This window comes from Ewingella sp. S1.OA.A_B6, from assembly GCF_049889095.1.
In the GTDB taxonomy this organism is placed as follows: domain Bacteria; phylum Pseudomonadota; class Gammaproteobacteria; order Enterobacterales; family Enterobacteriaceae; genus Ewingella.
In genome coordinates this window covers 683,158-798,500 of the sequence record NZ_JBLJFK010000001.1, presented here as the reverse complement: position 1 = coordinate 798,500, position 115,343 = coordinate 683,158, and the positions used below count along the sequence as shown (strand labels likewise).

Sequence of the window (115,343 nt, the reverse complement as noted above, 5' to 3'; positions counted from 1 at the left end):
TACCAGTAAAGCGCCGCTTAACGATCCCCGTATCCGTCAGGCGATTGCACTGTCGATTAACAATCAACGTCTGATGCAATCGATCTACTACGGTACCGCTGAAACCGCAGCCTCTATTCTACCTCGTGCCTCCTGGGCTTATGACAGCAATGCCAAAGTAACCGAGTTTGACCCAGATAAAGCCCGCAAAATCCTCAAAGATCTGGGGCAAGACAAACTGACGCTGCACTTATGGGTGCCCACTGCTTCACAATCTTACAACCCGAGTCCACTGAAGACTGCTGAGTTGCTACAGGCAGATTTGGGTCAGGTCGGCATAAAAGTGGTGATCGTACCGGTCGAGGGGCGTTTTCAGGAAGCACGCCTGATGGAAATGAACCATGATCTGACGCTGGTCGGCTGGGCGACAGACAGTAACGACCCGGACAGCTTCTTCCGTCCGATGCTGAGCTGCGCGGCAATCCGCTCGCAGACCAACTATGCTCACTGGTGTAACCCCGAATTTGACCAACTACTGCGCCAGGGACTGCTGTCGCAACAACTTTCCCAACGTATCGAGTATTATCAGCAGGCGCAGAAAATTCTCGAACAGCAGTTGCCGGTTTTGCCACTCGCTTCTTCCTTGCGCCTGCAAGCCTACCGTTATGATATCAAAGGGCTAGTGCTAAGCCCGTTTGGTAACTCATCTTTCGCCGGAGTATTCCGCGACAGTGAAATGAGGAAAGCGCCATGATCATCTTTATTTTACGGCGTGTATTGCTGTTGCTGATCACCTTGCTTCTTCTCAGCATAGTGGCGTTCAGTCTGAGCTATTTTACGCCGAACGCGCCCTTACACGGAGCATCGCTGTGGGACGCATATCACTTCTATTTTTCAGGTGTTCTCCAGTTTGATTTTGGCGTTTCAAGCATCAACGGAGGAAATATCAGTACTCAGCTTAAAGCAGTATTCCCAGCCACGATGGAGCTTTGCGTACTGGCGTTTACCTTTGCGCTACTGGTGGGGATCCCTCTTGGGATCACGGCGGGGATGATGCGAGGTAAATGGCCTGACGTTGCCATCAGCACACTCGCGCTGATTGGCTTTTCGATTCCAATTTTTTGGCTGGCGCTATTACTGATGCTGTTCTTCTCACTGCAACTCGGCTGGCTGCCGGTTTCAGGACGACTTGATTTACTTTATCAGCTTAAAACCGTCACCGGCCTGACGCTGGTAGATGCCTGGTTATCAGATTCACCCTACCGCCATGAAATGATAGCAAGCGCCATTCGACATATGATTTTACCGATTGCCGCTCTGGCCGTCGCGCCGACGACGGAGGTTATCCGTCTGATGCGCATTGGCACTGATGACGTGTTGGAAAAAAATTATGTAAAAGCCGCGGCGACCCGCGGATTATCCCGTCTTACAATTATTCGTCGTCATGTGCTGCGTAACGCCCTGCCTCCAATTATTCCGAAACTAGGCCTACAGTTCTCAACCATGCTCACGCTGGCAATGATCACTGAAATGGTTTTCAACTGGCCGGGGATCGGCCGTTGGATGATTAATGCAATTCGCCAGCAGGATTATGCAGCAATTTCGGCCGGAGTGATGGTGGTGGGTACCTTGGTGATCATCGTGAACGTATTGTCGGATATCCTCGGCGCAATGATGAATCCGCTGAAGCATAAGGAATGGTATGCCCTACGATAATGTATACCGTGAAAAACAGATGCCCAGCCCGTTCCGCCAAATGTGGAGCATTTTCTATCGCGACACCCTGTCGATGATTGGCTTTTATGGTGTCCTTGGCCTGCTACTTCTATGCATCTTCGGACACCTGTTGGCACCTTATGCGCTGGATCAGCAATTCCTCGGCTCCCAATTGTTGCCGCCTTCCTGGTCGAGCAATGGCAACGTGGCATTTTTCCTCGGTACCGACGATCTGGGCCGTGACTTGCTCAGCCGTATTCTTACCGGCGTCGCCCCAACTATCGGTGGCGCGGTTGTTGTAACACTGGTAGCCGCATTTATCGGTGTGATCATTGGTGTTCTGGCTGGGATCACCCGTGGCCTGAGATCCGCCATACTCAACCACATTCTTGATACCCTGCTTTCTATTCCTTCATTGCTGCTGGCAATCATTGTCGTCGCTTTCCTCGGCCCTAAGCTGGAGCATGCCATGTTGGCCGTGTGGCTGGCACTGTTGCCCCGTATAGCCCGCACCATATACAGTGCCGTGCATGATGAGCTGGAAAAAGAATATGTTATCGCAGTCCGTCTCGACGGAGCCTCGACCTGGCAGATCCTACGCTATGCGGTGTTGCCCAATATCGTTGCCGTGCTGGTCACCGAGTTTACCCGCGCATTGTCTATGGCGGTGCTGGATATTGCCGCACTCGGTTTCCTTGATTTAGGAGCACAGCTACCTTCATCAGAATGGGGAGCAATGTTGGGTGACTCGCTGGAACTGGTTTACGTTGCTCCATGGTCAGTGATGCTGCCCGGTGCCGCGATCCTGGTCAGCGTCTTACTGATTAACCTGCTGGGTGACGGAATGCGTCGAGCAATAAATGCGGGGGTGGAATAATGCCGTTACTCGATATCCGCAATTTGACCATTGAATTTATGACGGCAGACGGTCCGGTAAAAGCAGTTGATCGCGTCAGCATGACGCTCAATGCAGGTGAAATACGCGGCCTAGTCGGGGAGTCTGGGTCAGGTAAGAGTCTGATTGCAAAAGCCATTTGCGGCGTAACCAAAGAAAACTGGCGCATCACTGCTGACCGCATGCGGTTCGATGATATCGATTTGTTGCGTCTCACACCGCGCGAACGTCGTCAGCTCATTGGACAAAACATTTCGATGATCTTCCAGGAACCGCAATCCTGTCTCGATCCTTCTGAAAGTATCGGTAAACAGCTAATTCAAGCCATTCCCGGTTGGACTTACAAAGGCCACTGGTACCAACGCTTCCACTGGCGCAAACGCCGGGCTATAGAGTTGCTGCATCGCGTCGGAATTAAAGATCATAAAGACATCATGGCCAGTTTCCCATACGAACTGACCGAAGGCGAATGCCAGAAAGTGATGATCGCCATTGCGCTGGCTAACCAACCGCGCTTGTTAATTGCTGATGAACCGACCAACGCGATGGAACCCACAACCCAAGCGCAGATTTTCCGCCTGCTGTCGCGTCTTAATCAGAATAACAACACCACTATTTTACTGATCAGCCATGACCTGCAAATGATGAGCAAGTGGGCCAACCGCGTTAACGTGTTGTATTGCGGACAAACCGTAGAGAGTGCCACGTGCGAAGACCTGCTGGCAGCGCCGCATCACCCTTACACTCAGGCGCTGATCCGTGCGACACCTGACTTTGGGCGCTCTTTGCCGCATAAAAGCCGCCTGAATACCCTGCCGGGGGCCATACCCTCCCTGGAACATCTACCGATCGGTTGCCGGCTCGGCCCACGCTGTCCCTACGCACAGAAAAAATGTATCGAAACGCCGCGTCTACGTTTGGTGAAAACCCACGCTTTCGCCTGCCACTTCCCGCTCAACATGGAGGAGCAATAATGGCTGAAACCCTGCTCGAAGTGCGCAACCTGAGTAAAACCTTCCGCTATCGTACCGGCCTTTTTCGCAAAATGGATCTCGATGCGGTTAAACCGGTCAGCTTCACGCTGCGAGAACGCCAAACGCTGGCAATCATCGGTGAAAATGGCTCAGGGAAATCGACGCTGGCCAAGATGCTTTCAGGAATGATTGAACCGACAAAGGGTGAGATCCTGATTGATGACCATCCGCTGACTTACGGCGATTATCGCTTTCGCAGTCAGCAAATCCGCATGATTTTTCAGGACCCCAGTACGTCACTGAATCCGCGCCAACGCATCGGGCAACTGCTGGAAGCGCCGCTGCGCCTTAATGGTGAGCTCGATGGCCCACAGCGCGAACAGCGTATTAACCAGACCCTGCGGCTGGTAGGCATGCTGCCTGACCATGCCTATTACTATCCGCACATGCTGGCTTCCGGCCAGAAACAGCGGGTCGCGCTCGCACGCGCACTGATACTGCAGCCCAAGGTGATCATTGCCGATGAAGCCCTCGCGTCATTGGATATGTCCATGCGCTCGCAGATCATCAATATGATGCTTGAGTTGCAGGAAAAACAAGGCATCTCCTATATCTACGTGACTCAGCATCTCGGCATGATGAAACACATCAGCGATCAGGTCATCGTGATGCATGACGGGGAAGTGGTAGAACGCGGTAACACAGCAGAAGTACTGGCGGCCCCGTTGCATGACTTAACCAAGCGGCTAATATCCAGCCACTTTGGTGAAGCACTGACCGCCGACGCGTGGCGTCGTGATGGTAAAAAACCTTAGGGCGCCTTTCCTGTCGGTTTCTACCGATATTTTCAGCCCTACTATTCTATTTAGCTATTATTTATCGCTTAACATTATTTTATCTGGCAGCGCGTATCGGTAAGGATAGGGTCTGAAATACTGCCTGATGCAAAGGACCCGATCATGGAAAAACAGCACCGCGCCGTTCATCACGGCTGGTATCACGAAACACAATGCAGCCAGCACGGTAAACGGCCAACAGAACCTCGGGCAGAGCAACTCCAGGATTGCTTTTTGCTGGGCCTTGATACTCAACTGGACCCAGCGTTACGCCAGTTGTTTAGTGAACACAGCGGCCTTCTGCAAGCATCTCGGGCCAGTTACGAAAGCTTATTTTCTGAAAAGGTGACATTGTCACGCACAACACTGTCGCTGTATGACCGCCTGAGCAGCGCTTTGACGGTAGCTCAGGTTACCGGTGTACAGACGCTTTGTAGCCATTATGCCGCCCGCCTAGCTCCACTCTCCAGCTCCGATGCCTCACGTGAAAGTAATATCCGACAGACCCAAATAACCCAGTTCGCCCGTTTGCTGGCCACTCAGCCAACGCTTATCACGCCTCCGATGCTGCAGCAGCTTGGCGGCGTTGGTCTAAGTACGCGAGATATCGTTACCTTCATTCAACTGATTGGTTTTGTCAGCTATCAGGCACGTGTGCTGGCCGTACTGGGAGCGATGCGTGGACGTGTAGCCGCCGTGTTACCAGGCTTTCCTTCGCCGGAACCTTGCACTCAACAGGGATTTTCCCTGACACTGCGCCAGTGGCATGCCCGTTTACCGGAGGTTGATCTGGCCTTGGCCAGCAAACACCAGCTTGATGTACTGGATCTCATTGCACCGGATGCGCGTTCCTCTTCATTTTACCGCCTGCTGGTGCAGGATGCTCCCTGTCTCAGTGAGTTCTCAGCCGTTTTTAACCACTTGATGCATGCAGGGGAACAAAGGAAAACCATCTGGCGAGAACTGGCAGCGGTCACTACATCACGGCTTAACGGTTGTCTGTATTGTGCCGGGATCCACGGACGCTTGTATCTGGAGGCCGGTGGTGAAAAGGGGCAAATTGATGCGTTATTTAATGTGCGAGAGGGGGGTGAAAACAAAACAGATGCAGCATTTTTGTTCGCTGAGAGGACGACTCCCGGCCAAGTTTTATTGCAGGTCACGGAGACACTGACGCGTACGCCGGAAAGGTTCGATGCCGATGAGCTTCATGCATTATCTGATGCGGGCTACAGCGGGGCACAGTCACTAGATATTCTGTTAACCAGTGCTTTTTTTGCCTGGTCAAACCGCGTAACACAGTCTTTAGGTGATACTACTGCATCATAAATTACCCTTGCACTTACCCTGACTATCAGCCTGTTTTGCCCGGGCTGATAGCTAAATTCAACGACGCTGGCTGCATGACTATCTTCAAAAGTCGTATTAATCTTATTTTTCAGCTGAAATTTAGTGTTAACAAGCAAAGTTGATGACGCGACTATCGTCGGCTTATTTGTAAGCGTCTCCCTGCCCCGATCCTTATTCATAAAGTTCTGCTTTAAAAGAATTCTACAACGCATATGCACTGTCCATTCACTTAAAATCAATAAAATTCACTATTAAAAAAATAAATAACCAGATAATACACAAAAAACTCACCGTTTATTATTTATACGATAGATTCATTTGCCGTATGGCTAAAACATAATTTTTAATTCTGCATAACATTTCGAACACAGTTTCATCAGGCGGGATAAGATATATGTAACGGAATATGTAAAAATCCTTGCCTCGTTTACGAAGATAGGGAACATTACCCGCCGTCATCCCATCTTATAACAATGCAAAGGGTGCTTAATTCGCGCCACTTTTGCGTCTCCTGTCGTTCAGGACAGGGAGTGATAACAGAGGTATTTGTGTCAACAGCAAACAAAAACACATCAAAGGATGAAAGCGTCAGCCTTAATGCTTTCAAACAGCCCCGAGCGTTCTACCTGATCTTCTCCATCGAGTTATGGGAACGATTTGGTTATTACGGTCTGCAAGGGATCATGGCGGTTTACCTGGTCAAAATGCTTGGCCTGAGTGAAGCGGACTCCATCACCCTGTTCTCGTCGTTCAGTGCGCTGGTTTATGGGTTCGTTGCCATCGGTGGCTGGTTGGGCGATAAAGTCCTCGGATCAAAACGTGTGATCGTGCTGGGTGCGATAGTTCTGGCGTTGGGCTACTCATTCGTTGCCTATTCCGGCCACGACATTTTCTGGGTCTACCTCGGTATGGCGACCATTGCCGTCGGTAGCGGTCTGTTCAAAGCAAACCCATCCTCATTGCTTTCAACCTGCTACGAAAAAGATGACCCGCGTCTTGATGGCGCATTCACCATGTATTACATGTCGGTGAATATCGGTTCCTTCTTCTCTATGTTGGCTACGCCCTGGTTGGCTGCCACGTATGGTTGGAGCGTCGCGTTTTCTCTCAGCGTGGTTGGTATGTTGATCACTCTGCTTAACTTCATGTTCTGCCGCAAATGGGTTAAACGCCAGGGTTCTAAGCCAGACTTTGAGCCATTGCAGGTCAAGAAACTGCTGATGGTGCTGGTCGGCGTGATTGCGTTGGTATGTATTTCCAGCTGGTTGCTGCACAACCAGAGTATCGCCCGTCTGGTTCTGGCCGTTGTCTCTGTCGGTATTATTATTATTTTCGCCAAAGAAACTTTTGGAATGAAGGGCATTGCACGCCGTAAAATGATTGTTGCCTTCCTGCTGATGCTGGAAGCAGTAGTGTTCTTTGTGCTTTATAGCCAAATGCCGACGTCACTAAACTTCTTCGCTATCCATAACGTTAACCACGATCTGCTGGGCCTCAACTTCCAGCCAGAACAGTTCCAGGCGCTTAACCCGTTTTGGATCATGGTTGCCAGCCCTATTCTGGCGGCGATTTACACCAAAGTTGGCGACCGCATGCCAATGCCACACAAGTTCGCTATCGGTATGGTGTTATGCTCCTGTGCATTTCTGGTACTGCCGTGGGGCGCAAGTTTAGCCAATGAAAATGGCATCGTTTCCGTAAACTGGCTGGTGTTGAGCTACGCCATGCAAAGTATCGGTGAGCTTATGATCTCTGGTCTGGGCCTGGCGATGGTGGCACAGTTGGTTCCACAGCGCCTGATGGGCTTTATCATGGGCGCATGGTTCCTGACTACCGCGGCTGCGGCGATCATTGCCGGCTATGTTGCTAACCTGACCGCCGTGCCTGCTGATATTCAGGACAGCCATGCTTCTCTGGCGATTTACAGCCACGTGTTCCTGCAGATTGGTATCGTCACTGGCATCATTGCTCTGCTGATGCTGCTTACCGCATCTAAACTGCATCGAATGACGTTAGAGCGTGAAGACGATGACAAGGCACATGAACTGGCTGCAGCGAAGTAAATACTGAACACGCTCCACGATGATTGACGAACGCCTCCGTAAGGGGGCGTTTGTCGTTATAAAGAGCTTATCCAGTTTACATGAGTGGCATCACTCTTTCCCTCCAACTTGCCTGCCAGACGGAGTCTGTCACGCATTTCTTTGGGGGTTGCACCATGTACTTCATTGAAATAGCGACGTAAAGCGCTGAGTTCCAGCCCACACTGACGCGCTATCGCTGACAGGCTTTGGTCAGACATTGAGGATGAGCGCAACAACCGTTTGGCGAGTAATAAGCGGCGGCTACGGACAAACTGGGCAATACCTCCCAGCGGTTCAAACAACCGGTAGAGTCCCGAGCGTGAAATCGCAAAAGTCTTGCACAGAGCATCCACGCTGACCGGAGACGCTATATACTTTTCGATATGCAGGCAAATACGCTCCAGACGAGCGCTTTGATCAAACGGATGCTCAACTTTTCGCCCTGCTACCAAATATAGCGTTTGCAAAAATACTGCGGCGGCCCCTTCGCCAGTGCTCAGCACTTCCTGTTCGGTCATCTGGTCAAACACCTGCACCATGGTGGCGAAATGGTTGCGTAAAATGATATTTACCGGCGAGGAAGCCGGAATATGCTTGCCATGCAGCGAGGCGATATCAACATTAAATTGCAAGCTGTGCTTGGGCATAATGATGTACTGATAGGTGCAGAGCCGGGGCTTTAGTTCCCCTGGATAGACATGTATCTGGATAGGTTGGGACATATCCTGTATCAGGATATCTCCCTGCGCGATCTGCAATCGTTGCCCAAAACACTGCACATCCATACCGCCTATAATGACGATAAAAATAACAATATGGTCGGGCATGGAAAATAAATTGCCATACTGACGGTTAATGTCATGTTCGCTCACGGTAAGCACGCCACCCACCACCCGACCAAAATTATAACCTGTCACACCCCAGTCAAAACCCTCACGGTTGTTATCTGGTAGCTCCAGCTTAAAACCTGCGCTGGACATACCATCTTCCCACTCATAGAAACGGGTTTCGAAATCCGGGTAAATATTGGCTGAATCAACTATTTTCCGTGAAGACGAATCGGTCATTCTCACACCATGAGTTAGGAATATTCCCAAACAATAGTCCACCTTGTCTGATGGAATCAACAGAATAAAAAAGTCAGCCTTAACCACACAGCAATAGGTGCGCGAGCAAACAAGGAACGTTAATCAGCGCACTGAATCGCAGACGTTGTGGTACTTTAATGCAATAATCGTGTTGAACTGGATTACCGTTATTCATGCGACATTCCACTTTTGCTACGCTTCCTTAGCGCTAACCTTCGCAAATGACAGGATATCAAAGATGGATAATAAGAAAGTCCTGGATGAGGGACGGCAGTTAAAGCGTCTGAATGCAGAAACCCGCCGTCAGTCGCATATGTATAAGTGGTTTGCATTTATCGCCGCACTCGATTGCATTTTGGTTATTTTCTATGATCAGGATATGCGTAATATCCTCTTTTCAGCTGGGGTTTGTATTGTCTGTACTTATCTATGGATCAAAGGACGTAATCAATCGCGTAAATACCGTCGCGAGTGGAATGAAAAATACAGTAATAAAGATAAAATACTTTGACCGCGTTAGAATGTTTTTCTGATCAACGAAGCAACCAAAAATCGTGTCAAATCAACTGTTCGGTAATCCTCCGCATAAAATCTCGATTACCTGACTTAATACATGATAAGCAATTGAATTTAAAAATTTAAAAATCACAGTAATTTTCACGTCATAATGTGAGTAATAATTGCATTATTGTTCGATTTTAACGATCTCTCTATATTATGCGGTGGGTTATCCCATTGCCCTGATAGACTCATTTTCTGCTCAGGATTATTAGCTTATGCTTACTGATATTGCGATATGCCAGGCGATTCTCGACGCGCTTACAGAGGCGACCATCTTGAAAGATGATAAGCGAAAATTGGTTTTTCTTAATCCAAAAGCTTCTGAGTTGTTTGGCCGTCGCCGGGAGGATCTTATTGGTAAAGATGTCTCGTTCTTTACCGAAGAGACTCAGTCTGCACGACAGCGTGAACGCGATATAGAAGTGTTAACAACCGGAGAAAAAAACGTCAATGAAGAAATGCTCATCGACGCTAACGGAAAATGCCGCAATGTTCTGGTCAGGAAAACGCGCCTGACGTTACAGCATCGCCACTTTATTCTGACGTCTATAATGGATATTTCGTTACTGCGAAGTTCAGAAGCACAGATTCGTTACCTCGCACGCCACGATGTACTGACCGGTTTGCCTAACCGCACTGCGCTCAATGAAGAGCTCAACCAAATCGCTGCACAACGGATGTATCACCCGGAACCCTACGCCTTATTCCTGATCAATCTCAATGAATTCAACTATATCAATGACACCTATGGTTATCAGGCCGGAGATGCGATTTTATGCGAGTTTGGCCAGCGTTTACGCAATGAAACCGGCAGTGCCGGCACCGTATCGCGCATAGGTGGTGATGAGTTCGCCATTGTCTTAAGCAATAGTCCGACACCGGAGCAGGCCCATACTCTGGCACTGGAGATTATGGTAATGATGCGCCACCCTTTCAGCCTGACAAGGGCCAATCCGATGGTGACATTCTCCCTCGGAATTGTGATGTTTGGAGCCGAAAATGTTACTGGTGGCGAGATATTACGCCGAGGTAATACTGCATTGATTGATGCAAAACAGCGTGGTAAGAACACGTTCTCCTTCTATTCAGAACTGCTCGATGCCAGCTGCGTCAGCAAGCGCATCATGGTAAAAGCGCTGGCTGAATCACTGTCGAGAGAAGGTGATCTGACCTGTGTTTATCAGCCGATACTGCGTAGCGTTGACGAGAAAGTGGTCTGCGTGGAAGCGCTGGCGCGCTGGAGTCACAGCGTGCTCGGCGCCGTTTCGCCGGTGCAGTTTATCGCGCTGGCCGAAGAGACAGGAATGATTATTCAGTTAGGTGAAATTATTTTTCGCCAGGCATGTCAACAAATTAGCAGCTTCAAAAATCTCAACCTGGCGATCAACGTCTCGGCAGTACAGTTGGGGGAAGCCAATTTTGCCGATCGGATCCTCACTTTGCTGGATGAAGAAAGGTTTCCCGCCACACGGCTTGAACTGGAATTGACAGAAACCTCAGTCATGAACGCCAACGCGACTAGCCTGAATCATCTGGTTCGTCTGCGAGAAGCCGGCGTTAAAATTTCACTGGATGATTTCGGCACCGGCTATTCCAGCCTTAGTCTGCTGAAAGATATTTCGGTCGACAGTGTAAAAATCGACCGCTCATTTGTACAATACGTCACAGAAGTCAATGATACCGCCGCCATTGTTTCCGCCGTGTCGCAGTTGGGAAATAAAATGAAGCTGAACGTCATCGCCGAAGGTGTTGAAAACCAATTGCAAAAATCTTTCCTTATATCAGCAGGTTGCTCACATTTACAAGGGTATCTCTTTTCGCGCCCAGTGCCAGTGGAAACCCTGCTCATCCTGCTAAACAGTGAACTGGATATGCTGCGCTGAGACGAATATAAGTCTGATAAATAACTTAAATCGTACTATGAATTCTTTCAATTGGCATCATCCCCCGCTTTGCTGACATGATCCTTGGCATTCATAACGCCGTCGAAGGAAGTTAATCATGTCATCGTTTTCAGGTATCTGGGTCCCACTGGTTACGCCTTTTCATCAGGGTGAAATTGATTTCCCTGCCTTGCAGGCGCTCTGTACCCATTTGCTGAAACGGGGCGTTGATGGCGTGGTGGTGTGCGGTACAACAGGTGAAGCACCGATGCTCAGTAAATATGAGCAACTTCAGGTGCTCGACACCGTTTTGGAAACTGTGCCAGGACACCAGGTCGTGATGGGACTCTCTGGTACACATCTGCCAACAGTGCGCGCCATGCAGGAGGAGATTATGCAGCGACCAGTCGCAGGGATCCTGCTGCCGGCCCCTTACTATATCCGCCCTTCGCAAGCAGCACTGGTCACGTGGTTTACCGAACTGGCCGACCACTCTTCGGTACCGATCATTTTGTACAATGTGCCTTACCGCACCGGCGTCCATCTTGAGCTCGATACCCTGCGTCAGCTGGCCACCCACCCAAAAATTGTAGCGATTAAAGATTGCGGTGGCAGTCTTGATCTCACTCTGTCATTGATTGCCGATGGCCAATTGGATGTACTTTGTGGCGAAGATGCGCAGATATTCTCAACCCTATGCCATGGTGGAACAGGTGCTATTGCAGCATCAGCACATCTGTTCCCTGAGCAATTTGTTAATTTGATTCAACAGATTAAGATGAACGATCTGTCTGGTGCCCGTCAGACCTTTTTCTCCTTGCTGCCGCTGATGCGCCTGATGTTCAGCGCCCCTAATCCTGCAGCAATTAAATACGCACTTTCATTGGATGGGCTGCTGCATAATGAAGTACGTGCACCACTACTTCCCGCTCCAGAAAGTGTTGAGCGCGCGGTGCGTGATCATCTGAATCAGTATTCTCGCTGAATGCCTGACAGGAATAGCATGCTGTCGGGCACTAAACGCTGCCTGTCACTCTATGAGCATTCACACCAACAACACGATTTAGTCACTGACATTTTTCATCGGCGGCTCTAGGATAGTGGTAGATATCTATCCCTGTGCAACCGCGCCGTCTAGACGTCGCGGCTACTAAGGCCTGCGTGACAATTGTTGAAACTTACGGAGTTTGTATGAAACTTTATTATAAAGCCGGCGCTTGTTCCCTTTCACCACATATTATTCTGCGTGAAGCTGGTCTGGATTTCAGCATCGTCAAAGTTGATCTGGCGACCAAGAAAACCGAAAACAATGACGATTTTCTTGCCGTGAACCCTAAAGGTCAAATCCCGACGCTGGAACTGAACGATGGTAGCATCCTGACCGAAGGCGTAGCGATTGTGCAATATCTGGCCGACCAGAAACCGGACCGCCAGTTATTGCCAGAAGTGGGAACGCTGGCGCGTTATCATGCGCTGGAGTGGCTGAACTATATTGCTACCGAACTGCATAAAGGATTCAGTCCGCTGTTCAATCCGAAAACACCAGAAGAGTATAAATCGCTGACCCGTGAAGCGCTGGCGAAGAAATTTGCCTATATTAACGACTCACTGAAAGATCATCAGTACCTGCTGGGATCGCGTTTCAGCGTAGCTGATGCGTATCTGTTCACTGTGATGGGCTGGGCAAAAGCGCTAAAATTTGATCTCTCCGCATTGAGTGATCTGAACCACTATCTTGACCGCGTGGCAGCACGCCCTGCGGTTGATGCTGCACTGGTGGCTGAAGGTCTGAAATAAATTTCTGCCTGCCATACGGTAAAAAGCCCCGGCTGATGTAGCGCGGGGCTTTTTTTATCGCTTAGGTCATCAAAAGTGTTATTAAAGCTTAATGGCCGTAAAGTGATGCTGCGGCGTCACCATGTTGTCCTGTGCGGCAACCACTTGCAGCTCATACTCACCCATAGCGTGCGTCGCCAACATCACTTCATAAACCGCCGCGGTGACATGTTCGAGGGCCTTATCCAGCGTTTCGCTTTTGAGTAAATTAACCAGCAGCAGACCACTGGTTAAATCACCTACGCCAACCGGCTGACGCACACCAAAATCAATCAACGGACGGTCGACATGCCAGGCTTCATCGGCGGTGACCAGTAACATCTCAAAGCGGTCACTGTGATAACCGGCACGACTGAGGTGTTTCACCAGTACGATTTTTGGACCTTTAGCAATCAGTTCACGCGCTGTCACCACAGCATCTTCCACGCTGAGAACAGCATGACCGCTGAGCAGTTCGAGCTCAAGCAGATTGGGCGCTATAATATCGCAGTTGATCAAAGCCTCGTTACAGTGGAACTCCGCCACGCCCGGCGCAACAATGCAGCCCTTCTCCGGATGCCCCATGACCGGGTCGCAGAAATACCAGGCGTCTGGGTTAGCCTCTTTCACCTGACGGACAATTTGCAGAATGCTCTGCCCCTGCTCCGGCGAACCAATATACCCACTTAATATCGCATCACAGTCTTTAAGACGGTCAATATCTGCGATGCCCTGTGCTATATCAGTCAGATGACTGGCCGGCATAACGCAGCCGGTCCAATGGCCATACTGTGTATGATTAGAAAATTGCACCGTATTAAGAGGCCAAACGTTTGCGCCCATGCGACGCATTGGAAATTCTGCCGCGCTGTTACCGGCGTGACCAAAAACGGTGTGTGACTGAATAGAAAGGATGTTTTTCATGAAAAGTCCCGATACAGACGTCATCGGCGGATGGCGCGTTGGCAGATTTTTTGAATTAAATGACTCAGGGATAAAGGGGCTGAATAGCCCCTTTATCCTGCCGATCTTATTTCCAGATCAGCAGACTGTAATTTTTCTTACCACGGCGTAGTAAAGCATAACGCCCGAACAGACGATCGCGTTCACTGAAGCGATATTCTGGATCGGTCTGCTTTTCACCGTTGAGGCTGATGGCATTGGAAGAGATCATGGTGCGAGCCTGGCCACGTGATGGAGCCATCTCTCCGGCAACCAGCGCCTGTTGCAAATCAGCCTCGGCTTCCAGCGTCACCACCGGCATTCCGTCTTGCTCAAGCTGCGCCAAGTCGGCTTCGGTCATTTCACTTAACGCGCCGGAGAACAGGCTTTCGGTGATACGACGTGCTGCTGCAAGGCCTTCTGCGCCGTGAACCATGCCAGTAACGTCTTCAGCCAGAACGTACTGCGCACGTGGCGCTTTGCCGCTGGTTTTGTCTTCTTCTTCCAGCGCATTGATGTCTTCGATGCTCATGAAGGTAAAGAATTTCAGGAAATGGTAAACATCGGCATCCGCAGTGTTGATCCAGAACTGATAGAATTTGTACGGGCTGGTTTTCTTCGGATCAAGCCAGACCGCCCCCCCTTCAGTTTTGCCGAATTTAGTGCCGTCTGATTTAGTAATAAGCGGAACAGTCAGGCCGAACACCTGTTTCTGATGCAGACGACGGGTCAGGTCGATACCGGAGGTAATGTTACCCCACTGATCCGAACCGCCAATTTGTAGCTCAACTTGATGCAAGTCATACAGTGAAGAGAAATCGTAACCCTGCAGTAAATTGTATGAGAACTCGGTGAAGGAAATCCCACTATCGTCACGGTTCAGGCGCTGTTTCACCGCTTCTTTGTTGATCATCTGGTTTACAGAGAAGTGCTTACCGATATCACGCAGGAAGGTCAGCACATTCATGCCACCAAACCAGTCGTAGTTATTCGCTGTGATAGCGCTATTTTCACCGCAGTTGAAATCCAGGAACGGGGAAACCTGGTGGCGGATCTTTTCCACCCATTCGTTCACGGTTTCATTTGTATTGAGCTTCCGCTCGGCGGCTTTAAAGCTCGGGTCACCAATTAAACCGGTCGCACCGCCAACCAGCGCAACGGGTTTATGTCCATGTAACTGGAAGCGTTTCAGGCAAAGCAAAGGCACCAAATGACCCAAATGCAAGCTGTCTGCGGTTGGATCGAAACCACAATAGAGTGCAATTGGCCCTTGCGCCAGTCGCTCTGCTAACGCTTTTTCATCCGTCACCTGGGCAATGAGGCCCCGCTCTTGCAGTTGTTTAATCAGGTTGCTGCTCGCCATCAAAGACTCCATTTATTATTTACTGAACCTGTGCAGATTCATGTCTGGCATCATGCCACGCATGTGCCTTCTCTCTCGCCATTACTGGGAACGGCATAGAATAAAGCGCCCGCCGTCCGAGCGCTAGGAAATCGCGTTATTTTTCGTGGTTCAGGGTGCCAGGCGGTCTATTTTCCAGCCGGTTTCATTATCAGTCGCCTCACGTTGATAAATGAAGCGATCGTGCAAACGGTGTTCACCGCCCTGCCAGAACTCCATCGATTCCACTCTGACCCGAAATCCCCCCCAGAAACTCGGCAGCGGCACTTCGCCCTGGCTGAATTTTTGTTTCAGTTCGAGGAACTTGCTTTCCAGTACACCGCGCGCGGAGATCCGGCTGGATTGGTGTGACACCCACGCGCCGATCTGACTATCTTTTGGGCGACTGGCAAAATACTTCATCACTTCAAAGGTGGAGAGACGCTCGGCCTGTCCGAGCACAATCACCTGACGATCCAGCATATGCCATGGAAACAGCAAGCTGATACGGCTGTTATTGGCCAGATGTTGCGCCTTGCGACTGCCGAGATTGGTATAAAAAATCAGTCCTTTTTCGTCATAATGTTTAAGCAAAACGATGCGCTGAAACGGTTGTCCGTGCTCATCAACCGTGGCAACTACCATGGCCGTTGGGTCAGCTAGCTTGGCTTCGCAGGCCTGTTTTAGCCAGTGTTCAAACAGTGGCTGAGGTGCAGAGGGTAAATCAGCACGACGCAGGCCCCCCCGCGTGTATTCACGACGAGAGTCTGCTACATCAAATTCATTGTTATCAGCCATATGAGTTCATTACGCGAGAGATTGAGGTGGAGGTATTCTGCGCCTGACGCATCAGGATCTCAATCATCCTGACGCGACGGTGTGGCTTTAATAAAAGGAAATAAGAAGGGTAAAGGTTATTTTTGAACGCAATCATTGAGGATTATGGTATCACCGCGCTGTACAAACGCTGCGGGTCCCTTCGACCAGAAAGTATATTGTCCATCACTGTATTTGGTGCCCGACGCCGCTTCCACCTGTTTCAGCTTCAGCTGTTTACCGTCAAGCAGGAAATCGACCTGTTTTGCCGGTTTATCCAGCGTGACCGTCAGCGGTGTTGTCCCGCACTGATAATGCAGTTGCTCGGTCGGTACCGGTGGTTGAGAGTGGAACTGGCTACACCCCGCCAATGTTAAACCTGCCAAAGCGAAGATCGCTTTTTTCATCCTGTAGCTCCTTATGATTCTGGCTCAATCCGTTTTATTACCACGTGCGGCGATAAAACACATTGGGATTAAGCCGAGATATCATCGTACGCCGTTGACAGGGACAGGATAAATCGCACCGAGCACCGTCTCACGGCTGGCGCCGGTGACAGAGGGTAGATTACCGGATTTCCCCGACAGCGTGCGGAATGCCAGCCAAGCAAATGCCAGCGCTTCCATATCATCCCCACTGATCCCAAAGGTGTCTGTGGTGCACACTTCGGTGCCTGGTAACATTGCTGAGAGCCGAGCCATGACCAGAGGGTTGCGCGCCCCACCGCCGCACACCATCAGGCGGTCGCTGCCACCCGCCAGTTGTACCTGCTCGGCGATGCTGGAAGCGGTTAATTCAGCCAGCGTGGACTGCACATCTTCCGGCGGAAGTTCGTGCATACGGCTCAACTGTTTTTCAAGCCAGGCAATATTGAAATACTCCCGTCCAGTACTTTTTGGCGCCGGTTCAGCAAAATAAGGATCAGAGAGCATTTGCTGTAAAAGAGTCAGATTGACTCTGCCCTGACTAGCCCACTCCGCATTTTTATCGAAGGGCAACGCGCGGTGACGCCAGATCCAGGCATCCATTAGCATATTACCTGGGCCGGTATCATAGCCTCTAATTGGCTGACCGGGCAGTAAGAGCGATAAGTTAGCAATACCGCCAATATTGAGGATCATCCTGCGCTCCGCGGAGTCGGCCAGCAGTGCCTGGTGAAATGCAGGTACTAAAGGAGCGCCCTGTCCGCCGTAGGCCATATCGCGACGGCGAAAATCACCAACCGTGGTGATCCCCGTGATGGCGGCTATGCGATTGTTATCGCCAAGCTGCATTGAGAATGTGGCCTCGCCTTTCGGCTGATGCCATACCGTCTGCCCATGGCAACCTATAGCCATCACCTCATCGGCGCTGATACCGGCTTTTTCCAGCAGTGCCAACACGGCCTCACCGAAGAGTATCCCAAGGCGGGTATCGAGTTCACCGACCTGCGCCAACGTGACCTGTTGCCCCTGGCACATCCCGAGAATGGCATTCTTTATTTCAACAGGCATCGGATGCGAATGGCTGGCCTGTTGGGCGACCATTCTTTCGTCAATAGCCGCCAGCACGACATCCACACCATCAAGGCTGGTCCCTGACATCACGCCGATATAGCGTCCTGACTTCATAGATAACATCCCTAACACCTCCGGTAAAAAATGGTCAATAGTGCTTCACGCTCAAATAAAACAGAATTACCCTAGCAGCGCCATGAGTAACGCCTTTTTAATTGCGCTATGTGATTGGTGCATTTGTTTTTTGTTAACTTAATAACACATTTCAAACCAACAGCTCGGGAAATTGGCTATCATTAAGGCTACAAAGTCTGTTGAGCAAGGATTTAGCGCAAACACTGTCTAAAACATAAACCACCGTTTATTATTAGTTGAACAGACCTAATGTAATCTTGTGTCCTTAAGAATCTGCTTTAACAAGTTATCTTAGTGTCAGCTTGAGTTTCTAAGCTACTCGACACCCTCGACAGGATGTTGAACCGTGGATAGACCTACGCTGTCGCGGCGTGACAGGTCATCAGGCTGCGACAGCGTGAATTTAAACAGGAGCAATTTATGATTAAGCGTTTTCTGGCAGTCGCACTTGCGGGTGTAACTCTTGCAGGCTGTGTAAATGACAACACAGCATCGGGCGATGTCTACTCCGCTTCTCAAGCCAAACAGATCCAACAGGTCTCTTATGGCACCATTATTTCAACACGTGCTGTACAGATTCAGGGTGGCGATGAAAGCAACATTATCGGTGCGTTGGGTGGCGCAGTGCTGGGTGGGTTCCTTGGTAACACCGTAGGCGGTGGTACAGGCCGCAGCCTGGCAACTGCTGGTGGTGCAGTACTGGGTGGCGTAGCAGGTCAGGGCGTGCAAAGCACCCTCAACCGCTCGAACGCCGTCGAGTTGCAAATCCGTCGTGACGACGGTACGACCATTCAAGTGGTGCAGAAAACCGGTCCAACCAAGTTTAGCGTTGGCCAACGTGTCAGCATGGCGGCCAGTGGCAGCACCGTGACGGTGTCCCCAAGCGCCTGATTTCACATATTGAACGGGTGAAATGCAAAAAAGCCGGCAGCGAAAGCTGCCGGCTTTTTCGTATCATCAATACGTTATCGTAACAATGTAAAATCTGAGTATGGTGTGCACAACAGACCGAAATGACGCGCAAACAAACGGTGCGAATCAACTATTTGTTATGATTTACTTTGCAGTGCACCGATATTTTTTTCCAGACGCGCCAGCATTCCAACTAGCAGCTCAATCTCTGAATGAGACATTCCGGTCAGGATCTCTTTGCGTGTTGAGTCGATGACTGACTCCATGGCACTGATGATCGGTGCCGCTTCTTCGGTGAGTTTGATGCGTTTCGCACGGCGGTCGCTTGCGCATGTTTGCCGCGTGATGAGTTTTTTCTCTTCAAGTTGATCCAGCGTTCTGACCAGAGAAGGTTGCTCAATCCCTATCGCCTTGGCCAACTGAATTTGCGATTGTTCTGGCGGTAACATATTGATATTATGCAAGGTTACCCAATGCGTTTGCGTCAATTCGAGCGGTTTTAAGCGTTCGTCGATCAGCGCGCGCCAGACACGAACTAATCGTGCTAGATCAGATCCCAGTTTAGATTCCAATTACCTCTCCTTATAATTAGCATGCTAAGATAACTCCCCAGAGTTTAGCTTAGTTTTCGGAATTTTAATGGTGTAAATGCATTTATATACTGGATTTTATCACTGTCAGTTAGAGACCGGCATGCGCCTTCCTGCATTGACATCGTTTATAACACAATCACCCGCAGAGATTAATGTCGTGGATGCGCAAATATTTCATTCAGGCTCCCCAATGACAGATTTAGTTCTGGGCGCCTCACTTTATTTCCCCCCCATTTTCAAGGCCGTTTTGCTTGGGCTGATTTTCTGGATTTTGATACATCACCTTTTACGTGACTGGATCTATTCCGGCGAGGTGTGGCATCCGACATTGATGGATTTATCTATTTTCTTCATTTCTATTTGTGGTGCCCTGCTACTTCTGGTCAATGAGTAAGAACATGAAATTTAAAACTCTGAAATATTTCTCGACTGTCATTGTTTTTGCCTTCGCATTATGCGCTGGCTGGTGGATGTGGAATTATTATATGCAGTCACCCTGGACCCGAGACGGTAAAGTTCGCGCAGAATTGGTCGATATCACACCCGAAGTTTCGGGCAGGGTAACTGGCGTAAATATTCAAGATAATCAATTTATTAAGAGTGGTACGCTCCTGTTTGCTCTTGATCCTGTTCCCTATCAGATAGCGATGGATACTGCGCAGGCCGCACTCGCTAAAGCCGCAGCAGATTTGGATAAAGCCAATCATGAAGCGCAGCGCAGACGCGGGCTGGCAGCCAATATTATCTCTGCCGAATCGCTGGACGAGTCCAATATTTCGGTGAAAGCCATGAAAGCGCAATATCAGTCCGCACAGGCCTCACTGGAACAGGCTAAGTGGAATCTAAGCAAGACCAAAATATTCGCGCCAACCGACGGCTATATAACCAACCTACAAACCCGTAAAGGTAACTATGCCACGGCCGGTAAGCCTATCGTCGGGCTAGTCGATACACATTCGTTTTATGTCTTAGGCTATTTTGAAGAAACTAAACTTCGTCATATTAAAGAAGGCAGCCAAGCAGATATTGCACTGTATGACGGGAATATTCCGCTCCATGGGCAGGTTGAAAGTATCGGTCGTGCAATATATGACCAAAGCGTGGATGCTTCTGACGATTTATTAATGAACATTAAACCTAATGTTCCCTGGGTAAGACTTGCCCAACGCGTACCGGTCCGAATTAAATTGCTCAATGTACCTGCTGATGTGGTTCTGATTGCGGGTACTACCGCCACTATTTCAGTGCATTACTGAAGGCGGACTCCATGAATCTATCCTGGCTGGAATGGAAAAACACGCCGTGGGGAAAAGCCACTGCCGGGCAGTGGCGCTATGCGCTGCGCAACTCGATTGCAATGTGTCTGTCGCTGTACATCGCCTTCGTATTGCAACTTGAGGAGCCTTACTGGGCGCTGACCTCTGCAGCCGTCGTCAGTTTCCCCACGGTTGGCGGGGTGATAAGCAAGAGCATCGGCCGCGTTATAGGCAGTTTGATTGGCGCATTGGCTTCGGTGTTGATTGCCGGTCATTGCCTGAATGACCCCTGGCTGTTCACTTTTTCAATCGCCGCTTGGCTGGGACTTTGCACATATGTCTCCAACCACTATCGAAATAATGTCTCCTACGCCTTCGCGTTAGCGGGTTACACCGCCGCCATCATTGCTTTCTCGGCGGTCAATGTGACCGATACCAGCAAGATTTTCGACATTGCTCAAGCCCGCGTCTGTGAAGTGATCACCGGTATTCTGTGTGGCGGCTTTATGATGATGGTGATGCCCAGCACGTCTGACGGCGACACCTTGCTAAGATCTTTGCGTAAAATGCACACTCAACTGCTGGATCACGCCAGATTGCTTTGGCGGCCAGACGTGACCGAGCAAATCCGCACCTCGCACGAAGGAGTCATAGGCCAGATCCTTACCATGAACATGCTGCGTATTCAGGCAGTTTGGAGCCATTATCACCTGCGTCAGCAAAACAACCTGCTTAATTATTTACTTCACCAGCAGTTACGCATGACCAGCTATATTTCCAGTTTACGTCGCATGTTGCTCAACTGGCCGCATCACCCAGAGAGGCTTTACGAGGTGCTGAGTTTATTGCTGGAGGAACTAAACCGTCCTGAAAGCAATAAATATGAAATCGCCAAAATTCTCTACCAGCTCAAACCGCATGACACCTCAGACTTCCGTTATCAGGCATTCTGGCAAAGGCTGCGAGATTTTTGCTGGCTCTATCTGCGTAACGAACGCTGGTTAATGAGAGTTGAGAGCACCACTGCGGCACGGGTTGAGTTTCTACAACCTCCGCGCGTCAGCCGCCTTACTGAACACACAGACACCTATGAAGCGGCGTATAACGGCATACGTACATTTTTATGCATTGTGGTCGCCTGCTGGTTCTGGATGAGTACCCAGTGGAGCTCAGGGACATCGGCAGTCGCGCTAACGGCGGTGAGTTGTGTGCTTTACTCTTCTACCGCCTCCCCTATTAGCAGCATTACATTACTGATTAAATCACTGCTGCTGCTCTTCGCTGGCTGTTTCATCCTCAAGTTCGGCTTGGTGATTCAGCTTACTGACTTCTGGGTATTTTGCACTTTCCTGCTGCCCATTCTGGTCACCATGCAGATGATGAAATTGCAGTCCCCACGCTTTGCGGGTTTGTGGGGGCAACTGATTGTTTTCAGCGGTTCATTTTTGGCAGTGACGAACCCGCCAAGCTATGACTACGGCGCCTTTATTAATGACGGGATGGGCAGAATCGTTGGGGTGATGCTGGCGGGTATCGCCTTTCAGGTGTTAAGGCCAAGCTCAGACAAACGTAAGAGCCAACGTATTATCCGCGCCCTCCGTCGTGACTTTATTGATCAACTCAGCCGCAAACCACATCTCAGTCATTCGGAATTTGAATCGCAGATCTATCACCGCATTAATCAGCTAAATCAAAGTAAGGATCAAGTCTCACGGAACTGGTTGCTCCGCTGGGGTGTAGTGCTGCTCAATTGCAGCCATATTGTCTGGCAACTACGAGAGTGGGAAACCCATTCAGAACCGTTATCATCAGTACGCGATGTCTGTATTCAATGCCTGAAAGATATTATGACCGAACGTGGTGTCAGACATAAGGTGCTGGATGCAAGTCTGATTGAGTTGATGCACATCAGTCATTCTCTGGCACATCACCACGATGAGTCTGGCCGTGAACTGGCCGGCGTGATCTGGCGGTTATACTGCTCGTTGTCGCAGTTACAGCAGGCAATTTCAATACAAGAGATGTCAACAGGCAGCCCGACGGAGCCTGCCTGAGAAAAAATGAATACGGGCTAAGTCGCTTTAGCCCTACGTTATTGATGATGCAGCAAGGCGGTAAACGAATGAGCCCCAGTGGGCTTACATCAAGGAACGTCGTAACCCAGAGCGGCCTTCCGAATACGGAACCATTGCTGACGGGTCAGCTTCAGCGACAGGGATTTCCACGCTGATTTAACGCGTTCAATCTTGCCTGAACCGATGATCGGCAGCGGCTGCGACGGCAAATGCATCACCCAGGCGTAAACCACCTGCTCGATACTTTCCGCATTAATCTCTTCTGCTATTTTTTGTAGTTCATCACGCAGTGGCTGGAATTTTGCGTCGCTAAATAGACTACCTCCCCCGAGGCATGACCAGGCCATAGGTTTGATGCGCAACTGCTGACAAAGATCCAATGAACCGTCGAGAATGGCTGGCTGGTGAATCGGGGAGATCTCCAACTGATTGGTCACCAGCGAAAATGGCAGGCGCGACTGCAAAAGCGTGAACTGCGCTGGTGCGAAATTGGAGACGCCGAAATATTTCACTTTGCCACTTTTGTGTAGCGAAGTGAACGCGTCAGCCACGTCATCAGCATCCATCAGCGGGTCTGGACGGTGAATCAACAACAGGTCCAGGTGGTCTGTGCGCAGATTACTCAGCGATTTTTCAGCGCGTTCAATAATGTATTTGCTGTCGGTAATATAGTGGCCAATTTTATTGTCCGGATTGGCCGTGGTGGCAATCCCACATTTACTCACGAGTTGCATCTTTTCACGCAACGCCGGTTTTAGCCGCATCGCTTCGCCAAATGCCGTCTCACAGGCATAACCGCCGTAGATATCTGCGTGATCGGCAGTGGTGATACCAAGCTCAACGTGTTGTTCAATAAAACCCAACAGTTGCTGCGGTGTCATATTCCATTCCATCAAACGCCAGTAGCCGCAAATCATGCGAGAAAACTCGGGGCCCTGCGTGGATAGTGGGGTACGGGGATGCATGTAATTGCCTCAATTTATTCATTATAGGATGTTGTAAGTCGTTGACAGCATACAGAAGCCAACTCATTCCTGTATTGATCTTTGCCAGGAGTAGAATGCACATAGGGTCAAAAAAGAGAGGGTTGTTCAGGCAGAGGGTCATCGGGCTTTTTACCGGCGCGTTGTAGACGCAGCAGTCGCTGATGACACAGCCGGAGAACCTGGCGTTTTTCAGGATCGGTCATTGTCATCCAGCCAAATCGCTCTTCGCGGCTACGCAGGCAGCCACGGCAAAAACCGCGACTATCCGCCTGGCAGATACCGCGACAAGGGCTGGGAATGTCAAAAAACTCGAGCTGTTGGGCCACGACGTCTCCGCATCAATCATTGAATCCTTATTGAAGACGCTTTGGGAGCATCTCGCAAGTCTCTTTTGATAACTCGCAACATTCCGTTTTCTTTATCACAACAAAGATCCTGACAAAAAAGTGCGTTTTTTCAGTTCACACCTTGACCTAGACCGATCGGTCTATTACTCTCAGCCCTATGAACAAACATGCTCAACCCCATAGCGATACACGCGAACACCTGCTGGCCACGGGTGAAGAACTCAGCCTGCGTTTAGGCTTCACCGGCATGGGTCTGACGGAACTTCTGAAAACAGCAGAAGTTCCGAAGGGTTCCTTCTATCACCACTTCCGGTCCAAAGAAGCCTTTGGTGAAGCGATGATTCAACGCTATTTCGAACATTACGATTCGCATTTACAGCAGCTTTTTGGTCAGACGCAGGGTGATCAACGTCACCATATTCTGAGTTATTATGCCCAGAACATTACCAACTTTTGCAGCAGTGAATGCCACAACGCCTGCTTATCGGTCAAGCTGTCCGCTGAGGTCAGCGACCTTTCAGAATCGATGCGCCACGTGCTTGAACAGGGTTCTACGCGGGTGATCGCCTGCCTGCAGGATGCCATAGAAAAAGGTATCGCTGAAGGCTCGCTTACTGTCCCGGTCCCGCCGGCCGTTGCGGCAGCGACCCTGTATTCGCTCTGGTTGGGTGCTTCCCTGCTGGCGAAAGTCAAACGTTCAGTGACGCCACTGGCAGCTGCATTGGAAAGTGTTGAAATGCTGCTGCAACCGCCAGACAAGGCGGGCTGAAGAACTTCCAGAACGTGACATATTGATTGATCGCACATGACTTATTGATCAATAACTTGTTGATCAATAACTGTGGGTTGAAAGTTTGTTACTCGAAAATTTGTTAATCCAATCCGTATCAGAACCGCGTTTGTTTGGTTATATATTTTCACCACGACCAGACCGACCAGTCTATTAACCAGGAGTTTTAGAAAATGACTAAGCTTTTCACCCCGATTGTTGTCGGTAATAAAACCTTACCGAATCGCGTATTTATGGCACCACTTACCCGTCTGCGTAGCATTGAGCCGGGCGATATTCCAACCCCTCTGATGGGTGAATATTATGCACAGCGTCATAGTTCAGGTCTGATTATCACTGAAGCGACCCAGATCTCTTTCCAGGCGAAAGGCTATGCAGGCGCGCCAGGATTACATACTCCCGAACAGATCGCGGCATGGAAAAAAATCGTTGCGGGCGTCCATCAGAAAGAAGGTCACATCGCGGTACAGCTTTGGCACACGGGACGTATTTCACACAACAGCGTGCAACCGGACAATCAGACACCGGTCTCTTCGTCGGCCATCAATCCGAATACTCGCACCAGCCTGCGTGATGAGCAAGGCAACGCCGTTCGCGAGGACTGCCCTACGCCACGCGCTCTGGAATTGAGTGAAATTCCGGGCATCATCAATGACTTCCGCCAGGCCGCTGCAAATTCTCGTGTTGCTGATTTTGATTATATTGAAATCCATGCCGCACACGGCTATCTGTTGCACCAGTTCTTGTCCCCGGCATCAAACGTGCGTAACGACATCTACGGCGGCAGCATCGAAAACCGTACCCGTCTGACCCTGGAAGTGGTTGATGCATCCATTGCTGAAATCGGTGCAGATCGCGTGGGTATTCGTATTTCTCCACTCGGCCCGTTCAACGGTCTGGACAACGGTGAAGATCAGGAGCAAGCCGCACTGTATCTGCTCGATGAATTGAACAAACGCAAACTGGCTTACCTGCATATTTCCGAGCCAGACTGGGCAGGTGGTAAGCCTTATTTAGAATCCTTCCGCGCAGCAATTCGTGCCCATTATCAAGGTGTGATTGTCGGTGCGGGTGCGTACACCCCTGAGAAAGCCGAAGAGTTGCTCGCAAAAGGGTATATTGATGCCGTTGCCTTTGGACGCAGCTATATTGCCAATCCGGACTTGGTTGAACGTCTGAAAAGCCGTGCCTCGCTGAATGAACCAAAAGCTGATTTCTTCTACGGCGGCGGCGCACGGGGCTACACCGATTACCCAACGCTGTAAGATTGCCATTATCAGGTGAGAGGGGACTATCCAAGTCCTGCTAATGCGGTAGCCGTACCCTTCGGCTGCCGCGTTTTTTGCCTGTGCAGTGACAATCAGTTAGTCTGTGATTCATTACTTACCCCCGCAATCAGAGGACATTATGCGCTTACTTCATACCATGCTCCGCGTCGGCGACCTACAACGCTCAATCAAGTTCTACACTGATGTTCTCGGTATGCGCCTGCTACGTACCAGCGAAAATACCGAATACAAATACTCACTGGCATTCGTGGGTTATACCGATGAAAGCGAAGGCGCAGTTATCGAACTGACCTATAACTGGGATGTTGGCAGCTACGATCTGGGGACTGCTTATGGACATATCGCTTTGGGTGTTGATAACGTGGCGCAGACTTGCGAAGACATTCGTAAAGCGGGTGGAAACGTGACCCGTGAAGCTGGTCCGGTGAAAGGCGGCTCTACTGTTATCGCTTTTGTTGAGGATCCAGACGGCTATAAAATCGAACTGATCGAATCTAAACATGCCGGTCGGGGTCTGGGAAAATAATCCTATTTCTACATCAAGGGCGCCAGAGCGCTCTTTTTCTTGCCCTTTTCCCACCGGCACCCTGTAACCTCCGCAAAAATTTGTCATAATGCGCGCTGAATTCGATAAAGATAAGAAACTGATGGCCGAAAATAGTGACACTAATGCCCTGAGAGGCCGTTTTCGTGGTTTTTACCCAGTAGTTATCGATGTAGAAACTGCAGGATTTAACGCAAAGACTGATGCGCTGCTGGAAATTGCCGCAATCAGTCTGAAAATGAATGACGATGGCTGGCTGGAAACCGACGAAACGTTGCATTTCCACGTTGAGCCTTTTGAAGGATCGATTTTAGTGCCGGAAGCTCTGGCCTTTAACGGTATCGATCCTACTAATCCCCTGCGAGGGGCAGTAAGCGAGTACGATGCTCTGCACGCTATTTTCAAAGCCATCCGTAAAGGAATGAAAGAACAAAACTGCAACCGGGCGATCATCGTTGCGCATAATGCCAACTTCGATCACAGCTTTTTGATGGCGGCGGCGGAACGCGCTGGACTAAAACGCAACCCGTTCCACCCCTTTGCCACTTTTGATACAGCGGCACTAAGCGGGTTAGTACTCGGTCAGACCGTACTGGCTAAAGCCTGTATTAGTGCGGGCATGGTCTTCGACAGCAGCCAGGCACATTCGGCGTTGTATGATACCGAACAGACCGCGGAACTATTTTGTGAGCTGGTGAACCGCTGGAAGCGCCTTGGTGGCTGGCCGTTGCCTGTCAACGTAGACGACGAAGAGAGCCAAACTGCCGACAGCGAAGAGTAGTTATTGGCTGGAAACAGAAAATTTCTTAAAAAAAAGAGCGTCTCGTCATGAGCCGCTCTTTTTATTGCTTCCTGGCACCTGCGGGCAGATTTTATTCTGGCTGCGGCTCTTCAGAAGATTTGTACTTCTCTGCCGTTTCCTTGATCAGCGTCTGCAACTCACCGCGCTGATACATTTCAATCACGATGTCGCAACCACCGACCAGTTCACCATCCACCCACAATTGCGGGAAGGTTGGCCAGTTGGCGTACTTAGGCATTTCCGCGCGAATATCCGGGTTTTGCAAGATATCAACGTAAGCAAAACGTTCGCCACAGGCAGAAAGCGCCTGAACGGCCTGAGCCGAAAAACCGCAGCTTGGCAGCTTGGGTGAGCCTTTCATGTAAAGAAGAATTGGGTTTTCGGAAACCTGCTTCTGAATTTTTTCTATGGTAGTCGTGGTCATTTATTGCTTCCTCAAGCCAAAACTGGCTGTCACGGTCATTACTCATTGATGCGCTGGGCGCTGTCTGGAAATGTGCGCCATTTGTCGCTTAACATTTGTCACCTAACGTCTATTGTAACGATGGAGAGCTTTGGATAAAAACGCCATTTTTTACAGGGTCTTTTAATCGATATCGTTTTAACTGTTTTGTTTCGTCACTTTTTTATAAAAGTGCCTAGCGGCTCGCAATAATAAACATTCATTCAGAATAACATTTTTGACCGTTGAGTTTAACTCTCTTATGACAGAGTGAGTCTGATCAGAGTACATCTTCAACGCTCTGAAATAAGATGGTTTTTAGAACTAAAGATGCCTATTTTTACAGCATTTAAAATGCTATTAACTTTTTCTCACAATATGATCTAAAATCGAAGCAATTCGTGCTGTTTTATCGGGTTCTTTTAGGTAATACTCTGACATCTCTGATGTTTAACCTTGGGCCAATATTGGTAACGACGCCATGCGTTTATTGTTTACGCTTTCTGTGCTGCTCTTTACCCAGCTATTTCTAAATCTGGCGTATGCATCGCCACATACTAATGTTGCCGCTGAACAACGAAAAAGCCATGTCAGTCAGGCCAAGCCTGACGATCGACGAAAGCGCAAAGCCGTTGCCCGAAGCAGCAAAAAGTCCAAGTCAGAGCCGGTAGTAAAAGAAAAGAAAGCAAAAGTTAAAGAAGCGAAAAAAATCACCAGCACCAAACTCGTTCGCCATCAGCGCTCGGTAAATAAAAACGTCAAAACGACGAAGAATGAAGTAATAGCGAAGAAAGGAAGCCGAACGATAGCAAAAAATGAGACCAGTAAAAAAGCCTATGGTCGCCATCGAAAAACCAAGGGCTTACTCGCGAAAGAGAGTAAACCAATCGCATTAAGCGCTGCACATAAAAAAAGATATCAACATGCGCAACAGACTGCGATGACCAAGCTGATGCATCAGGTCGGCAAACCCTATCGCTGGGGTGGAACCTCACCGAATACCGGTTTCGATTGCAGTGGTTTAGTGTATTACGCGTACAAAGATCTGATTCGTATCAAAATGCCTCGTACTGCCAACGAAATGTACCATCTTCGTGATGCGGCACCGGTCAAACGTGGCGAGCTGGAAAGTGGCGATTTAGTCTTCTTTAGAATTAATAATCGCGGTGCGGCAGATCACGTAGGTGTTTATGTTGGCAACGGTAAATTCATTCAGTCTCCGCGTACAGGTGAAGAGATCAAAATCACCTCACTGGGCCAAGATTACTGGCAAAATCACTACGTAGGAGCGCGTCGGGTTATGACGCCTAAAACGATTCGTTAAGTCAGTGGTTACGCTAATCAGCGATGAATAGCATTTAACGAAACGTTTATGAAACTTCAGACTGCAAAATAAAAGGGCGTTTCCTGTAACAGGAATCGCCCTTTTATTTTGTTTTTCACTCACCACGTATAAAGTGCAACTACTTCAGTTCATTACTGCTGTAAAACTGAAAGCAACAATCACTGCCAGTGCGCCGACCACAGTAATGAGAGCAAATTTCAAATTGGTATCCATTAAAACCCCTTTCGGATCAAATGTGGCTTTATCATAAGCCATACAGTTTGTGTGCCAACGCATTTTCTCACAGTTTTGTTTTAAAATCTCGTGATCATCCTCCAGGTTATAAAGACTTTTTACTTCCCCTTTAGTCAGATATAAGAGAAAATTAGCGGTTACCACGCTGCGTGCGGGTAGATTCATTCCGATGCTCTTTTCAGACGGTTGTACTTCTCTGAAAAACCCACCAAAGATTTGACTGCTCATCCACACTTCAGCAGTCAAATCCACGCAGGCAAACGATTAACATAATGCTAACGTGCTGAAGCACGTTAGACAGGAGTCATTCTTTTCATGGCAACGATAAAAGATGTCGCAAAACGGGCTGGCGTTTCCACCACAACCGTGTCGCACGTCATCAATAAAACACGTTTCGTCGCCGAAGAAACTAAAGCCGCCGTGCAGGTTGCGATTAAAGAACTGCACTATTCACCCAGCGCGGTGGCGCGTAGCCTCAAGGTCAACAACACTAAATCCATCGGTTTGCTCGCGACATCCAGCGAAGCACCCTATTTTGCCGAAGTGATCGAAGCGGTTGAGAACAGTTGCTATGCCAAAGGCTACACGCTGATTTTGTGTAACTCGCACAACAATCTCGATAAGCAGCAGGCGTATCTGTCGATGCTGGCACAAAAGCGTGTGGATGGTCTGTTGGTGATGTGCGCAGAGTATCCTGATGCCCTGCTCGACATGCTCGAAGAGTACCGTTCGATTCCGATGGTCGTGATGGACTGGGGCGAAGCGCGCAAAAACTTTACCGACAGCATTATTGATAATGCCTTTGCAGGCGGTTATATGGCCGGGCGCTATCTGATTGAGCGCGGCCATCGTGATATTGGCGTGATCCCAGGACAACTGGCCCGTAACACCGGTGGTGGCCGTTTCCAGGGCTTCGTTAAAGCACTGAACGAGGCCAATATTCCGCTACGTGAAGAGTGGGTGGTTCAGGGCGACTTTGAGCCGGAGTCCGGCTACCAGGCAATGCACAAAATTCTGATGCAGAAGCAGCGTCCGACGGCAGTATTCTGCGGGGGGGACGTCATGGCTATGGGTGCTATTTGCGCTGCCGATGAAATGGGCCTGCGGGTGCCCCAGGATATTTCTGTGATCGGGTATGATAACGTGCGCAATGCCCGCTATTTTTCTCCCGCACTCACCACTATCCATCAGCCAAAAGAGCGTCTGGGCGAGATGGCATTTACGATGCTGCTGGATCGCATTATCAGCAAGCGTGAAGAGTCGCAAACCATCGAAGTTCATCCAAAACTGATTGAGCGTCGCTCAGTAGCCGATGGACCTTACCGCGATTATCGCCGTTAGTTCCGATCATTTCGGCTCTTCCAACCCGTAACACCTGCACTTTTGCAGGTGTTTTTAATTGCGCAACCACTCCTGATTGAGGGTTGCCGTATCGCCCAGGTAATCCAGAAGCCATGCAAGAGATGGAGACTGATTACTTTGGTCCCAGGTCAGGCAACAGGCACTCTCAGGAAAAGCGGTTGCCAGCGTCAACACGCTGAGTTTCTGTTGCACTATCCATGTTTCAACCAGATGCACAGGCATCATACCCACACACAGACCTTCACGCAGGCAGTCCATGGCGCAGGTCCAGTCGGGAACCACTAAGCGGCGCTGATTATCCAGCGTCCAGGTATCCCGCTTAGGTAGGTTCCGCGAGGTGTCTTCAATGCACAGAGCCGGATAAGCGCGGAGTTGCTCGTCAATAAGTGGCGCTGTCAATGCCGCCAGAGGATGACCCGGGCTGACGACACAGTGCCAGTCCATAAAACCCATATCCCGAAAGCTGAAACGTCCGCCGGTGGGGACGGCGCGCGTTGCACCGATGGCCACATCCGCACGCCCATCCACCAAGGCATCCCACACGCCGTTAAACACTTCTGAGTGGATAATCAACTCGGTATCGGGAAAGGTTCGATAGAAATCAGTAATAAGACGCCTTAATCGGTCCGGTTTGACAATGCGGTCTACCGCGACATTTAGCTGCCCTCGCCAACCATTGGCAACTTGTTGGCATTGACGCCGCGTGGCTATCATTTTTTTGATAAGCAGGCGCGCCTCTTCAACGAAAACTTGACCTGCGGCAGTCAGTTCCACATCGCGATGACGCCTTTCAAACAGCGGCACGGCCAGCCACTGCTCCAATTGACGAACGGTATAGCTGACAGCAGAAGGCACTCGGTGCAGCTCTTGTGCCGCAGCGCTAAAACTTCCTGTACGCGCCACTGCATCGACCACTTCCAGTGAATATTCTGACCACATACTCTCCCGCCCCTTCTGCTTTCAATTTTTTTGATACAAGAGCGCAAATATTAACGTTTCACAAGGGGCAAGCCAACCTATTACACTGCGCGCCTGAGACTTCCTGCACGTTGTGCCGCTACTGATTTATTTTCGCGTAACAAACATCGCATAAAAAAGAGAAATTCATGAAACCCTCCTTCGGATTTATGCTCTACCTCGCCGGGTTGAGTATGTTGGGCTTTTTAGCCACAGATATGTACCTTCCAGCTTTCAGCACCATGCAAACCACGCTGGTCACCACGCCCGGACTAATCAGTGCCAGCCTAAGTATTTTTCTTGGTGGCTTTGCCATCGGTCAACTGCTGTGGGGGCCGCTGTCTGACAAACTCGGGCGCAGACCTGTGCTTATCGCTGGCCTGACGCTTTTCGCGCTCGGTTGTCTGGGAATGATATGGGTGGAAAATATCTATCTGCTGCTGGCACTGCGCTTTCTGCAGGCTATTGGCGTGTGTGCAGCAGCCGTAAGCTGGCAAGCACTGGTTATTGACCGCTACTCTGCCGACGTCGCCAAACGTACTTTTGCGACCATTATGCCGTTGGTCGCATTATCCCCTGCCCTTGCACCCCTTATCGGCGCATGGGTATTGAACCACTTTGACTGGGAAGCCATTTTCGCCCTGCTGCTGGCCATTGGTGTTCTGCTGTTAATTTTCTCTTTCCGCATTCGCGAAACTCAAAAATCTGCCGTTGGCCAAAAGGCCGACCGGATCAGCTTTTTCAAACTTTTAGCTTCATACGTGTTCAGCGGTAACGTACTTATTTATGCTGCTTGCTCGGCAGGATTTTTCGCCTGGCTGACCGGTTCGCCCTTTATTCTCAGCGACATGGGATATACACCAGGCATTATCGGCCTGAGTTATGTTCCTCAGACTATCGCTTTCCTGGTGGGTGGATTCGGCTGCCGCTTATTGATCAGCAGAATCGATGGCAACCGCATACTTCCCTGGTTGCTCGCAGGGTATGCGCTGAGTGTCGTCGCACTTTATCTGGTGGCAACACTCACTAACGCTTCGCTGATCACCTTACTGATCCCGTTCTGCCTGATGGCGCTGGTTAACGGTGCTTGCTACCCGATTGTTGTCGCCAACGCGTTGATGCCGTTTCCTGCCAGCACAGGCAAAGCGGCTGCGTTACAAAATACATTGCAATTAGGTTTGTGCTTTATTGCCAGCCTGTTGGTTTCTGCGTTTATTGCCTGGCCGTTACTGGCGACCGTTACCGTTATGCTGGGAACGTTGGTATTGGTTGCACTTGGCTTCATGATGGTTAAGAAAAGTGCTAAGCAGGACAATACGATGAAAGCCACAATAAAAAAGCAATTGAAAACAGTCGAAGGGAAAAATGCTAACCAACTGTCATAATAACCTTATGTGACAGTAACTTAAACAATATGCCCGCCGCGCGTGATTTGTTATTGAGAATGCGCGCAGGCGAGCCTATACTCAAAAAAACCGATAAAAATAATATTTATACAATGCTTTTTCGCAAATATTTTCTGGGTGCGGGTCGTGTGTCACGTTTTATACCAAAGTTTTTCACGCGATAGCCTCTCAGGTTGCGGGTTTTCTTCTAATTTCCTCTGTTCATAGTTGCATATCAGATAAGGCGGATTACCGTCTGTTCTCATAATGACCTGCATAAATTGCCTTGGTTTCCCCGGCAGGTTAATAAGTCAGAAGAGCAAGTGATGGAGAAGCTATGAGTTCATCGTGTATAGAAGACCTGAGTATTCAGGACAATCATTGGTATCGCATCGTCAATGAAATGTTGAGAATGGCAGATGTACAGATCAACGGCACCCGCCCTTTTGACATCAAAGTTAAAAACCCTGATTTTTTTAAACGTGTTTTACAAGAGGGTTCTCTGGGTCTGGGTGAAAGCTTTATGGATGGCTGGTGGGAATGCGAACGACTGGACATGTTCTTTCAACGCGTCCTGAATGCAGGCCTTGAAAGCAGACTCCCTAAACATTTTAAAGACACACTCCGCATTGCAGCCGCACGGCTCACCAACTTACAATCCAAAAAGCGCGCCTGGATTGTCGGTAAAGAGCATTATGATCTGGGTAATGACCTGTTCAGTCTTATGCTTGATCCTTATATGCAATATTCCTGCGGCTACTGGAAGGATGCCAGCACTCTTGAGCAAGCCCAGGAAGCAAAATTAAAAATGATATGCGATAAGCTACAATTAAAACCTGGCCTGCGTTTGCTCGATATTGGTTGCGGCTGGGGTGGGTTGTCAGAATATGCAGCAAAACATTATGGCGTGAGTGTGGTGGGAGTAACCATCTCGGCCGAACAGCAAAAAATGGCGCAGGATCGCTGTAAAAATCTTGATGTCACTATTTTGCTACAGGATTACCGCGATCTGGATGATCAATTTGACCGGATTGTGTCAGTGGGAATGTTTGAACATGTCGGTCCGAAAAATTATCAAACCTACTTCGACGTCGTCAAACGGAATATAAAGCCGGATGGCTTATTCCTGCTCCATACGATTGGGTCGAATAAAACGGATCTGAGTGTCGATCCCTGGATTGATAAATATATTTTCCCCAATGGCTGTTTACCTTCTATTCAGCAGATCGCACATACCACTGAAGCACGGTTTGTCATGGAAGACTGGCACAATATCGGCACGGATTACGACCGCACACTGATGGCCTGGCTGGAGCGTTTTCTTCAGGCGTGGCCATTATTGGCAGGTAAATACACTGAGCGGTTTGAACGTATGTTCACCTATTATCTGAATGCCTGCGCCGGGGCTTTCAGGGCGCGTGATATTCAGCTTTGGCAGGTTCTGTTCAGCCCGCAGGGTGTAGAAGGTGGAATTCGCGTACCTCGCTAGCCTCAATGGGCTACTGTCGTCAAAAAGCCGGACAGGTCACCAGCCCGGCTTTTGGTTTTTTATTTTGATGGGCTTTCACTCTATTTTTCGTACAGATCCATCATCGCCTGCGCGGTAGCCATTGCCGCCTCACGGCTTGCTAATACGCGTTCAACCGTATCCACAATGGCTTGTGTTTGCGGATCAATCTCAATATTAATTTTATCGCCCAAGCGCTTGGTACCAAGGGTCGTTCGCTGCAAGGTTTCTGGAATTAAATGCACGCAGAATCGGGTTTTAGTGACTTCACCAACAGTAAGGCTTATTCCGTCAATACCGATGAAACCTTTATGTAATACATATTTCATTAAATCTTCATGCGGCATGCGGAACCAGACTTGACGGTTATTTTCGGAAGTAAGAATTTTCGCCACTTCCGCCGTACAAATAATATGGCCGGACATGAGATGTCCGCCAATTTCATCATCAAAACGTGCGGCTCGCTCCAAATTGACCTGCGAGCCGGACTGTAGCTCTCCGAGGTTGGTGAGGCGAAGCGTCTCTTTCACCAGGTCAAAACTAACCAAATCGCCATTTACTTCAGTTACTGTAAGACAACAACCGTTATGCGACACCGAAGCGCCAAGCTCAAGATTGTTGAGCATGTTCACAGGCATCTGCACAACATGGGTACGGAAATTAGGTTTTTCATCGATGGACACTAATGTTCCTGTGCCCTGAACAATACCGGTAAACATAGTCCATGCCTCATTAATTTTACGCAGTAAACCCTCTGCATGCATTGCGTTTCTGCCTGCCAGTTTGCCGCAGATTTAATAGAAAGCCAAATCAATAAGGGTAAAATAGCTGCCATAGAAAGCAGGTCACTATTCAACTCGCCTTTCACCGAGTTGATTGCTTAAAAAGCCTGGCAATGTACAATCTCGGGATTATTTACCGCTATTTTAGCGTCACGCCTGCGTGGCGTTTTTTATTCAAAACAATTAAAGGTGTGGCGTGCAGAAGTACCTAACTGAGGCGCGTGTGTTATTAGCCCTCGCGATCCCCGTCATCCTCGCTCAAGTTGCGCAAACCTCAATGGGCGTGGTGGATACTATTATGGCGGGTGGCGTCAGCGCGACAGACATGGCCGCCGTCGCTGTCGGAACCTCGATTTGGTTACCGGCCATCTTATTTGGGCACGGCCTTTTGTTGGCCCTGACACCCACCGTGGCGCAGCTCAACGGTGCTGGCAGACGCGAAAAAATCGCTCATCAAATCCAGCAAGGTTTCTGGCTCGCTTCCGGTGTATCACTCATTATTATCGCTGTGCTGTATCACTGCGACCAGATTATCGGGCTGATGCACAATATTGACCCGCAACTTAAAGCCAAGGCCATTGGCTATTTGCATGCCATCATGTGGGGAGCACCTGGCTATCTGTTTTTCCAGGTTTTACGTGTTCAATGCGAAGGTTTATCTAAAACCAAACCGGGGATGATATTCGGTTTCATCGGCCTGCTGGTGAATATTCCGGTTAACTACATTTTCATCTACGGCAAATTTGGCGCCCCAACGCTGGGTGGTGTCGGCTGCGGTGTTGCTACCAGTACGGTTTATTGGGTGATGTTCTTGATGATGCGCGTCTATGTGAAGCGCACCTATTCGATGCGAGACATTGTTGCACCAACTCGCTTCGCCAAACCGGACTGGGTGACACTAAAACGCCTGACTCAGTTAGGTTTGCCGATTGCGCTTGCGCTGTTTTTCGAAGTGACGCTGTTTGCCATTGTCGCACTTCTGGTCTCTCCGCTCGGGATTGTTGCGGTGGCCAGCCATCAGATTGCGCTTAACTTTGGTTCTCTGATGTTTGTTGTCCCGCTGTCACTTGGTGTGGCTGCCACGATTCGTGTTGGTTCACGGCTGGGCGAGTCTTCGGTAGAGGGCGCTAAAGTCTCGGCCTATACCAGTATTTTTACCGGTGTTGTGATGGCGTGTATTACGGCGCTACTGTCGGTGATATTCCGCGAGCAAATTGCCGCGTTGTATAACGATAACCCTGATGTGGTGACACTGGCTTCCAGCCTGATGTTGCTGGCGGCAATCTACCAGATTTCAGATGCCGTTCAGGTCATTGGGACCGGTGTACTGCGTGGCTACAAAGATACGCGCTCAATCTTCTATATTACGTTTGTTGCGTACTGGGTATTAGGGCTTCCAGTGGGTTACCTGTTAGGGCTGACCGATTATGTAGTGCCTGCGATGGGCCCGAGTGGCTTTTGGTGGGGCTTCATTTTGGGGCTGACTTTTGCTGCCGTGATGGTGGCACTGCGTATTCGCTGGATCCAGAAACAATCGTCATTCACTATTTTGGATAAAGTCGGACACTGATCGTTCATCGTCGGGATGTTCTTATTAAGGTCGCTGACTTTTTTAGCCAAAAAATGTTCAAAAAATCAACGCAATGAACATTCACGCGTCACTGAGTCACAATAAAATGGCAAAATGTTTTTTTTCCCTTGCCAGCCTTCAGGTAGGTCGTTAATATTCGTCCCCGCTGCCACGCTGGCAGGCAGAAATCGATGCGTCCGTAGCTCAGTTGGTTAGAGCACCACCTTGACATGGTGGGGGTCGATGGTTCGAGTCCATTCGGACGCACCACATTTCTGCATAAGGTTCAGTTAGTCAGTTTCATCCGATGTGCGTCCGTAGCTCAGTTGGTTAGAGCACCACCTTGACATGGTGGGGGTCGATGGTTCGAGTCCATTCGGACGCACCAGATGAAAAATCCCCCTATTGCTCTCTTCGCAAGCCGCACACCCTGAATTTATAATTATCTCTCTATATCACTACTCTTAATCGCTTAGTATCTGGTATGGCCTTTTTTCAGTGGTCATGTAACGTATGCCCATATTGGTCATTTGCGCAACGAACGCCCTTCAGATGCCCTAAGCTTGCGCAGCATCATGTTTTTTATTTTGTTTCCCACCGCTTAGCCCTTATAATACGCACCGTCTCCTCGATTGAATGGTCTCAGCCCCTTGATCTGTCGATATCGCCTTATAAAAGCATTACCTCACCCTAAACGATTAACCATCGTACAGATCGCCACGTCTTGGCTGAACTTTACACACCATTTATTCTCCAGTCGCCTACGCTTAATAGTGATTTGTAACAATCCAGCAGCAACCAAATTCTTCGCAGGCAGCAGCGCTGTCGGGCGAGCTCATTTCCATTCCATCACAACTTGTAGATAAAATCGTCATGAAAAAGACCAAAATTGTTTGTACCATCGGACCAAAAACTGAATCCGAAGAAATGCTAACCAAACTGCTTGATGCAGGCATGAACGTAATGCGTTTGAACTTCTCTCACGGTGATTACGAAGAACACGGTCAGCGCATCAAGAATATCCGTAATGTCATGGCTAAAACCGGCCATAAAGCAGGCATACTGCTGGACACCAAAGGCCCGGAAATCCGCACGATGAAACTGGAAGGCGGCGTAGACGCTTCTTTGGTTGCGGGTCAGAATTACACGTTCACGACAGACCAGTCAGTGATTGGTAACACTCAACGTGTTGCAGTGACCTACGCTGGCTTTGCTGCCGACCTGAAAATTGGCAACACCATTCTGGTTGATGATGGCCTGATTGGTATGGAAGTGATCGAAGTTTCAGAGACTGAAGTTACCTGTAAAGTACTGAACAACGGTGACCTCGGCGAAAACAAAGGCGTTAACCTGCCAGGCGTTTCTATCGCTCTGCCAGCATTGGCTGAAAAAGACAAACGTGACCTGATCTTCGGTTGTGAGCAAGGCGTTGACTTCGTCGCGGCTTCCTTTATCCGTAAGCGTTCTGATGTGCTGGAAATCCGTGAACACCTGAAAGAACACGGCGGCGAACATATTCAGATCATCTCTAAAATTGAGAATCAGGAAGGCCTGAACAATTTCGACGAAATTCTTGAAGCTTCCGACGGCATCATGGTTGCTCGTGGTGACTTAGGCGTTGAGATCCCGGTTGAAGAAGTGATCTTCGCGCAGAAGATGATGATCGAAAAATGTAACCGTGCGCGCAAAGTCGTGATCACCGCGACCCAGATGCTCGATTCCATGATCAAAAACCCGCGCCCTACTCGTGCTGAAGCTGGCGACGTAGCTAACGCCATCATCGATGGTACTGACGCCGTTATGCTGTCTGGTGAAAGTGCTAAAGGTAAATACCCGCTGGAAGCTGTGACCATCATGGCAACCATCTGTGCCCGTACTGATCGCGTTATGCCAAGTCGCATTGATGTTCAAAACGACAATCGTAAACTGCGCATCACTGAAGCAGTTTGCCGCGGCGCTGTTGAAACTGCCGAAAAACTGGATGCGCCACTGATTGTGGTAGCAACTAATGGTGGTAAATCAGCAAAAGCGGTACGCAAATACTTCCCGCATGCCATCATTTTAGCATTAACCACTAACGAAGTGACCGCTCGACAGTTGATCCTGACTAAAGGCGTGGTAACGCAGTTAGTGAAAGAGATTGCTTCAACTGATGATTTCTACCGTATCGGCAAAGAAGCGGCAATCGAAAGCGGATTAGCGCAGAAAGGCGATGTTGTAGTGATGGTTTCAGGCGCTCTGGTCCAAAGCGGCACCACCAATACTGCATCGGTACACATTGTTTAATTAAAATGTGACATCGTTTCAGGGTCAAAACGCCGCTCAATGCGGCGTTTTTTATTGTCGCTATCGTAAGAATCCAAAATAACATGCAGAAAAACCAAGAAACAAATGGGACAAGTCTCATGGAATCCGGCTGTTTTCGCTGCAATTTTTGACTTTTTCGTAAAATAAGATGCTTCTTTGAGCTAACAGTCGAAATAAAGCGTTTACGAGCAAATATTTATTCTCATTAGAAAAAGGTTTGTGTAATACTTGTAACGCTACATGGAGATTAACTTAATCTAGAGGGTATTTATAATGAATCGCACTAAAATGGTACTGGGCGCTGTGATCTTGGCTTCAACTATGCTGGCTGGTTGTTCAAGCAATGCTAAAATCGACCAACTGTCTTCAGACGTTTCTACTCTGAACTCTAAAGTTGACCAACTGAGCAACGACGTGAACGCAATGCGTTCTGACGTTCAGGCAGCTAAAGACGACGCAGCACGCGCTAACCAACGTCTTGACAACCAAGCACACGCTTACAAGAAGTAATATTACTTCTTAAGCTCAATGGCGCACTCAGTGCGCCATTTTTTTTGCCTTCAATTCTCCTTTTCAAGCCTTCTCATTCGATCAATTTCCATTGACCTGAAACGCTCCCTGCCACCCTCACTGACGTACAGACGTAAAAAAGGGGCGGTAACCGCCCCTGATATTTAAACTTTGCTATGGCTCATAGAGAGCCTCTACTGACTATCAGCGGTTTCATCGACGGGTACCGTTGATGCTGCTGCAATCACAGGCGGTGCATTTGTCGCTTCAACACCTTTACTGACAACCACTGGCATGCCTGAACGACGCTCGATAGCCTGTTTTACAACCTCATCATCCGTCTCTTTACTCTTGACGAACTTCTTCCCCGCTGCCGTAAGTGGAATAGGCTTAGTCTGGGGATCATCTTTTTCAGTGTGAGAGAGCGGCTGGTGTACTTCAATATAGCGTTTCCCGTCAGGCTCTACGTCAAACTTGATCGGTTGATTGACGATCTGCACACGCGTTCCCTTTGGTACCATATTGAACAAGGCCTCGATATCGTCCGGGCGTAAGCGGATACAGCCAGAGCTGACGCGCATGCCGATGCCAAAATTAGCATTGGTGCCGTGGATAAGGTATTGCCCAGTACCAGCAGAGAGGCGCATGGCGAACAGTCCCATTGGATTCTCCGGGCCAGCAGGCACCATACCCGGCAGCTTGATGCCGTCTTTCAGATATGCTTTACGTATATTGGCTGTTGGAGTCCAGGTCGGGTTGGGTATTTTCTGGCTGACTGAGGTCACCATTTCTGGCGTATTACGCCCGAGTTGACCAATACCAATCGGCAGGACAATCACTTTGTTCTCGCCCTTCGGGTAGTAATAGAGACGCAGCTCCGCCAGGTTCACCACTATCCCCTCACGCTTGGTATCCGGCAGCAGCATTTGCGAAGGAATGGTCAGGACAGTGCCAGACTTTGGCAGATAAGGGTCAGTGCCTGGGTTCGCCTCCAGCATACCGATCAAACCAATCTGGTATTTTGCCGCAACCGCTTCCAGCGGCAGTCCATCGTTGGGAACAACATAAGTCGTATTCTCACCAATTAAACGGCTGTCTTCCGGCGGAAGCGGATATTCTGCGGCGTTAGCGGTACTACTCGCCAGATAACCGGCAAATAACATGCCCATCATGGGTAATGCACTTTTCATGCTGAATCCTGCTCGTTGTTATCGTAAATATAATAAAACCCGATGCCATCATCAGGCCAAAATTGCCTTCGCGAAATGAACTTTTCTTCGAGGAATTAATAGTAACAGGAGGGAGGGTAAAGGCAATTTATATGCCTAAAATCAAGACTTTAGAAAATTGAATCAACGTTACATTTCGATGAACAGAGAGGGTTTAAGCAGCTGAAATACAAGTATTAAATAATGATTTTATAACAGCGGAGTGAAAAATAGCATTGCTCATTAGCAGAACATTCCTAATGAGCAATTAAGGGTTAGTGCACCCTTCAGCTCAGTTGCTGCGCACGGGCACGAATAGCGCGGATCATCGCTTCCAGCCCCTGCGAGCGTGAAGGCGTCAAATGCTGACTCAGCTCTAGCTGCGTGAAAAACGGTCGTACATCCAGCGTCACGACATCCTGAGCCGTCAATCCCTGATAGAGACTGAAAACAATCGCTACTAAACCTTTAACGATCGCCGCATCACTGTCACCGAGGAAGCTCAGCTGACCGTTTGCAGCTGTATGCATGACGATCCATACCTGACTTTGGCAACCAGAGATCAAGTGCTTATCCTGACGATATTCATCAGTAAGCGGTTCCAGTTGTGCCCCAAGTTCGATCACATAAAGGTATTTTTCTTCCCAATTCGGGCAACGGGAAAAATTTTTAACTAATTTTTCTTTATCTGGCAAAGCCATAAAAATAGATCCTGATAATAAACGCCTGGTTAACCCAGCAGCCGGTGAATACGTTGCAGCCCCGCGACCAAACGGTCGACTTCTTCACGGGTATTGTACATGGCGAGCGACGCACGGCACATGGCCGGAACACCGTAGAATGACATCAATGGCATAGCGCAGTGATGCCCGGTACGGATTGCAATGCCGTATTGATCGAGGAAACTCCCCACATCATAAGCGTGATGCTTACCGAGGTTAAAAGCAATCACACCGGAGCGGATCGCCGGACCATAAATCACGATGTCAGGTACCTGCGTCAGAGCGTCGAGCGCATAAGACATCAGTTCCTGCTCATAGGCATGGATATTTTCTAAACCGAGTTCAGTCACATACTCAATTGCTGCACCCAGCCCCATGATGCCACCGGTATTTGGCGTACCGGCTTCAAAACGCCATGGTGCTGCCGCGAAGGTGGTGCCTGCAGTCAGACTGACGTGTTTGATCATCGAACCGCCTCCTTCCCACGGTGGCATTTGATCCAGCAACGCTTTACGACCGTAAAGAATACCGATGCCGGTTGGTCCATAGAGCTTATGCCCAGACCAGACATAGAAATCGCAGCCAAGCGCCTGAACGTCTACGGAGTAGTGCATTACGGCCTGCGCCCCATCGACCAGTACCGTCAGCCCTGCGGCTTTGGCCTGAGAGATAATCTTTTCAATTGGGTTAACAGTACCAAGTACATTGGAAACGTGCGTCAATGCCAGCAGTTTGGTGCCTGGTGTGATCAGCGTTTCCAGCTCAGATAAATCCAGCTCGCCGCTCGAGGTCAAATGCCAAACGTCGATATGCAAATCACGCTCTTTTGCCAACATCTGCCAGGGAACGATGTTCGCATGGTGCTCCATTTCGGTGATGATAATCCGATCACCCGCATGCAAAGCAGTGCGCCCGAAGGTATTGGCGACCAGGTTAATGGCTTCAGTTGAGCCCTTAACAAACACGATCTCTTCGGTGGAAGCAGCATTAATAAATTGCGCAGCCTGCGTGCGGACGTTCTCCATCTGCTCGGTGGCTTCAGCGCTTAAGGTATGAATGCCGCGATGAACCGCAGCATAGCCATGCTCATAGAACCCAAGCTCACGCTCAATGACCTGACGGGGTTTCTGCGCGCTGGCCGCGCTATCAAGATAGGCCAGCGGCTGGCCGTTTACTTCACGGCTCAGCAGGGGGAAATCGCTACGAACTCTTTCCAGGGGAAAACTCATTACTCACCTCGGTTTAGTCTGCCAGCAATACGGGCAATGACTACATCGCGCAGGGTTTCATTTTCGATCGCTTCAGTCAGCTCAGCCGCAAAAGCAAAAATAATCATGTGCTGTGCGTCCTGGCCACTGATGCCACGTGCGCGCAGGTAAAACAGTTGTTCATCATCGATACGACCAACCGTTGCACCGTGGCTACATTTCACATCATCGGCATAAATTTCCAGCTGCGGTTTGGTGTCAACTTCAGCCTGCTTGCTTAATAGCAGGTTGTTGTTGTTCATCTTACCGTCTGTTTTCAATGCGTGCTTTGCCACTTTAATCATGCCGTTAAACACGGCTTTGGCACGATCATGCACGATCACTTTATGCAACTGATTGCTGTTGCAATAACCCTTATTGTGCTCAAGGTAGGTGCGGGTATCAGCAATTTCCGCATCGATTGGCAACACCAGGCTATTAATATTCAGGTTACTGTTCTCGCCGTTCAACTGTGCACTGGTGTTATTGCGGGTCAGGCCCGCGCCCAGCAGAAAGCTGTGGCTGGCAACGCGCGCGTCACGTCCAATCACCAGATCATTGTGCGAAAAGTGGAAACTGGCCTGGCTTTCGAACGCCAGTTTATAATGGGTAAAATCAGCATTGTCGCCAACATTGACTGTCAGGCGCGCCCCCGTGAAATGCCCCTTATCGCCGAGAGTGACATAATGTTCAATCACTTCTGCATTAGCACCATTTTCAATCGCCAGATGATAGCGGTGATGCATGGTATTAATTTCACGCGCCTGATCACGTCCACTGCTGATATGCAGAAGATAGAGCGGCTTCTCTGCCTGTTTACCGGCCGGTAACCGTACAGACAAAGCGTCTTGCGCCAGACTTTCGGTCAGATGCAGAAAAACTTCAGACTCAATCGGTTCAGGCAACATTTGTTGCATGGACGGACTGAGTTTTTCAATTTCGAACTCACCGGTCTGAGCATCGCTAAGATCGGCGTTGTAGCAGCCATCCACAAAAACCAGGCGATAAGCCTCAATCGGTAGCGCCACGGCCTTCAGTTGGTCAATGGACAGCACATGCGGCTGTGGTGCAAAGAACTGGTTACCCAGCAAAGAAGAGACCGGTGTATATTTCCAGTTCTCTAGTTTTGCATTAGGGAAACCAATGCGCAAAACCTGCTGCCAGTGTGCATGTGCATGCGCTGACTGCTCGCCGCCCGCGCTTTCGAACAGGCGGTATAACTGCTGCATAGCGTGTGAACTGCCTGCCGCCGGTACGTTACTCTTGGTCTGTAAGCCAGCCATAACCTTGCTCCTCTAACTGTTTAACCAAGGTGAAATCGCCGGATTTAACAATACGGCCCTGCCACAAAACGTGCACGAAGTCAGGCTTGATGTAGTCGAGGATACGCTGGTAGTGGGTAACGATAATGAATGAACGTTTGCCGTCACGCAGGGAATTCACACCATCGGAAACGATTTTCAGCGCATCAATGTCCAGGCCAGAGTCGGTTTCATCAAGGATGCACAGGTTAGGCTCAAGCGCCGCCATTTGCAGAATATCGTTACGCTTCTTTTCACCGCCGGAGAAGCCGACGTTGACAGAGCGGGTCAGCAAATCGGCCGGCATTTTGAGCATGGCGATTTTTTCTTCAATGAAATCAGCGAAGTCAAAACGGTCCATCGGAGGCAACTGACGATATTTACGTACCGCATTTACCGCAGTTTGCAGGAAGAAATGGTTGGTGACGCCAGGGATCTCTACCGGATATTGGAAAGCCATAAATACGCCCTCGCCTGCCCGGTCTTCCGGCGCGAGATCCAGTAAATCTTTACCGTTAAACTCAACAGTGCCTTCGGTAACTTCGTAGTCCTCGCGTCCGGCCAGCGTCGCAGAAAGCGTACTTTTACCTGAGCCGTTCGGGCCCATGATGGCGTGTACTTCTCCTGGTTTGATCTCCAGATCAAGTCCTTTAAGAATTTCCTTTTCTTCGACACGGACCTTTAAATTCTTAATGCTTAACATACGTATCCTTGAGTTTGCGCCTGCGCGCTCATAATTCTGATTATGCTTTACTGTGCTGAACTCAAACCTGTCCGTCGCGGGCGTCACACCACCCAGCAACGACAGGAAAAGTCGCCGGAGTATTAACCGACGCTGTGTTCAAGGCTGATCGCCAGCAGTTTCTGTGCTTCGACAGCGAACTCCAGCGGCAGCTCGGAAAAAACATCTTTACAGAAACCGTTAACAATCATTGAGATAGCATCATCTTCACTGATACCGCGTTGCAAGCAGTAGAACAGCTGATCGTCGCCGATTTTCGAGGTAGTGGCCTCATGCTCAAGCTGGGCAGTATTGTTGCGCACTTCCACATAAGGGAAGGTATGTGCCGCGCTGTCCGGACCGATAAGCATCGAGTCACACTGGGTAAAGTTACGCGCGTTTTCCGCCGACGGTAGAATTTTTACCAGACCGCGATAGCTGTTCTGGCTATGGCCAGCAGAAATACCTTTGGAAATAATGGTCGACTTGGTGTTTTTACCAATATGGATCATCTTGGTGCCGGTATCCGCCTGCTGTTTACCGCTGGTCAGCGCCACGGAGAAGAACTCACCGATCGAGTTGTCACCTTTGAGAATAACGCTCGGGTATTTCCAGGTGATCGCAGAACCGGTTTCAGACTGCGTCCAGGACATTTTTGAACCCGCACCTTCGCAAAGTGCACGTTTAGTGACGAAGTTCAGTATCCCGCCGGTGCTCTCTTTGCCACCAGAGAACCAGTTCTGCACGGTGGAATATTTCACTTCCGCATCTTTATGCAAAATGACCTCAACCACGGCCGCATGAAGTTGATAGGTGTCGCGAACCGGCGCAGAGCAACCTTCGATGTAGCTAACGTAGCTGCCTTCGTCGGCGATGAGGATGGTACGTTCGAACTGACCAGTTTTCGCCGCATTAATTCGGAAATAGGTCGACAGTTCCATCGGGCAGCGTACGCCTTTAGGCACATAAACGAAGGTGCCGTCAGAAGCCACAGCGGCGTTCAATGCAGCAAAGAAATTATCCTGCGCAGGGACGACCGTACCGAGATATTTGCGAACCAGGTCCGGGTATTCGTGAATAGCTTCACCGAATGAGCAGAAAATAACCCCTGACTCAGCCAATTTTGAGCGGTAAGTGGTAGAGACAGACACGGAGTCGAAAATGGCATCGACTGCCACTTCCTTCCCTTCACGTACGGGAACACCCAACTGCTCGAAAGCCTTTTCCACTTCGCTGGTCAGGTAGTTTTTACCGTCGAACGCAGGAATACCCAGAGCGTCGGCCGTTGACTGCTGCGTTGCACCCGGCTGCGACCCACAAGTGTCATCACAGCTTCCGCAGGAAGGCGCGGAATAATAACTGTAATCTTGATAGTCAAGCGGCGTGTAATACGCTTTCAGCCAGTGTGGCTCTTCCATTTTCAACCAAGCATGGTAAGCCTGCAGACGAAATTCCAGCATCCACTCAGGCTCATTACGCTTCGCGGAAATGGCACGTACCACATCTTCGTTGATGCCAGAGGCTAATTCATCGGTTGCCAGCTGGGTGAAGAACCCTTCCTTGTATTTCGCCTCCTCGCCGACCCAAGACTGCACATTTTCTGGAATTTCTACGTTGCTTCGTGACATATTGGTTACATCGCTTCGTTTACAATTTCGTTTATAAAAGAAAGTTAAACACCAAAGCTTTCGCCACACCCGCAGGCATGTTGAGCTTTAGGATTATTGAATTTAAATATCTGATTAAGCCCTTCACGGACATAATCCACCTCGGTACCATCAATGAAAGGCATGGCTTTCACCGGAATGAACAACTTCGCGCCGTCGTGCTCAAACACCAGATCATCGCTGGCAGGTTGCTTGGTCAGGTCAAGTACATAGGCAAAACCGGCGCAACCGGACTGCTTAACAGAGATTTGTAGTCCTTTGACCTCAGGATCCTGAGTGATCAACGTTTTAACCTGCTTTGCAGCAGAGTCAGTCAACGTGACACCTTGCCAAACATTTTCATCTAAAGAAAATGTACCGACAGTTTCAGTTTGCATCTGTCCTACCTCTTCGTTTCAGGGTCATAGACAAGACCTATTAAGCCTATTCTAGTGATAACATGTATCACTTCAACCTCTTGTTTTAAGAGGGTATAGCGATTTCGCGTGAGGAGAGTCACTCAACGCCTGCGCTTTCTCAGGCTAGCTGCTGGCGGGTCTTAAACACCGCAGCCATCAACACATTGAATAAGTTGTCAATTTTTTGTTAAAAAAAGCCAGGTCCCCACGGCGGCCGCAGGATAAATAGTGTTCCTGATAACTATTATAAAACATTCATCGGAAATACCTATTTATGAATTCGGTCATTTATAGTCAAGAAATGCCTTTTTTATCGCCATTCCCGCACTAAAATAATGGCTATTAGGTCCATTAACCCCGCCGAAAATAAAGCCATTGCCCCGATTGATCCGCCGCTCATTTAGCAATATGATGCATTCTCATATTGATAATGGTTATCATTCATAAAATTGGACTGAAGTGAATGGCTCAATCTGTTAATGCGTGGCTGCAAAATAAAATCGACGAATACAAATTCAGCGTTCGCGACGCCACGGTAGACTTTTATCTGACCGAAGCCGCCCTGCGCCGTGAAGATGCCGACCTCAACCAGCTTAAGCGCTTCAACACGCACTGCCTCGACCTGGCGAATCTTTGCCTGCAAAACGGTGATGACCACAGTTACTTACATGCGCTGTGTAAACTGCATAACCGTCTTATTATTGAGATCAACACGCCCCACCGGATCGAGCTTTTCCGCGTGCAGAGTTACCACTTCGCGCGTCATACATTGAAATTGATCTGTCACTATTATGCCATGATGGGCATCTGGGAAAAAGCGACGGCCTTCCAAAATGATTTTGTTAAACGCGTGCCTTTTCAGCTTTAAACAAATTCGTTTCAACTTACCCTGCTTACCCTGTAAATAAATAAAAAAGCGGAAGCAATGAAAATGCCTCCGCCCTGCCCTTCAGATTTAATCAAACGTCCGTGGTCGGTTTAAATATCAATCACCATCGTCGTCAGCCGTGAAATACAGCAGAGTTTTTGCTGGTCATCGAAAATCTCAATCTGCCAGACCTGATTACGGCGACCCACATGCAAGGCACGACAAACCCCTTTGACATGGCCCTGCGTGGCGGCGCGCAGATGATTGGCATTGATTTCTACCCCAACGACCTGCTGTTCGCCTCGCGTACACAGATACCCGGCCATTGACCCCATCGACTCGGCCAATACCACCGATGCACCGCCGTGCAGCAGCCCGAAGGGTTGCTTGGTACGTGAGTCAACTGGCATGGTGGCTTCAAGATAATCTTCACCCAGCAAAGTAAACTCGATCCCAACATGCCCAACCATGCATCCCAAGCTGGCGTGATTAAGCGCCTCTAGCGTGGTTTCTCTTTTCCAAAAAGCCATGTGCTGCTCCTGCAACCTTTAAGGGATCAATTCCAGTAGTGCCTGTAAAGGATGGCGTAAACCATTACCTTCGATACGTTTGACCTGACTGCGGCATGAGTAACCCGTCGCCAGACAGCGCTGACGAGGCAGACGCTGCAAGGACTGGTGCCACGACAGTTCATAGATACCCAACGAGTTTTGAATATTTTTACTTTCATGCCCATACGTACCGGCCATGCCGCAACAGCCGACACTGATATTCTCAAGTTTGGCACCATAACGGGCGAAAATATCGCTCCACTGCTTACTGCTCCCTGGCAATGCCGTACTTTCGGTACAATGCCCAAACAGATACCAGGATTCGCCACTTTGTTGCTGTTCGGGTAGCTCCATCAGCAATTTACCCAGCCATTCATGCACCAGCTGGACCTCGAATGAACCACGCGTTGCACCAAGGATCTCTTTATATTCGTCGCGATAGCAGAGCACCAGTGCCGGATCAACACCCACCAGCGGCATGCCTAACTGGGCCACACGATTGAGGAATAAAGAGGTTTTCTTAGCCGTTTTGGCGAACCGCTGTAAGAACCCTTTGATATGCTGCGCTTTGCCGTTTGGCGAGAATGGCAGCAGAACCGGTTTCAGCCCCAACTTCTCCACCAAGCGGACGAAGTCAGCCACTACATGAGCATCGTAATAGCTGGTGAAAGGATCCTGCACAATCAGCACATAGTTGCTGCGCTGCGCGGGACTGATTTTTTCCAGTTGCTCCAGCGTCATCTTGATTGCGCTGTGGCCAAGCAGTTGCTGGCGCAGAGTCGGCGATGAAAGCAATGGCAGGTCTACCATGCCGATGCTTTTACGGCTCATATCCCTAACCCAGGGCTGGCTAAAGAAGAAGTTGAACACCTTGGGCGCTTTCGCCATCAGCGGCGTATAACTTTCCACTCCAGCAACCAAATAGTCACGCGCGGGGCGCAAATATCGGGTGTGATAAAGCTGCAAGAAACGCGAGCGGAAGCCGGGAACATCGATTTTTATCGGGCACTGTGTCGAACACGCCTTACATGCCAGACAGCCGGACATAGCCTCTTTCACCTCATGGGAGAAGTCGTACTCTCCCTTATTGGCATACCAGGTGTTGCGTGTCCTATCGATCAGTCGGCGAAAACTCATTTTCTGCTGCGGCAACGCATTTTCCAGCGCCAACGGATCGACACCTTGCTCGGAGAGCAAACGCAGCCATTCGCGCACCAGACCGGCACGCCCTTTTGGCGAATGGATGCGGCTGCCGGTGATTTTCATCGAAGGACACATCGGGCTTTTGACATCAAAGTTAAAGCAGAGGCCGTTGCCGTTACACTCCATGGCACCACGAAATGACTGTCGCACCTCCAGTGGAATACGGCGGTCCAGCGTGCCACGCTTTTCAGCGTCCACTTTCATCATCGGCTCATCACAATCAAGTGGCGCACAAATCTTGCCAGGATTCAGCCGGTTGTCAGGGTCAAATACTGACTTAATGCGGCGAAGCTCAGTAAACAGTACTTCACCAAAAAAAGCCGGACTGTATTCGGCACGAAAACCTTTTCCATGCTCCCCCCACAGAAGGCCGCCGTATTTCGCCGTCAGCGCCACAACCTGATCGGAAATTTGCTTCAGCAAGACTTCCTGCTGCGGGTCACACATATCCAGCGCCGGACGTACATGCAGCACGCCGGCATCGACGTGACCGAACATGCCATAACTCAGATTATGGCTGTCGAGAAGTGCGCGGAACTCAACAATATAGTCCGCCAACGATTCAGGTGGAACGCAGGTATCTTCCGCAAAGGGCAGCGGCTTGGCCTGACCTTTTGCATTACCCAGCAGGCCCACGGCTTTCTTGCGCATATTATAAATGCGCTCAATGCCTGGCAGGTCGGCACAAATCTGATAACCGATAACGCCACCTTCACCGTCACTGATCAGACCGTCCAGACGTTCACACAACGCCTCCAACTGACATTCAATCAGTTCGCCATCATCACCGGCAAACTCAACGATATTCAGACCTTGCATATCCTTACCGGGAACATCGGTAATATAGTCACTAACGGTATGCCAAACGATGTCCTCACGTGCCAGATTCAGCACTTTTGAGTCCACCGTTTCCACCGACAAGGCCTTCGCCTCAACCATAAATGGTGCGTTGCGCAGAGCGGAATTAAATGAATCGTACTTAATGTTGACCAGACGTCGCACTTTTGGAATAGGCGTAATATTTAGTCGCGCTTCCGTGATAAAGGCCAGCGAGCCTTCCGAACCAGTGAGAATACGGGTCAGGTTAAAGGTTTGCAGATCATCGCTCAGTACATGGCGCAGGTCATAACCGGTGAGAAAGCGATTAAGTTTGGGAAATTTTTCGATCACCAATGCACGGTTATCACGGCAACTGCTGAGCACGGTACGATAAATCCGTCCGATGACCGAATCCTCCTCACCCAGTTTATTGGCAAGCTCAGTCGGCATGGCCGTGGTGTCAAGCATATCGCCACCAATAACTATGGCGCGCAGCCCCAGCACGTGGTCAGAGGTTTTACCGTAGACCAGCGAACCCTGGCCTGACGCATCGGTATTGATCATTCCACCGAGCGTCGCACGATTGCTGGTTGAAAGTTCAGGAGAGAAGAAATAACCGAGCGGTCGCAGATAATCATTGAGCTGGTCTTTAATTACGCCTGCTTCAACTTTTACCCATCCCTGTTCAACATTCACGTCCAGAATACGGTTCATATGCCGGGACATATCCACCACAACTCCGCGATTAAGTGACTGCCCGTTGGTCCCTGTGCCGCCACCGCGTGGTGTGAAGACTAACGTTCGGAAACGTTCATGCCCGGCAAGCCTTGCCAGCAAGGCAACGTCCGATGTCGCTTTCGGAAACAATACGGCATCAGGCAAGAGCTGATAGACGCTGTTATCCGTCGCCATGGTTAGCCGGTCGGCATAGGTTGTCGTCACGTCACCCGTAAACCCGTCTTTCTTTAACGCTTCCAAAAAGTCGAGCACCAGTTGAATAATGCCAGGTGCCTGTGAAATCTGTGGGATCATTTATTTTGACTCTGTCTTTGTTGTTGTTTGCCGGGCCCTGTTCTTTACCCAATATAAAAACTAACATACTTCGTTTTCCAGTGCTTCGTCTGAGTGTCATCAGTGGTCCCCAAACTTGATAAGAGCGCAAAACCACAATGCGGACTAATAACAAAATGTGCAGCGTGCTGTCCAAAAACAAAGAAATGCTCCATGCTTACCAGCGTAATGATCTGCAGTAATTGAGAGCGTTATTCAGGCGTATTGCCCTGTTTTACTATGAGAACCAAGAATGAATCTCCCGATTAAACGTTATGATTTGCCTCAAATTATGTTTGGGGTTTTATTTATTGCCCTGATGACGGTAGCCAGCATTTGGATCGTCCAGCCTTTTATTTTAGGTTTTGCCTGGGCGGGAATGGTGGTTATTGCCACATGGCCTTTGATGATCAAACTACAAAGATTGCTTTGGGGTAAACGTTTCCTCGCGGTGATCGTAATGACGCTCTTGCTAATTTTGCTGTTTGTTCTGCCCATCGCGCTGCTGGTGAGCAGTGCAATTGAGAATGGCGCACCGTTAGTACAACTGGCCGGCAACCCGTCCAGCCTACATTTACCTGACTTCCAATGGCTGCGTTCTATTCCTCTGGTCGGCCATAAGTTATACAGCGGTTGGCACTCAATCATTAACAGTGGCGGCAATGCCTTAATGACCAAATTGCAGCCTTACGTCGGGCAAACCGCGTCATGGTTCCTGACGCAGGCTGGTCATCTGGGACGCTTTATTGTTCACTGTTCGCTGATGCTGTTGTTTAGCGCCCTGCTTTACAGTCGTGGTGAACAAGTTGGCATGGGGATCCGCCACTTTGCTGTGCGTTTGGCCGCAGACCGCGGTGATGCCGCCGTTATCCTGGCAGGCCAGGCGATCCGCGCAGTCGCACTGGGCGTTGTCGTTACCGCAATTGTGCAATCAGTGCTCGGCGGTATCGGTTTGGCTATCGCAGGCATTCCTTACGCAACGGTGCTGACCGTAGTGATGTTTGTATGTTGTGTGGCGCAAATCGGCCCCTTGCTGGTGCTTATTCCCGCTATCATCTGGCTCTACTGGACCGGGGACAACACATTAGGCACGGTTCTTTTGGTGTGGAGTTGTGTGGTTGGATCGCTCGATAACGTTTTGCGTCCGGTGCTAATACGTATGGGTGCAGATCTGCCGATGTTACTCATTCTCTCCGGCGTTATCGGTGGCCTGTTTGCCTTCGGGATGATAGGCCTGTTCATTGGCCCGGTGGTTCTGGCCGTCTCTTATCGACTGATTTCACTTTGGGTTAATGAAGCGCCAGAACCTGAACATGACATTCATCAGGTTGTCAGAACCCTTGATGAGTAAGATCTAAATATACCCTTACCGCGCTACCTGTCATAACGACGTTATTTTTTCGTGAGGCAGGCAGCGCGATATTGACCTCTGTCTAATATTGCCCCGGTAAATTCTCCGACTCAAATCAGCGACTTACTCTTTTTAAAAATCACATCAATTAGTTGGCTATAGTAATAATTGCTATTAAGACAAATCTTACAGACGAAAACCCTGCAGATCCCTAGTATTATTAACAGTTACGTTTTTAACCCCCTGATTTATATGTAAGGTTTCCCCTAAGCCTACATACCCAAAAATTGCTGTGTGTAGTCTTTGCCTATCTACTACGATGGGCTTTTTTTTTCTCCAGAATCAGTGATTCTTTCGCTAAATCCAGTCATTGCATTCGGGGCTTAGCTCCCCAGAATCCTTTTTTATGGAAATAAAATACGCCTTAAGACACAATAAAAAAGCCGTGGCTCAAGACCACGGCTTCAATTATCTTTGCAACTAAAACATCAGTTATGCCGTTTTCTTTTCACCCAGCGCCAGCCAGGTTTGCACAACGGTATCCGGATTGAGGGACAAACTATCGATACCTTCATCCATCAGCCATTGCGCAAAATCCTGATGATCTGAAGGCCCCTGACCGCAAATACCCACATATTTCCCCTGCTTTTTGGCCGCTTTGATAGCCATTGAAAGCAGCATTTTTACCGACTCGTTGCGTTCATCAAATAACTCAGAAACAACACCGGAGTCGCGGTCCAGACCCAACGTTAGCTGGGTCATATCATTGGAACCAATAGAGAAGCCGTCAAAGTGCTCGAGGAACTGTTCCGCTTGTAAGGCATTAGACGGGATTTCGCACATCATGATCACTTTCAGCCCGTTCTCCCCACGCTTTAGGCCCTGACGAGCGAGCTCGGCTACTACGGCTTCGGCTTGCGCCACGGTGCGCACGAAGGGGATCATGACTTCAACGTTTGTGAGATCCATATCATTGCGCACCCGTTTCATCGCTTCACACTCCAGTGCGAAGCAGTCGCGGAAGTTATCTGAAACGTAACGGCCCGCGCCACGGAAACCGAGCATCGGGTTCTCCTCATGGGGTTCGTACTTCTCACCACCGACCAGATTAGCGTACTCGTTAGATTTAAAATCAGACAACCGCACGATGACGCGTTTCGGCCAGAAAGCGGCCCCGAGCGTAGCGATACCCTCAGTCAAGCGTGCCACGTAATATTCACGCGGGCTTTCGTAGCCCTGAATCAGCTTGCTAATCTCTTGCTGCAATGCCGGTTCCTGCTGATCAAACTCCAGCAAAGCCTTCGGATGAACACCGATCATACGGTTGATAATGAACTCCAGACGCGCCAGCCCGACACCTTCGTTTGGCAAACAGGCGAAGTCAAAGGCACGGTCAGGGTTACCTATATTCATCATGATTTTCAACGGTAATTCTGGCAATTCGTTGACTTCAGAACTTTGCACGCTGAAGTCGAGTTCATCCTGGTAGACATAACCCGTGTCGCCCTCCGAACATGACACAGTGACCTTCTGTTTTTCTTTTAGTTTCTCAGTGGCATCACCACAGCCCACTACGGCAGGAATACCGAGTTCACGGGCGATAATCGCCGCGTGACAGGTACGTCCACCACGGTTAGTCACAATGGCAGAAGCTTTTTTCATGATCGGTTCCCAATCCGGGTCGGTCATATCAGTCACTAAAACATCACCCGCTTTGACATGGTGCATTTCGCTGATGTCATGAATGATTTTTACCGGGCCAGCACCAATCCGGTGGCCAATAGCACGTCCCTCCACCAGTACTTTGCTGCTGCCATTCAACTGGTAGCGCTCCATAACCTGTCCGTTTGAACGTACTGTCTCAGGACGCGCCTGAACGATATACAATTTCCCATTGTGACCGTCTTTGGCCCACTCAATATCCATCGGGCGACCATAATGTTTTTCAATCAACAACGCTTGACGCGCGAGTGCCTGGATTTCGTCATCTGTCAAAGAGAAGCGCGCGCAGAGTTCGGCGGGCACATCTTCGATTTGCACCTGTTTGCCGTGCTCCTGGCTATCAGCATAAATCATACGGATTTTCTTGGAGCCCATGTTACGCCGCACAATCGCCGGTTTGTTTTTCGCCAACGTAGGTTTATGCACATAGAACTCGTCTGGATTGACCGCGCCCTGGACTACCATTTCACCGAGGCCATAGGCGGAAGTGATAAAAACCACCTGGTCAAAACCGGATTCGGTATCAATAGTGAACATTACCCCGGCGGCGGCTAAATCAGAACGCACCATGCGCTGAACGCCGGCGGACAACGCCACGCCACGATGGTCATAGCCCTGGTGTACGCGATACGAGATCGCTCGGTCATTAAACAGCGAGGCGTAAACATGCTTCACGGCAGTCAGTACGGCATCAAAACCCTGCACATTAAGGAAGGTTTCCTGTTGACCAGCAAATGAGGCATCCGGCATGTCTTCTGCTGTGGCGGAGGAGCGCACAGCAAAAGAAGCCCCCTTCTCGCCTTCGGAGAGCTGTAGATAAGCCTCACGGATTGACTTCTCCAGTTCAGGCTGGAAAGGCGTTTCTACAATCCACTGGCGGATTTTCGCCCCTGCACTGGTGAGTTGAGCAATATCATCAACATCGACAGTGTCCAGCAAATCATGAATTCGGTTATTAACGCCGCTTTGGTCGAGGAAATCGTTAAATGCCTGTGAGGTGGTGGCGAAGCCATTAGGCACAGAGACACCTAAGTCGGAAAGATTGGTGATCATCTCGCCCAGAGACGCATTCTTACCCCCGACCTTGTCAACGTCGTTCATACCTAACTGGTTATACCAGATAACATTGCGTAAATCGGATTCTAGATTGGCCATGAATCAATCCTTTATTAATTTATATAGGCTACTTTATTAATCAAGCAGGCTAATAGTTGAGGTAAGCAATTTGGCTTTTCAAGGTGCGTCAGTTATTTCAGCCTAGCATAATGATCCATAAACTTTGGACAGGTGAATCGATCCAGCTAAATCAACTATTTTTGTTTAAGAAAATTCTAATTCGTTCATTTGCACCTACAGCATGAAAAATCACTAATTTGTTACAAATCAGTAAGAAATTGACTAAAAACCGCAAGAAGCCATAAATTATCAGACTGGCTGAAGTTAAGCTGAAGCAAACCAAAAAAATGCGAAAATGCTCTGGAAAATTAAAATGTCATTTCATTTTTCACAGTGAATTTGCGCAACGTCTCGCAGAGTTTGCGCAATAAAAAATTTCAGCTTTTTATTTATCAGTAATACAGCTATTAATGTTTAACTCAGGGAAACGTTAAATCTTAAGGCTGGCTTTACTCACCAGATGAAATACAAATGTTGCAGGAGTTTGATGTGGACAGATGCGTGTTTTATATTTCGGACGGTACGGCGATCACCGCAGAAGTATTGGGTCATGCGGTACTGTCACAATTCCCCGTTAATGCGACTACTTTTTCACTTCCCTTCGTAGAAAATGAAGGGAGAGCAAAAGCGGTTTGTCAGCAAATCAATGAGATATATGAGAAAACCGGTGCCAGACCGCTGGTTTTTTATTCAATAATCTCACGTGAAGTTCGTGATATTATTGTCAGCAGCCAAGGTTTTTGTCAGGACATTGTGCAGGCTCTGGTTGCCCCTCTACAAAATGAACTGGGCGTTGACCCTAGCCCGATTGTCAACCGAACGCACGGCCTGACGGCGAGTAATATTACTAAATATGACGCGCGCATCGCAGCTATTGATTACACGCTGGCCCATGATGACGGCATCTCTCTGCGCAATCTTGATCAGGCGCAGGTGATTTTACTGGGCGTATCACGCTGCGGCAAAACGCCTACCAGCCTCTATTTGGCACTACAATTTGGTATCTGCGCCGCAAACTATCCGTTTACAGCCGATGATATGGATAACATTCAGCTCCCCCCAGCCCTTAAACCGCATATGCATAAATTGTTCGGCTTAACCATCGACCCAGAAAGGTTATCCGCGATTCGTCAGGAACGTGTGGAAAACAGTCGTTATGCATCGATGCGCCAATGCCGCATGGAGGTGTCGGAAGTTGAGGCGCTTTTTCGCAAAAATCAGATCCGCTATCTCAATAGCACCAACTATTCTGTGGAAGAAATCTCAGCCAAGATCATGGACAGCTTTGGTATGAGTCGTCGAATGTTTTAACCGGTTTTACTGACACAGATGGCATAACCTGTCGTCTTAGGTTGAAAACATCTAATTTTGCGTTATTGTGATCGCCATCACTTCCCGGTATTCCTGCCGTAGCGAAGAAGCAAATTTAGAGAATCACATGTCACAGACAGATGAACTGCGTACGACGCGCATCGACAGCCTGATCACGCCTCAGACGCTGGCGGAGAAACTGCCGGTATCCGCATCGGTTGCACGAAACGTGACAGCGTCACGCAAACGCATTGAAAAAATAATTAATGGTGAAGATCCGCGTCTTCTGGTCGTTGTTGGTCCCTGCTCTATCCATGATATTGAAGCAGCGATAGATTACGCCACAAAGCTTAACGTTCTGCGTGAGCGTTATCAGGATCGCCTTGAAATCGTGATGCGTACTTATTTTGAAAAACCGCGCACGGTGATGGGTTGGAAAGGATTAATCTCCGATCCTGAGCTTGACGGTTCGTTCCGCGTTAACCACGGCATCGAACTGGCTCGCAGGATTCTGCTGGCAATTAACGAATTGGGTATGCCCACAGCAACTGAATTCCTGGATATGGTGATCGGACAGTATATCGCTGACCTGATTAGCTGGGGCGCTATCGGTGCTCGCACCACCGAAAGTCAGATCCATCGTGAAATGGCCTCTGCCCTCTCGTGTCCGGTAGGTTTCAAAAATGGCACAGACGGCAATACTCGGATTGCCATCGATGCGATTCGCGCGGCACGTGCCAGCCATATGTTCCTTTCACCGGACAAAGCCGGTCAGATGACCATTTACCGTACAGCAGGTAATCCTTATGGTCACGTGATCATGCGTGGTGGCAAAAAACCTAATTATCATGCCGATGATTTGCAGGAAGCCTGCCGTAACCTATCTGAATTCGATCTGCCGCAACGGTTGGTGGTCGATTTCAGTCACGGTAACTGTCAGAAGCAGCATCGTTTGCAGTTGCAGGTGGCAGAAGATATTTGCCAGCAAATTCGCAGTGGTTCTAAAGCCATCGCCGGAATTATGGCGGAAAGTTTCCTGGAAGAAGGTACACAGCCAATCGTTGCCGGCAAACCGCTGATCTATGGTAAATCCATTACTGACCCATGTCTCAACTGGGAAGATACTGAAACATTACTGGCGATGTTGGCAGATGCGACTCATAGTCGTTTTTAAATCCATTTAAGCTAACGTTTTACAACGCTTCAGGGGGCAACATTATGTTGCCCCCTTTTAATGTAATATTCCTCTCCACGTTTTTATCACATCTTTTCAACAGCAGGTTTCCTTTACAGTTTTTCCCTTTCCACTCAGAATTTGTGGTTAAGCATCAGATAACTGACGATTTAACATCAGATTTATCTTGATGTGCAGCGCCAATGAATTGATAATGATTATCTAAATGATATTAATTACCATTAACGTTTGCGACTATGAATGATCAACCTGAATACATTACACCGCCAGGCTTCAGTAACTTATCGCTGAAAAGTCAGGATGGAAATACCGACCGCGGACTCTGTATCTCGAGCGCGGACCTGCTGGGTGATGCTGGCGTTGCAACCATTCTTCATCATGGGCAGCGCTATCAGTTGCGTCAGACCAAAGCCGGAAAATTGATACTGACAAAGTAACCGGTACACCCTATCTACTTTATCGCCAGCCACCCAGGTCCGAGGATCAAGGCAGCCAGCAACTCTATTGATATGTGAAAACATACGGAGAATTGCCAATGCTTCACTCCCTTATCACTCGGCTGCGTTTCTCATCCCTGAGCCTGGCCATTGCCTGCGCTCTGCCGCTGGTAGCCCAGGCCGACACCACTGCGCCAGTCTCTAAAATTAATGAAAAAAACAGCGAAGCCAGTAAGAAAACGCAGGAAGACACCTTAACGGTAGCTGCGACGGGTAACGCCCGCGACAGTTTTGAAGCTCCGATGATGGTAACGGTGATTGACGGAACCAGCGCTGAGAGCCTGACATCGTCGTCATCCGCAGACATGCTGCGTCGCGTGCCCGGGTTGAGCGTCGGGGGGACCGGACGCACCAATGGCCAGGACATCTCCCTGCGCGGTTACGACCGCCGTGGCGTACTGACGCTGGTAGATGGTATTCGTCAAGGCACCGATACCGGACACCTCAATAGCACCTTTATTGACCCCGGCTTAGTAAAACGTATCGAAGTGGTACGCGGCCCGTCTGCTTTGTTGTACGGCAGTGGGGCTCTGGGCGGCGTTGTTTCCTATGAAACCGTCGATGCAGCTGACTTGTTGCTGCCCGGCCAGGATATGGGATATCGTGTGTTTGGCACCGGTGCCACCGGCGATCACAGCCTCGGCATGGGTGCCAGCACCTACGGCAAAACCGATAATTTCGACGGCCTGCTGTCATTTGGTATCCGCGATGTGGGCGATATAAAGCAGAGCGATAGTTTCAACGCGCCAAACGATGAAACCATCAGCAACGTGCTGGCAAAAGGTACCTGGCATATTGACCCTGCGCAATCAGTCAGTACCAACCTTCGCTATTACGACAATCGTGCAAAAGAACCGAAAAATCCGCAAACGCCAGATATCTCAAGTGGCAACGTTTGGACAGACCGCTCGACCATTCAGCGTGATGCCCAACTAAGCTATAATCTCAAGCCCCAGGATCAAGACTGGCTGGACGCAAAAGCCGACATCTATTATTCCGAAGTAGAGATTAATGCCAGCCCAGACGGCGGCAGTGAGGAAGAACGCAAACAAACCACCCAAGGCGCCAAACTGGAAAACCGCTCGCGTATCCCCACCGACAGTTTTGCCGCACACCTGCTGACTTACGGCGGCGAAGCCTATAAACAGGAACAAACACCAGGTGGCGCAACCACCAGCTTCCCGCAGGCAGACATCAATTTCGGCTCCGGCTGGTTGCAGGATGAAATTACGCTGCGCGACCTGCCAATATCCATTCTGGCTGGTACACGTTATGACAACTATCGCGGCAGCAGTGAGGGTTACGCTGATGTCGATGCTGATAAATGGTCATCACGTGGCGCAATGAGCATCAACCCAACTGACTGGCTAATGGTATTTGGCTCCTATGCACAGGCATTCCGCGCACCAACCATGGGTGAGATGTACAACGACTCAGTTCACTTCTCCATCCCCATGGGCAGAACGACTATCACCAACAATTGGGTTCCGAACCCGAATCTGAAGCCTGAAACCAATGAAACCCAGGAGTACGGTTTAGGCCTGCGCTTCAATGACCTGATGATGGCCAACGACGAACTGCAATTCAAAGCCAGTTACTTCGATACCAAGGCGAAGGATTACATCACCACCGGTGTCACCATGAACCTCGGTTATGGCCGTAACGGACCTTACTGCATCGATTGCAGCACTTATTCGACTAACATTGATCGGGCGAAACTATGGGGCTGGGATGCAACGATGAGTTACAAAACCGACAGGTTCTCATGGGATGTCGCCTATAACCGCACCCGGGGTAAAGATGAAGCGACCGGTGACTGGATTGCCAGTATTAACCCGGACACCGTCGTTAGTACGCTCGACGTGCCCGTTGCCCAAACCGCCTTCTCTCTTGGCTGGGTTGGGACCTTTGTTGAGCGCTCAACGCACGTCACCTCTGATTATGCCGATCAGGCAGGTTACGCCATCAATGATTTTTATGTCAGCTATAAGGGTCAGGACCACTGGAAAGGCATGACGACTGCCGTAGTACTGGGCAATGCCTTCGACAAAGAGTCTTATTCTCCACAAGGTATTCCGCAGGACGGACGCAACGCCAAGCTGTTTGTCAGCTACCAGTGGTGACAGATTAACCTTTCCCCTTTCACCGCCCGGACAGTGCACCGGGCGTTATCAAAAAAGTTAACGCGAGGACAGCGCAATGAGTTCAGTGAGTTATGAAAACTATCTGCAAGCGAAAGAAACAAATCCTGGAAAATATGCCCGTGATTTGGCTGAGGTCCTCAACATCAGTGAAGCCGAGCTAACTCACCTGCGTGTAACCCATGACGCCGAACGTCTGGATATTGATGCTCGTACTTTACTGGCCGCGCTGGAAAATGTAGGCGTCACCAAATCTATCACCCGGAATGACTACGCCGTGCATGAACAATTGGGTCGCTATGAGAATCAACATCTGAATGGTCATGCCGGGCTTATTCTCAACCCACGTGCGTTGGATCTGCGTCTGTTCCTGCAACATTGGTTGCATATTTTCTGCGTGGCTGAAATCCACCCGAAAGGTAGCCGACACAGCATTCAGTTTTTTGATGCAGCCGGCAATGCAGTGCACAAAATATATAACACCGATGAAACCGATATGACCGCATGGGAAGCGCTGGTGGCTCGGTATCGCAGCGCAGGCAATCCACCGCTCGGCATCACCCCGGTACAAAAACAACAGGAGACCGCTCAATCTGAAGCAGCAGACGTTGATGCTGAGTGGCGTGCGATGACCGATGTCCACCAGTTCTTCCAGTTGCTGCGACGCAATAACCTCAGCCGTCAGCAGGCCTTCCGCGCCGTAGGCGATGATCTGGCGTACAACGTGAGTAACAGCTCGCTGGCGCAAATTCTTGAAGCAGCGCATGACGAGCAAAACGAAATCATGATTTTCGTCGGCAACCCGGGATGTGTGCAGATTTTCACCGGTGAAATTGAGAAAGTCAGACCGCACGGCGAATGGCTCAATACCTTCAATTCCCGCTTTAACCTGCACCTGATTGAGAGCGCTATTGCCGAAAGTTGGGTTACGCGCAAACCAACCAAGGACGGATTTGTCACCAGCCTGGAGCTGTTTGCCGCCGACGGCACACAAATCGCGCAGCTTTACGGTCAGCGGACGGAAGGTCAACCGGAGCAACAACAATGGCGTGAGCAGATTGCTGCACTGCGCACCGAGGAAATCACCGCATGAATCGTCGGTTGAGTGCAGTAGTGGTTACGCTGGCAAGCTTGCTGGCTCCGCTGTCACATGCAGCAGAACGGGTTATCAGTATCGGTGGCGATGTTACAGAAATCGTTTATGCGCTGGGCTCCGGCGATGAGGTGGTAGCCCGTGACAGCACCAGCCTGCATCCTGAGAAAGTCAAAAAATTGCCCGACGTGGGTTACATGCGCCAATTGAATGCCGAAGGTATTCTGGCAATAAAACCGACGCTGGTCCTCAGTAGCGAACTGGCGGAGCCGTCGCTGGTGCTGCAGCAAGTGGCGCAAAATGGTGTGAAAGTGATACGTGTTCCTGGAAATACTACGCTCGATACGGTGCCACAAAAAATTGAAGCGATTGCAAATGCCCTCAACCGACAGTATGAGGGCAAAAAGCTGATTGCCACCTATCGTCAGCAATTGGCGGCCGTTAGACAGGGGCCTTTGCAGGTCAAAATCCTGTTTGTAATGAATCACGGTGGGACTACGGCACTGGCGGCCGGGCAGAACACGGCAGCGGACGCGATGATAACCTCCGCGGGTGCGCAAAATGCTATGCAGGGATTCACCCGTTATCGACCGCTGTCGCAGGAAGGTATTATCGCCAGCGCACCCGATTTGTTACTCATTACCACCGACGGTGTTCGCACGCTTGGCGGGCTGGAGCAGGTATGGAAACTGCCGGGGCTGGCGTTGACGCCTGCAGGTAAAAACCATCGTGTTCTGGTACTTGATGATATGTCTTTATTGGGGTTTGGTCTTGAGACACCGACCGCGCTGGCGACTCTGCGCCAGGCGGCTGAGCAGGTTAAATAATGAGTTCGAGGACCACGCACACGTACCGACAAACCAGCACGCAGGTCAGGATGCTGATGGGACTGACGGTCATATTGTTTGTTCTGGCGATAATCGCGGTGAATTCTGGCGCCATGTCGCTGCCTTTTCGCACCCTGATAAGCCGCCCGCTCGATGATGGCATGTGGCAAATCTGGCTCACTATCCGCCTGCCACGGGTGCTGCTTGCCGTGGTGGTGGGCTGTGCCCTCGCCTGCTCAGGTGCCGTGATGCAGGGACTGTTTCGCAATCCGCTGGCCGACCCAGGTTTACTCGGTATCAGCAGCGGCGCGGCGCTGTTTGTTGCGCTGATGATTGTGATGCCGCTCTCCCTGCCACCGGTCGTCGCACTGTATGGGCACATGTTTGCCGCCTTTGCCGGTAGCCTGGTTATTTCACTCATCGTGTTCACTCTGAGCCGTTTTGGCCATGGTAATTTGTCACGCCTGTTACTGGCGGGGATTGCCATTAATGCTCTGTGTGGGGCCGCCGTGGGCGTACTAACCTATGTCAGCGACGATAAACAGCTGCGTCAGTTTTCATTGTGGAGCATGGGAAGTTTAGGTCAGGCCCAGTGGCCGACGCTTCTCGTGGCAACATCACTGATCCTCCCCGCTTGTCTGGCGACCTTCTTGCTGTCACGCCGCCTCAATCTGTTACAGCTGGGTGACGAAGATGCCCACTATCTCGGCGTTGACGTCCGCCGGACGCAATTGCACTTGTTACTGCTTAGCGCACTACTGGTCGGTGTTGCCGTAGCCGTGACAGGCGTTATCGGGTTTCTCGGGTTAGTCATTCCACATCTGCTGCGCATGCGTGTCGGGGCCGATCACCGCTGGTTACTGCCAGGTTCGGCACTGGGTGGCGCTTGTTTATTACTTCTGGCTGATACGCTGGCAAGAACGCTGGTGGCGCCGGCAGAAATGCCGGTTGGCCTGCTGACCAGCCTGCTGGGAGGTCCCTATTTTTTATGGCTGATTTTACGTCCGGGAACCCGCCGATGAACCACTGCTCTTCCACACTGCGGGCGGAAAATTTGCAGTTTTCTGTCGGGCAGCGCCGGCTAATCGACGATGTTTCTCTTGAACTGAAGGGAGGCGAAGTGGTTGCGTTGATTGGTCCGAATGGCGCAGGAAAGTCTACCCTGTTACGCCTGTTAACCGGTTACTTGCCGCCCGATCAGGGTCGTTGTGAATTGCAGGGAAAAGCGTTGGCTCACTGGCCACCACAGGAGTTGGCCCGTACTCGCGCAGTGATGCGACAAAGCAGCGAACTGGCCTTCGGCTTCAGCGTACAGCAGATAATCTCGTTAGGCCGCGCACCCCATGCTAAAACGCATAACGCTGAGGCGCTGCAACAGGTCATGGCACAAACCGACTGCCTCACTCTGGCTGACAGAGACTATCGCCAACTATCAGGAGGCGAGCAGCAACGAGTACAGTTGGCTCGTGTTCTGAGCCAGCTATGGCAACCACAGCCGTCACCGCGCTGGCTGTTCCTCGATGAGCCAACATCGGCGTTGGATCTCTATCATCAACAACATACACTGCGCTTGCTTCGTCAATTAACCCGTGAAAGCCCGCTATCAGTCTGTTGTGTGCTGCACGACCTGAATCTGGCCGCACTGTATGCCGACCGAATTATGCTACTGCATGAAGGGAAACTGGTTGCTTCCGGCACGCCTGCCGACGTGCTAACGGCAGAGATTTTGGCATGCTGGTATCAGGCCGATCTCGGCGTAAACTGGCACCCCGAAACAGCTGTGCCGCAGGTTTTCCTGCGGCAATAATCCGCACAATTAGCTGGAGCAGGAAATTTCCAGATGTTTTCCCCAATTCGGTGGTAAAGCGGCCATCGCATCAAATTGCGGTGCATCGCTATAGGGGTCAAGCAGTGCCTGATGTAGCTGGGCAAGTACGCTGATGTCATCCTGCTCTGCTCTTTCAATCGCCTGTTGGGCCAGATAATTGCGCAAAATAATACGCGGGTTGGCAAGTTTCATTACCTGCTGACGCGTAGCATCATCCTGCTCTTCCCTTTGCAGCCGCTGGCGGTACTGCCGATACCAGTTGTCAAAGGCTTCGCGGTCAACGAATTCATCCCGCAGTCGAGACGTAGACTGTTGTTGCTCGACCTCACTGAGCACGCGGAAGGTACGGGTGTGATCGCGCCCCTCTTTCGCCATCAGGCTCAACAAACCGGTCAGCAGATCATTGTCCTGCTTATCTTCCGTGAAGAAACCCAGCTTGCCACGCATCAGTTTGCCATAGGCCGCCATCAGCGCAGGTTCGTAGGCATCAAGTGCGCCTTGCAACTGTTCGGCACTCATCAGACCTGAAAGCGTCTGCGCCAGACGGTGCAGATTCCAGTAGGCGACTGCCGGCTGATTATCGAAACTGTAACGTCCCTGGTGATCGGAGTGATTACAGATATAACCGGGCTGGTAGTCGTCGAGAAAACCATAGGGCCCGAAGTCAATGGTCAGACCGAGGATCGACATATTATCGGTATTCATCACACCATGAGCAAAACCGACGCTTTGCCACTGGGCAATCAACCTGGCCGTACGCTCAACCACCTCCTGCAACCACAGTGCGTAACGCCGTGACGGACTGCTTTCACTTTCCAATAAATGCGGCCAGTGATGAGCAATGACGTAATCTGCCAGCTGTTTCACCTGCTCAGGCTGTTTGCGATAATAGAAATGCTCGAAGTGACCAAAGCGGATATGACTTTCAGCCACGCGCATCAGCATAGCGCCGCGCTCAGGCGCTTCACGGAATACCGGTTCATCGCTGGTGACAATAGTCAGTGCGCGGGTGGTCGGAATTGATAAATGATGCAGTGCTTCTGATGCCAGAAATTCACGGACTACAGAACGTAGCACTGCACGGCCATCGCCCATGCGTGAATAGGGCGTCAATCCGGCCCCTTTCAGATGCCAGTCATAACGTCGGCCATCAGGCAACACTTGCTCACCGAGCAAAATTCCACGTCCGTCACCCAGTTGACCAGCCCAAACACCAAATTGGTGGCCACTGTAAACTTGTGCCAGGGGTTCCATGCCAGGGAAAAATGCTTCACCACACCAGAATTCACGATAAGTGCTATCAAATAAGCTCGCATCCAACCCCAGCTCCTGCGCCAGCGGCTCGCTGTGATAGAGCAACGCCGCCCCTTTAAGCGGCGTGGGTTTGAGCTGGGTATAAAAACCGCCAAGCTGGTCGGCATATTCATGTTCAAATTTTGGCATAAGTCCCCCTTTCTTTCAGTGTAGAACTGCGGGGTACTGATTAACACGGAGGGAAAACAGGGAGATTATGTTTCAACGGTAATTATTCCCCGGCGCAAGATGAATCACAGGGGAATAAAGAAACTGTCTATCAGTCAAATTGGGGAGGCCGGTGTAACAAAGAGTTCATAACAGAAGGATCTACACCGGGCCATAACAGCCCTTTCATCCCCTTGATTTTACTCTTATTTAGCGCGTCGAAATGCTCATTTTTGTCCAGACCGTCTATCACAATGTTGCGACAGAATCGGTTAACATTCCTGATTAATGAAGGCAGAACAATGGTAAAATTCTCACCCTGATAGAGTTCCCAGAAAAGATCACGGTCAAGCTTAACCCAGTTGAAAACTTGGTCGAATATTGGTGTCATATTGGCATTGCCTGAACCAAAACCATCCAGCCACAGAGTGAAATCACTTTTTAGCGCCATTAAAGGCGAATTGCGTTTACCTTCTGAAAGGTGCGGAAACGACTCACTAATACTGAGATGAATAAAAGAACAAGCTTTAAGATCATCACGTACTTGAGCGTTCTCAATAATAATTTTTGCCAGCTTTTCATCGATAGCAATATTGAGTATTACCTGATTTCCCTCAAACCAGTGCGCGTGATCCTGGGCCCAGATCGATTGCTCGGTTAAAAAGTGAGTTAATTGCTGAGTATTTAATAAATTCAAAACCAGTTCTGTCGGCATAATTAGCTTACTGTCGGTACTTGCAAACCGACAAATTAATTCCACTGCTAATAATTTCCCTTTGCCGGAATATATGGGTTGGCACAGAAAGCTGCTGTTAAAGGCCGCATCGAACTGTATTTTCATTTTTTTCCAAAACATCAACGACGCTATGCAATGATCAATAAATTTGTTTTATATCAATCAAATAAAAAATTATCGGTGCTTCGAGACAACCCCAAAACAATCCTGCTACTGAGACTAAAAAAGGGGACTGTCCGAAGTTAAGCATGTTGTCCAGGTTTTCTAAAGGGAAGCAAATTCAATATGTTTAGAATATCCGCATCCCTTGTTGCTCTCTCTTAACTGCGGGAGCTTAGAAAGAAAAAGAGGATTATGGCTCAATCTTATCGCTAGCTATTCATTATCGCAACTGCGTAAATTCGTGCAGAGCACATTAATTTAGCTACGCTGCGCAGGAGTTTATCCACAGTAATGGCAGAAATTTAGCCCGGCATCATTGTATGCAACTAACCAGCCAATATTGCAACTCGTTTAGTTCCGAGAGCTGTTGTGGATATTGCATGATTATTTTCCGGCATTGTTTGGCGATTTCCTCAGGGCGATAAAGGGTATCTACCAGTTGCAGCGCCAGGGCATTTAATGGCGCTGGGTTGAGACTGTCGGTAAAGATTTGTGCACGGCTGATTTTGCCATTTAAAACATCAAAGTGAATATCCACGCCGCCCCAAACAAAGCGCTCGTTGAGTAAATGGGTAAATGCAGGTGCTTTTCCGAAATTCCACTCCCAACTGCTCTGTTTAGCAAACTGTTCAGCAAAGCCGGGTAAGTCGGGGAATACATCAGGTGAAATAATTTCCGGTTCAACCTGTAAGCCATACCATTCAAAGAAGGATTTAATGATCGCCTCACAAATTTGTGGATGACCAATATCAGGTATGAGTTCATTGAGATTGGCTACGCGCGAACGCACTGAGGTGATACCTTTAGCCTGCAACTTTTTCGGATCCGGATTAAGATAATTAGCCAAACGGCTGAGGTCAGCATTGAGTAATAAAGTACCGTGGTGAAAACCACGATCCTGAGTCTCTTTATAGGCCGAACCGGAGATCTTGCGTTCACCATCAGCAGTATTTGCTACCAGATCGTTGCGCCCTGAAGCACTGGCACTGACCCCCAACGATTTCAGCGCATTGAGAATAATGGCCGTTGACACACTTTTATCGTATTCCGGCTTACCAGCCATAAATGTAAAACAGCTATTGCCCAAATCGTGGAACACTGCCCCGCCGCCGCTGCTGCGCCTGGCAAGACGGATGCCGTCCTGTTCCATTCGACGGGTATTGCACTCTTTCCATGGATTTTGTGCCTGCCCGATCACCACGGTATTAGCATTACGCCATAGGAATAACACGCGCTGAGTGGTCATTTGGCGGAAGATACAATCTTCCACCGCGAGGTTAAACCAAGGATCGTAAGAGTCGGAAAGCAGTAATCTGAGAGGTTTCATCACGTTCATCCTGAAAGAAGTGTAACGTGATGATAGCAGTAATAAAGCGGGCTAAATATGCAGTAGCTGCGTGGGTATCGACATGATTTATTCCCCAAAAGCATTTAAGTTGCATCATAGCGACACCCCTGGGCCTGAAGTCCAAGGGTGTGACGAATAAGCAAGAGAAACCAACACCGAGATGTTTTGAAGGATGACGGGGTATTAGATTCTGCGCGCTTGCCAGTAAACCTTCCGCCAGTAGACGTTGTCGAGTGAGGAACGTGTGACTCCCTGACTAGTGGAAGCATGAATAAAGTGATCGCCTGTGTCGTAAATACCCACGTGCAAACCATTTTCGCCGCTGCCGGTTTTGAAAAACACCAGATCGCCAGGAAGCAGTTCGTCTCGAGAGACCTTATTGCCAATTTTGGTCTGTGCGGCAGTGGTGCGCGGCAATATCACACCGAAGCGGTCACGATAGGTACGGAAAACAAACCCAGAGCAATCAACGCCGCTTGGCTGGAGGCCTCCATAGCGATACGGTGCACCATGCCATTGGCTGAGCTGATCGTTCAATTGTGCGACAACGGCAATGGAATCGGACATTTTACCACTCGGAGGTGGTGCATGGCTGCTACATCCATTGAGCAACAGCGCGGCTAATATCAGCAAGGAATAGAGTGTTCCGGTCTTCCAACGCATGGCGTTTCTTCCTTCATGGATGACAGTCACAGTGAGAGGATCAGACCAGAGATCGGACGGAACACACCACTGAGCTCTAAGAGCTGGTTATTTGAGGATAAAAAGAATCTAACGCTATTTTATCCGTCATCCAATCGAAAAACGCAAATTGATTAGAATTTATCGCTTTTAGTGCACATTCTGCCCCGGTTTACTGTGGATAAGCCAGACCCCAAACAGCACCAGCAACCCCCCACAGGTTTTTAACAGATGCGCATCTTCATTGAACCAGGGCAGCGTAACCGCAGCCAGATAGACTAATGCGTAGCTAAGACTGAGCAGCGTATAGGCCCGATGCAGGGGCAATATCTGCAGCGCGAAGTACCAGCAAGCCATCGACAGGCCATAGCCTGTAATACCACAGGCCACTGCGATCAGCGCCGGCAGATGATTAAGAAACCACGACAAATGTATGTCAGACAGTGAAAGCAGCGGGATTTGTACCATTCCCCACTTCATCAGCAGTTGCGCCAGCGTTACCAACAGCAAACTGGCGCCTCCCCACATATAGCCTTTCATCACTTCATCGGTCTTCATGCGGTAATACTCATCAGCGCTATTCCTAACATGATAAAACCGACTCCAATCCAGTGACGCCGGTCAACCTGCTCTTTGAATATCCAGCGCGCACTCAGGGTGATCAATACAAAGTTAAGACTGAGCATCGGATAGGCAATGCTCAGCGGCAGCTCCTGCAAAACACGCAGCCACAACAGCATAGCGAACCCCAGCAGACAGATCGCCAGCGTCAGCCAGCGAAGCACTCTGCCAACGTTACCATTACCGATCTGCGCGGCTTGCTTCTGACAAAGCTGCCCCGCGCAGGTCAGTATGCTGACAACCAGTACCAGCAAGTAACCCGTCATGGCTGCTTGTCGTAGAACAATAAGGCTAAGCGGTCCATTTCAACAATTTTATCCGGAATAGGAAGTTTGGAATTATCTGCATCGATACTCTCTTGCTTAACAGCAACCGCAACAGTACCTTGCCGACGTGCGTTTTGTAGCCATGCCGAAAAGCCAGGGGCATCAATATAACGATGTGCGGCATCCGGATAACGTAGACCATATTGCAATTCGCCTTTTTCATCGTACATGATGATATCACTGCGTTTGAGGGTCCAGGCGAGACCGGTTGCTATCCCAACGTTATCAGCCAAAACGTACTTGCTCTCTTTTAACAGCGCGATATTGGCATTAACAAATGCCTGCGGTTGTTTGGAGTCGATAACTTTTTGCGGAATAACCTGGCCCACCAGCAAGGCCAGGACCACCGGACAAGCCGCCGCCCAATACCAGCGATTACGCAACGACGTCAGACTAATTACCCCTGCCAGTGCCCAAACAGCGAAACACAATATGGCGATGAGGACTTTCGGGAACTCTCCTGCGGTATAAACTGGTTTGATATGCAACGGTAAACGCCCAGAAATCACAACCAGTGCAGCCACAGCCAGCACCCCAAAAACAATGTTGATAATGCCATTCGCCTTGAGAGCTTTTAAACGCCCGGACAAACGTATCTGGTCCAAATAATCAGCCATCAACAGTGCCAGTGGAGCAAAACACGGCAGAATGTAAGTCGGTAATTTCCCTTTGGCGATGCTGAAGAAGATCAGCGGCATTACTGTCCAACTCAGCAAAAAAAACAGTTCAGGCCGCATAAGGCGTTTGGTCCAGCCGCCGAGTAACGCGCCCGGTAATAATCCCATCCAGGGCAGCGCGCCGAGGAAAACAACCGGAATGTAGTACCAGAAAGGTGCCTTGTGCTGAGCATTCTGTTCGGCGAAGCGCTGAATATGCTCGACCCAGAAGAAATAATTCCAGAAGTCCGGTTCACGATGCGCAATCGCTAGTACCCACGGTAAACTCAGTAAAATAGCGCTAAGGATGGCCAGCGGCCCCCAGCTAAACAGGGTTCTAAATCGTTTTTCCCGCCAGACGATAGGCAACACAGCGATCACTGGAACGGCCAACGCCAGGAAGCCTTTGGTCATAAAGCCCATGCCACAGGCAAGGCCGAGCGCAATCCAGCTCAGGGCTTTCTGTCGGGTACCGGTGACCCGCATACAGTAGTAACTGGCAACCATGGCTGCACTCATCCACAGTGTGATCATCGGATCAAGAACGCTGTAGGTTCCGATAGCGAAAACCAAAGTGGAGGAGAGATAAATCAGCGCCGCCGCACAGGCCGTCTGACGATTACGCCACATCAGCATCGCCATCCAGAACACCAGAATCGTGCTAAGTAGCGTACAAAATACTGAGCCAAAGCGCACCGCAAAATTGGTGTCACCAAAAATCATCTGGCTGATGTTGTTAAACCAGTAACCAGCTACCGGTTTTTCAAAATAGCGCAGGCCTAACAGATGCGGCACCACCCAATCACCGCGTTGTAACATTTCACGGCTGATCTCGGCATAACGGGTTTCATCGGGTTGCCACAACAGACGGGTATTCAACGGAACCAAATAGACTAAAGCAAAGAACAGGAGAAGGACGGTGCTCCATACACCTTTGTACGCTTTCAACATCATGAAGAACCTTCTTGCTGGCAACCTAACCACCCTTCCCGCCCGGGGAAAGTGGAACGAACAACCCGGCCGACGGGCAGACTCGCCAGGTCAGCGGGCAATAATTCACCCAGTGCGCAGAACTGAATACCCTGCTGGGCAGCGCGGGTGAGTAAGTCATCAAACATGTCCGCCAACGACATTCCTTCCACTTCGGCATGAATGGTATAAACCGGTACACCGCTGTCATGCTCAATAGCCTGCAGGATAAAATCATTGAACGTGGCGGTGGTCACTTCATTGCCAATGACTTCATCATAGGTCGGCAAGGTCACTGGGATCTGTACCGTGCCTGTTGCACCATTTTCCAGTAACGGCAAAAATGGCCGCTTTCCCCGACAGTCACTGTTATAGCGAAAACCAAAGGTTTGTTTGACGTCAATAACCCGCTGATCGGCGCGCCATCCGGCAACCGCAGAGCAATCTACCGTTTTGCCAATACTGTTTTCCAGCGCATCCAGACCGAGACGTATTTGATTTTCCAACTGAGGCTTCGACCATTTGGCCACTTTCGCCTGCCAGCCTTGGTGATCCCAGGCGTGCAAGCCGACTTCATGACCGCACTCAGCCGTTTCTTTCATCAAAGGGGCGAAATCACGATAGATTTTTTTACCCGGCCAGGCCGTACCGGCCAGCAGAATATCCAGACCGTACAGTGATGCCGCGTTAGAGCGCAGCATTTTCCACAGGAAGCGGGGACGCAAGAGGCGCCATAAATGACGCCCCATGTTGTCCGGACCTACGCTGAAGAAAAAGCTGGCAGTGATGTGATGTTTTTCCAGAACACGCAGTAACTGAGGGACACCCTTTCGGGTGCCGCTCCAGGTGTCGACATCAATTCGTAGACCAACTTTTTTCATGCACAAATTCCGTTATGCCTGATTATTGTCTGGATTAACCGAACGCAGGAAGAAGTCGAGGGTTTTATCGACGGTTTTATCCATCGAGACTTCAGGCGTCCAGTTCAGCAGACGTTTAGCATTTTTGATGCTTGGCGTACGATGCTCAACATCCTGATAGCCTTTACCATAATAACTGCTGCTTTCGACAGATTTGAAACCGGCAAACGGTGGGAACTGGTCACGCAGTGGATGTGCTTCAAAGCTGCGTAACAACATTTCGGCCAATTCACGAATGCTGGCTTCGTTCGTCGGGTTACCGATGTTAACGATCTGACCGTCACAACGATTATCTTTGTTCTCAATGATGCGGAACAGCGCTTCGATACCGTCGTTGATATCCGTAAAGCAGCGTTTTTGCTCACCACCGTCCACCAGTTTGATCGGAGAACCTTCTACCAAATTCAGGATCAGTTGGGTGATGGCACGTGAACTGCCGATACGTGCCGCATCGAGGTTATCAAGACGCGGACCCATCCAGTTGAATGGACGGAACAACGTGAAGCGTAAGCCTTCTTTAACCCCATATGCCCAGATCACACGGTCGAGCAGCTGTTTGGAGACGGAGTAAATCCAGCGCTGTTTGTTGATTGGCCCAACAATCAGACGTGAGGTATCTTCATCAAACTCTTTATCGTCGCACATGCCGTAAACTTCAGACGTGGACGGGAAGATGATGCGTTTTTTGTATTTCACGCAATCACGAACGATTTTCAGGTTTTCTTCGAAATCCAGTTCGAATACGCGCAGCGGGTTGCGGGTATATTCGATGGGTGTGGCGATAGCCACCAGCGGCAGGATCACGTCACATTTTTTGATGTGATACTCGATCCACTCAGAGTGAATGCTGATATCACCTTCAACGAAGTGGAAATGCGGGTTATCCATGAAGCGGCTGATAGCATCAGAGCTGATGTCCAGACCGAAAATTTCATAGTTATCTTCACGCAGCAGACGTTCGCTCAGGTGGTTACCGATAAACCCGTTCACACCGAGGATCAACACGCGGGTACGGCGTTTCATCGCAGACGTCGGCAGTGAGCTGAGTCTCACATCCGGCATGATGCCTAATTCCAGTGACAGGCGCGAACCCTGTACATAAAGACCTGACTCACTCTGACCCGCCTGAATTTCCAACGCGCCCTCACCACAAGCGATGACCAACGGGTCGCTCGACAGCACGGTGCCAGGCTGCTTCTCATGTGCCGTTACCAGCGGACGAGAACGCCAGATGGTCATTTTACGCTGGCCAAGATAGGTAAACGCACCTGGATAAGGTTCGGTCACTGCACGGATCAGGTTATTGATTTCAGTTGCCGGTTTGTTCCAGTGAATTTCACCATCAGCCGCAGTACGACGACCAAAATAGCTGGCCTGAGACTCATCTTGGGGTGTCAGGGTGGTCTGACCCTGTTTCATTTTAGGCAATACGTCTGCCAGCAGAACCTGAGCAGCATCGCGAACTTTAGCATGCAGCGTCAGCGCGATGTCGTCAGCACTGATTGGCACGGCGCGCTGCGCCACGATATCGCCTGCATCGGGACGGCTAACCATCTTATGCAGCGTTACGCCGGTTTCATTTTCACCTTTCAACAGCGCCCAGTTAACCGGCGCACGTCCGCGGTAGCGTGGCAATAATGAACCGTGCAGATTGAAGCCACCTTGGGGTGCCAGTGAGAGCACATCATCGCTGATCATGTTGCGATAATAGAAAGAGAAAATGACGTCCGGCTGTAAGTCACGGATACGGTCAACCCATAATGGATGATTCACATCCTCAGGGGCATAAACCGGCAAATTTAAACCGGCACCCAAACGGGCAACAGAGGCGAAAAAGTTGTTTTCGTCTGGCGAATCGGTATGAGTAAATACCGCTTGTACGTCATAGCCTGCATCAACCAGGGCCTGTAGCCCAACGCAACCAATATCATGGTACGCAAATACAATCGCTTTCATCACTCTTCTTCCTTGCTGTTTTCGTCAGAACGCATTCCAACAACTTTTTGAACAAAATAGCGCGGACGTGCACGCACATCGTTATAGATCCGCCCGATGTATTCACCGAGTAATCCCATGCCCACAAACTGCGCACCGATAAACATAAATAACAGAGCAAACAGGGTGAAGACACCATCCGCTGCCCATGCAGGACCGTTGATCAAACGCATCAAAATCAAAAATACCGCGAGTACGAAACCAAACAGGGCGATCAAGCTACCCACAACACTGAGCAAACGCAGTGGTGTCGTTGTCAGGCACGTGATCAGATCGTACATAAGGTTAATGAGTTTCATCAGACTGTACTTTGAGTCGCCGAATTCGCGTTCCGAGTGCTGCACTGGAATTTCCGCGGTTTTGCGCGCAAAAGTATTCGCCAAAATAGGGATGAACGTGCTCCGCTCATGGCAATGCAACATGGCCTCGATGATGTGACGCCGATAGGCGCGCAGCATACAGCCATAGTCACCCATCGATTTGCCGGTCGCACGCTGGATCATCATGTTGATCATTTTTGATGCCGACTTACGGAACCATGAGTCACGGCGGTTAGCACGCACTGTACCTACTACGTCATAGCCCTCTTCGGCTTTCGCCACCAGACGCGGGATCTCTTCCGGCGGGTTTTGCAAGTCAGCGTCGAGGGTGATCACCAGATCGCCCGACACATGGCTGAAACCGGCCATAATTGCTGAATGCTGGCCATAGTTGCGGTTAAGTAGCACGGCAATAATGCAATTTTCCGGTTGCTCGGCAGCGCTAGTTAGCATTTCCGCTGAACGGTCACTGCTGCCGTCATCAATGAAAATGATTTCATATTTTTGAGTCAGTTGACGACAAGCGGCCTGCGTGCGGGAAAGCAGTGCCGGCAGGCTCTCTTCCTCGTTATAGACCGGAATGACGATCGAGACTTTCTTGATAGGTTCAAATTGCGCCACTACTGGGACTCCACTAAAGAAAATAGGGCTGCGACAACCCGGTCTACATCGCTGTCCTGCATATCAGGGAACAGCGGTAAACTGCACAAACGGTCGGTGTTCCATTCGCTGTGTGGCAGGCTGAGGTCAGGATAGCGCTCGCGATAATATTTCTGGGTATGCGCAGCACGGAAATGTAGCCCGGTGCCGATGCCGAGTGTTTTGAGGCGCTCCATCAAGACATCGCGACTGATGCCACAACGTGCTTCATCCACGCGGATCATGAACAGATGCCACGCATGTAAGTGCGGATATTCAGGCACCTTCATAGGCAAAAATGGCGAACCTTGCAGTTTTTGTAGATACAAATTCGCCAGCTCGGTGCGGCGCGCATTGATGTCAGGCAGACGACGCAGCTGAACCACGGCAATCGCAGCATGAATGTCGGATAAGTTGTATTTAAAACCAGGCTCTATCACTTCAGCCTGTGGCTTACGGCCCTGAACTTCGCGATCAAATGCATCTACCGCCAGACCGTGGAACTTCAACGCCCGAACTTTCGCCGCCAGTTCATCGTCGTCGGTTGCCACCAGGCCACCTTCGGCGCAGGTCATGTTCTTAATTGCATGAAAAGAAAAGATAGCGGTGCCTTGCGCCCCAATCCAGCGATCGCGGTAGCGGGTGCCTGCGGCATGTGCGGCATCCTCAACAATGGCAATGCCATGTTTTTCAGCCAGTGCGTAGAGTGGGTCAAGATCTAAAGGCGCACCCGCATAATGTACCGGGATAATCGCTTTGGTTTTCGGCGTGATTGCGGCAGCAACATCGTCAGCGCTAATCATCAGGGTGTCGGGGTCAACATCAATCATTACCGGCTCTGCACCCAGCAGAACGATCATATTAATGGTAGAAACCCAGGTCTGGGACGGGGTGATAACTTCATCACCGGGGCCTATTCCCAGCGCCATAAGGGTGACGTGCATACCACCTGTTGCCGAGCTAACAGCAATGGCGTGTTTACATCCGAAGGTGGTAGCAAAATCTTTTTCTAGCTGATGCGTCTGTGGACCCGTTGTGATCCAGCCAGAGCGCAGTACATGATTTACCGCCTCAATCTCTTCCTCGCCCATAGATGGACGGGAGAAAGGCAAAAAATTTTCCATGACACAATCCCGCAAGAGGTAATCTATTCGAATAAGACTTTAGTACGAGTTTAATTAACAATTATTAAACGACGCACTTTAATAGTGTAGGTACAGTGACAGCCTAAGCTTAATTAAACCTTAAGGCTCGTCAAATCAACGTGATGACAAATAGAGTCATGCGTGATGTGGATCGCATTATTTAAATAAATAAACATTAAATCAAATAGATAGGTCAAATATGCGTGTGGCCGTGTTAAAGGCTCTATTAACAATACTTCAACGAAGTTGAAATTATTGTTAGCCCGCAATCTATTTCGCATGGGGATATAGAGTGTAAACAAGCATGTCATAATTATTTCAACATGCCTTTAAGAGATCATCCCTCTTCAATTTTCTAAAATCGTCGTTATCAGCCACTGTCTTCCCGCGACCTCATGCACCTGAAAATTGACGCCAAACACCGCGTTTAAATAATTTACCTGCATGACATCTTGCCTTTTTCCGGCAGCCACGACCTGTCCTTTATCCATTAACCACACCTGATGTGCATAATGCAGCGTGTGATTAAGATCGTGATCGCTAATGATTGCCGTGCGGCCGCTAGCGCAAAATTGCGTAATGAGTCCATCCAGAGCCTGCTGTTGGGCTACGTCCAGACTATTCATTGGCTCGTCCAGCAGCAGCAGCCTCGCCTGAGGGTTGAGTTTCGGCCAAACTTGCAAAAGTATGGCAACCAGACGCACGCGCTGCCATTCTCCGCCTGATAACCGCGTCACCGGCCTGGAGAGTTTATCCTGCAAGTGCAATGCCGATGTCAGCATCATGATGGTCTGCTCGAGTAGCGCTGGGTCAGCGCACGCAGGTTGATGCAGTGAAAGATACTGAAACACCGGCATCGCTGATACCGGGATGGATTGCTGGTAAAGGTAGCCTCGCAGTCTGGCAAGCTGCATGCCCGTCAACCCTTCGAGGGGTTGCCCGGCGAGCGTGACACTCCCTCCCCCGTCCAGCATTCCGGCAATGCGGGCCAGCAGGCTGGTTTTCCCGGCACCGTTAGGACCGATAAGATGGACACGGCTACCGGCACTCAGGTGGGTTGTAAACGCCTGCACTCTCCCAGGCACACTCAGTTTATGGCATTCCAACATGGGCTATCCCTGCGCAGCAATGATCGATTATTTAGCAAGTGCCCATTTGATGGATTCCACCAGTTGAGGGTCTTCTGGCGTCATATCCGGCGCAAAACGCTGGATCACGGTACCGTCACGACCAATTAAGAACTTTTCGAAGTTCCACAAAATGTTCTCCGGGTGCAACGGCTCACGTCCTTTGCTGGCGAGGCGCTGATAAAACTCGCTGCCCTCCGGTTTTACAGCCTGCGGACAGGCAGAAATCAGAGTTTTATACAACGGATGCCGGTTTTCGCCGTTGACGTCAATTTTGCTGAACATCGGGAACTTCACACCAAAATGGGTGGTGCAGAAGTATTGAATCTCTTCTTCCGTGCCCGGTTCCTGTGCACCGAATTCATTACATGGGAAGCCTAACACCTCAAAACCCTGCTCGTTCCAGGCCTGATAGATGTTTTCCAAGCCTTCATACTGCTTGGTCAGCCCGCATTGTGATGCCACGTTTACCACCAGCAGCACTGAGCCCTGGTAAGTGCCTAGCGTAGTTGTCTCACCGTTAATTTTTTTCAGGGGAAGGTCAAAAATTGCATTGCTCATCTTTTATATCCTGCGGTTATTTGCCAAATTCGTGGGACCGAAAAGTGCACTGAAGCACAGTAACGATAGTCTGCTCCCTGCGTTTCGTGCATTAATCCTGTCTGATTCAGGCTGTTTTGACCAGTAGCCAAATAAAAAGAGGTGCACCCAGCGTTGCTGTCACCACGCCTATCGGCAGTTCTGCCGAGTAGAGTGCGATGCGCGCGACAACGTCAGCCAGCAGCAGCACTGCCCCACCAGCAAGGGCGCAGGCCGGTAATAAATGACGTTGGTCGGTGATACCGCACAGTCGAAGAATATGGGGAATAATCAGCCCGACAAAACCAATGACTCCGGCTATAGCCACGCTCAGACCCACAACCCACCCAACCGCCACTACCAGAAGATTTCGCCACACAGAAATAGAGACACCAAGCTGCTGCGCCTGCCCAATGCCCAGCGAAAGTAAATTCAGCGTTTTTCCCTGAAAGACCATCCAGATAACAGCGGGGAGCAGCATCACGCCTAACCAGCTTTGCCGCCAGTCAACACCGCCGAACCCCCCCATCATCCAGTACATAAGCTGGCGTAAATCCAGGTTACTGCTGAAGTAAACTGACCAGGTCATCACTGCGCTACACACGATGCCAATTGCAACCCCCACCAGAAGCAAACGGGCATTCGTCAGCAGGCGTTGCCGTGCAAAATGCAGCAACAAAAACGTGATGACCAGTGCACCAACAACGGCAGAGAGATTCATAAGCCAGACCGGCAGTAATCCGTTTCCCAGCATGACGCACAGCACCAGTGCTACACCCGCACCGTTAGCGACACCCAGCAGGCCCGGTTCAGCCAGCGGATTTTCAAACAGGGATTGCATCACGGCGCCGGAGACAGCCAACCCAGCCCCCACAAGTACAACGGCTAGGGCACGCGGCAGACGCAATTGCCAGACAAAGAGCTGGCCCTGAGGGTCGAACCAGGCATCCGGCCATATCCAGTTTTCACCTGCACACAGGCTAAAAAGAAAAACCAGCGTCAGTAAGACACTGAACAAACCTAATAAGCGGAGGTCACGGCGCTTTTGTTCCAGCTTAAGCACTGTGAATGTTGGGCGATTTTTCATCAAGTCCGGCATGTGAATAGGCATCCTGACGCGTTTTCGTGGCGGAAAATCAGCCAACACAGAGTGAAAAAGTAAGTATCCTAACGATATTAAGCAGTTTCTTAGCGGATATCCCTTAAAAAATAAATAAAAAAAGGCCAGCGCTTTCACGCTAGCCTGAGTAACAAGGGTAAGGTTAGTGACGTCGACCGTCTGGAGGAATCGGTTGCCCGTCGCCCTGATGGTCATCATTTCCTCTCTGCTGGCCTCTCCTGTCATGATTCGAATCACCATGCTGACTTTCCTGGTGATGAGGCTTCTCATGTGCCCGCTCGTAGTATCGATTTTGCGGTGGTGAAGGCTGCCAACGGTCGCCGCGCCAGTACATGCCATGGTTATTGCGGTCACCTACATGGTGCCCCTGGTGCTCATGCCACCATTGTGGCGGACGCCAGTCGTAACCATCCCAATAGTAACCCCGATGATCCTGATCTCCGAGGTGAACAGAAACGCCCGGGACATTGACGTCAACGGTCACACCTGCCTGTGCGACGACAGGCAGTGTCAGTGCAAAACAAAGCAGTAAAAGAGATTTTTTCACAGTATTTACCTTATTAATTTCATTAACCTGTTCTTGAGGAAATTTATAACAAGCAGGAATAAGGCTGACTATGAGAGCAAAGGAGATTTTCGGTTAACTTTCTTGCTGCTTACAATAAAAACACAAATGTATCCCCGCAGAAATATGACAATAAGGGGGAATAATGAAAACTATTCGAATCTTATAATGCCCTTAACATATCTTAACGTAAGCCTGACAACAGCATTACACCATTCTATTTATACTGAATGTGTTTATTCAAATGAAGGATATATTTATGCGTCGCATCTTAGCTTTCTTTAGTGTCGCTCTGGTTATCGTCAGCCTCAGTGGTTGCATCTTCCCTGGCCCTTACGGCCATGGCGGCGGTCATCATGATGGTGGTCACTCGCGCTACTGGCATTGATAGTTTATGTTTTAATGACTGACTTTTATGGTTAATACTGACTGGCATCAGTAAAATCATTATGGTCATCGTCAAATATAAAAAAGGGGCCTCGGTCCCTTTTTTTATCTACCACTCAACGCCCGATGTTATTTTCAATAATAAACCCACCGCTAGTAAATATAAACTATCAGACTATTCCTGAATAAAAAACCCTCTTAACACTTTTTTTCATCTCGTGTGCCATTTATTTATGTTTGTAATATTTAGCGAGGTTTGAATAACTCATCTGCAAAGAAACATAAAAAAAAGGCCGCTTTCGCGACCTTTTGTCCAACTCACTTATTCTTTCGGAGTGGCATTCTCAACCCGGCTTTTCAACTTCTGTCCCGGACGGAAAGTCACCACACGGCGCGCCGTGATCGGAATATCTTCGCCGGTTTTCGGGTTACGTCCCGGACGTTGGTTCTTGTCACGCAGATCGAAATTGCCAAAACCAGACAATTTAACTTGTTCGCCATTCTCCAAAGCGCGACGCACTTCTTCGAAGAATAATTCGACCAGGTCTTTGGCATCCCGTTTGCTAAGCCCAAGCTTTTCAAACAGGTGTTCTGACATTTCAGCTTTAGTAAGCGCCATAGGTTCAATCCCTCAAGGATGCTTGGAATCGCTGCTTTAGAGCCTCTACGCATTTTGCAACGGTAGCGGCGATCTCTTCTTCTTCCAGTGTACGAGCGGTATCCTGCAATACCAGACTAATAGCTAAGCTTTTATAACCCTCCGCCACGCCCTTGCCACGATACACGTCAAATAAGTTTACGCCAACTACCTGATTTGCGCCAACTTTCTTACACTCTACCAAAATATCTTCTGCAGCGACATTTTCAGCAACTACAACAGCAATATCACGGCGGTTTGCAGGGAAGCGCGAAATGGCTTTCGCATCAGGCAGCACGCGGTCTGCGACCTTATTCCACAACAGTTCAAACACCACTGTACGACCGTTCAAGTCGAGCTTACGTTCCAGCTCAGGATGGACTACACCAATGAAACCAATACGTTCGCCACCTAAATAAATTGCAGCACTCTGTCCAGGATGCAGGGCCGTATTTGCTTCGGCTTTGAATTGGATATCATCTAATTTGCCGGTAAGTTCAAGAATCGCTTCAAGATCGCCTTTCAAATCGTAGTAGTCAACTGCCTGCCGCGCCAGATCCCAATGCTCTTCACTTTTATTACCGGTGATCACAGCGGATAGCATGACATCCTGACGGATACCCAAATTCGCTTGAGTATCAGGAACAAAACGCAGACCGCTTTCAAAAATGCGCACACGGCTCTGTTGACGGTTCTGGTTGTAAACCGCTGATGCGAGCAAACCCGTCCATAGCGAAAGGCGCATAGCAGACATCTCAACGGAGATTGGGTTTGGTAAAATCAGTGCTTCTTCACCAGGATGCAGCAAACGCTGAATTTTTGGATCAACGAAGCTGTAAGTAATGGCTTCCTGAAAACCCCGGTCAACCAGTAGATTTTTAACACGTTTTAATGACAAATTGGCTTCATGATGCCGGGTCATTTCCAGATTAGCTTTAACGGGCACATCCGGGATGTTGTTGTAGCCATATACACGAGCGATTTCTTCGACCAAATCTTCTTCAATTTGCATATCGAAACGCCAGCTTGGCGCAACGGCCGTCCAGCTATCGCCCTGCTGCTCAACACGACAACCCAGACGCGACAAAATGTCAGTAACCTGTGCATCGTCAACATGATGGCCAATCAGACGGTCAAGCTTTTCGCGACGCAGTTGAATTGTTGCCACTTTTGGCAGGTCTTTCTCTGAAGTAACATCGATAACCGGACCCGCAGCACCACCACAGATCTCCAGCAAGAGAGCCGTTGCACGTGCCATAGCTTTATGTTGTAACGCAGGGTCAACACCGCGTTCATATCGATGCGACGCATCGGTATGCAAACCCTGACGGCGCGCGCGACCGGTAATGGACAGCGGATTGAAGAAAGCACACTCCAGTAATACGCTCTGAGTCTCGTCATTGACTCCAGAATGTTCACCGCCGAAAATACCGCCCATCGCCAACGCTTTTTCGTGGTCCGCAATCACCAGCGTATCGTCGCTGAGTTTGGTTTTAGTACCGTCAAGCAGGGTTAGCGCTTCATCTTTATGCGCCATGCGCACTACAATACCGCCCTGAATACGATTCAGATCAAAGGCATGCATCGGCTGACCAAGTTCAAGCAACACAAAGTTGGTGATGTCGACGACAGGATCAATCGAGCGGATACCGCAGCGACGCAGTTTCTCGCGCATCCACAGCGGCGTTGAGGCTTTCACGTTGATGCCTTTCACGACTCTGCCCAGATAGCGCGGACAGGCTTCGGTAGCTTGCACGTCGATTGGCAGCACGTCATTGATGGTGGCCGCCACAGGAGACATGTCGGGCTCAGTTAACGGCATCTGATAAAACACCGCAACATCACGCGCGACACCAATAATACCAAGGCAGTCGGCGCGATTTGGCGTCACGCTGATTTCAATGGTGCTGTCGTTAAGCTTGAGAAAATCGCGGATGTCGGTTCCGATCGGTGCATCAGCGGGTAATTCGATGATTCCGTCGTGCTCGTCGGAAATACCCAGCTCTGAAAACGAGCACAGCATCCCTTCAGAAGGTTCACCACGCAGTTTGGCGGCTTTGATTTTGAAATCACCTGGCAGTACGGCCCCAACCGTGGCAACCGCGACTTTAAGACCCTGACGGCAGTTTGGTGCACCGCAAACAATGTCGAGCAGCCGATCACCACCGACGTTCACTTTGGTGACGCGCAGTTTATCAGCGTTTGGATGCTGACCGCATTCGACAACTTCACCCACGACAACACCGTGGAAGGCACCGGCAACGGGCTCAACACCGTCAACCTCCAGACCGGCCATGGTTATTTGATCAGATAGTGCTTCGCTGCTGATGGCTGGGTTTACCCACTCACGCAACCAGAGTTCACTGAATTTCATGTGATATTCCCGCCTTACTTAAACTGTTTGAGGAAACGCAGATCGTTTTCGAAGAAAGCACGCAAGTCTGTCACGCCGTAACGCAACATGGTCAGACGCTCCATCCCCATACCGAATGCGAAACCGGAATAAACTTCAGGGTCGATGCCGACGTTACGCAGTACGTTCGGATGAACCATGCCGCAACCTAATACTTCCAGCCATTTACCATTTTTACCCATGACGTCAACTTCAGCTGAAGGCTCGGTAAACGGAAAGTAGGAAGGACGGAAACGGATCTGCAGATCAGCTTCGAAGAAGTTATTCAGGAAGTCATGCAGCGTGCCTTTCAGGTTGGTGAAGCTGATACCTTTATCGACAATCAGGCCTTCCATCTGATGGAACATTGGCGTGTGAGTCTGATCGTAATCGTTACGGTACACACGGCCAGGCGCAATGATACGAATAGGCGGCTGCTGACCTTTCATCGTGCGAATTTGTACGCCAGAAGTCTGGGTACGCAGTAAACGGGTCGCATCGAACCAGAAGGTGTCGTGGTCCGCACGTGCCGGATGGTGACTCGGAATATTCAGCGCATCGAAGTTATGGTAGTCATCTTCGATTTCAGGGCCTGTTTCCACAGTAAAGCCCAACTCGCCGAAGAAGGTTTCAATGCGGTCTATCGTTCGGGTCACCGGATGCAAACCGCCGTTCTCAATACGGCGACCTGGCAGCGAAACATCAATCGTCTCTTCAGCCAGACGGGCATTCAGAACAGCGGACTCAAGCGTATTTTTACGCGTATTCAGGGCATCCTGAACCTGTGCTTTCGCTTCATTGATGACTGCGCCCGCAGCCGGGCGCTCTTCTGCGGGTAATTCACGGAGAGTCGTCATCTGGAGTGTCAGGTGGCCTTTCTTACCAAGATATTCAACACGCACATTATCCAGCGTGGCAATATCCTGAGCACTCTCTACGGCTGCCTTGGCGTTGGCAACCAGTTCTGCGAGATGTGGCATTGCTTTCCTCTTTTTCTGGCCTGCACGGCCGGATGTGAAATAACTGTTATTTATCAGGGGCGCGGTTTTGGCCCTGGACCTTAGTAAATAAAGAACAGATACAAAAAAGCCTCCACGAGGGAGGCTTAGGCGCTACTTTTCGTTTCTTCTCTTACGCGCGAAAGCCTTCCTGAGTCAGGCGCTAAAGTAAAAAAAGAAACGGAAAATAGCAGCATTCATGCTTGCAGTACCTTGTTGGCTTGACGCGAAACCTATCACGCGGTCATCAGACATGGGATTAAACCACTAATCTGGCTGATTATAAACAAAAAAGAGGGAGCAAGCCCCCTCTTTTTTAGCTGACTTACGCCAGTGCTGCTTTCGCTTTTTCTACCAGTGCGCTAAATGCGAACTTATCGAAAACGGCGATATCAGCCAAAATCTTACGGTCAATTTCAATAGAAGCTTTTTTCAAGCCGTTAATGAATTTGCTGTAAGACATGTCGTTCTGACGAGCTGCTGCGTTGATACGCGCGATCCACAGCTGACGGAACTGACGTTTCTTTTGACGACGGTCACGGTAAGCGTATTGACCAGCTTTGATAACAGCCTGGAATGCAACACGATATACGCGCGAACGGGCACCGTAGTAACCTTTCGCCTGCTTTAAAATTTTCTTGTGACGTGCACGTGCAATCACACCACGTTTTACGCGAGCCATATGCTCTCCTGAGTTTTATTCTTGATTAAAAAAGTGTATTTATGCGTACGGCAAACATGCGCTGACAAGGCCCAAATCGTTCCTGGATACCATGCCTTTAGGACGCAAATGACGTTTACGCTTAGTAGCTTTTTTCGTCAGAATATGACGCAGGTTAGCGTGCTTACGCTTAAAACCACCACTACCGGTTTTCTTAAAGCGTTTAGCGGCGCCACGTACTGTTTTGATCTTTGGCATTTTACATTCCACTTCGCATTGTTATTAACATGAATCAGAAAGGCGAATTTGCCCCATACAGCGCAAGCACTGAATGGGGCAAATTACTTGGAAGCCTTACTGTTTCTTCTTAGGTGCGAGCACCATGATCATCTGACGACCTTCGATCTTCGTAGGGAAGGATTCGACAACGGCCAATTCAGAATCTTCACACAGATCTTTACGGACGCGCACAAGCACTTCCATACCAATCTGTTGGTGAGCCATTTCACGTCCACGGAAACGCAGAGTAATTTTAGCTTTATCGCCATCTTCCAGAAAGCGAATCAGGTTGCGTAGTTTGACCTGATAGTCGCCATCATCGGTACCAGGTCGGAATTTGATTTCCTTAACCTGGATAACTTTTTGTTTCTTTTTCTGCTCTTTAGTCGACTTGCTCTTCTCGTAGAGGAATTTGCCGTAATCCATGATTCGACAAACTGGCGGCTCGGCATTCGGACTGATTTCTACTAAATCGACGCCCGCTTCCTCAGCTTTTTCTAGAGCTTCATTCAGACTGACAATACCAATCTGCTCGCCATCGACGCCGGTGAGGCGAACTTCTTGCGCGCGAATCTCTTTGTTAATGCGATTAGGTCGCGCCGTTTGAACTCGTTTTCCGCCTTTAATACTTTATTCCTCCAGTTGATGAAGACTTCTGCTGCGGATTTCCGCCAGCAGTTTGTCAACGACTACGCTGACGTCCATGCTTCCTAAGTCTTTTCCGCGGCGGGTACGAACGGCAACTTTGCCCGCTTCGACCTCTTTATCGCCACAAACCAACATATAAGGAACACGACGCAGCGTGTGTTCGCGAATTTTAAAGCCAATCTTCTCATTTCTCAAGTCGGCTTTAACGCGAATGCCTGCTTCTTGCAGTTTTTTAGTTAATTCTTCGACATAGGCAGCTTGATTGTCAGTAATATTAATTACGACTACCTGAACCGGAGCAATCCATGTTGGGAAAAAGCCCGCATACTCTTCGGTAAGAATACCGATGAAGCGTTCCATTGAACCCAGAATTGCGCGGTGAATCATTACCGGTACCTGACGATCGTTGCTTTCGCCAATGTAAGAAGCGTTCAGGCGGCCAGGTAATGAAAAGTCGAGTTGCACGGTACCACACTGCCACGCACGATCCAAACAATCATGCAAGGTGAATTCAATTTTCGGACCATAAAACGCCCCCTCACCTGGCTGATATTCAAATTCGATCTTGTTTTCTGTCAGCGCAGCAGCGAGGTCATCTTCAGCGCGAGTCCACATTTCGTCACTACCAATGCGTTTTTCAGGGCGGGTTGATAACTTAACCACAATCTTTTCGAAACCAAAGGTGCTGTACATGTCATATACCATGCGGATACAGCTGTTGACTTCGTCACGCACCTGCTCTTCAGTACAGAAGATGTGAGCATCGTCTTGAGTAAAGCCACGCACACGCATTAGACCGTGCAGTGACCCGGAAGGCTCATTGCGGTGACAACTACCAAACTCAGCCATACGCAGGGGCAAATCACGGTAAGACTTCAGACCCTGATTAAAAATCTGCACGTGGCCCGGGCAGTTCATCGGCTTGATACAATACTCACGGTTCTCGGAAGAGGTGGTGAACATCGCTTCTTTGTAGTTATCCCAGTGACCTGTTTTTTCCCACAGTACGCGGTCCATCATGAAGGGACCTTTCACTTCCTGATAGTCATAAGACTTCAGTTTCATGCGTACAAAAGCTTCCAGTTCACGGAAAATAGTCCAGCCATCGTTGTGCCAGAAAACCATGCCTGGCGCTTCTTCCTGCATGTGGTAGAGATCCAGCTGCTTACCAATTTTACGGTGATCGCGTTTGCCAGCTTCTTCCAGACGTTGCAGGTAAGAGTTCAGTTGTTTCTTCTCAGCCCATGCTGTGCCGTAGATGCGTTGCAGCATTTTATTTTTGCTGTCGCCGCGCCAGTAAGCCCCTGAGGTTTTCTGCAACTTGAAATGGTGGCAGAAACGCATATTGGGAACGTGGGGACCACGACACATATCCACGTACTCTTCGTGGTGATACAAACCTGGCTGGTCATCATGACTGATGTTCTCATCCAGAATCGCCACTTTGTACTGCTCGCCACGACTTTCAAACGTATCGCGCGCTTCCTGCCAGCTGACTTTCTTTTTAATAACGTCGTAATTTTTCTCAGCCAGTTCATGCATACGCTTTTCAAGCAGATCAATGTCTTCCTGAGTCAGCGTGCGATCTAAATCAACATCGTAATAAAAACCGTTGTCGATAACCGGACCGATAGCCATTTTGGTGTTTGGCCATAATTGTTTAATCGCATGGCCTAACAGGTGCGCACAAGAGTGACGCAAGATTTCCAAACCGGCTTCGTCTTTGGTAGTGATGATCGCTAATTGTGCGTCGTCGGTGATCAAGTCTGTTGCATCGACCAGTTCGCCATTCACACGGCCTGCGATACAGGCTTTCGCCAGACCAGGACCAATATCAAGGGCAACATCAAGAGGTGAAACAGGAGCATCAAACGAGCGCAAGCTTCCATCGGGAAGCGTAATAACAGGCATTTTAATTCCTTATCTACAGTGGTGCCCCACACGACAGAGCACATATAGAAAAATATTTGAGTGTGAATTCATTCGATTAATTACGCTATCCAGCTCTACTTTGCCGAATACATGCACCCGTGAAACCCTGATTCCATTGTTTCAGGATGCGACGTAAAAAACGCCAGTCAGTGTAGCATCCGTAAAGTGCGCTTTTCCAGCAACCTGAGTTGCTTAATGATGATATTTTTCGTGTAATTCGTCCCTGCACACTAACGTTAAGAGGACGTAATCAAATGGATGACAATTTATGAGCGAAATCGGCCTGCTGTTTAAAGCTATCGGCTTAGGATTAGTGATTTTGCTACCGCTGGCGAATCCGTTGACCACCGTCGCCCTGTTACTCGGATTATCAGGCAACATGACCGAACAGGAGCGCAACCATCAATCCCTGATGGCTTCTGTTTATGTGTTTGTGATCATGATCGTGACCTATTACGCGGGTCAGGTGGTGATGAGCACCTTTGGTATTTCCATCCCAGGGCTACGCATCGCGGGCGGTTTAATTGTCTCTTTTATCGGTTTTCGTATGCTATTTCCTCAACCTCATGCTGAAGAAAAGACCATGGTTGAGAACAAAACTGAAGAGATGAAGAAGCAAGATTCACCCAATATCGCCTTCGTTCCCCTCGCCATGCCTAGTACGGCAGGTCCCGGGACTATCGCGATGATCATTAGCAGCGCCTCGGCTATCAAAGATGGCGTGGAATATCCCGCATGGGTTATCACTGTCACACCGGTTATCGTTTTTTTACTCATTGGCCTGATTCTTTGGGGTAGCCTGCGGAGTTCCGGAGCAATCATGCGAATGGTAGGCAAGAGCGGGATTGAAGCGATTTCGCGCGTAATGGGGTTCTTACTGGTGTGTATGGGCGTGCAGTTTGGGATTAACGGGATCCTGGAAATTATTTCACACTACCCGCCAGCGGCCTGAGAGGCTCGCTGACGGACAGAATGAACAAGGCTTATCGCATCGCCAGATAAGCGTTGTTCACTTTCCACAAGTAGCGAGGCGCTTGCGGTGCAGGATGTTTCTGCTGTACGTGCTGATAAAACTGTTCCGGCGTCATCTGATTAATCTTCGCCACGGCATAGGTTTTGTCGCTGGAGAAGGTTCTCAGCAAGGCTCCGGCGCCGTTCACATAGGCCACGGTGGTGGCATATCGCCGGGTCTGGGGATCGCTGATGCCCCCTAATTGCTGCTGCAACATACTAAGATATGCAGTACCTAAATCAATATTTACAGCAGGATCTTTCAATTCATAAGTACTGGGCTGACCATTGCGCCCTTTCATGCGATATGCGTCACGCCCTGCTGTTGAGGCTTTAAGCTGCATCAACCCCACTGCGTTAGACTTGCTCACAATGGTAGGATTAAATCCTGACTCGACCTGAATAATGGCTTTTACCAGTGTTTCATCAACACCATAGGTATTAGCGGCCTGGTGGATAACGCTACCGTAAGGTCCCTGATGCATCATGGACGTGTTCGGGATAGCGGCCGATGGATTCAAAAAATGAGTCTTTTGCTGTACCGACGTTTCTTTAGCGCAACCTGCTAATAAAAGCGCGGCAATCAAATAAAGAATATTTGGTTTCACATTATGCCTCTCACGACGTTGATGGAAGTCAGCATATACATGTTCTGCGCACACCTGAATATATTTTTAGTCTATGCTCAATAATGTTCTGTTAAACAAAGGCGTTAACCGTTAGTCGATAAGATAATTCTGTTTATATTTAGCAATTTATTTCACTTATTCTTATTTTTCCTTATTTTCATGTCGGTCATTGAATCAAACACAAAACGCGTTGAGCACTTAGTTTGTATAGATTTTAATCCACAACCTGATTTAGCTGTGCGTAAGATCGGTTTTTTTAAGCGCGAAAAACGTTAACTTAATGAATCATCAGGCCAGTCCGAAGGGGTGAATCCATGTGGCAAGCCGTTAATCGTCTGTTAAGTGAACATTTTGGCAATGCTGAAATCCGTGAACGGATCGAGTTGCCGGGAGGAGAAATCCACTCTGCCTGGCGTCTTAGTTACGGTAACAAAGACGTCTTTATCAAGTGCAATACACGCGAAATGCTCCCAATTTTTGCTGCTGAGGCAGATCAGCTATCGCTGCTTGCACACAGCCAGACGGTGCGCGTACCCGAGGTTTACGGTGTCGGCAGCGATCGCGACTACAGTTTCCTGCTGCTGGAATATTTGCCGCTTGAGCCGTTGGATGCAGACAGTGCCTACCTTCTCGGACAGCAGCTGTCTGACCTTCATCAGTGGAGCGAGCAACTTCAATTTGGCCTCGACTTCGATAACGAACTGGCAACCCTCCCTCAGCCCAATACCTGGCAGCGTCGCTGGGCGACCTTTTTTGCTGAACAGCGGATTGGTTGGCAACTACAGCTGGCGGCGGAAAAAGGTATGATCTTTGGTAATATTGACGATATCACCGCCATGGTAGAGGCACGCTTACATAATCATCAACCCCGGCCATCACTACTGCATGGTGATTTGTGGCCACATAATTGTGGTTTAGCACCCAGCGGCCCGGTGATTTTCGACCCGGCCTGTTACTGGGGAGATCGTGAGTGTGACCTGGCGATGTTGCCGTTATATCCTAAAGTTCCGGCTAATATTTACGATGGTTATCAAAGCCGAACTCCCCTTCCTGAAGATTTCGTCCTGCGTCAACCGGTGTACCAGTTATATTATTTACTTAATCGAAGTAATTTTTTTGGCGGGCAACATTTGGTAGTGGCGCAACGCGCTGTTGAACGGTTATTACGCCGAGAGGATTTGTAAATTAGCAAATAAAAAACCTGAGTCTATTTTCGACTCAGGCCTGATAGAAACCGATACAAAAAGAGGGTGTTTTACAGCTAATATCAGCCCAACAAACCCAACAATTTCAAAATGAAATAGGCAATGACTGACAGAATAATGGGCAGAATATACAAAGGGAAATATTGAACGAAAATAGTATGTCGCGGCAATACGATCCGCTCTTCAATTTGTTGTTTCGACCGCCCTTCGCTGGCTTTCGCCTGTTCGAGAATTAACTGATCCTGGATGCCTTCGCGGATGTGTATTACCTGGCGTGACATTCTTGCGCCAGACGCCTGTAACGCCAGTCCGATGAATATCAGCCAATATATGATGAAAAACATGATATTGGCGGTAGTCACACCTTGACCAAGTACGGGTACGGGTGAGTTGTACCAGAAAATGTTCAGGAAAGAGGTGTTGAAGCGCACCATGTCGACCATCACATGCACAAAATCAAGCATCACAGCGTTGATCCCCTGCTGAGTCTTACTGTGCTCGTAGATAAAGTTCAGCAGTGAAATCCCAGTGGATAACAACGCTGGAATGAAAACCACCCACCCCATGATCCGTTTTAACACAGCAACGCGCCCGGCTTGTTGATACGTCATGAATTCCCCTTGTAAGGACGTCTCAGTTATCGCCTAAGTCTACCTACAGAATCTCAACACCGCCCACTGTTTTAACGGCTTAGGGTTAAAGTCAGAGAAAACAGAGATAGCATGCCTTCAGTTTTCGTAATTTCACCTGCGCCGTGACCAATGCTAAAGTGGCATTCCCCTCGAAACGGAGTGATAACTGATGGCATACACGCGCCCTGTTACTGCAGTGATTTTTGATATGGATGGCCTACTGATCGATTCTGAACCGTTATGGACACAGGCAGAACTGGACATTTTTGGCGGTTTGGGACTGGACTTGTCACAGCGGGATTTATTGCCGGACACGCTTGGTTTGCGCATCGATCTGGTGGTAAGAATGTGGTATCAGTCCATGCCATGGCAGGGGCCAACTCAGGCTGAGGTCACGCAGCGAATTATCGCCCGCGCGATTGAACTGGTTGAACAGACTCGCCCTCTCCTGCCAGGTGTGACTCATGCGCTAGAGCTATGCCGGGAGCAGGGGCTGAAAATTGGCCTGGCTTCTGCATCACCGCTGCATATGTTGGATAAAGTGCTGGAGATGTTCAACCTCGCCGCCTATTTTCAGGTGCGGGCATCCGCTGAAAACCTGCCGTACAGCAAACCGCATCCCGAGGTCTATTTGCGGGCTGCCTCTCAGTTGCAGGTGGATCCGCTGAACTGCGTGACGTTAGAAGACTCTTTCAACGGGATGATCGCTACCAAAGCCGCACGCATGCGCTCTATTGTTGTTCCTGCTCATGAACTCAGTACTGACCCACGCTGGGCGCTGGCTGACGTCAAGTTGTCTTCACTTGAACAACTGAAGGCGGAACATATCCGCTAATCTCGATGGGCACACAGCCAAGTGTGCCCATCTTTTTAGCTCTGGATACGCGTTAAAGGAAATCAGCGCGTTTAGGGGAAAACGTATCAATCAGCACGCTGTCCTGTTCAAGTGACACCACACCATGCATTTCATGCTTTACCGCCCGATAGGCATCTCCCGTCTTAAGCACTCTTTTTACACCGTCAATTTCCACTTCAAAACTGCCTGCGGCAACATAAGCAATTTGATCATGAATATCGTGCTGATGGGCGACCCCGACAGCGCCCTGGTCAAAATGCACAGCCACCATCATCAGCTCATCACTCCAGGTCATTATCTTGCGCTTAATTCCATTTCCCAGCGCTTCCCAGGGAGTCTCATCATTAATAAAGAAAGTTTTCATCACGGCACTCCGTCACAGACGATCGCAAAATTACCTTATTACGCCACGAAAAGCAGCGCATCCTCACGGCATTCTAACGATCGCAGCAGCATTGCCACGGTTTAATGTTGTAAAGCTTGAACTGCCTCATAAAATAAATAAAACATCATTTCATTTTTATTGAATCATCATCCCAATGCTTCTATGCTGCTTGTAACAAGGATGAACCGGGCAACAGGATCCTTGCGGTGCTGCTACGCACGCCGCAGTCCAGTCTGGTGAATCCTCCATTCGTAACACTGACCCGCACGAGAGGCACCGACATGCAAGTTCGTCAAAGCATTCATAGCGATCATGCCAAACGACTCGATACAGCAGAATTACGCCGCGAATTTCTGATCGAGAAGATTTTCGAAATAGACGCCTACACCATGACTTACAGCCACATCGACCGCATCATTGTCGGCGGCGTGATGCCCGTTGAGAGCAGCGTAGCCATCGGTGATGAAGTGGGTAAGCAGCTAGGCGTGAGCTATTTTCTCGAACGCCGCGAACTTGGCGTAATTAACATCGGCGGGCCGGGGCTGATTGTCGTAGACGGTACAACCTATGAAATTGGGCATGAAGAAGCACTGTATGTCGGTAAAGGAGCCAGATTGGTTGAGTTTAGCAGCCTGGCATCAGGCAAACCGGCCAAGTTTTATTACAACAGCGCACCTGCCCATACGGCATTCCCTAATAAGAAAATCACCTTAGCCGAAGCTTCCCCACAAACTATCGGTGATGCGGCTACCAGCAATCGCCGCACCATTAATAAGTTTATCGTTCCAGACGTGTTGGAGACCTGCCAGTTAACCATGGGCCTGACCAAACTCGAGCAGGGAAGCTTGTGGAACACCATGCCATGCCATACTCATGAGCGCCGTATGGAGGTCTATTTCTATTTCGAGATGGACGATGAAACCGCAGTATTCCACATGATGGGACAGCCGCAGGAAACCCGTCATTTGTTGGTTCACAACGAGCAGGCAGTCATTTCGCCAAGTTGGTCAATTCATGCTGGCGTGGGTACTAAACGCTATACCTTTATCTGGGGCATGGTAGGTGAGAATCAGGTATTTGATGATATGGACCACGTAAAAGTCAGCGAATTGCGCTAAACCGCCAGCTCCGCCGCAAGCCGGCTGAGCTCCCTCTTTACGGCGGGGATCGCCGTTGAAAAAGTGAGAGAAATCATGATCCTTAATGCATTTGATTTAGCAGGAAAAGTGGCACTTGTGACCGGCTGTAATACCGGTCTTGGTCAGGGAATGGCGCTGGGACTGGCTCAGGCCGGTTGTGACATTATCGGTGTCAACGTTAGCGCTCCAGATGAAACCGCAGAGCAAGTGACTAAGCTGGGCCGTCGTTTTCTTGATCTGCGTGCCGACCTCAGCAGCATTGCTGGTATCCCGCAGTTGATTGAAACTGCTGTCAGTGAATTCGGCCACATTGATATTCTGGTCAACAATGCCGGCATAATCCGCCGCGAAGATGCTATCGAGTTTAGTGAGAAAAACTGGGATGACGTGATGAATGTGAACAGCAAAACGCTGTTTTTCATGTCACAGGCAGTGGCGCGTCAGTTCATCAAACAGGGGCACGGTGGGAAAATTATTAATATCGCCTCTATGCTCTCCTACCAAGGTGGCATCCGCGTGCCTTCCTATACGGCATCAAAAAGTGCAGTGATGGGCATCACGCGTTTGATGGCGAACGAATGGGCCAAACACAATATCAATGTGAATGCCATTGCACCGGGTTATATGGCGACGAACAACACCGAACAGCTGCGCGCTGATGAGGATCGCAGTAAAGAGATTCTTGAGCGTATTCCTGCCGGGCGCTGGGGTATACCCGAAGATGTCATGGGACCTATCGTATTTCTCTCTTCCAAAGCCTCTGACTACATCAATGGTTATACCATCGCAGTAGACGGCGGCTGGCTGGCAAGATAAGCAAACTAACCGTAATGAGAAAGGCGCAAATATTGCGCCTTTTTTCCTTTTTATCAATCTGTTGACAATTAGTTACAGCGTAACACTTCCATGATTGTAACGCTTTCACATATACTGGATAAAATAACAGTCATTCAGTTCGGAAGCGTCATGACGGCGGAAGGCCATCTCATATTCTCCATCGCCTGCGCGGTGTTCGCTAAAAAAGCACAGCTCTCACCAGAGCTGGCGCATGGTGACTGGTGGCATATTATCCCGGCTTCCCTGCTGACGTCTTTGCTACCCGATATTGATCATCCCAGGTCACTCATAGGCCAGCGTCTGAAATGGGTCTCACAACCTATTGCCCGTATGTTCGGTCATCGTGGGTTTACCCATAGTCTGCTGGCGGTCATTGCCAGTGTCTTTTTATTTCGTACCCACTTTCCTCACGACTGGGTTATCCCCATTGACGCTCTGCATGCCATGATCATTGGTTATCTCAGCCATATTTTGGCGGATATGTTGACACCAGCCGGAGTCCCTCTGCTGTGGCCATGCCGCTGGCGTTTCCGGCTGCCGCTCATAAACAGTCAAAAAGGCAACCAGCTTGAGCGGACATTGTGTTTGCTGTTGGTCGGTTTTACCCTGTTTTGGCCTAACTGGGCGCCTATTATTGGTGCAATAAAACCTGAGTCTTTCAGCAGAATTTTGAATCTAATCACATAGCTTCGACCAAATTGCACTCAGATAGCTCATCTTGCGTACAAATATAGATAAAAAATTATAAGCAATTCCTTTTGAATATAATTGTGCTGGCGATGAGCTGATATCCTGTCGCCCAAGCTACAGGATGGTGCACTCCCTCGCAGAGAACACCAGTAAGCAACACATAATGAAATAATGAACAATTTGGAGATCTGGGTATGAATCTTCCGCTCGTAATTAACGTAGTGGTCTTCGTTGCCCTCCTTTTGCTATTGGCGCAAACCCGTCACAAGCAGTGGAGTCTGGCAAAAAAAGTATTAGTGGGTCTGGTGATCGGCGTGCTCTTTGGCCTGGCATTGCAGCTGATTTACGGCTCAGATGATCCTGTCCTCAAAGCGTCCATTAGCTGGTTCAACATTGTTGGTAACGGTTACGTGCAGCTACTGCAGATGATCGTCATGCCGTTGGTCTTTGTCTCTATTCTGAGTGCGGTGGCTAAATTACATAACGCTTCATCACTGGGGAAAATCAGTTTTCTGACTATCGGTACTCTACTGTTCACCACGCTGATTGCCGCACTGGTCGGTGTATTTGTTACCGGTTTATTCGGTCTAACGGCCGACGGTCTGGTCCAGGGCGCTCAGGAAACTGCCCGTCTCTCGGCGCTGCAAAGTACTTATGTTGGCAAAGTAGCCGACCTGACGATGCCACAGCTGATTCTTTCCTTTATACCAAAGAATCCATTTGCTGATTTGACCGGCGCGAGCCCGACGTCAATTATCAGCGTGGTGATCTTCGCCGCCTTTGTGGGTGTCGCTGCTCTACAACTGGTAAAAGACGATCGGGAAAAAGGTCCGCGTGTACTGGTATTCATTGACACCCTGCAAGCCTGGGTGATGAAACTAGTGCGTCTGGTCATGAAGCTGACCCCTTACGGCGTGCTGGCGTTGATGACCAAAGTAGTAGCTGGTTCTAATGTACAAGACATCGTTAAACTGGGCAGTTTTGTGGTGGCCTCTTACCTGGGCCTGGCCATCATGTTTGTAGTGCATGCCCTGCTGCTGTCATTGACCGGTGTGAATCCCTCGAAGTTCTTCCGTAAAGTCTGGCCAGTACTGACCTTTGCGTTCACCAGCCGCTCAAGTGCCGCTACAATCCCGCTGAGCGTAGAAGCCCAGACACGTCGTCTTGGTATTCCGGAATCCATTGCCAGTTTCTCGGCCTCTTTTGGTGCGACCATCGGACAGAACGGTTGTGCGGGTCTATACCCAGCGATGTTAGCCGTCATGGTAGCGCCGACCGTGGGCATCAACCCGTTTGACCCAATGTGGATAGCTACGCTGGTAGGTATTGTTACCCTGAGCTCCGCCGGCGTTGCTGGTGTGGGTGGGGGTGCAACTTTCGCCGCGTTGATTGTGCTGCCGGCAATGGGCTTGCCCGTGACGCTGGTTGCCTTGCTTATCTCAGTTGAACCGCTTATTGATATGGGGCGTACTGCGCTCAACGTCAGTGGCTCAATGACCGCCGGTACCATTACCAGCCAGCTTCTGCGTCAAACAGATAAATCAGTCATGGATGCTGACGACAATGCCGAATTAGCACATCGTTAATGTGACGTTTGTCAGTTGAGCATGTAAAAAAGACCACAACGGATGACGTTGCGGCCTTTTTTATGGCTAATGTTTATGGCTTAAAAAGCGGTTTCCAGCGAGTCAGTAATGCGATAGTCATCATCAACCAGCGGCAGGTAACGCCATTTATCAAACGCAGTACAGGGGTGAGAAATACCGCACCCGACCCAATCGCCTGGATGTAATTTTTCATCCGCTGGCAACAATAAATAAGCATGATGATCGTTAACGTCACTGATGCGCAGATGGCTTGCAGATCGTGGTTCACTTCCATCAGCATTGCGGATCCACAGTGGGTTGGGCAAGTCTTGATCGAATGGCACATCGCGACGACCAAAATCGACCAAGGCCAATCCCGGTTCTGGACGGGATAATACACGTCCCCAGATTTCCAGTGCCGCATCGAAATGGTGCGTAGCGCCCGGCTGGGCAAAAGGTGCGATACGTGAGTAAAGACCGTTATCATGCGCCATGTATGCACCCGAACGAATAAGCGGCGTAATAGGCAATGGCAGGGTTGCCGCAGTAAAGCAGGAGGTCACTACGTCAAACCAGGCACCACCACCAGCGCTGAGAATAATATTATCGCTATCAAACAGGTTCTTCTCCGCCAGAAGTGCCGCCGTGGCGATCATCATTTCACAATAATCTTTCACCCGCGCAATGCCTGACGCGTCACGCCCGGCTCCCAGTGCGCCTTCATAACCGGCCACGCCAACCAGTTGTAGAACCTCGCTAGCCGCGATAGCTTCTGCTATTTTTATGGCCTCATCCGATGAACGACACCCAGTGCGACCGCCGCTAATAGACATCTCTATCAGTACTGAGATCCGACTGCTGCCCAGGTTTTGCTCCAAAAGCGTCACGCCCTGCAACGAATCAACGTAGCAAAGAAAATCGTGTTCCGGATGCTCTTGCTGCCACTGTGCAATCCAGCGTATCCCGGCAGGATCGACCAGTTCATTGGCTAAAAAAACATTGCGAATACCGAACTGGCGTAATGCGCGCACTTGGGACGGCGTGGCGGCCCCCAATCCCCAGGCTTCTCCTTCCGTGATCGCACGACGGAGGATCGCTGGCGACATAGACGTTTTACCGTGCGCCGCAAGCAATACGCCATTTTCGCGGCAGAAAGAGGCCAATTGACGCAAATTATTGTCTAATGCCGACTGCTTCATAAGCATCAGCGGTGAAAATACCTCATCGCTGCTCAATACCGGCGTGCCGTTTGGCAACGGTGCATTACCTGCCCCCGCGACTGATTTAAACCGTGGTGCCGCTTGCTGTGGGTCGAGTAATCCATCGGCTCGCAGTGGAAAGTGAAGAGACATCATTCCTCCTATTAGTGCTCAAGCACGCGCGATAAGAATTGTTGGGTGCGTAGATTCTGCGGATTAACAAAAATTTGCTCCGGCGTACCTTGCTCGGCAATAACGCCCTGATCCATAAACACTACACGGTCAGCTGTTTTGCGGGCAAAACCCATTTCATGAGTGACGACCACCATCGTCATACCTTCGCGCGCCAGACTGCGCATGACCTCCATGACCTCACCCACCAATTCCGGATCGAGAGCTGACGTGGCTTCATCAAAAAACATAATCTTAGGTTCAACGGCCAGCGCCCGTGCAATGGCGACTCGCTGCTGCTGACCACCAGATAACTGTGCTGGATAGTGATGTGAGCGCTCCGACAGGCCAACACGCGACAGGGCAGCCATGCCCCGCTTATTGGCCTCTGCTACGGACAACTTTTGCGCTTTAATCAACGCCAGTGTCACGTTGCCAAGTGCGGTTTTATGTGGGAATAAGTTAAATTGTTGGAAAACCATGCCAACGTGACCACAGATCTCGCGGGAACGTTTATTGTCATGTAAAGGCACATGATTCACCCAAACTTCACCGCTGTCGGCTTTCTCAAGACCGCTCATGATGCGCAGCACGGTACTTTTACCGGAACCAGAAGCACCAATCAGTACCAATACCTCGCCCAGTGAGACATCAAGGCTGATTTCCTTCAGCACCTGTGTAGAGCCGAACGACTTGGTTACATTATTCAGCATAATGGCGGGTTTACTCATGATAACTGACTCCTGGTTTGATTATGTTGAACCCAACGAGAAAGCGGAAAGCAGACCGCGAAATAGAGCAAGGAGACAAGACCGTAAATCACTACTGGCTGACCGATGCGATCGACAATCGCCTGACCCTGATGCATCAGTTCGGACATACCGATCATGCTAACAATCGACGTATCTTTAATCAGCGATAAATATTGGCCAACTAACGGCGGCAGTACGATCCCACGGGTTTGTGGTAACACAACGCTCATAAAAGTTTGGCGTTTCGAAAGCCCCAGGATCCATGAAACTTCCCATTGTCCTTTCGGCACAGCTTCAATACCGCCGCGAAAGATTTCCGCGATATAGGCCCCCTGATAAATGCTTAAACCCATAATGCCCGCAGCAAAAAGGTTGATGTCATAGCCGAAGTAGGCAACACCAAAATAGATGAACATCAGCGTTATCAGCACCGGGGTACCGCGAAACAGTTCGGTGTACAGCACAGCAATCTGCTTAACAATAGGCAAACCACTTGTGCGCATTACTGCTGCCAGCAAACCGAGCAGCGTACTGCCTATAATCGCGGCGACGGAGAGTGATAATGTAATACCGAGCCCTTCCAATAACATCGGTAAGGAGTTGATGATCAATTCACTCATTGGGAGTTTCCCCCTTTCGCTGAATGCGCGAGTCCTTTTTTCGGCCACCACCCATTGGCTTTTTTCTTCGAGGTCACCAGCGCCGGATGAAACATGTGCCGACCAGCGAGATTGCCTAGCGATGAGAAAATATTACTGAACAGAAGATATATGACCGTCACAATGCTGAAGGTCTGGATATACAACAATGTACGTGCATTTATCACGGTTGCTGTGCCGGTGAGTTCCGGAAGAGCAATGGCCGAAAGTAACGAAGTCCCCAGCAAGAGCTGAATCAGGTTGTTAATAATTGCCGGCCATACTGCTCGCGCGGCTTGCGGCAGAATGACGCTCATAAATACCTCGCTTTTAGGTATCCCAAGCACCCAAGCAGCCTCGAGTTGACCTTTGGGTACAGACTGAATGCCCGCTCGGAAGGTTTCCGATAAATACGCCCCGACATTTATCCCCAGCGCCAATACACCAGCAGTAAACGCATTCATCGTGATACCAAGAGAGGGAAAGCCAAAGAAAATGATAAAAATCTGCAGCAACACCGGCGTATTACGAATAAATTCTACATAACAGTGGCTGAACAAACGCACCACGGACAAGGAGGATGATTTCGCCAATGCTGAGATCAAGCCCAGTGCTACGGCAAGTGCAAAGGCAACAACGGTGACCTGTAGTGTCAACCAAGCGGCAGAAAGAAACGTATCACCATAGCGCCATAGGGTTAGCCATTGATAACTCATGGTCTTACTCCTTCGAGAGGCGCGGCATGAATTGCCGCGCCGTATGCTGTCAATACTGCGGGTTCAGGGGATAGCGTGGTTTGTTGCCAAACCATTTCTGATAAAGCGTGGCATTATCGCCTGATGCGTTAATCTCGAAGAGAAACTCATTAAGGTAGTTCGCCCAAACCTGGTCACCTTGTTTTACAGCGAACGCATTGTATTCCAATGGAACTAAGGCTTCATTGGTCACAACCAGTGTGGGATCCAGCTTGGCCTGATAGGCCAGGAAGTTGTTATCTTCAATCATGGCATCGGCCTGCCCCTGTTTTACTGCGAGGATAGCCGCCTGAGAGGAGTCATATTCCTGAATATTCACCTTAATACCCAAGTTACCAACCTCATCGCCGTTGGTTGAACCTTTAACCGTGGCAATCGTTTTACCCGCCATATCCTGTGCCGATTGAATCCCGCTATTTTTGCGAACCAGCATCGCTTCACTCGCCACAACATACGGATTGGTAAACGTAATTTCTTTCGCACGGTCGAGATTTCGAGTGAAGTTACAGAACACCACATCCACTTTATTCGTCTGCAGGTTTGGAATTCGGTTGGCGCTGGTGGTATTCACCATCTCCAGCTTAACGCCCATCTCTTTTGCTAATGCTTTCGCGAGATCGACGTCATAACCATCGGCATTACCGTCTTTATCATAAAAACCGAACGGGGCGAAACTCAGGCAGTCACCCACGCGCAAAGTGCCGCGCTGAAGCACGGTTTGCAAGGCGGATTGCGGTGCTGCACCGGCTTCTTTTTTATCTTCGGTCGGTGTACAGCCAGCCAGCGTCAGTAATACCAATGTAGCAGCCACTGCTTTAACACTGACTTTCAGCGATGTTGTATTCATTTTTTCTCTCTTTATAAAATGGAGACGATATGAAAATAAAATTTCACAGAAAAATGAAAAGCGTAGTGAATAAAATACTGTCCTGGTGTAGTCGTAGAATTAAATAAATCGTTAATCTGACTTAATGGGTAATAACTATTTACGATCTGCGCGGAAGCATTTCATGTCCACTTCAACTTTACAGTCAACAACTAAATCTTGAACACTACAGATACGGGCTGGCGGGTTGCCGCTAAATATCTCACTGAATACTTTATTAAATGAGCTGAAATAACGCGCATCAGTTAACACCGCAGTGACGTGTACGACATCCTCTACGCGATAACCTGCTTCACGCATAATCGTTAGACAGTTATCGAACGCCAGTTGCGTTTGTTCAATGATGCCGCCCTCCACGACTTCACCGTCCTGCATGGGAGTTTGGCCAGAGATATATAACCAGCCATCGGCCTCAACAGCACGTGAAAAGGGGAGTTTTTGGCCGCCCGTGCCCGTTCCACCGTCAACACCGTAACGTTTAATCGTCATGCAATACTGCTCCTGTGTGAGATAATGCTGCGTCCACTTCGACACAGCAACCGTCCGATATATAAGACAGTAATCTTTAATACCGGACACACTCAGATTTGCATATGAAATGAGCTTTTGCAATATGTGCAGGATTAATTAATTCTACGTGATGTGTTCTGGGTCTCATAAATAAACATCTCAACCAAACTCTGCCGATTAAAATGTGATCCTAATCTTATTTAATTAGACGCCATTAATCACTGCGCGCCAAAATGGGGCCCCCAAATAGAACGTACAGTTTAAATATTAAATAGGTATCAGGATGAATTCTTTAATGGCGGGGATGGGTTAAATTCATGCGTCCGTGTATGATGCTTTTTAATCTATTCCCTTCGCACCACAACAACAGGAGAGTTGGCTTATGCCAGATGAGAAGGTATCACGGGCGCGCGGTGTTGACAGGGTTATCGATATTTTCCGCCAGCTACATATTGCGGGTCGGCCAATGGCAATGCGGGATTTGATCGAAGCAACTGGGGCTCCGCGCTCAAGCGTATATGATCTGGTTAACTTACTCGGTGAGGCTGGCTTGGTTGAGTTAGATGCAGACGGTGCCGTGTTTTTCGGCCGTGAGATGCACTACTATGGTGCTGACTATATGGCCCATAACGATCTGATTCGTCGGTCACATCAGTTGATGGTTGAAATAGTAGCGCGACATGGGGAAACCGTTCAGCTTTGTATGTTGGAAGGTAACAAATACACCGTGGTGCTTTCAGAAAGTAGCGCGCGTCCCTTTAAAATCACCTCAGATATCGGTGTACGTGTGCCGATTACCTGGACCGCAACAGGTCGCTTACTGCTAAGCAACTGGTCTGATAACGATATTCTCAAACTGATCCCCGAAGAAGATTACCAATTGGCTAACGGTAAAACGTTAGACAAGCAGACCTTCCTCAACGAGATTCACTATGCCGGTCATTTGGGATATTGCCTGACTGAAGGCTTATCTGAGAGCTTTACCTGCTGCATGGCCGCACCGATTCGTTCGCGTGGTGGTCAGGCTGTAGCCGCTATCTGCTTTATGGTGAGTCGAGACACCCCAGAAGATCGCCGCCAGATGCTGCTAAAAGAACTGATCGATGCAGGGCATAAGCTCTCTGATTTGACCTGATGTTCTCCGCTGCAAGACATTGCGTGGGTTCCCCCTAAACTTGCCCAACATGTGGGGCAAGTTTAGGGGGGGCTCATTAGAAAGGATAGTCGTGGTAGCCAAGCTGCTGTGAAATATTGCGCGCTGCGGTATGCAGCATGCTGACATATTCGCTTTTACTCTCTTCTGAGAAACGAATGGTAGGAAACGAGATACTCATTCCCGCTGTCACCACACCAAAGCGGTCAAATACCGGAACGGCGATGCAGCGCAAACCCTGTTCCTGCTCTTCAATATCTTCGCCGAAGCCTTGCTCGTGGACTATCTCAAGCGCAGAGCGCAACGCTTGTACACTCAGAATGGTGTTATCAGTGCTGCGGGTAAACTCAATATTCGCCATCAGTGCATCAACTTCACCACGATCTCCCCAAGCCATCAGCACTTTGCCGATGGCTGTACTGTGTAGCGGATTACGCCGGCCGATGCGCGAGTGCATACGCAGGTTATACATCGAGTCAATTTTGTGGATGTAGACGATACCGTCTTCATCCAGTGCACCCAGATGGATCGTCTCACGGGTCAGGCGCGACAGTTCGCGCATCTGAATATCCGCGCTGCGGATAAGATCCACATTTTGTAAGGCTTTAGCCCCGAGTTCGAACAATTTCAACGTCAGTGAATATTTTTCCGACTCGCCTTCCTGCGCCACATAACCTAATGATTTCATGGTCTGCAGAAATCGGTAAACCGTACTTTTCGACATCATTACGCGTTGAGAAAGCTCGGTGATCCCGATCTCTCGCTCATCGCCGAGCGCCTGCAAAATGCCAAACACCTTCAGAACTGAGGAGACGGAATCGGGTTGTTTATCAAGTTCTGCATTAGCCATAGTCTCTCTTACCTGCCCGCTTAAGTTTTGTTTCAAAAAAAATAGAACACAGTTTTCATTATACTGGCAAGCATTCTGGATACGCAATCATCAACCAAGTTCGCTGAGCTTAACCCCCGATTATTGATAACTCTTCTTACAATATTAAGAATGTATCTCAATAATCAAGGTGGGCACCTTTTAGTCATTAGCATGGTAATATTCCCACTCCTGATTACCTCAATATCGACAATCATTTATGACTCTCACGCCAAATGATGGACTTCCTGTTCCGCAGCGTTATGGCGCGATCCTCGCTATCGCTCTCGGCATTACGGTTTCAGTGCTCGATGGGGCGATCGCCAACGTGGCTCTGCCCACCATCGCTAAAGACCTGAACGCCAGCCCTGCATCCTCAATATGGGTGGTCAATGCTTACCAGCTAGCGATCACCATCTCGTTGCTCTCACTGGCATCTCTGGGGGATATTTTCGGTTACCGGAGGATTTATCAGACCGGCTTACTGGTGTTTAGTATTACCTCGTTGTTTTGCGCCCTTTCGGACTCACTGACCACATTAACTATCGCCCGTATTTTGCAGGGGTTTGGCGCGGCGGCGATCATGAGCGTCAATACTGCACTGATACGCATCATTTACCCACAGCGTTTTCTTGGCCGGGGAATGGGGATCAATGCTTTGATCGTGGCAGTTTCTTCTGCAGCAGGCCCAACGGTGGCGGCAGGTATACTCTCCTTTGCATCATGGCAGTGGCTGTTTGCCATAAACCTACCCATTGGCCTGGCGGCACTGATGCTGGGAATAAAGTTTTTACCGGCTAACAGCACTAAGAGTCAGGAGCAGAAATTCGATTTCCCCAGCAGTGTGATGAATGCGCTGACCTTCGGCCTGCTTATTATCGCCATCAGCGGATTTGCGCAAGGCCAGAGCCGGCTGCTTATTCTGGGTGAAGTCATCGCACTGCTGATCATTGGTTGGTTCTTCGTGCGCCGTCAGCTGTCGCGCCCCTTCCCGTTGTTGCCAGTGGATCTGCTGCGCATACCTATTTTTGCCATGTCGCTGGGTACGTCGCTGTGCTCGTTCAGCGCACAAATGCTGGCTTTCGTTTCACTGCCGTTCTTTCTGCAAAACACGCTGGGATTGGATTCTGTCTCGACCGGTTTGCTGCTCACCCCATGGCCGCTGGCAACCATGGTGATGGCACCTATCGCCGGGCGCCTGGTTGAACGTTATCATCCGGGCATGCTGGGCGGTATTGGCCTGATTGTATTTTCTTTTGGCCTTTACTCGCTTTCGTTATTGCCACAGGAACCGTCAAATTTGAATATAATCTGGCGTATGTTGCTGTGCGGCGCAGGCTTCGGACTTTTTCAGTCGCCGAATAACCATACTATTATTACCGCCGCACCGCGTAACCGCAGCGGCGGTGCTAGCGGACTGCTCGGTACTGCACGACTTCTTGGACAGACAACAGGCGCAGCCATGGTAGCTCTGATGTTTAACCTGTTCCCTGAGCAAGGAACCCATGCGTCGCTTATTCTGGCCGGCACATTGGCCGGAGGTGGCGCAATAGTGAGTTTCATGCGTATGACCCAGCAGACCTCCAGCCAGAAAGAAGCCGACAATAAGTCCTGAACCAAAATTTCATCCCTGAATTTTAGACCTAAAAAACCCGGCATCTCTGCCGGGTTTTCCGTTGTACTGCGTGCTATTTAACGTTATTTCAAATACTGCCCACTGCGCAATGCTTCGATGCGCTTATCCAGCGGCGGGTGTGACATAAACAGTTCGCTGAATGACTTTGACTTACCGTTAATGCAGAACGCCATCATACTACCTGCTTCCTGAGGTTCATGGCTGGTCTTCAAACGTTGCAGTGCGGCAATCATTTTTTCACGGCCAACCAGTTTGGCTGAACCGGCATCTGCATAAAACTCCCGATGACGAGAGAACCACATGGTGATAATACTCGCCAAAATACCAAAGACCAGTTCCAGCACGGTTGCTACCGCGAAGTAAATCATCGGGTTACCACCACTGCTTTCCTCACCATCACGGTTGCCGGAAAGAAAACCTGACGCAACCTGAGCTATCAGGCGGGAAATAAAGATAACGAAGGTGTTCACAACGCCCTGAATCAACGTCATCGTGACCATGTCACCGTTGGCAATATGGCTGATTTCATGGGCGATCACCGCCTCAGCTTCGTCTTGGCTCATACTTTGCAGCAGGCCCGAACTGACCGCCACCAGCGATGCATCACGGCGTGCGCCGGTGGCAAATGCGTTGATGTCAGGCGCGTGGTAAATCGCCACCTGCGGCATGGCAATACCTGCCTGTTGGGACTGGCGGCGAACCGTTTCGATCAACCACCGCTCGGTTTCGTTACGTGGTTGCTCGATGACTTCGCCGCCGACCGAACGCAGCGCCATCCATTTAGACATCAGTAAGGATACGAGGGAGCCACCGAAACCGAACAGGCCAGCCATGATCATCAGCCCTTGTACACTGCTCGACTGAATACCGGTAAGGCTCAGTACCAGACCGAAGATCAGCATGACCGCCAGGTTAGTTATCAGGAATAACCCTATACGCATCATAAAATTCTCACTTCCTCATTGTTGCTTCATTGTTATACAAGGTGAAGACCGCAAAGCTATCAGGTCAACGTAGATCCTATGGGCAAATGTTGCAGATTCAAGAGTCTGCCAAAGCTATGCCCCTAAATTCACAATACTTTACAAAATGCAGTGTTTGATTTCACTTTCTGATCTAAATTACCAACAAAACCGCGCATCCCTATTTCAATGTTGAATCCCACGCAATAAAAAAGCGCACCGGAGTGCGCTTTTTTAAGGACTGATTTTACAGACACCGTCAGCTTATTTACTGGCCACAGGTGCCTGATCGCTCTGCGCTTTCTGCAAGCGGGCCAGATCGAGCGCAATGTTATCGGCTTCGTCCAGATAAGGGTCTGGAGCAACATAATCTTTCGGTAAATCTTCGAGAGATTTCAGCGGCTTCTTCCCTTCACGTTTGAAACGCTCATTCAGGCGTGTGAGCCGGGTTGCATCATCCTGCTTGTCTTCTTTATCACGTTGGGCGTAATTCAGGGAGACGATATCGCGTTTATCTTTCAGCGCGTTGTAGTGCGTAATATCTTGCTGGATGTACTGGAACTCCGGATCTTTAGCGATGCGCGCTTGATGATCTTTCAGCAACTCTGGCTCGAAAGGTTTCAGATCGCCTGTCTTGGTATAAGTCGCAGCATTAACGCTATCCCATGGCAAGGCGTTGTCTTCAAATTTCTCACCGGTTTCAATCGCTTCAATACCGGTAGGCATCAGGATTTCAGGTGTTACACCTTTACGCTGGGTACTGCCACCGTTGATACGATAGAACTTCTGAATCGTGTACTGTACAGAACCCAACGCTGGCCATTCAGGGCGGAGCATCTGATCGTAGATACGGTTCAGAGAGCGGTATTGCTGGACAGTACCTTTCCCGAAGGTAGGTTCACCAACAATCAGAGCGCGACCGTAATCCTGCATGGCTGCGGCGAAGATCTCAGACGCGGAAGCACTGAAGCGGTCAACTAACACAACCAGTGGCCCTTTGTAGTAAACCACGCCATCAGTATCGCTATCCTGGCGAATACGGCCATTGTTATCGCGCACCTGCACTACCGGGCCACTTGGAATAAACAGACCAGAGAGTGATACGGCTTCGGTTAACGCACCACCGCCGTTAGTACGCAAATCGATAACCAGGCTGCTAACATCCTGTTTGGCCATTTTCTGTAACTGCACTTTTACGTCATCCGTCAGGCCAACGTAGAAGCCAGGAATGTCCATCACAGCAACTTTCTCATTGCCGACTTTCTTGATGGTCATTTTTACCGCGCGGTCTTCCAGACGGATTTTCTCGCGGGTCAGAATAACGGTACGTGTTTTGGTGCCTTTACCTGCTGGCAGAATTTCGAGACGAACTTTACTGCCTTTCGCGCCTTTGATCAGAGCGACGACGTCATCAAGACGCCAGCCGATCACATCAACAACGCCTTTACTGGTTGCTACCTGTCCTACGCCAACGATTCGGTCACCGACTGCGATAGCTTTGCTTTTGGCCGCCGGGCCACCAGCTACCATCGAGTTGATCACAGTATAATCATCGTCGCCCTGCAATACGGCACCGATACCTTCCAGAGACAGGCTCATTTCAGTATTGAATTGCTCGGTACTGCGCGGAGACAGATAGTTAGTGTGCGGGTCAATTTCGTGCGCAAAGGCATTCATGACCAGTTGAAATACGTCTTCGCTATTGCTTTGCGTCAAACGCTTCATCGCAAAACGATAACGTTTAGTCAATACATCGCGAATTTCTTGATCGTTCTTACCTGCAAGTTTGAGGTTTAGCTCATCATATTTGACTTTTGCATCCCACAAACGATCAAGTTCATCTCGGTCTTTCGGCCATGGTGATTTAGAACGATCAAGATTAATCGTATCGTTGCCGGTGAAATCCATCGGGCGAGCCAGCACTTGCAACGCATAATTATAGCGTTCAAAGCGACGTTTCTGCGCCAGATTGAATAAAGCATACGGCGTGGTCAGCTGGCCCGACTTCAACTCTTCACCTAAGGTATTACGCTTAGATGAAAACTGGGCCACATCAGATGCAATGAATACGTTATGGCCATAATCGAGCATGTTGAGATAACGGTCGAAGATTTTCCCGGAGAAATCTGCATTAAGGTCAAACTGACGATAATGCGAACGGGTAAAGCGTGCCGTAACACGCTCACTCACCGTGGCGTCTTGAGGTTCTTGTGTCAATTGCTTGAGCTGATCGATAGTTACCGGTGCACTATCGTTCGCATAACTGGTGTTAACCAGACTTGCTCCTGACAACAACAGACCTGCAATAACGCTTAATCTGACAAATTTGTTCATGCCTGAGTTGGCCTCCGTATCAGAACTGCAAGTGTTCTGCGCGCACGATCATCGCCAGACCCGAAGAAAGCTGCACGCGGACACCGTCTTTGGCAATTTCCAAAACGGTAGCATCCATCGCGCTCTGACCTGCTCTGACTTTGATTTCCTGACCAACTTGCAGTTTTGAGATATCTGTTACTGGCACAGGACGCGGTTCACGTTTTTCCTCACGCGGTGGACGAGGTGTTCGTGGTTTGCGATTTTCTTGACCAGCAACTGCAGCGGTGGCATTTGCAGGCGCATTTTCACGACGCGGCGCAGGTCTCTTAGCTGCTGGACGTGGGCGACGTGGCTCGGCTTCGCCAGCTTCACGACGTTTTGCCTGTTGTTCAGCACGTTGTGCCTGAACGCGGGCTTTCGCTTCTTCTAACTGTTTGCGAGCATGCTCGACGTGCTGCTCTTCCAGCTCGCCGCATGCATTGCCATCAAGGTCAACGCGCTGTGCGCCAACTTTAACGCCATACAGATAACGCCAGCTTGAGGTGTACAGGCGCAGAGCAGAGCGTAACTGAGTTTTGCTCAGATTCTCTTCGCCTTGCAAGCGCTCGACCAAATCCGCAAAAATACCGATCTTTAAAGGTCTTGCTTCGCCTTCGGCGCTAAAACAGAGCGGAAAACGCTCAGCCAAAAAGGCGATGACTTCTTTACTACTGTTCAACTTAGGTTGATTTTCCATGAAATTTCCTGATTACAACGGGTTTGCCAACCGGCGCAGGCATGAACTGGCGTCATTATAATGACGTCATTATTAAATGCCACGTTATCCGTAGATCAACTTGCGATCAGATTGACATATTTTGCCGCATCGCTGTTTTGCAGATGTTGGCAAAGCCCGGCGACTAACTCAGTCAGCCCTTGTTCATCGGCTTCATCGAAGCGTTGATAAACCGTGCTGTCAATGTCCAGAACACCGATCACTGTGTCGTTGACGGTCACCGGCAATACAATCTCTGCATTGCTGGACGCATCACACGCAATATGGCCCGGGAAGGCATGCACATCAGCCACGCGCTGTACGCTGTTCTCAGCCACAGCCGTGCCACAAACGCCTTTCCCAACGGGAATACGCACGCAGGCGATTTTGCCCTGAAAAGGTCCCAATACCAGGGAGTTACCCTCTAAAAGATAGAAACCCACCCAGTTAACCCCTTCAAGACGTTCAAAAAGCAGGGCGCTGGTGTTCGACAGAGTGGCAATAAAATTATTTTCTCCGGCGATAAGTGCGCTCAGATCGCGTTTCAATTCCGCGTAGAATTCTTCTTTATTCATGTAATAACCAATAATAACCCAGGGGCAGGCAGCCATTATGCTGTGCTTAACCTCTATAAAATAAGCATTAAATGCCCATCTGAACAAGGTTAATCCTATGTGACTTCAAAAAGACTGACCTACAATGACTGTTTGTCGCCCGCATAATACGTTATTTTGTCGAAAAAACCTGACAGATCTTAGCATCACTCCCCTGTTATGTATTTCAGATGGGTGAACAATTGTTACAACAGGCATAATTACACTCAGGCCCTATGAAAATACTCTCAATGTCAGGACCGTTACCGCAACCACGCTACCAGCGCTGTAGTGAGTGCGATTACCTGTTTTCTATCCCTGACCTTAAAAAAACGCAGACTGCGCATTGCCCACGCTGCAATGCAAAAGTTGAAAAAGGTCGCGTCTGCTCCCTGCCACGCCTTATTATTATTGCCATCAGTATTCTTTTACTGATGCCTTTTGCCTATACCGAACCGCTCATCAGTATCCGTCTGCTGGGTACGCGAATTGACGCAAGCCTGTTGGAAGGGATCTGGCAGATGTCCAGTCAGGGTTCGCCGCTGACTGCCAGCATGGTGGCATTCTGTACTATCGGTGCTCCGCTGACGCTGGTTTGTTCAATTCTCTATCTTCATTTCGGTAGCCGCTGGGGAATGAACCTCAAGCCAGTACTGCTCATGCTGGACCGCCTAAAAGACTGGGTGATGCTAGACATCTATCTGGTAGGTATGGCCGTCGCCAGTATTAAAGTTAAAGAGTACGCAGATATTGATGTAGGGGTCGCACTGGTGGCATACCTGGTGATGACTGCGTTGGTCATCATCACACAAATCAATCTCAATATTGAACAGTTGTGGGAAGAGTTTTATCCGCAACCACGTCCCAAAGGCGCGCCCGCTTCACTCAAGCTATGCCTGTCGTGCAAATTTACCGGTCATGCGGATAGCGTCGGACGCTGCCCCCGCTGCCACGTCCCAATGAACGTACGTTATAAACATAGTCTGCAAAAAACCTGGGCAGCGCTGCTCGCAGCGATTATGTTCCTGATCCCGGCAAATCTGATGCCCATCTCTATCATTTATGCCAATGGGCAGAGGCTGGAGGACACCATTTTCTCCGGTGTGGTATCACTCGCCACTTCCGGTAATATTCCGATTGCTGCTATTGTTTTTATTGCCAGCGTATTAGTGCCTTTTACTAAGGTCATCGTTATGCTGACCTTACTGTTAAGTATTCATTTTAAGGCGATTCAGGGATTGAAAACTCGGATACGCTTACTGCGGCTGGTAACATGGATTGGTCGCTGGTCGATGCTCGATCTGTTTGTTATTTCTCTGATGATGTCACTGGTCAACCGCGATCAGTTATTGTCATTTACGATGGGACCGGCGGCCTTCTTCTTTGGGACAGCCGTTATCCTCACAATACTTGCCGTAGAATGGCTGGATAGCCGCTTGATTTGGGATGCACATGCAACAGGAAACGCCGAATACACCGACTGAAGCGCAGGTTAAAAACAGACGCCGGATCTCGCCTTTCTGGTTACTGCCGTTTATTGCTTTACTGATTGCCGGCTGGCTTATCTATAGCAATTATCAGGAGCGTGGCACTACGGTCACTATTGATTTTCAGTCGGCGGCGGGCATCGTCGCGGGCCGGACGCCTGTGCGTTATCAAGGGGTGGAAGTCGGTACCGTTGAATCGATAAGTCTCAGCAAAGACCTGCGCACCATTATGGTCAAGGTGAGCATTAAAAGTGATCTTGCCGACTCACTGCGAGATGGCACTCAGTTCTGGTTGGTAACACCGAAAGCTTCACTGGCTGGAGTTTCCGGGCTTGATGCATTGGTCGGGGGTAATTACATCGGCATGATGCCGGGAACGGGCAAAGAGAAAGATCACTTTGTGGCTCTTGATACCCAACCTAAATATCGGCTGAATACCGGCGAGTTAATGATCCACCTGCATGCCCGCGACTTGGGTTCGCTGAGCACCGGTTCGCTGGTCTACTACCGAAAAATACCCATCGGAAAAGTGTATGACTACGATATTGAAGCCGGTAACGACGGCGTCACTATCGATGTGCTGATTGATCGCCGCTTCGCACATCTGGTCAAAGACACCAGCCGGTTCTGGAACGTTTCTGGTTTCAAGGGCGATTTCAGTCTGAGCGGGGCAAAAGTCGAAATGGAAAGTCTGGCGGCACTGGTCAATGGCGCCATTGCACTCGACTCTCCTGCTGATGGTGATATTGCCAAGCAGGAACAGTCCTATGAACTTTATCCGGATCTTGCGCAAAGCCAGCGCGGTGTTGAGATCGATCTCGATCTGCCGAACGGCGATGGCCTGTATGAAGGCCGCACCCCGCTGATGTATCAGGGTTTACAGGTCGGCACACTGACAAAAGTCACGCTCCAGCCTGATAATAAAGTCACCGGCAAACTAACTGTTGACCCTTCGGTACTCGATATGGTGCGCAGCGGCAGCCGTATCGAAATGAACAGTCCGAAAATCAGTCTTAACAATGCCAAAGTGAGTCAATTGCTCACGGGTAACACCCTGGAGTTGATCCCAGGAGAAGGAGAACCCCAGAAGCATTTCGTGGTCCTTGATAGCAATCAGAGACTGCTACAAGACCCTGGCGTGCTTAAAGTCCAACTGACCGCACCGCAAACCTACGGTATCGACGGCGGTCAGCCGGTGTTATTGCACGGTATCGTGGTCGGTCAAATTCTGGATCGCAAACTGACAGATGAAGGCATTCTGTTTAACGTTGCCATTAAGTCCGAATATAAAGATCTGTTGCACAAAGACAGCAAATTTGTGGTGAACAGCCGCGTTGATGTCAAATTAGGCATTGACGGTATGGAAGTGCTGGGTGCCAGTGCACAAGAGTGGATCGACGGCGGCGTGCGCATTATGCCTGGTAGCAAAGGCGCACCAACGGAGAAATATCCACTGTTCAGTAACGCTGAAAAGGCTGCTGAAGGCGTTCAGGGCGAGCAACCGGGTGCCACTCTGATCCTGACAGCCAAAAGCCTGCCCGATGTTCAAACCGGTTCAGTGGTGTTATACCGCAAATTCCAGGTAGGTCAGATTGTTAACGTGACCCCCAAAACCAACGAGTTCGATATTGACGTCTATATCCGCCCTGAGTACCGCAAACTCCTCACCGAGAAAAGTATTTTCTGGGCAGAAGGTGGCGCGAAAGTGCAACTTAATGGCAATGGACTCACGGTGCAAGCAGCCCCACTGGATCGCGCACTGAAAGGGGCGATCAGCTTCGATAACTTTGAGGGTGTCTCGCTAAGTAAAGGTGCGAAGCGGGTACTTTATGACTCTGAAACCTCGGCACGTGCAGTAGGCAGCCAAATAACCCTGAATACCTTTGATGCCAGTAAACTGTCGCCGGGTATGCCGATCCGCTATTTGGGCATCACTATAGGTCAGGTGGAATCGCTAAAACTTGAATCCAGGCTAAATCAGGTGTCAGCGAAAGCCGTACTCTATCCGGAATACGTCGATACCTTTGCCCGCCTGGGGACACGTTTCTCTATTGTCTCGCCTGAGATTTCAGCCGGCGGGGTCAGTAATCTGGACACCTTGTTGCAGCCTTATATCAACGTGGAGGCAGGGAAAGGTCCGGCAGCACGTACATTCGACCTGCAAGAGTCGACTATAACCGATTCCCGTTATACCGACGGGCTGGGCATAGTGGTCGACGCAGCAGAAGTGGGTTCACTGCAAATTGGTACCCCTGTGCTGTTCCGCGGTATTGAAGTCGGTACGGTTACTGGCTTCTATCTCGGCGCAATGGCAGACCGGGTGAATGTCACGCTGCGTATTAGCAAGAAGTACCAATATCTGGTACGTGATAACAGCGTGTTCTGGCAGGCATCAGGCTATAACCTGCAGTTTGGCCTGACTGGCGGAATGTTCAAAAGCGGCACCTTCCAGCAATTTATTCGGGGTGGTATCGCCTTCGCTACGCCTCCTACCACACCGGTTGCGCCGAAAGCGGCTGCGGGTCGCCACTTCCTGCTTAACCCTGAAGAGCCTAAAGACTGGCAGAGATGGGGAACCGCGATCCCAAAAAACTGATCGTCAAAGCATTTTACTGAGGCCACCTGCAGGTGGCCTCTTTATTGCTTCAATGTTGCGCAGGGCACATGCAGTAAGGATCGTGTTAAACTCGCGCCAATTCTTTCTCCGTTTTAATATTGACGAGATCCTCTACTTTGTCCAAACATGCACAAGCTTCAACTCATACCGCCAAACTTCCCCCTGAATTTCTTAATGCCACCCGCGAAATTATGCCTGCAGAATTGAGCATGGATGAGTTTATCGCCGCCTGTAACCGGCCACTCCGCCCAAGTTTGCGCGTTAATACATTAAAGATAAGCGTGGCTGACTTTGTGGCACTTGCCGCAGCCTATCAGTGGGAATTAACGCCGGTCCCCTGGTGTGATGAAGGCTTCTGGATCCAGCGCCAGGATAATGACGAAACACGCTTAGGCAATGCCCTCGCTCATCTGGCGGGTCTTTTTTACATTCAGGAGGCCAGTTCAATGTTGCCGGTCACCGCGCTATTCGCGCATCAGACCCAGCCTCAACTGGTGATGGATGTCGCTGCCGCACCTGGGTCTAAAACCACGCAAATCGCCGCGTTGATGAACAATCAGGGTGGAATTTTGGCGAATGAATATTCAGCCAGTCGCGTGAAAGTACTGCATGCCAACATTAGTCGTTGCGGCGTGGCAAATGCGGCACTGACCCATTTTGATGGACGCGTTTTCGGTGCCGCTCTGCCGGAAACTTTCGATGCTATTTTGCTTGATGCTCCTTGTTCTGGCGAAGGCGTGGTGCGTAAAGACCCGGATGCAATGAGTAACTGGTCAGAAGCGAGCGTAATAGAGATTGCGGCCACCCAACGTGAGCTTATCAATAGCGCTTTCCATGCGTTAAAAAGCGGTGGGGTTATGGTCTATTCAACCTGCACGCTGAACGCAAGGGAGAATCAGCAGATTTGCCAATGGTTACTGAGTGAATACC

The 115,343-nt window shown here is 49.6% G+C and carries 109 protein-coding genes, 2 tRNA genes, 1 other RNA gene and 1 other annotated feature (2 of these 113 only partly in view); of the genes, 52 read left to right on the top strand and 60 right to left on the bottom strand.

Annotation, left to right across the window (positions count from 1 at the left end; genetic code table 11):
• From sapA to dtpA, 7 genes are all read left to right on the top strand, one after another.
• Positions 1-733, top strand: the 3' end of a protein-coding gene (sapA, locus tag ACMV8I_RS03925; RefSeq protein ID WP_498864712.1) for an ABC transporter substrate-binding protein SapA. It extends 944 nt beyond the left edge of the window; only the last 733 of its 1,677 coding nucleotides appear in the window; the start codon falls outside the window, past its left edge; its stop codon occupies positions 731-733.
• On the top strand, positions 730-1,695 hold the full coding sequence (gene sapB / locus ACMV8I_RS03920; RefSeq protein WP_498863888.1) for a putrescine export ABC transporter permease SapB: 966 nt from the start codon (positions 730-732) through the stop codon (positions 1,693-1,695). The genes sapA and sapB overlap by 4 nt, the downstream gene beginning before the upstream one ends.
• Positions 1,682-2,572: a putrescine export ABC transporter permease SapC gene (sapC, locus tag ACMV8I_RS03915; RefSeq protein ID WP_498863887.1), complete on the top strand. Its 891-nt coding sequence runs from the start codon at positions 1,682-1,684 to the stop codon at positions 2,570-2,572. The genes sapB and sapC overlap by 14 nt, the downstream gene beginning before the upstream one ends.
• Positions 2,572-3,564, top strand: a complete 993-nt coding sequence (gene sapD, locus ACMV8I_RS03910) for a putrescine export ABC transporter ATP-binding protein SapD (RefSeq protein WP_498863886.1) — start codon at positions 2,572-2,574, stop codon at positions 3,562-3,564. Before sapC ends, sapD begins: the two co-directional genes overlap by 1 nt.
• Entirely contained in the window at positions 3,564-4,379 is an 816-nt protein-coding gene (sapF, locus tag ACMV8I_RS03905) for a putrescine export ABC transporter ATP-binding protein SapF (RefSeq protein ID WP_498863885.1), read from the top strand. Before sapD ends, sapF begins: the two co-directional genes overlap by 1 nt.
• 144 nt (positions 4,380-4,523) lie before the next feature.
• The gene (locus ACMV8I_RS03900) at positions 4,524-5,729 is read left to right on the top strand and encodes a CMD domain-containing protein (RefSeq protein ID WP_498863884.1); all 1,206 of its coding nucleotides are present in this window, start codon (positions 4,524-4,526) and stop codon (positions 5,727-5,729) included.
• 569 nt (positions 5,730-6,298) lie between these two features.
• Positions 6,299-7,813, top strand: a complete 1,515-nt coding sequence (gene dtpA / locus ACMV8I_RS03895; RefSeq protein WP_498863883.1) for a dipeptide/tripeptide permease DtpA — start codon at positions 6,299-6,301, stop codon at positions 7,811-7,813.
• Between the two features lie 56 nt (positions 7,814-7,869).
• Here the strand turns inward: dtpA and ACMV8I_RS03890 are convergent, their stop codons facing one another.
• Positions 7,870-8,901 (bottom strand): helix-turn-helix domain-containing protein, encoded by a 1,032-nt coding sequence (locus ACMV8I_RS03890; RefSeq protein WP_498863882.1) that lies wholly within the window; start codon positions 8,899-8,901, stop codon positions 7,870-7,872.
• A 259-nt stretch (positions 8,902-9,160) separates the two neighbouring features.
• Between ACMV8I_RS03890 and ACMV8I_RS03885 the strand changes: the two genes are divergently transcribed.
• The 4 genes from ACMV8I_RS03885 to gstA all read left to right on the top strand — a co-directional run bounded on the left by ACMV8I_RS03885 (position 9,161) and on the right by gstA (position 13,163).
• Positions 9,161-9,433: a hypothetical protein gene (locus tag ACMV8I_RS03885; RefSeq protein WP_498863881.1), complete on the top strand. Its 273-nt coding sequence runs from the start codon at positions 9,161-9,163 to the stop codon at positions 9,431-9,433.
• A gap of 265 nt (positions 9,434-9,698) precedes the next feature.
• Positions 9,699-11,366 (top strand): putative bifunctional diguanylate cyclase/phosphodiesterase, encoded by a 1,668-nt coding sequence (locus tag ACMV8I_RS03880; protein ID WP_498863880.1) that lies wholly within the window; start codon positions 9,699-9,701, stop codon positions 11,364-11,366.
• Positions 11,367-11,484: 118 nt separating this feature from the next.
• Entirely contained in the window at positions 11,485-12,351 is an 867-nt protein-coding gene (gene dapA, locus ACMV8I_RS03875) for a 4-hydroxy-tetrahydrodipicolinate synthase (RefSeq protein WP_498863879.1), read from the top strand.
• A 206-nt stretch (positions 12,352-12,557) separates the two neighbouring features.
• The gene (gene gstA / locus ACMV8I_RS03870) at positions 12,558-13,163 is read left to right on the top strand and encodes a glutathione transferase GstA (protein ID WP_498863878.1); all 606 of its coding nucleotides are present in this window, start codon (positions 12,558-12,560) and stop codon (positions 13,161-13,163) included.
• A gap of 81 nt (positions 13,164-13,244) precedes the next feature.
• Here the strand turns inward: gstA and pdxY are convergent, their stop codons facing one another.
• The 5 genes from pdxY to anmK all read right to left on the bottom strand — a co-directional run bounded on the left by pdxY (position 13,245) and on the right by anmK (position 17,930).
• Entirely contained in the window at positions 13,245-14,105 is an 861-nt protein-coding gene (pdxY, locus tag ACMV8I_RS03865; protein WP_498863877.1) for a pyridoxal kinase PdxY, read from the bottom strand.
• Between the two features lie 106 nt (positions 14,106-14,211).
• A complete protein-coding gene (tyrS, locus tag ACMV8I_RS03860) occupies positions 14,212-15,486 on the bottom strand; it encodes a tyrosine--tRNA ligase (RefSeq protein ID WP_498863876.1) in 1,275 nt (424 codons plus the stop codon).
• Positions 15,487-15,636: 150 nt separating this feature from the next.
• Positions 15,637-16,302 (bottom strand): pyridoxamine 5'-phosphate oxidase, encoded by a 666-nt coding sequence (gene pdxH, locus ACMV8I_RS03855; RefSeq protein ID WP_498863875.1) that lies wholly within the window; start codon positions 16,300-16,302, stop codon positions 15,637-15,639.
• A 116-nt stretch (positions 16,303-16,418) separates the two neighbouring features.
• The gene (locus ACMV8I_RS03850) at positions 16,419-16,727 is read right to left on the bottom strand and encodes an MliC family protein (RefSeq protein WP_498863874.1); all 309 of its coding nucleotides are present in this window, start codon (positions 16,725-16,727) and stop codon (positions 16,419-16,421) included.
• Positions 16,728-16,808: 81 nt separating this feature from the next.
• Entirely contained in the window at positions 16,809-17,930 is a 1,122-nt protein-coding gene (gene anmK / locus ACMV8I_RS03845; protein ID WP_498864711.1) for an anhydro-N-acetylmuramic acid kinase, read from the bottom strand.
• A gap of 441 nt (positions 17,931-18,371) precedes the next feature.
• Between anmK and ACMV8I_RS03840 the strand changes: the two genes are divergently transcribed.
• Positions 18,372-18,842, top strand: coding sequence for an outer membrane lipoprotein (locus tag ACMV8I_RS03840; RefSeq protein WP_498863873.1), 471 nt, complete (start codon positions 18,372-18,374; stop codon positions 18,840-18,842).
• 158 nt (positions 18,843-19,000) lie between these two features.
• On the opposite strand, the gene slyA is transcribed toward ACMV8I_RS03840, so the two are convergent.
• Complete coding sequence (gene slyA / locus ACMV8I_RS03835) at positions 19,001-19,435, bottom strand: transcriptional regulator SlyA (RefSeq protein ID WP_498863872.1); 435 nt, start codon at positions 19,433-19,435, stop codon at positions 19,001-19,003.
• 211 nt (positions 19,436-19,646) lie between these two features.
• On the opposite strand from slyA, the gene ACMV8I_RS03830 reads away from it, so the two are divergent.
• Genes ACMV8I_RS03830 through ACMV8I_RS03820 form a run of 3 tightly spaced genes read left to right on the top strand, consistent with a single transcriptional unit; the run spans position 19,647 to position 22,766 of the window.
• Positions 19,647-19,850, top strand: a complete 204-nt coding sequence (locus tag ACMV8I_RS03830) for a DUF1656 domain-containing protein (protein ID WP_498864710.1) — start codon at positions 19,647-19,649, stop codon at positions 19,848-19,850.
• 4 nt (positions 19,851-19,854) lie between these two features.
• Positions 19,855-20,712, top strand: a complete 858-nt coding sequence (locus ACMV8I_RS03825; RefSeq protein WP_498863871.1) for an efflux RND transporter periplasmic adaptor subunit — start codon at positions 19,855-19,857, stop codon at positions 20,710-20,712.
• An 11-nt stretch (positions 20,713-20,723) separates the two neighbouring features.
• Positions 20,724-22,766: an FUSC family protein gene (locus ACMV8I_RS03820; protein WP_498863870.1), complete on the top strand. Its 2,043-nt coding sequence runs from the start codon at positions 20,724-20,726 to the stop codon at positions 22,764-22,766.
• An 89-nt stretch (positions 22,767-22,855) separates the two neighbouring features.
• Here ACMV8I_RS03820 and ACMV8I_RS03815 read toward each other — a convergent pair whose 3' ends face one another.
• Positions 22,856-23,752: an aldo/keto reductase gene (locus tag ACMV8I_RS03815; RefSeq protein ID WP_498863869.1), complete on the bottom strand. Its 897-nt coding sequence runs from the start codon at positions 23,750-23,752 to the stop codon at positions 22,856-22,858.
• A 107-nt stretch (positions 23,753-23,859) separates the two neighbouring features.
• A complete protein-coding gene (locus tag ACMV8I_RS03810; RefSeq protein WP_498863868.1) occupies positions 23,860-24,099 on the bottom strand; it encodes a DUF1289 domain-containing protein in 240 nt (79 codons plus the stop codon).
• 178 nt (positions 24,100-24,277) lie between these two features.
• Here ACMV8I_RS03810 and ACMV8I_RS03805 point away from each other — a divergent pair, with 178 nt between their 5' ends.
• The 4 genes from ACMV8I_RS03805 to rnt all read left to right on the top strand — a co-directional run bounded on the left by ACMV8I_RS03805 (position 24,278) and on the right by rnt (position 27,524).
• Positions 24,278-24,889: a TetR/AcrR family transcriptional regulator gene (locus ACMV8I_RS03805; RefSeq protein ID WP_498863867.1), complete on the top strand. Its 612-nt coding sequence runs from the start codon at positions 24,278-24,280 to the stop codon at positions 24,887-24,889.
• A gap of 194 nt (positions 24,890-25,083) precedes the next feature.
• Complete coding sequence (locus ACMV8I_RS03800) at positions 25,084-26,175, top strand: alkene reductase (protein ID WP_498863866.1); 1,092 nt, start codon at positions 25,084-25,086, stop codon at positions 26,173-26,175.
• A gap of 142 nt (positions 26,176-26,317) precedes the next feature.
• Complete coding sequence (gene gloA / locus ACMV8I_RS03795; RefSeq protein ID WP_498863865.1) at positions 26,318-26,725, top strand: lactoylglutathione lyase; 408 nt, start codon at positions 26,318-26,320, stop codon at positions 26,723-26,725.
• Between the two features lie 88 nt (positions 26,726-26,813).
• Positions 26,814-27,524, top strand: coding sequence for a ribonuclease T (gene rnt, locus ACMV8I_RS03790; RefSeq protein ID WP_498863864.1), 711 nt, complete (start codon positions 26,814-26,816; stop codon positions 27,522-27,524).
• 91 nt (positions 27,525-27,615) lie between these two features.
• On the opposite strand, the gene ACMV8I_RS03785 is transcribed toward rnt, so the two are convergent.
• Positions 27,616-27,969, bottom strand: coding sequence for a Grx4 family monothiol glutaredoxin (locus ACMV8I_RS03785; RefSeq protein WP_140471834.1), 354 nt, complete (start codon positions 27,967-27,969; stop codon positions 27,616-27,618).
• A 499-nt stretch (positions 27,970-28,468) separates the two neighbouring features.
• On the opposite strand from ACMV8I_RS03785, the gene ACMV8I_RS03780 reads away from it, so the two are divergent.
• Entirely contained in the window at positions 28,469-29,311 is an 843-nt protein-coding gene (locus ACMV8I_RS03780) for a C40 family peptidase (RefSeq protein ID WP_498863863.1), read from the top strand.
• 144 nt (positions 29,312-29,455) lie between these two features.
• Here the strand turns inward: ACMV8I_RS03780 and cydH are convergent, their stop codons facing one another.
• Positions 29,456-29,794: a cytochrome bd-I oxidase subunit CydH gene (cydH, locus tag ACMV8I_RS03775; RefSeq protein ID WP_498863862.1), complete on the bottom strand. Its 339-nt coding sequence runs from the start codon at positions 29,792-29,794 to the stop codon at positions 29,456-29,458.
• Positions 29,795-29,881: 87 nt separating this feature from the next.
• On the opposite strand from cydH, the gene purR reads away from it, so the two are divergent.
• Positions 29,882-30,907, top strand: a complete 1,026-nt coding sequence (gene purR / locus ACMV8I_RS03770) for an HTH-type transcriptional repressor PurR (protein WP_498863861.1) — start codon at positions 29,882-29,884, stop codon at positions 30,905-30,907.
• A 54-nt stretch (positions 30,908-30,961) separates the two neighbouring features.
• Here purR and punR read toward each other — a convergent pair whose 3' ends face one another.
• Entirely contained in the window at positions 30,962-31,867 is a 906-nt protein-coding gene (gene punR, locus ACMV8I_RS03765; RefSeq protein ID WP_498863860.1) for a DNA-binding transcriptional activator PunR, read from the bottom strand.
• A gap of 167 nt (positions 31,868-32,034) precedes the next feature.
• Between punR and punC the strand changes: the two genes are divergently transcribed.
• Positions 32,035-33,270, top strand: a complete 1,236-nt coding sequence (punC, locus tag ACMV8I_RS03760) for a purine nucleoside transporter PunC (protein WP_498863859.1) — start codon at positions 32,035-32,037, stop codon at positions 33,268-33,270.
• 337 nt (positions 33,271-33,607) lie between these two features.
• A complete protein-coding gene (cfa, locus tag ACMV8I_RS03755; RefSeq protein WP_498863858.1) occupies positions 33,608-34,759 on the top strand; it encodes a cyclopropane fatty acyl phospholipid synthase in 1,152 nt (383 codons plus the stop codon).
• Positions 34,760-34,839: 80 nt separating this feature from the next.
• Here cfa and ACMV8I_RS03750 read toward each other — a convergent pair whose 3' ends face one another.
• A complete protein-coding gene (locus ACMV8I_RS03750) occupies positions 34,840-35,496 on the bottom strand; it encodes a riboflavin synthase subunit alpha (protein ID WP_498863857.1) in 657 nt (218 codons plus the stop codon).
• A gap of 259 nt (positions 35,497-35,755) precedes the next feature.
• On the opposite strand from ACMV8I_RS03750, the gene ACMV8I_RS03745 reads away from it, so the two are divergent.
• The 5 genes from ACMV8I_RS03745 (at position 35,756) to ACMV8I_RS03725 (ending at position 39,946) form a co-directional block, all read left to right on the top strand.
• Entirely contained in the window at positions 35,756-37,129 is a 1,374-nt protein-coding gene (locus ACMV8I_RS03745; protein WP_498863856.1) for an MATE family efflux transporter, read from the top strand.
• Positions 37,130-37,322: 193 nt separating this feature from the next.
• Positions 37,323-37,399, top strand: a tRNA-Val gene (locus ACMV8I_RS03740).
• 41 nt (positions 37,400-37,440) lie between these two features.
• Positions 37,441-37,517 (top strand) — tRNA-Val (locus tag ACMV8I_RS03735).
• 485 nt (positions 37,518-38,002) lie between these two features.
• On the top strand, positions 38,003-39,415 hold the full coding sequence (gene pykF, locus ACMV8I_RS03730; protein WP_498863855.1) for a pyruvate kinase PykF: 1,413 nt from the start codon (positions 38,003-38,005) through the stop codon (positions 39,413-39,415).
• A 294-nt stretch (positions 39,416-39,709) separates the two neighbouring features.
• Complete coding sequence (locus tag ACMV8I_RS03725; protein WP_188471930.1) at positions 39,710-39,946, top strand: major outer membrane lipoprotein; 237 nt, start codon at positions 39,710-39,712, stop codon at positions 39,944-39,946.
• A 194-nt stretch (positions 39,947-40,140) separates the two neighbouring features.
• Here ACMV8I_RS03725 and ACMV8I_RS03720 read toward each other — a convergent pair whose 3' ends face one another.
• From ACMV8I_RS03720 to sufA, 7 genes are all read right to left on the bottom strand, one after another.
• Positions 40,141-41,136, bottom strand: coding sequence for a L,D-transpeptidase family protein (locus ACMV8I_RS03720; protein ID WP_498863854.1), 996 nt, complete (start codon positions 41,134-41,136; stop codon positions 40,141-40,143).
• A 305-nt stretch (positions 41,137-41,441) separates the two neighbouring features.
• The gene (gene sufE / locus ACMV8I_RS03715; protein ID WP_498863853.1) at positions 41,442-41,855 is read right to left on the bottom strand and encodes a cysteine desulfuration protein SufE; all 414 of its coding nucleotides are present in this window, start codon (positions 41,853-41,855) and stop codon (positions 41,442-41,444) included.
• 29 nt (positions 41,856-41,884) lie between these two features.
• The gene (gene sufS / locus ACMV8I_RS03710; protein WP_498863852.1) at positions 41,885-43,105 is read right to left on the bottom strand and encodes a cysteine desulfurase SufS; all 1,221 of its coding nucleotides are present in this window, start codon (positions 43,103-43,105) and stop codon (positions 41,885-41,887) included.
• Positions 43,105-44,406, bottom strand: coding sequence for a Fe-S cluster assembly protein SufD (sufD, locus tag ACMV8I_RS03705; RefSeq protein WP_498863851.1), 1,302 nt, complete (start codon positions 44,404-44,406; stop codon positions 43,105-43,107). The genes sufS and sufD overlap by 1 nt, the downstream gene beginning before the upstream one ends.
• Complete coding sequence (gene sufC / locus ACMV8I_RS03700) at positions 44,381-45,127, bottom strand: Fe-S cluster assembly ATPase SufC (protein WP_498863850.1); 747 nt, start codon at positions 45,125-45,127, stop codon at positions 44,381-44,383. The genes sufD and sufC overlap by 26 nt, the downstream gene beginning before the upstream one ends.
• A gap of 122 nt (positions 45,128-45,249) precedes the next feature.
• Positions 45,250-46,773, bottom strand: a complete 1,524-nt coding sequence (gene sufB / locus ACMV8I_RS03695; RefSeq protein WP_498863849.1) for a Fe-S cluster assembly protein SufB — start codon at positions 46,771-46,773, stop codon at positions 45,250-45,252.
• 44 nt (positions 46,774-46,817) lie between these two features.
• Entirely contained in the window at positions 46,818-47,189 is a 372-nt protein-coding gene (gene sufA / locus ACMV8I_RS03690; RefSeq protein WP_498863848.1) for a Fe-S cluster assembly scaffold SufA, read from the bottom strand.
• 484 nt (positions 47,190-47,673) lie between these two features.
• Here sufA and ACMV8I_RS03685 point away from each other — a divergent pair, with 484 nt between their 5' ends.
• Positions 47,674-48,078: a hypothetical protein gene (locus ACMV8I_RS03685; protein ID WP_498863847.1), complete on the top strand. Its 405-nt coding sequence runs from the start codon at positions 47,674-47,676 to the stop codon at positions 48,076-48,078.
• A gap of 110 nt (positions 48,079-48,188) precedes the next feature.
• Here ACMV8I_RS03685 and ACMV8I_RS03680 read toward each other — a convergent pair whose 3' ends face one another.
• Positions 48,189-48,608: a hotdog fold thioesterase gene (locus tag ACMV8I_RS03680; protein WP_498863846.1), complete on the bottom strand. Its 420-nt coding sequence runs from the start codon at positions 48,606-48,608 to the stop codon at positions 48,189-48,191.
• Between the two features lie 18 nt (positions 48,609-48,626).
• Entirely contained in the window at positions 48,627-51,683 is a 3,057-nt protein-coding gene (ydiJ, locus tag ACMV8I_RS03675; protein WP_498863845.1) for a D-2-hydroxyglutarate dehydrogenase YdiJ, read from the bottom strand.
• Positions 51,684-51,954: 271 nt separating this feature from the next.
• Here ydiJ and ydiK point away from each other — a divergent pair, with 271 nt between their 5' ends.
• Together ydiK and rprA are read left to right on the top strand one after the other, a co-directional pair.
• The gene (gene ydiK / locus ACMV8I_RS03670; RefSeq protein WP_498863844.1) at positions 51,955-53,052 is read left to right on the top strand and encodes an AI-2E family transporter YdiK; all 1,098 of its coding nucleotides are present in this window, start codon (positions 51,955-51,957) and stop codon (positions 53,050-53,052) included.
• Between the two features lie 223 nt (positions 53,053-53,275).
• Positions 53,276-53,387: antisense sRNA RprA (rprA, locus tag ACMV8I_RS03665), an RNA gene on the top strand.
• 157 nt (positions 53,388-53,544) lie between these two features.
• On the opposite strand, the gene ppsA is transcribed toward rprA, so the two are convergent.
• Positions 53,545-55,929, bottom strand: coding sequence for a phosphoenolpyruvate synthase (gene ppsA, locus ACMV8I_RS03660; protein ID WP_498863843.1), 2,385 nt, complete (start codon positions 55,927-55,929; stop codon positions 53,545-53,547).
• Positions 55,930-56,439: 510 nt separating this feature from the next.
• Between ppsA and ppsR the strand changes: the two genes are divergently transcribed.
• The 8 genes from ppsR to ACMV8I_RS03620 all read left to right on the top strand — a co-directional run bounded on the left by ppsR (position 56,440) and on the right by ACMV8I_RS03620 (position 64,821).
• Positions 56,440-57,261 carry a posphoenolpyruvate synthetase regulatory kinase/phosphorylase PpsR gene (ppsR, locus tag ACMV8I_RS03655; protein ID WP_498863842.1) on the top strand — a complete coding sequence of 274 codons (822 nt, stop codon included), beginning with the start codon at positions 56,440-56,442 and terminating at the stop codon, positions 57,259-57,261.
• A gap of 127 nt (positions 57,262-57,388) precedes the next feature.
• A complete protein-coding gene (locus tag ACMV8I_RS03650) occupies positions 57,389-58,435 on the top strand; it encodes a 3-deoxy-7-phosphoheptulonate synthase (protein WP_498863841.1) in 1,047 nt (348 codons plus the stop codon).
• Between the two features lie 257 nt (positions 58,436-58,692).
• Entirely contained in the window at positions 58,693-58,893 is a 201-nt protein-coding gene (hemP, locus tag ACMV8I_RS03645; RefSeq protein WP_498863840.1) for a hemin uptake protein HemP, read from the top strand.
• Positions 58,894-58,991: 98 nt separating this feature from the next.
• Positions 58,992-61,076 carry a TonB-dependent hemoglobin/transferrin/lactoferrin family receptor gene (locus ACMV8I_RS03640; RefSeq protein ID WP_498863839.1) on the top strand — a complete coding sequence of 695 codons (2,085 nt, stop codon included), beginning with the start codon at positions 58,992-58,994 and terminating at the stop codon, positions 61,074-61,076.
• A 76-nt stretch (positions 61,077-61,152) separates the two neighbouring features.
• Complete coding sequence (locus tag ACMV8I_RS03635) at positions 61,153-62,187, top strand: hemin-degrading factor (RefSeq protein WP_498863838.1); 1,035 nt, start codon at positions 61,153-61,155, stop codon at positions 62,185-62,187.
• Positions 62,184-63,014 (top strand): heme/hemin ABC transporter substrate-binding protein, encoded by an 831-nt coding sequence (locus tag ACMV8I_RS03630; RefSeq protein ID WP_498863837.1) that lies wholly within the window; start codon positions 62,184-62,186, stop codon positions 63,012-63,014. The genes ACMV8I_RS03635 and ACMV8I_RS03630 overlap by 4 nt, the downstream gene beginning before the upstream one ends.
• Before the next feature lie 50 nt (positions 63,015-63,064).
• The gene (locus ACMV8I_RS03625; protein WP_498864709.1) at positions 63,065-64,036 is read left to right on the top strand and encodes a FecCD family ABC transporter permease; all 972 of its coding nucleotides are present in this window, start codon (positions 63,065-63,067) and stop codon (positions 64,034-64,036) included.
• The gene (locus ACMV8I_RS03620) at positions 64,033-64,821 is read left to right on the top strand and encodes a heme ABC transporter ATP-binding protein (RefSeq protein ID WP_498863836.1); all 789 of its coding nucleotides are present in this window, start codon (positions 64,033-64,035) and stop codon (positions 64,819-64,821) included. The genes ACMV8I_RS03625 and ACMV8I_RS03620 overlap by 4 nt, the downstream gene beginning before the upstream one ends.
• Positions 64,822-64,830: 9 nt before the next feature.
• Here the strand turns inward: ACMV8I_RS03620 and ACMV8I_RS03615 are convergent, their stop codons facing one another.
• The 15 genes from ACMV8I_RS03615 to ACMV8I_RS03545 form a co-directional block, all read right to left on the bottom strand.
• On the bottom strand, positions 64,831-66,285 hold the full coding sequence (locus ACMV8I_RS03615; protein WP_498863835.1) for a protein adenylyltransferase SelO: 1,455 nt from the start codon (positions 66,283-66,285) through the stop codon (positions 64,831-64,833).
• Positions 66,286-66,415: 130 nt separating this feature from the next.
• Positions 66,416-67,144 (bottom strand): EAL domain-containing protein, encoded by a 729-nt coding sequence (locus tag ACMV8I_RS03610; protein WP_498863834.1) that lies wholly within the window; start codon positions 67,142-67,144, stop codon positions 66,416-66,418.
• A 370-nt stretch (positions 67,145-67,514) separates the two neighbouring features.
• Entirely contained in the window at positions 67,515-68,528 is a 1,014-nt protein-coding gene (gene lplA, locus ACMV8I_RS03605) for a lipoate--protein ligase (protein ID WP_498863833.1), read from the bottom strand.
• 204 nt (positions 68,529-68,732) lie between these two features.
• Positions 68,733-69,212, bottom strand: coding sequence for an NlpC/P60 family protein (locus ACMV8I_RS03600; protein ID WP_498863832.1), 480 nt, complete (start codon positions 69,210-69,212; stop codon positions 68,733-68,735).
• Between the two features lie 168 nt (positions 69,213-69,380).
• Positions 69,381-69,770 (bottom strand): 4-amino-4-deoxy-L-arabinose-phosphoundecaprenol flippase subunit ArnF, encoded by a 390-nt coding sequence (arnF, locus tag ACMV8I_RS03595; protein ID WP_498864708.1) that lies wholly within the window; start codon positions 69,768-69,770, stop codon positions 69,381-69,383.
• 14 nt (positions 69,771-69,784) lie between these two features.
• Positions 69,785-70,117 carry a 4-amino-4-deoxy-L-arabinose-phosphoundecaprenol flippase subunit ArnE gene (gene arnE / locus ACMV8I_RS03590; protein ID WP_498863831.1) on the bottom strand — a complete coding sequence of 111 codons (333 nt, stop codon included), beginning with the start codon at positions 70,115-70,117 and terminating at the stop codon, positions 69,785-69,787.
• Positions 70,114-71,781, bottom strand: a complete 1,668-nt coding sequence (gene arnT, locus ACMV8I_RS03585; protein WP_498864707.1) for a lipid IV(A) 4-amino-4-deoxy-L-arabinosyltransferase — start codon at positions 71,779-71,781, stop codon at positions 70,114-70,116. Before arnT ends, arnE begins: the two co-directional genes overlap by 4 nt.
• Positions 71,782-71,783: 2 nt before the next feature.
• Positions 71,784-72,683: a 4-deoxy-4-formamido-L-arabinose-phosphoundecaprenol deformylase gene (gene arnD / locus ACMV8I_RS03580; protein WP_498863830.1), complete on the bottom strand. Its 900-nt coding sequence runs from the start codon at positions 72,681-72,683 to the stop codon at positions 71,784-71,786.
• A 12-nt stretch (positions 72,684-72,695) separates the two neighbouring features.
• Positions 72,696-74,678: a bifunctional UDP-4-amino-4-deoxy-L-arabinose formyltransferase/UDP-glucuronic acid oxidase ArnA gene (arnA, locus tag ACMV8I_RS03575; protein ID WP_498863829.1), complete on the bottom strand. Its 1,983-nt coding sequence runs from the start codon at positions 74,676-74,678 to the stop codon at positions 72,696-72,698.
• Positions 74,678-75,658: an undecaprenyl-phosphate 4-deoxy-4-formamido-L-arabinose transferase gene (arnC, locus tag ACMV8I_RS03570; RefSeq protein ID WP_498863828.1), complete on the bottom strand. Its 981-nt coding sequence runs from the start codon at positions 75,656-75,658 to the stop codon at positions 74,678-74,680. Before arnC ends, arnA begins: the two co-directional genes overlap by 1 nt.
• On the bottom strand, positions 75,658-76,800 hold the full coding sequence (gene arnB / locus ACMV8I_RS03565) for a UDP-4-amino-4-deoxy-L-arabinose aminotransferase (RefSeq protein WP_498863827.1): 1,143 nt from the start codon (positions 76,798-76,800) through the stop codon (positions 75,658-75,660). Before arnB ends, arnC begins: the two co-directional genes overlap by 1 nt.
• A 368-nt stretch (positions 76,801-77,168) precedes the next feature.
• Positions 77,169-77,930: a vitamin B12 ABC transporter ATP-binding protein BtuD gene (btuD, locus tag ACMV8I_RS03560; RefSeq protein ID WP_498863826.1), complete on the bottom strand. Its 762-nt coding sequence runs from the start codon at positions 77,928-77,930 to the stop codon at positions 77,169-77,171.
• A gap of 27 nt (positions 77,931-77,957) precedes the next feature.
• Positions 77,958-78,509, bottom strand: a complete 552-nt coding sequence (locus ACMV8I_RS03555) for a glutathione peroxidase (protein ID WP_498863825.1) — start codon at positions 78,507-78,509, stop codon at positions 77,958-77,960.
• Between the two features lie 106 nt (positions 78,510-78,615).
• Positions 78,616-79,614, bottom strand: a complete 999-nt coding sequence (gene btuC, locus ACMV8I_RS03550) for a vitamin B12 ABC transporter permease BtuC (protein ID WP_498863824.1) — start codon at positions 79,612-79,614, stop codon at positions 78,616-78,618.
• A 175-nt stretch (positions 79,615-79,789) separates the two neighbouring features.
• Positions 79,790-80,194, bottom strand: coding sequence for a DUF2502 domain-containing protein (locus tag ACMV8I_RS03545; RefSeq protein ID WP_498863823.1), 405 nt, complete (start codon positions 80,192-80,194; stop codon positions 79,790-79,792).
• 277 nt (positions 80,195-80,471) lie between these two features.
• Here ACMV8I_RS03545 and ACMV8I_RS03540 point away from each other — a divergent pair, with 277 nt between their 5' ends.
• Entirely contained in the window at positions 80,472-80,600 is a 129-nt protein-coding gene (locus tag ACMV8I_RS03540) for a lipoprotein (RefSeq protein WP_498863822.1), read from the top strand.
• Between the two features lie 321 nt (positions 80,601-80,921).
• On the opposite strand, the gene ihfA is transcribed toward ACMV8I_RS03540, so the two are convergent.
• From ihfA to thrS, 8 genes are all read right to left on the bottom strand, one after another.
• On the bottom strand, positions 80,922-81,218 hold the full coding sequence (gene ihfA / locus ACMV8I_RS03535; RefSeq protein WP_004717732.1) for an integration host factor subunit alpha: 297 nt from the start codon (positions 81,216-81,218) through the stop codon (positions 80,922-80,924).
• 4 nt (positions 81,219-81,222) lie between these two features.
• Entirely contained in the window at positions 81,223-83,610 is a 2,388-nt protein-coding gene (pheT, locus tag ACMV8I_RS03530; RefSeq protein WP_498863821.1) for a phenylalanine--tRNA ligase subunit beta, read from the bottom strand.
• Positions 83,611-83,624: 14 nt separating this feature from the next.
• Positions 83,625-84,608, bottom strand: a complete 984-nt coding sequence (gene pheS, locus ACMV8I_RS03525; RefSeq protein ID WP_498863820.1) for a phenylalanine--tRNA ligase subunit alpha — start codon at positions 84,606-84,608, stop codon at positions 83,625-83,627.
• 99 nt (positions 84,609-84,707) lie between these two features.
• Positions 84,708-84,832 (bottom strand) — a sequence feature (Phe leader region).
• Positions 84,783-84,827, bottom strand: a complete 45-nt coding sequence (gene pheM, locus ACMV8I_RS03520) for a pheST operon leader peptide PheM (RefSeq protein WP_106120997.1) — start codon at positions 84,825-84,827, stop codon at positions 84,783-84,785. Its footprint overlaps the feature before it by 45 nt.
• A gap of 119 nt (positions 84,833-84,951) precedes the next feature.
• Positions 84,952-85,308, bottom strand: a complete 357-nt coding sequence (rplT, locus tag ACMV8I_RS03515) for a 50S ribosomal protein L20 (RefSeq protein ID WP_034791189.1) — start codon at positions 85,306-85,308, stop codon at positions 84,952-84,954.
• 39 nt (positions 85,309-85,347) lie between these two features.
• On the bottom strand, positions 85,348-85,545 hold the full coding sequence (rpmI, locus tag ACMV8I_RS03510; RefSeq protein ID WP_498863819.1) for a 50S ribosomal protein L35: 198 nt from the start codon (positions 85,543-85,545) through the stop codon (positions 85,348-85,350).
• A gap of 96 nt (positions 85,546-85,641) precedes the next feature.
• Positions 85,642-86,193, bottom strand: coding sequence for a translation initiation factor IF-3 (gene infC / locus ACMV8I_RS03505; RefSeq protein ID WP_498864706.1), 552 nt, complete (start codon positions 86,191-86,193; stop codon positions 85,642-85,644).
• 3 nt (positions 86,194-86,196) lie between these two features.
• Positions 86,197-88,125: a threonine--tRNA ligase gene (thrS, locus tag ACMV8I_RS03500; protein ID WP_498863818.1), complete on the bottom strand. Its 1,929-nt coding sequence runs from the start codon at positions 88,123-88,125 to the stop codon at positions 86,197-86,199.
• Between the two features lie 289 nt (positions 88,126-88,414).
• Here thrS and ACMV8I_RS03495 point away from each other — a divergent pair, with 289 nt between their 5' ends.
• Positions 88,415-89,098, top strand: coding sequence for a MarC family NAAT transporter (locus ACMV8I_RS03495; protein WP_498863817.1), 684 nt, complete (start codon positions 88,415-88,417; stop codon positions 89,096-89,098).
• 31 nt (positions 89,099-89,129) lie between these two features.
• Here ACMV8I_RS03495 and ACMV8I_RS03490 read toward each other — a convergent pair whose 3' ends face one another.
• Positions 89,130-89,765: a transglycosylase SLT domain-containing protein gene (locus tag ACMV8I_RS03490; RefSeq protein WP_498863816.1), complete on the bottom strand. Its 636-nt coding sequence runs from the start codon at positions 89,763-89,765 to the stop codon at positions 89,130-89,132.
• A gap of 335 nt (positions 89,766-90,100) precedes the next feature.
• Between ACMV8I_RS03490 and ACMV8I_RS03485 the strand changes: the two genes are divergently transcribed.
• Positions 90,101-90,970 (top strand): fructosamine kinase family protein, encoded by an 870-nt coding sequence (locus tag ACMV8I_RS03485; RefSeq protein ID WP_498863815.1) that lies wholly within the window; start codon positions 90,101-90,103, stop codon positions 90,968-90,970.
• Positions 90,971-91,053: 83 nt separating this feature from the next.
• On the opposite strand, the gene ACMV8I_RS03480 is transcribed toward ACMV8I_RS03485, so the two are convergent.
• Positions 91,054-91,602, bottom strand: coding sequence for a YniB family protein (locus ACMV8I_RS03480; RefSeq protein ID WP_498863814.1), 549 nt, complete (start codon positions 91,600-91,602; stop codon positions 91,054-91,056).
• A 190-nt stretch (positions 91,603-91,792) separates the two neighbouring features.
• Between ACMV8I_RS03480 and hxpB the strand changes: the two genes are divergently transcribed.
• Positions 91,793-92,458 carry a hexitol phosphatase HxpB gene (hxpB, locus tag ACMV8I_RS03475; protein WP_498863813.1) on the top strand — a complete coding sequence of 222 codons (666 nt, stop codon included), beginning with the start codon at positions 91,793-91,795 and terminating at the stop codon, positions 92,456-92,458.
• A gap of 52 nt (positions 92,459-92,510) precedes the next feature.
• Here the strand turns inward: hxpB and ACMV8I_RS03470 are convergent, their stop codons facing one another.
• Positions 92,511-92,843, bottom strand: coding sequence for a cupin domain-containing protein (locus ACMV8I_RS03470; RefSeq protein ID WP_498863812.1), 333 nt, complete (start codon positions 92,841-92,843; stop codon positions 92,511-92,513).
• Positions 92,844-93,145: 302 nt separating this feature from the next.
• Here ACMV8I_RS03470 and kduI point away from each other — a divergent pair, with 302 nt between their 5' ends.
• The 4 genes from kduI (at position 93,146) to ACMV8I_RS03450 (ending at position 97,116) form a co-directional block, all read left to right on the top strand.
• Positions 93,146-93,982 (top strand): 5-dehydro-4-deoxy-D-glucuronate isomerase, encoded by an 837-nt coding sequence (kduI, locus tag ACMV8I_RS03465; protein ID WP_498863811.1) that lies wholly within the window; start codon positions 93,146-93,148, stop codon positions 93,980-93,982.
• Between the two features lie 75 nt (positions 93,983-94,057).
• The gene (gene kduD / locus ACMV8I_RS03460; RefSeq protein WP_498863810.1) at positions 94,058-94,819 is read left to right on the top strand and encodes a 2-dehydro-3-deoxy-D-gluconate 5-dehydrogenase KduD; all 762 of its coding nucleotides are present in this window, start codon (positions 94,058-94,060) and stop codon (positions 94,817-94,819) included.
• 150 nt (positions 94,820-94,969) lie between these two features.
• Entirely contained in the window at positions 94,970-95,527 is a 558-nt protein-coding gene (locus tag ACMV8I_RS03455; RefSeq protein ID WP_498863809.1) for a metal-dependent hydrolase, read from the top strand.
• A gap of 197 nt (positions 95,528-95,724) precedes the next feature.
• Positions 95,725-97,116, top strand: coding sequence for an L-cystine transporter (locus tag ACMV8I_RS03450; protein ID WP_498863808.1), 1,392 nt, complete (start codon positions 95,725-95,727; stop codon positions 97,114-97,116).
• A gap of 80 nt (positions 97,117-97,196) precedes the next feature.
• Here the strand turns inward: ACMV8I_RS03450 and ACMV8I_RS03445 are convergent, their stop codons facing one another.
• From ACMV8I_RS03445 to ACMV8I_RS03420, 6 genes are all read right to left on the bottom strand, one after another.
• Positions 97,197-98,468 carry an alanine racemase gene (locus ACMV8I_RS03445; RefSeq protein ID WP_498863807.1) on the bottom strand — a complete coding sequence of 424 codons (1,272 nt, stop codon included), beginning with the start codon at positions 98,466-98,468 and terminating at the stop codon, positions 97,197-97,199.
• An 11-nt stretch (positions 98,469-98,479) separates the two neighbouring features.
• Positions 98,480-99,217, bottom strand: coding sequence for an amino acid ABC transporter ATP-binding protein (locus ACMV8I_RS03440; protein WP_498863806.1), 738 nt, complete (start codon positions 99,215-99,217; stop codon positions 98,480-98,482).
• The gene (locus tag ACMV8I_RS03435) at positions 99,214-99,858 is read right to left on the bottom strand and encodes an amino acid ABC transporter permease (RefSeq protein WP_498863805.1); all 645 of its coding nucleotides are present in this window, start codon (positions 99,856-99,858) and stop codon (positions 99,214-99,216) included. The genes ACMV8I_RS03440 and ACMV8I_RS03435 overlap by 4 nt, the downstream gene beginning before the upstream one ends.
• Entirely contained in the window at positions 99,855-100,592 is a 738-nt protein-coding gene (locus ACMV8I_RS03430; protein ID WP_498863804.1) for an amino acid ABC transporter permease, read from the bottom strand. The genes ACMV8I_RS03435 and ACMV8I_RS03430 overlap by 4 nt, the downstream gene beginning before the upstream one ends.
• Positions 100,593-100,641: 49 nt before the next feature.
• Positions 100,642-101,478 carry an ABC transporter substrate-binding protein gene (locus tag ACMV8I_RS03425; RefSeq protein WP_498863803.1) on the bottom strand — a complete coding sequence of 279 codons (837 nt, stop codon included), beginning with the start codon at positions 101,476-101,478 and terminating at the stop codon, positions 100,642-100,644.
• Between the two features lie 135 nt (positions 101,479-101,613).
• On the bottom strand, positions 101,614-102,006 hold the full coding sequence (locus ACMV8I_RS03420; RefSeq protein WP_188472019.1) for a RidA family protein: 393 nt from the start codon (positions 102,004-102,006) through the stop codon (positions 101,614-101,616).
• A 403-nt stretch (positions 102,007-102,409) separates the two neighbouring features.
• Here ACMV8I_RS03420 and ACMV8I_RS03415 point away from each other — a divergent pair, with 403 nt between their 5' ends.
• Positions 102,410-103,162 (top strand): IclR family transcriptional regulator, encoded by a 753-nt coding sequence (locus ACMV8I_RS03415; protein WP_498863802.1) that lies wholly within the window; start codon positions 102,410-102,412, stop codon positions 103,160-103,162.
• A gap of 76 nt (positions 103,163-103,238) precedes the next feature.
• On the opposite strand, the gene kdgR is transcribed toward ACMV8I_RS03415, so the two are convergent.
• The gene (kdgR, locus tag ACMV8I_RS03410) at positions 103,239-104,030 is read right to left on the bottom strand and encodes a DNA-binding transcriptional regulator KdgR (RefSeq protein ID WP_498863801.1); all 792 of its coding nucleotides are present in this window, start codon (positions 104,028-104,030) and stop codon (positions 103,239-103,241) included.
• A 238-nt stretch (positions 104,031-104,268) separates the two neighbouring features.
• Between kdgR and ACMV8I_RS03405 the strand changes: the two genes are divergently transcribed.
• Positions 104,269-105,663 carry an MFS transporter gene (locus tag ACMV8I_RS03405; RefSeq protein ID WP_498863800.1) on the top strand — a complete coding sequence of 465 codons (1,395 nt, stop codon included), beginning with the start codon at positions 104,269-104,271 and terminating at the stop codon, positions 105,661-105,663.
• 83 nt (positions 105,664-105,746) lie between these two features.
• On the opposite strand, the gene htpX is transcribed toward ACMV8I_RS03405, so the two are convergent.
• From htpX to ACMV8I_RS03385, 4 genes are all read right to left on the bottom strand, one after another.
• The gene (gene htpX / locus ACMV8I_RS03400; protein ID WP_498863799.1) at positions 105,747-106,628 is read right to left on the bottom strand and encodes a protease HtpX; all 882 of its coding nucleotides are present in this window, start codon (positions 106,626-106,628) and stop codon (positions 105,747-105,749) included.
• A gap of 282 nt (positions 106,629-106,910) precedes the next feature.
• On the bottom strand, positions 106,911-108,980 hold the full coding sequence (prc, locus tag ACMV8I_RS03395) for a carboxy terminal-processing peptidase (RefSeq protein WP_498863798.1): 2,070 nt from the start codon (positions 108,978-108,980) through the stop codon (positions 106,911-106,913).
• A gap of 19 nt (positions 108,981-108,999) precedes the next feature.
• On the bottom strand, positions 109,000-109,698 hold the full coding sequence (gene proQ, locus ACMV8I_RS03390; RefSeq protein WP_498863797.1) for an RNA chaperone ProQ: 699 nt from the start codon (positions 109,696-109,698) through the stop codon (positions 109,000-109,002).
• A gap of 95 nt (positions 109,699-109,793) precedes the next feature.
• A complete protein-coding gene (locus tag ACMV8I_RS03385) occupies positions 109,794-110,291 on the bottom strand; it encodes a GAF domain-containing protein (RefSeq protein WP_498863796.1) in 498 nt (165 codons plus the stop codon).
• A 254-nt stretch (positions 110,292-110,545) separates the two neighbouring features.
• Here ACMV8I_RS03385 and yebS point away from each other — a divergent pair, with 254 nt between their 5' ends.
• The 3 genes from yebS to rsmF form a co-directional block, all read left to right on the top strand.
• A complete protein-coding gene (gene yebS / locus ACMV8I_RS03380) occupies positions 110,546-111,793 on the top strand; it encodes a membrane integrity lipid transport subunit YebS (RefSeq protein WP_498863795.1) in 1,248 nt (415 codons plus the stop codon).
• Positions 111,762-114,392, top strand: a complete 2,631-nt coding sequence (locus ACMV8I_RS03375) for a PqiB family protein (protein ID WP_498863794.1) — start codon at positions 111,762-111,764, stop codon at positions 114,390-114,392. Before yebS ends, ACMV8I_RS03375 begins: the two co-directional genes overlap by 32 nt.
• 137 nt (positions 114,393-114,529) lie before the next feature.
• On the top strand, positions 114,530-115,343 hold the 5' portion of the coding sequence (rsmF, locus tag ACMV8I_RS03370; RefSeq protein ID WP_498863793.1) for a 16S rRNA (cytosine(1407)-C(5))-methyltransferase RsmF. 656 nt of this gene lie beyond the right edge of the window; only the first 814 of its 1,470 coding nucleotides appear in the window; the start codon lies at positions 114,530-114,532; its stop codon lies beyond the right edge, outside the window.

Coding starts and splice junctions, on each gene's coding strand:
- sapB (WP_498863888.1), top strand. CDS start 730: ATGATCATCTTTATTTTACGGCGTGTATTGCTGTTGCTGATCACCTTG.
- sapC (WP_498863887.1), top strand. CDS start 1,682: ATGCCCTACGATAATGTATACCGTGAAAAACAGATGCCCAGCCCGTTC.
- sapD (WP_498863886.1), top strand. CDS start 2,572: ATGCCGTTACTCGATATCCGCAATTTGACCATTGAATTTATGACGGCA.
- sapF (WP_498863885.1), top strand. CDS start 3,564: ATGGCTGAAACCCTGCTCGAAGTGCGCAACCTGAGTAAAACCTTCCGC.
- ACMV8I_RS03900 (WP_498863884.1), top strand. CDS start 4,524: ATGGAAAAACAGCACCGCGCCGTTCATCACGGCTGGTATCACGAAACA.
- ACMV8I_RS03890 (WP_498863882.1), bottom strand. CDS start 8,901: ATGACCGATTCGTCTTCACGGAAAATAGTTGATTCAGCCAATATTTAC.
- ACMV8I_RS03885 (WP_498863881.1), top strand. CDS start 9,161: ATGGATAATAAGAAAGTCCTGGATGAGGGACGGCAGTTAAAGCGTCTG.
- ACMV8I_RS03880 (WP_498863880.1), top strand. CDS start 9,699: ATGCTTACTGATATTGCGATATGCCAGGCGATTCTCGACGCGCTTACA.
- dapA (WP_498863879.1), top strand. CDS start 11,485: ATGTCATCGTTTTCAGGTATCTGGGTCCCACTGGTTACGCCTTTTCAT.
- gstA (WP_498863878.1), top strand. CDS start 12,558: ATGAAACTTTATTATAAAGCCGGCGCTTGTTCCCTTTCACCACATATT.
- pdxY (WP_498863877.1), bottom strand. CDS start 14,105: ATGAAAAACATCCTTTCTATTCAGTCACACACCGTTTTTGGTCACGCC.
- tyrS (WP_498863876.1), bottom strand. CDS start 15,486: ATGGCGAGCAGCAACCTGATTAAACAACTGCAAGAGCGGGGCCTCATT.
- pdxH (WP_498863875.1), bottom strand. CDS start 16,302: ATGGCTGATAACAATGAATTTGATGTAGCAGACTCTCGTCGTGAATAC.
- ACMV8I_RS03850 (WP_498863874.1), bottom strand. CDS start 16,727: ATGAAAAAAGCGATCTTCGCTTTGGCAGGTTTAACATTGGCGGGGTGT.
- anmK (WP_498864711.1), bottom strand. CDS start 17,930: ATGAAGTCAGGACGCTATATCGGCGTGATGTCAGGGACCAGCCTTGAT.
- ACMV8I_RS03840 (WP_498863873.1), top strand. CDS start 18,372: ATGATTAAGCGTTTTCTGGCAGTCGCACTTGCGGGTGTAACTCTTGCA.
- ACMV8I_RS03830 (WP_498864710.1), top strand. CDS start 19,647: ATGACAGATTTAGTTCTGGGCGCCTCACTTTATTTCCCCCCCATTTTC.
- ACMV8I_RS03825 (WP_498863871.1), top strand. CDS start 19,855: ATGAAATTTAAAACTCTGAAATATTTCTCGACTGTCATTGTTTTTGCC.
- ACMV8I_RS03820 (WP_498863870.1), top strand. CDS start 20,724: ATGAATCTATCCTGGCTGGAATGGAAAAACACGCCGTGGGGAAAAGCC.
- ACMV8I_RS03815 (WP_498863869.1), bottom strand. CDS start 23,752: ATGCATCCCCGTACCCCACTATCCACGCAGGGCCCCGAGTTTTCTCGC.
- ACMV8I_RS03805 (WP_498863867.1), top strand. CDS start 24,278: ATGAACAAACATGCTCAACCCCATAGCGATACACGCGAACACCTGCTG.
- ACMV8I_RS03800 (WP_498863866.1), top strand. CDS start 25,084: ATGACTAAGCTTTTCACCCCGATTGTTGTCGGTAATAAAACCTTACCG.
- gloA (WP_498863865.1), top strand. CDS start 26,318: ATGCGCTTACTTCATACCATGCTCCGCGTCGGCGACCTACAACGCTCA.
- rnt (WP_498863864.1), top strand. CDS start 26,814: ATGCGCGCTGAATTCGATAAAGATAAGAAACTGATGGCCGAAAATAGT.
- ACMV8I_RS03785 (WP_140471834.1), bottom strand. CDS start 27,969: ATGACCACGACTACCATAGAAAAAATTCAGAAGCAGGTTTCCGAAAAC.
- ACMV8I_RS03780 (WP_498863863.1), top strand. CDS start 28,469: ATGCGTTTATTGTTTACGCTTTCTGTGCTGCTCTTTACCCAGCTATTT.
- cydH (WP_498863862.1), bottom strand. CDS start 29,794: ATGAGCAGTCAAATCTTTGGTGGGTTTTTCAGAGAAGTACAACCGTCT.
- purR (WP_498863861.1), top strand. CDS start 29,882: ATGGCAACGATAAAAGATGTCGCAAAACGGGCTGGCGTTTCCACCACA.
- punR (WP_498863860.1), bottom strand. CDS start 31,867: ATGTGGTCAGAATATTCACTGGAAGTGGTCGATGCAGTGGCGCGTACA.
- punC (WP_498863859.1), top strand. CDS start 32,035: ATGAAACCCTCCTTCGGATTTATGCTCTACCTCGCCGGGTTGAGTATG.
- cfa (WP_498863858.1), top strand. CDS start 33,608: ATGAGTTCATCGTGTATAGAAGACCTGAGTATTCAGGACAATCATTGG.
- ACMV8I_RS03750 (WP_498863857.1), bottom strand. CDS start 35,496: ATGTTTACCGGTATTGTTCAGGGCACAGGAACATTAGTGTCCATCGAT.
- pykF (WP_498863855.1), top strand. CDS start 38,003: ATGAAAAAGACCAAAATTGTTTGTACCATCGGACCAAAAACTGAATCC.
- ACMV8I_RS03725 (WP_188471930.1), top strand. CDS start 39,710: ATGAATCGCACTAAAATGGTACTGGGCGCTGTGATCTTGGCTTCAACT.
- ACMV8I_RS03720 (WP_498863854.1), bottom strand. CDS start 41,136: ATGAAAAGTGCATTACCCATGATGGGCATGTTATTTGCCGGTTATCTG.
- sufE (WP_498863853.1), bottom strand. CDS start 41,855: ATGGCTTTGCCAGATAAAGAAAAATTAGTTAAAAATTTTTCCCGTTGC.
- sufS (WP_498863852.1), bottom strand. CDS start 43,105: ATGAGTTTTCCCCTGGAAAGAGTTCGTAGCGATTTCCCCCTGCTGAGC.
- sufD (WP_498863851.1), bottom strand. CDS start 44,406: ATGGCTGGCTTACAGACCAAGAGTAACGTACCGGCGGCAGGCAGTTCA.
- sufC (WP_498863850.1), bottom strand. CDS start 45,127: ATGTTAAGCATTAAGAATTTAAAGGTCCGTGTCGAAGAAAAGGAAATT.
- sufB (WP_498863849.1), bottom strand. CDS start 46,773: ATGTCACGAAGCAACGTAGAAATTCCAGAAAATGTGCAGTCTTGGGTC.
- sufA (WP_498863848.1), bottom strand. CDS start 47,189: ATGCAAACTGAAACTGTCGGTACATTTTCTTTAGATGAAAATGTTTGG.
- ACMV8I_RS03685 (WP_498863847.1), top strand. CDS start 47,674: ATGGCTCAATCTGTTAATGCGTGGCTGCAAAATAAAATCGACGAATAC.
- ACMV8I_RS03680 (WP_498863846.1), bottom strand. CDS start 48,608: ATGGCTTTTTGGAAAAGAGAAACCACGCTAGAGGCGCTTAATCACGCC.
- ydiJ (WP_498863845.1), bottom strand. CDS start 51,683: ATGATCCCACAGATTTCACAGGCACCTGGCATTATTCAACTGGTGCTC.
- ydiK (WP_498863844.1), top strand. CDS start 51,955: ATGAATCTCCCGATTAAACGTTATGATTTGCCTCAAATTATGTTTGGG.
- ppsA (WP_498863843.1), bottom strand. CDS start 55,929: ATGGCCAATCTAGAATCCGATTTACGCAATGTTATCTGGTATAACCAG.
- ACMV8I_RS03650 (WP_498863841.1), top strand. CDS start 57,389: ATGTCACAGACAGATGAACTGCGTACGACGCGCATCGACAGCCTGATC.
- hemP (WP_498863840.1), top strand. CDS start 58,693: ATGAATGATCAACCTGAATACATTACACCGCCAGGCTTCAGTAACTTA.
- ACMV8I_RS03640 (WP_498863839.1), top strand. CDS start 58,992: ATGCTTCACTCCCTTATCACTCGGCTGCGTTTCTCATCCCTGAGCCTG.
- ACMV8I_RS03635 (WP_498863838.1), top strand. CDS start 61,153: ATGAGTTCAGTGAGTTATGAAAACTATCTGCAAGCGAAAGAAACAAAT.
- ACMV8I_RS03630 (WP_498863837.1), top strand. CDS start 62,184: ATGAATCGTCGGTTGAGTGCAGTAGTGGTTACGCTGGCAAGCTTGCTG.
- ACMV8I_RS03625 (WP_498864709.1), top strand. CDS start 63,065: ATGCTGATGGGACTGACGGTCATATTGTTTGTTCTGGCGATAATCGCG.
- ACMV8I_RS03620 (WP_498863836.1), top strand. CDS start 64,033: ATGAACCACTGCTCTTCCACACTGCGGGCGGAAAATTTGCAGTTTTCT.
- ACMV8I_RS03615 (WP_498863835.1), bottom strand. CDS start 66,285: ATGCCAAAATTTGAACATGAATATGCCGACCAGCTTGGCGGTTTTTAT.
- ACMV8I_RS03610 (WP_498863834.1), bottom strand. CDS start 67,144: ATGAAAATACAGTTCGATGCGGCCTTTAACAGCAGCTTTCTGTGCCAA.
- lplA (WP_498863833.1), bottom strand. CDS start 68,528: ATGAAACCTCTCAGATTACTGCTTTCCGACTCTTACGATCCTTGGTTT.
- ACMV8I_RS03600 (WP_498863832.1), bottom strand. CDS start 69,212: ATGCGTTGGAAGACCGGAACACTCTATTCCTTGCTGATATTAGCCGCG.
- arnF (WP_498864708.1), bottom strand. CDS start 69,770: ATGAAAGGCTATATGTGGGGAGGCGCCAGTTTGCTGTTGGTAACGCTG.
- arnE (WP_498863831.1), bottom strand. CDS start 70,117: ATGACGGGTTACTTGCTGGTACTGGTTGTCAGCATACTGACCTGCGCG.
- arnD (WP_498863830.1), bottom strand. CDS start 72,683: ATGAAAAAAGTTGGTCTACGAATTGATGTCGACACCTGGAGCGGCACC.
- arnA (WP_498863829.1), bottom strand. CDS start 74,678: ATGAAAGCGATTGTATTTGCGTACCATGATATTGGTTGCGTTGGGCTA.
- arnB (WP_498863827.1), bottom strand. CDS start 76,800: ATGGAAAATTTTTTGCCTTTCTCCCGTCCATCTATGGGCGAGGAAGAG.
- btuD (WP_498863826.1), bottom strand. CDS start 77,930: ATGTTGGAATGCCATAAACTGAGTGTGCCTGGGAGAGTGCAGGCGTTT.
- ACMV8I_RS03555 (WP_498863825.1), bottom strand. CDS start 78,509: ATGAGCAATGCAATTTTTGACCTTCCCCTGAAAAAAATTAACGGTGAG.
- btuC (WP_498863824.1), bottom strand. CDS start 79,614: ATGAAAAATCGCCCAACATTCACAGTGCTTAAGCTGGAACAAAAGCGC.
- ACMV8I_RS03540 (WP_498863822.1), top strand. CDS start 80,472: ATGCGTCGCATCTTAGCTTTCTTTAGTGTCGCTCTGGTTATCGTCAGC.
- ihfA (WP_004717732.1), bottom strand. CDS start 81,218: ATGGCGCTTACTAAAGCTGAAATGTCAGAACACCTGTTTGAAAAGCTT.
- pheT (WP_498863821.1), bottom strand. CDS start 83,610: ATGAAATTCAGTGAACTCTGGTTGCGTGAGTGGGTAAACCCAGCCATC.
- pheS (WP_498863820.1), bottom strand. CDS start 84,608: ATGCCACATCTCGCAGAACTGGTTGCCAACGCCAAGGCAGCCGTAGAG.
- rplT (WP_034791189.1), bottom strand. CDS start 85,308: ATGGCTCGCGTAAAACGTGGTGTGATTGCACGTGCACGTCACAAGAAA.
- rpmI (WP_498863819.1), bottom strand. CDS start 85,545: ATGCCAAAGATCAAAACAGTACGTGGCGCCGCTAAACGCTTTAAGAAA.
- thrS (WP_498863818.1), bottom strand. CDS start 88,125: ATGCCTGTTATTACGCTTCCCGATGGAAGCTTGCGCTCGTTTGATGCT.
- ACMV8I_RS03495 (WP_498863817.1), top strand. CDS start 88,415: ATGAGCGAAATCGGCCTGCTGTTTAAAGCTATCGGCTTAGGATTAGTG.
- ACMV8I_RS03485 (WP_498863815.1), top strand. CDS start 90,101: ATGTGGCAAGCCGTTAATCGTCTGTTAAGTGAACATTTTGGCAATGCT.
- ACMV8I_RS03480 (WP_498863814.1), bottom strand. CDS start 91,602: ATGACGTATCAACAAGCCGGGCGCGTTGCTGTGTTAAAACGGATCATG.
- hxpB (WP_498863813.1), top strand. CDS start 91,793: ATGGCATACACGCGCCCTGTTACTGCAGTGATTTTTGATATGGATGGC.
- ACMV8I_RS03470 (WP_498863812.1), bottom strand. CDS start 92,843: ATGAAAACTTTCTTTATTAATGATGAGACTCCCTGGGAAGCGCTGGGA.
- kduI (WP_498863811.1), top strand. CDS start 93,146: ATGCAAGTTCGTCAAAGCATTCATAGCGATCATGCCAAACGACTCGAT.
- kduD (WP_498863810.1), top strand. CDS start 94,058: ATGATCCTTAATGCATTTGATTTAGCAGGAAAAGTGGCACTTGTGACC.
- ACMV8I_RS03455 (WP_498863809.1), top strand. CDS start 94,970: ATGACGGCGGAAGGCCATCTCATATTCTCCATCGCCTGCGCGGTGTTC.
- ACMV8I_RS03450 (WP_498863808.1), top strand. CDS start 95,725: ATGAATCTTCCGCTCGTAATTAACGTAGTGGTCTTCGTTGCCCTCCTT.
- ACMV8I_RS03445 (WP_498863807.1), bottom strand. CDS start 98,468: ATGTCTCTTCACTTTCCACTGCGAGCCGATGGATTACTCGACCCACAG.
- ACMV8I_RS03440 (WP_498863806.1), bottom strand. CDS start 99,217: ATGAGTAAACCCGCCATTATGCTGAATAATGTAACCAAGTCGTTCGGC.
- ACMV8I_RS03435 (WP_498863805.1), bottom strand. CDS start 99,858: ATGAGTGAATTGATCATCAACTCCTTACCGATGTTATTGGAAGGGCTC.
- ACMV8I_RS03430 (WP_498863804.1), bottom strand. CDS start 100,592: ATGAGTTATCAATGGCTAACCCTATGGCGCTATGGTGATACGTTTCTT.
- ACMV8I_RS03425 (WP_498863803.1), bottom strand. CDS start 101,478: ATGAATACAACATCGCTGAAAGTCAGTGTTAAAGCAGTGGCTGCTACA.
- ACMV8I_RS03420 (WP_188472019.1), bottom strand. CDS start 102,006: ATGACGATTAAACGTTACGGTGTTGACGGTGGAACGGGCACGGGCGGC.
- ACMV8I_RS03415 (WP_498863802.1), top strand. CDS start 102,410: ATGCCAGATGAGAAGGTATCACGGGCGCGCGGTGTTGACAGGGTTATC.
- kdgR (WP_498863801.1), bottom strand. CDS start 104,030: ATGGCTAATGCAGAACTTGATAAACAACCCGATTCCGTCTCCTCAGTT.
- ACMV8I_RS03405 (WP_498863800.1), top strand. CDS start 104,269: ATGACTCTCACGCCAAATGATGGACTTCCTGTTCCGCAGCGTTATGGC.
- htpX (WP_498863799.1), bottom strand. CDS start 106,628: ATGATGCGTATAGGGTTATTCCTGATAACTAACCTGGCGGTCATGCTG.
- prc (WP_498863798.1), bottom strand. CDS start 108,980: ATGAACAAATTTGTCAGATTAAGCGTTATTGCAGGTCTGTTGTTGTCA.
- proQ (WP_498863797.1), bottom strand. CDS start 109,698: ATGGAAAATCAACCTAAGTTGAACAGTAGTAAAGAAGTCATCGCCTTT.
- ACMV8I_RS03385 (WP_498863796.1), bottom strand. CDS start 110,291: ATGAATAAAGAAGAATTCTACGCGGAATTGAAACGCGATCTGAGCGCA.
- yebS (WP_498863795.1), top strand. CDS start 110,546: ATGAAAATACTCTCAATGTCAGGACCGTTACCGCAACCACGCTACCAG.
- ACMV8I_RS03375 (WP_498863794.1), top strand. CDS start 111,762: ATGCAACAGGAAACGCCGAATACACCGACTGAAGCGCAGGTTAAAAAC.